Source organism: Saccharopolyspora hirsuta (assembly GCF_008630535.1).
GTDB lineage: Bacteria > Actinomycetota > Actinomycetes > Mycobacteriales > Pseudonocardiaceae > Saccharopolyspora > Saccharopolyspora hirsuta.
Window position 1 is genome coordinate 115,343 of the sequence record NZ_VWPH01000004.1, and the last position, 114,351, is coordinate 229,693.

Consider the following 114,351-nt stretch of genomic DNA (forward strand, 5'->3'; position numbering starts at 1 on the left):
GAACAGGTAAGCGGCCCGCATCGGACCGACCGTGTGCGAGCTCGACGGTCCGATCCCGACCTTGAACAGGTCGAACACGGAGATGGTCATCTGCGGCTCCAGGGTCGCATCATCGCCCCTCAGATGTTGGACTAATATATCAATTTCATGCAAGAGTTGTGGGAAAGAAGTTCGGGTATGCCTCATACCGAATCCCAGGCCCTAAGATGAGGACCGTGACCACAGCCCCGCAGCAGCTCGAACCGCCGCCCACGTCGCTGGCCGAACGCGCCTACGCCGCGATCCAGGACCAGCTGATCATGCTGGACATCCCGCCGCTGGCGCCGATCGACGACCTGGCGCTGAGCGAGTCCCTCGGCATCGGCCGCACCCCCGTCCGCGAAGCGCTCAAGCGCCTCGAAGTCGATCGGCTGGTGATCTCCTACCCGCGGCGCGGCACCTTCGCGACCGGCGTGGACATCACCGACCTCGCCTACATCTCCGAGATCCGAGTGCAGCTCGAACCGCTGGCCGCCCGCCGCGCCGCCGAGCACGCCCCGAAGGTCATGCGCACCAAGCTCGCCGAGCTCGCCGACACCATCCAGGACAAGGACGTGCTGGCCCTGTCCCGCCACGAGCTGATGCAGTGGGACCTGCGGGTGCACCGCTCGATCTACCGCGCGGGCGGCAACCCCCACCTGGAAGACACGCTGGTGCGCTACAACAACCTCGCCACCCGCATCTTCTGCGTCTTCCTGGACCGCATCACGCACTTCGACCAGCACGTCGAAGAGCACGTCGGACTGCTGCAGGCGGTGGCCGCGGGCGAGCCCCGCAAGGCCGAGAAGATCGCCCGCGACCACGTGACCGGATTCGAGAAGGCGATCCGGGCGATCATCTGACCGCCCGGATCGCTCCCGCTCAGCCCTCGACGGCATCGAGCACCTTGAGCGCGTCGACCGCGGCCGCCACGTCGTGGACCCGCAGGACCTTCGCGCCGCGCTGCGCCGCCAGGACGGCCGCGGCGACCGAAGCGGCCTCCCGCTGGCCCACCGGTCGGCCGGTGATCTGCCCCAGCATCGCCTTGCGCGACAGCCCGGCCATCACCGGCACGCCGAGCTCGGCGAACACGCGCAGCGACCGCAGCAGGACCAGGTTGTGCTCCAAGGTCTTGCCGAAGCCGAAACCCGGGTCGACCACCACGTGGTCGCGCTGGATGCCCGCGCTCGCGCAGTCCTCGATCCGCTCCCGCAGGAAGTCCGCCACCTCGGCGAGCACGTCGGCGTAGCTGGGGTCCTGCTGCATCAGGTGCGGCGGCCGGAGCATGTGCGACAGGCAGACCGGCACGCCGAGCTCGGCCGCCGTCTCGACCGCACCCGGGTAGCGCAGCGCGCGCACGTCGTTGATCAGCGTCGCACCCGCGGCCACCGCGGCGGTCATCACCTCCGGGCGGGAGGTGTCCACGGACAGCGGAACCCCGGTGCGCCGCACCAGCTCCTCGACGACCGGGACGACCCGGTCCAGCTCCTCGGCAACGCTCGGCGGCCGGGCTCCCGGACGCGTGGACTCGCCTCCCACGTCGAGGACGTCAGCGCCCTCCTCGATCAGGCGGAGCCCGTGGTCGACGGCCGCACGGCGGTCCCGGTGGGCGCCGCCGTCGGAGAACGAATCCGGTGTCACGTTGAGGATTCCGCACACGAGCTTGCGCGGGCCGTGCAACATCCGCAGCAGGCGCGCGGCTGCGGTCGAAGGCGCTCCGGTGGTGGGCGGCCCGGTCACGCGGTGCTCCGCCACGCCGATTCGACGGTGTGCCGGAGCAGCAGCGCCGTGGTCACCGGCCCGACACCACCGGGCACCGGGGTCAGCCCCGCCGCCAGCCCGGTCACCGCCCTCTCGTCCACGTCGCCGACCAGTCCGCCGTCCTCGGTGGGATTGGTGCCGACGTCGATCACGACCGCGCCGGGGCTGATGTGCTCGGCGCCGATCAGGCCGATCCTGCCCACGGCCACCACGAGGACCTCCGCCTGCCGCGAGTGCGCGGCCAGGTCGCGGGTGTAGCGGTGGCACACGGTCACCGTCGCGTCGCGCCGCAGCAGCAGCTGGGCCGCTGGCCTGCCCACCACGTTCGACCGGCCCACCACCACGGCCCGGCGTCCGGACAGCGGGATCTCGTAGTGGTCCAGCAGTTCCAGCACCGCGGCAGCGGTCGCCGGTGCGAAAGCGGGCAGCCCGGCGCTGAGCCGCCCCAGCGAGACGGGGTTGGCGCCGTCCACGTCCTTCTCCGGGGCGATCGCGGCGGCCAGCTCTTCGAGGCAGGCCCCACCGGGCAGCGGGGTCTGCAGCACGATCCCGTGGACCGACGGCTCCTCGCTCAGTGCGGTGAGTTCGCCGCGGATGCGCTCCGGTGTCGCGTCCGCACCCAGATCCACCACGTCGCACCGGATCCCGGTCTTGGCCGCGGCTTTCGCGATCGAGCGCACGTACCAGGCGGTGGACTCGTCGTCGGTGGCGACGACGACCGCCAGGCGCGGCGGGGTACCGGCGTCGGTGAGCTCCGCCGCGGTGGCGGTGACCCGGGCCCGGATGTCCTTGGCCAGCTCGGCACCGCTGAGCACGGCCGTGGTCGTCTCGTCGGAGACGAGGGTCATCGCGCGATCACCTCCCGCACCGCCGCGGTGACCTTGTCGGCGCGGGCGGCGATGTCGTCGACGTCGGCGATGGCGGCGGTCAGCTCGGAGCGCTCCCCGGCACCGGTGATCCCGGCCAGGTTCACCTCGACGTTGACCCGCGCCGTGGTCGCCGCCGCGCGGGCGGCGTCCGCTGCGGCGGCGACATCGCTGATCACGTTGCGGTTTCCGATCGGCAGCAGCTGCTCGGCCAGGTCGACGACCTGACCGGCGACCGCCACCACCTTCGCGGGAACGCGGCCCGCCTCGACCAGCGCGGCCGCGATCGCCCGCGAACGCGCTGCCTTCTCGTCCTCTGTGGACCGCGGCAAGCCGTAGGCGTCGCTCACGGCACCGAAAGCCGCAGCGTCGTCCTCGGCCAGCGTCAGCGCGCGCTCGCGCAATTCGTCGGAGGCCTCCCGCACCGCGTTGACCGTCGCGGCGTGCTCCGCGTACTTCTCCCCGTCGCTGTACCGGGCGACCATCGCGGTCAGGGCAGCGGCCTGGGCGGCGTGCAGCGCAGCGCTCGCCCCACCGCCCGGGGCGGGGAGCCGAGCTGCGAGAGAGCCCAGGAACGTCTCGAGGGTGTCCATGCGCATGGCATCGGTCTTCCTGCTCGGCGGGCTGGGCCCGCAGGGGTGGGAGGGGTGCGCGGTCACCGGCCGCAGGACCGCGCACCCCGGTTCGGGGCCGTCACCGGCGGATGCGGGTCATCTCCGGGTCGACCAGCGGTTCGGCGGTGACGGTGGCGCGCACCTTCCGGTCGAAGTACTGGATCTCCACCGAGGTGCCCTCCACCGCCGACGCGGGCAGCCAGGCGTAGGCGATCGGCTTGCCGATCGTGTGCCCGAACGCCGCCGAGGTCACGTACCCGGCGGGTTCGCCGTCGAGGAACACCGGTTCGTGGCCCAGCACCACGCTCCGGCCGTCGTCGACGGTCAGGCAGGCCAGCCGCCGGGTGACGGATTCCGGGCTCAGAGCGGCGATCGCCTCGTACCCGACGTAGTCGGTCTTCTTCTTGTTCACCGCGAACCCGAGACCGGCCTCGTACGGGTTGTGCTCGGTCGTCATGTCCGCGCCCCACGACCGGTAGCCCTTCTCCAGCCGGAGGCTGTTGAACGCGGCCCGACCGGCGGCGATGACGCCCAGCGGCTGCCCGGCCTCCCACAGCGCGTCCCAGAGCCGCTGCCCGTACTCGGCGCTGGTGTAGATCTCCCAACCGAGCTCGCCCACGTAGGACAGCCGCATCGCGACGACGGGGATGCCCGCGATCTGGGCGTGCTTGAGGCGGAAGTACTTCAGCGCCTCGTGCGAGAAGTCGTCGCGGCTCAGCGGTTGCACCAGGTCGCGGGCCAGCGGCCCCCACACGCCGATGCAGCAGGTCCCGCCGGTGATGTCGCGCAGCTGCACGCTGCCGTCGTCCGGCGCCTGCCTGCGGAAGTGGTCCAGGTCGAGGTTGCCGTTGGCGCCGACCTGGAACAGGTTCTCGCCGAGCCGGGCGACGGTGACGTCCGAGCGGATGCCACCGGCCCGGTCCAGCACCAGCGCGTAGGTCACCGAGCCGACGGACTTGTCCATCTTGCCGGTGGTCAGCCGCTGCAGGAACGCGACGGCCCCGGGTCCGCTGACCTCGATCCGCTTGAGCGAGGTCATGTCGTACATGGCGACCGCGGTGCGGGTCTTCCACGCCTCCGCGGCGGCGATCGGCGAGTGGAACATCGCCGACCACGCGTCGCGCGACGGCGGCTGCCACTCCGGCGGCAGCTCCTTCACCAACCGCCCGTTGGCCTCGTACCAGTGCGGCCGCTCCCAGGCGTGCGATTCGAGGAAGAACGCGCCCAGTTCCCGCTGCCGCGCGTGGAACGGGCTGACCCGCACGTCCCGCGGGGAGAGCTTCGGCTGCAGCGGGTGCAGGACGTCGTAGACCTCCACGAAGTTGCGCTGCGAGGTCTCCTCGACGTAGGCGTCGGTGGTCTCGATCTCGTCGAACCGGTTGACGTCGCAGCCGTGCAGCTCCAGCTCGCTGCGGCCCTCGGTCAGCAGCTGCGCGACGGCGCGGGCCACGCCCGCGGAGTGCGTCACCCACACCGCCTCGGCGACCCAGAAACCGGCCAGGTCCGGGGATTCGCCGACGAGCGGGCCGCCGTCGGGGGTGAAGGACATGATGCCGTTGAACCCGGTGTCGATCTTCGCGTCCCGCAGCGACGGGAGCAACTCCTTGCTGTGCTCCCACGACGGCGCGAAGTCCTCCTCGGTGAACGGCAGCATCGACGGCATCGCCGCCTCGTCGCCCGCCTCCGGCAGCTCGGAGAGCTGCACGGGCATCGGCCGGTGGGCGTAGCTGCCGATGCCGAGGCAGTCGTTGTGCTCGCGGAAGTACAGGTCGCGGTCCTGGTGGCGCAGGATCGGCGACCGGGCCTCGATCAGCTTGTCGTTGCGGCCGACCAGCTCCGCGATCTGCCCGGTGCGCACGTACTGGTGGGCCAGCGGCAGCAGCGGCACCTTCATGCCGACCAGCTCGCCGAGGGCCTTGCCCCAGAAACCGGCGCAGGAGACCACGACGTCGGCCGGGATCTCGGTGCCGTCGTCCACCCGCACCCCGGTGACGCGGCCGCCCTGCTGGAGGACCTCCACGACCCGGGTGGAGCCGCGGAACACCACGCCGCGGGATTCCGCGCGGCGGATCAGCGCGGTGACCACGCGGGGTGCCTTGGCCAGGCCGTCGGTGGGCGTGTGGAAGCCGCCGAGCACGCGCTCGGGGTCGACCAGCGGGTGCAGCTCGGCGCACCGCTCCGGGTCGACGACCTCGCCCGGCACCCCCCACGAGGTGGCCCAGCCCTGCTTGCGGTGCAGGTCGGCGAGCCGCTCCGGGGTGGTCGCGATCTCGAGGCCGCCGACCTGGTTGAAGCACCAGGCGCCGTCCACGTCGAGGGACTTGAACTTCTCCACGGTGTAGGTGGCGAACTTGGTCATCGTCTGCGATCCGTTGGTCTGGTAGACGAGACCGGGTGCGTGCGAGGTCGAGCCGCCGGCCAGCGGCAGCGGCCCCTGGTCGAGGACGGTGATGTCGGTCCACCCGCGCTGGGTGAGCTCGTCGGCCAGGTTGGCACCGACGATCCCGGCTCCGATGACGACGACGCGTGGGGTGGTGCTCATGACGTCTCTCCTAACTGGACGGTCCGCGGTGACCGCTCGGAGGTGCCTGGGGGAGTGGGTCAGCGGAATTCCTGGGCCGCGTCGAGCAGCCAGTCCGCGAGGTAACCGGCGAACGACGGCCGGACGAACAGCCGGAAGTCGTCGCCGTCGCCGAGGGCGAGGATCAGCACCCCGGCCTGCCCGATGGTGGTCTGCGCGCACGATCCGCGGGGGAACGCCGAGGGGCGCAGGTCGATCGAGCACCCGAAGGAGAGCAGCTCGCGGGCCAGCTCGCCGCTCAACCGGATCGCGGTGCGCTGCGCGGAGACGTCCACGGCGGCGCCGTCGTGCTCGGCCACGACCTTGCCGAGCGAGTCCTCCAGCTCGTGCGGGCGGGAGATCTTGCTCGTCACCAGCCACTCGTCCGGGCCGAGCCAGATGGCCTGGCCCGCCGGGGTGGCGGTCCAGGTGTTGGGCTCGACGGGCAGCGCCGCGCCCAGCGCGCGCTCCACCGCCTCCGCCCCGGGACCGGTGGGGTCGATCCGCACGTCCGCTGCGGCCGCCGGTTCCTCGGGCTTGACCACCAGCCCGTCGATCGCCCAGGTCAGCTCCGCCAGCGCCGCGCGCCACGGTTCCAGCGGGTGCGTCGGGTGCAGGGTTTCAGCCATCGCGGCGTGCTCCTTCCGGGTCCACCAGCACGGTGTCGCCGATCTCGGCCTCGACGAGTCGGCCGTCCACCGGGACGTGCACGAGGTCGCCGATGCGGGCGCGGCCGTTCTTCACCAGCGCCAGGGCGAACGGCCGCCCGAGCTCGGCGCTGCGGTAGCTGGACGTGACGTGGCCGAGCATCGGGACCGGCGGCTCGGGCAGGGTGCCGTCCTCGCGGCGCTCCACGACCTGCGAGCCCTCGCGCAGCTTGGTGGTCCCGTCCGTCGGCAGCAGCGACACGAACTGCTTGCGCAGCGGGTTCTGGTTCTCCTGCCGGGAGAACGACCGCTTGCCGATGAAGTCGGTCTTCTTCTTCGACACCACCCAGGTCATGCCCAGGTCGTGCGGCGTGACGGTGCCGTCGGTGTCCTGCCCGATGATCGGGTAGCCCTTCTCCGCGCGCAGGACGTGCATGGTCTCGGTGCCGTACGGCGTGATGCCGAAGCTCTCCCCCGCCGCCAGCAGCCGCTTCCACAGCGCGAGCCCGTAGTGCGAGTTGACGTTGACCTCGTAGGCCAGCTCGCCGGAGAACGAGATCCTGGCGATGCGCACCGGAACCCCGTCGAGCTCGGTGTCCTTCCAGGACATGAACGGGAAGCCCTCGTTGGACACGTCCAGGTCCGGGAACACCCGGGCGAGCACGTCCCGCGAGCGCGGGCCGACCACCGGGAAGACCGCCCAGTGCTCGGTGACCGACGCCAGGTGCACGCGCAGCTCGGGCCACTCGGTCTGGAGCCACTCCTCCATCCAGTCCAGGACCGCGGCGGCGCCGCCGGTCGTGGTGGTGACCAGGAAGCGGTTCTCGTCGATCCGCAGCACCGTGCCGTCGTCGAAGACCATCCCGTCGTTGCCGCACATGACGCCGTAGCGCACCCGGCCGACCTTGAGCGTGCTCATCATGTTCGTGTAGAGGCGGTCGAGGAACACCGCGGCGTCCGGGCCCTGGACGTCGATCTTGCCCAGCGTGGACCCGTCGAGGATGCCGACCGAGGACCGCGTCGCGGCGCACTCCCGCAGCACGGCGGTCTCCATGTCCTCACCGGGCTTCGGGTAGTAGCGGGCGCGCTTCCACTGCCCGACGTCCTCGAACACCGCACCGGCTTCGACGTGCCAGGGGTGCACGGCGGTGATCCGCTCGGGGTCGAACAGGGTGCCGCGCTCCCGACCGGCCAGCGCGGCGAACGCGACCGGCGTGTAGGGCGGGCGGAACGTGGTGGTGCCCAGCTCCTCGATCGGGCGGCCGAGCAGTTCCGCGGTGATGCCCGAGGCGATCACGCCCGAGGTCTTGCCCTGGTCGTGCGCGGTGCCGATCGTGGTGTAGCGCTTGACGTGCTCCACCGAGCGCAGCCCGGCCCCGACCGCGCGGCCGATGTCGGTCACCGTGGCGTCGCGCTGGATGTCGACGAACTGCCGGTCCGGGTTCCCGGCGGTGCGCCAGAGCACCGCCGTCGGGGTGCGGGCCGGTTCCGCCCCGACCACCGGCGCCTCGTCCCCGGCTCCGTCGCGCACCACGTCGGCCAGGTCGAAGGTGCCGTTGGCCGCGCCGATCACGGTGACGCCGGGCAGGTTCCCGGCCGGGCGGAAGGCGCCGAGCGAGGCGTCGTAGGTCAGCGCGCCCCTGATGTGGCTGAACAGGTGGACGGCGGGGTTCCAGCCGCCCGAGACCAGCAGCAGGTCCGCGGGAATCCGCTCCTCGCCGTCGGCGTTGCGCGCGACCACCGCGCGGACGTGGTCCTCGCCCTCGGTCCCTGCGACCACAGTGGACGGACGAACCGAGATCCCCCGTTCCGCTGCCCGCGCCTCCCACTCCGCGGGCGGCGTGTCCCGGGCGTCGAGGACGGTCACCGCCGCTCCCGCGTCGGCCAGGTCCACGGCCGCGGCGTAGGCGGAGTCGTCGCTGGTGAAGACGACGACCTCGCGGCCCGCGAGCACGCCGTAGCGGTGCAGGTAGTCCCGCGCCGAGGAGGCGAGCATGATGCCCGGGCGGTCGTTGTCGTCGAACACGATGGGCCGCTCGTGCGCGCCGGTCGCGACGACGACCTTCACCGCGCGGATCCGGTGCACCCGCTGGCGGCTGCGGTGCGCGGGCGCGTCGGCGCCGAGGTGGTCGGTGCGGCGCTCCAGCGCGAGCACGAACCCGTCGTCGTACTGGCCGAAAGCGGTGGTGCGCTGCAGGTGCAGCACCTCCGGGTTGGCCGCCAGCTCGGCGACGACCTCCGCGGCGAACTCCAGCGCGGGCACCCCGCCGATCCGCTCGGTGCCGGTCAGGCTGCCGCCGGGGGTCGGCCGGTCGTCGACCAGCACGACGCTCTCCCCAGCCCGGGCGGCGCTGCGCGCGGCCAGCAGCCCGGCCGGTCCCGCCCCGATCACCAGGGTGTCGACGTGGGTGTGCTTGCGGTCGTAACGCGCCGGGTCGGGGACCTCGGCCAGCGTCCCCTGACCGTTGACCCCGCGGGCGACGAGCCCGTCGGTCAGCTCGACGGTGGCCGCCTGCAGCATCGGCTCCGGGAACGGCTCCTCGACCTGCACCAGCCCGGTCGGGTCCTCGACCCAGGCCGCCCCGATCCCGCGCGGCCGCCCCAGCTTCACGCTGGTGCCGATGCGGTGGACGCCGTTGGCCAGCAGGGCCGAGGCCAGCGTGTCCCCCGGGTGCCCGGTGTAGGTGCGACCGTCGAAGGTGAAGGTCAGCGTGCGGCTGCGATCAACGCGGCCATACCCCTCGATCCGACTCATACCAGTCCCGCCTCTCCGCGATGCAGTTCCGCCTCTCCGCGATTCACAGTGGTGGTTGCGTCCAGAGCGATCTCACGTTTGGCGGTTTCTTGTGGCTGGTTTGCGTCACGGTCCCCTGAGGTGCGGTTGGACTGGACTGAAGTTGGCACCTGACTGCTCCAGTGCGTCGTTGCGGGGACGGGTTCGCCGACCTTGTAGATGGCGAGGAACTCGTAGGTGCGGGTGTCCCGGACGGCGTTGAACCAGCGGCGGCAGCCCGCGCTGTGGCTCCAGCGCTCCGGGTACGGGCCCTTCTGGTTGTCGCGGTAGAACACGAACTCCGCCCACTCCTGGTCCGACAGGTCGGCGGGGTTGTCCGGGTAGGCGACGTCGGCTTGGCCGCCGTAGTGGAACTCGACCTCCTCGCGGGGGCCGCACCACGGGCAGTGGATCAGTTGCATGGCAGTCCTCGCGTTTCAGTGGGCGACGGCGGCGGCGCCGTGCTCGTCCACGAGCGCCCCGGTCGTGAAGCGGTCCAGGGAGAACGGGGCGACGTACGGGTGCGGCTCGCCGTGCGCGATGGTGTGCGCGTAGCACCAGCCGAGCCCCGGCGTGGACTTGAAACCGCCCGTCCCCCAACCGGAATTGACGTAGACGTTGTCATACGGGGTGCGCCCGACGATCGGGCTCGCGTCCGGGGTGACGTCGACGATCCCGGCCCAGCTGCGCAGCAGGTGCGCCCGGGCGAACACCGGGAACAGCTCCACCGCCGCGGCCATCTGCCGCTCGATGATGTGGAACGCCCCGCGCTGGCCGTACCCGTTGTAGGAGTCCACGCCCGCGCCCATCACCAGCTCGCCCTTGTGCGCCTGCGAGACGTACACGTGCACGGCGTTGGACATCACGATCGTCGGGTGCACCGGCTCCAGCAGCTCCGACACCAGCGCCTGCAACGGGTGCGACTGCAGCGGCGTCCGGACGCCGAGCTTGTCCAGCAGCACCGAGGTGTGACCAGCCGCGCACAGGGCGACGGTGCCGCAGGCGATGTCGCCGCGCGTGGTGCGCACCCGGGTCACCCGGTCCCCGTCGACGTCGAAGCCGGTGACCTCGCAGTCCTGGATCAGGTCGATCCCGGCCTCGTCGGCCCGCCGGGCGAAGCCCCACGCGACGTAGTCGTGCTTGGCGATCCCGGCCCGGGGCTGGTAGGTGGCGCCCTGCACCGGGTAGCGGATGTCGTCGGAGGTGTTGACGATCGGGCAGACCTGCTTGACCTCGTCCGGGGTCAGCCACTCCGCGTCGATGCCGTTGAGCTTGTTGGCCTCCACGCGGCGGATCGAGTCGCGGACGTCCTGCTCGGTGTGCGCCAGGTTCAGCACACCGCGCTGGGAGAACAGGATCGGGTACCCGAGGTCGTCCTCCAGCCCCTCCCACAGCTTCAGGGCGTGCTCGTAGATGGCCGCGGACTCGTCCCACAGGTAGTTGGACCGGATCAGCGTGGTGTTGCGGGCCATGTTGCCGCCCGCGAGCCACCCCTTCTCCAGCACGGCGACGTCGGTGATGCCGTGGTTCTTCGCCAGGTAGTGCGCGGTGGCCAGACCGTGCCCGCCACCGCCGACGATGACCACGTCGTAGGACTTCTTCGGCTCCGGGTTGCGCCACAGGAAGTCGGGGTGCTCGGGCAGGTCCGCACCGGGCGGTGTGGTTTTCGTGCTCATGCCTTCAGCTCCGGGTAGAGGGGACGGCTTTCGGCGAGGTCCGCGACCCGCTCGGCGAGGGCGTCGAGACCGATCTCCGGGGTTTCGGGGCGCAGCGCCAGCGCGATGATGTCCGCGACCTCGGTGAACTCCTCCTCGTCGAAGCCGCGGGCGGCCAGCGCCGGGGTGCCGATGCGCACCCCGGAGGACACCATCGGCGGGCGCGGGTCGAACGGGACGGCGTTGCGGTTGACCGTGATGCCGACCCGGTGCAGCCGGTCCTCGGCCTGCTTGCCGTCCATCTCGGAGTTGCGCAGGTCGACCAGCACCAGGTGGACGTCGGTGCCGCCGGAGACCACGCCGACGTTCGGCTCGACCAGCAGCCGGTCGGCGAGGATCCGCGCCCCGGCGAGGGTCCGCTCCTGCCGGTCGCGGAAGGCCTCCTCCCCGGCGAGCTTGAACGCCACCGCCTTGCCCGCGATCACGTGCTCCAGCGGCCCGCCCTGCAAGCCGGGGAAGACGCTGGAGTTGAGCTTCTTCGCCAGGTCGCCCTGCGCGAGGACGACCCCGCCGCGCGGGCCGCCGAGGGTCTTGTGCGTGGTCGAGGTGACCACGTGCGCGTGCGGGACCGGCGACGGGTGCAGCCCGGCGGCGACCAGCCCGGCGAAGTGCGCCATGTCCACCATCAGGTAGGCCCCGACCTCGTCTGCGATCCGCCGGAACTCCGCGAAGTCCAGGTGCCGCGGGTAGGCCGACCACCCCGCGATGATCAGCTTCGGGCGGCGTTCCTTCGCCAGCCGCTCGACCTCCTCCATGTCGACGAGGTGGTCGTCCTCGCGCACGTGGTAGGCGACGGCGTCGAAGTACTTGCCGGAGAAGGTCAGGCGCATGCCGTGCGTCAGGTGCCCGCCGTGCGCGAGGTCCAGCCCGAGGAAGGTGTCCCCCGGTTCCAGCAGGGCGGCCATGACCGCCGAGTTCGCTTGAGCGCCGGAGTGCGGCTGCACGTTGGCGTAGTCGGCCCCGAACAGCGCCTTGGCCCGGTCGATCGCCAACTGCTCGATCTCGTCGACGTTCTCGCAACCGCCGTAGTAGCGGCGCCCCGGGTACCCCTCGGCGTACTTGTTGGTCAGCACCGAGCCCTGCGCCTGCATCACGCTCAGCGGCGCGAAGTTCTCGCTCGCGATCATCTCCAGCGTGCCGCGCTGCCGGGCGATCTCCCGGGTGACGGCCGCGTGGACCTCCGGGTCCGCTTCCGCCAGCGGCAGCCCGAGCGCGCTCGGCGCCTGTTGACGATCAACCGTTACGGACATGCGGCCGTCCTCCTGTGCTGGTCGATTGATATATCAGTTGATGGCCACGCATGGGGCCGTTGTCTCGACGGTCAACGGCCCCTGCGGAGAACTTCCTTCGGCGGCGGGGGTTCAGTACCCCCGGGCGATCCACTCCTCCAGGTGCGGCGCCTCGGCACCGATGGTGGTCGAGCCGCCGTGTCCGGTGTGGACGGTCGTCTCACCGGGCAGCGCGAGCAGCGTCCGGCTGATCGACGCGATGATCGTGTCGAAGCTGGAGTAGGACCGGCCGGTGGCGCCGGGCCCGCCCTGGAACAGGGTGTCCCCGGTGAACACGACCCCCAGCTCGGGCGCGTGCAGGCAGGTCGAGCCCGGCGAGTGCCCCGGCGTCGGCAGGACCTCCAGCTCGATGCCTGCGACGGTGAGCGCCTGTCCCGCCCGCAGCTCCTCGTCCGGCTGGTGCTCCGGGTGGGTCAGCTTCCACAGCGGAGCCTCGTCCGGGTTGAGCAGGACGGGCGCCCCGAAGCGCTGGGCCAGCACGGGCGCCTGGTTGATGTGGTCGTCGTGGGCGTGGGTGCACACGATCGCCGTCACCCGGCGGTCGGCCACCTGCGCCGCGACCGCGTCGGCGTCGTGCGCGGGGTCGATGAGCAGGACCTCGCGGTCGTCCCCGACGATCCAGACGTTGTTGCCGACCTCCCAGGTCCCCCCGTCCAGGGAGAACGTGCCCGAGGTGACCAGGTGCTCGATCGGGCTCACAGGACCACCACCGAGCGCAGGACGTCGCCGCGGTGCATCTTGTCGAACGCGGCCTCCACGTCGCCCAGGGCGATCTCCTCGGTCACGAACTTCTCCAGCGGCAACCGGCCCTGCAGGTGCAGGTCGACCAGCGCCGGGAAGTCGCGGGAGGGCAGGCAGTCGCCGTACCAGGAGGACTTCAGCGCGCCACCGCGGCCGAAGTACTCGATCAGCGGCAGCTCCGGCGCCACCATGTCCGGCGTCGGCACGCCGACCAGCACGAGCGTCCCGGCCAGGTCGCGGGCCTCGAAGGCCTGCTTCCAGGTCTCCGGCCGCCCCACCGCGTCGATCACCACGTCGGCGCCGAACCCGCCGGTGCAGTTCCGGATCTCCGCGACGACGTCGGCCTCCCGGGCGTCGACGACGTGGGTGGCGCCGAACTCCCGGGCCTTGTCCAGCTTCCGCGGGTCGCGGTCCACCGCCACGATCGTGGTCGCCCCGGCGAGCAGGGCCCCGGCGATGGCGGCGTCGCCGACGCCGCCGCACCCGATCACCGCGACCGAGTCGCCCCGGCCCACTCCCCCGGTGTTGATCGCGGCGCCGATCCCGGCCATCACCCCGCAGCCGAGCAGCCCCGCCACCTGCGGCTCGACCCGCGGGTCGACCTTGGTGCACTGCCCGGCGGCCACCAGGGTCTTCTCCGCGAACGCGCCGATCCCCAGCGCCGGGCTCAGCTCCTGCCCCGTCGCGGCCAACGTCATCTTCTGCGTCGCGTTGTGGGTGTCGAAGCAGTACTGCGCCTTGCCCTTGCGGCAGGCCCGGCACTGGCCGCAGACCGCGCGCCAGTTCAGGACCACGTAGTCGCCCGGCGCGACGTCGACCACGCCGTCGCCGACCGACTCCACGACCCCGGCGGCCTCGTGGCCCAGCAGGAAGGGGTACTCGTCGTTGATCCCGCCCTCCCGGTAGTGCAGGTCCGTGTGGCAGACCCCGCAGGCCTGCACCCGCACCACGGCCTCACCGGGCCCCGGGTCCGGGATCACGATCGTCTCGACGGAGACGGGCTTGCCCTGCGCGGTCGAGACGACTCCGCGGACTTCTTGCGACATGCGGTGGTTCTCCTTCGTCTTGCTCGTCGACGGGAGGCTGGGAGGGAGGAGGCGGACCGGATCCGGCCCGCCGGGAGGTGCCGCGAATCCGGCACTGGTACCGGACTGGTACTGCGACATCCGCAGCTTGACATATCCGTGGTATATCAGTCCAGAGCGCAGTTGGCGCCGAGTTCCCGGTGCCGGATTCGCGGCGGTCTCAGTCGGAGATGGCGGCCGTCACCCAGTCCCGGAACTCACCGATGTGGTGCTCGCTCGGGACCAGCACGCCGCCCGCGGCGTAGGCGCGCGAGGACATCGCCGGTTGGCAGCGCTCGCACGCGTCGAAGTCCTGCTGGTTGACCCGGTGGAACAGCTCGACCGAGCGGGACAGGTCGACGCCGCTGTCGATGACCTCCTGGGTGTAGAGCCAGTCGCACTCCACGATCGTGCGGTCCACCGCCACCGGGTACATCCGGTGGAAGATCACGTGGTCGGGCACCAGGTTGATGAACACCTGCGGGTTGATGGTGATCGCGTAGTAGCGCCGGTCGTGGTCCTCGTCGACGCCGGACAGCGTCTCGAACCCGCCCTGGCCGTCCACGGTGAACCCGGTGATGTCCTCGCCGAACTCCGCGCCGTGGCCCACGAAGTACTGCGCCGCGTAGCCGTCGGCGAACTCGGGCAGCACCTCGGTCAGCTCGGGGTGGATGGTCGCGCAGTGGTAGCACTCCATGAAGTTCTCGACGATGAGCTTCCAGTTCGCCTTGACGTCGTAGGTGATCCGCTTGCCGACCACCAGGTCGTCGATCCCCCACCCGTCGATCGTGCCGGGGTCGCCGAGCCGGGCGGTGACCGCGCCCTGCACGGTGTCCTCGAAGGACGGCGGCTCGTCGGCCAGGCAGACCCACACCGTGCCGAGCCACTCGCGCAGGTGGACGCCGATGAGCCCGTACTCGTCGCGGTTGACGTCCTGCATCGAGTTCAGGTTCGGCGCCGCGACGAGCTTGCCGTCGAGGCCGTAGGTCCAGGCGTGGTACGGGCACTGCAGGGAGCGCCGGACCGAGCCGGACTCCTCCACGCACAGGCGTGCGCCGCGGTGGCGGCAGACGTTGAGGAAGGCGCGCAGCGCGCCGTCGCGGCCGCGCACGATCAGCACGCTCTCCCCGCCGACGTCGACGTTGCGGAAGTTGCCCGCCGTCGGCAGGTCGCTGCTGCGGGCCGCGGCGAACCAGTTCCGCTGGAAGATGCGGGACTTCTCGAGCTCGAAGACCGCTTCGTCGGTGTAGTGCGAACCCGGCAAGGTCGGGATCAGGCTGGCGGCGGGTTCCGGCTGCTGCTGGCTGTGAACTTCGACGGAACTCACGAACGGTCCTTTCCTGCGGAGCGGCGATGTGAGGTCGGCGCGGGCCCGGCGGGCACCGCGCTCGGGGCGGGTTGGGATCAGCGCAGGGCGGGCGCGGCCCCGGCCAGCTGGCGGCGCCACCGCCCGAACGGCCGGGGGCGGTCGATGGCGAGCACGGCTTCCGGGTTCCCGTCCGGGGCCCGGTAGACCGCGAGGAAGTCGAGCGCTTCGAGGCTGCCCTCGAGCACCTCGATCCGGGAACCGGCGGTGCGGTGACCGGCGAACTGGATCTTGTGGCCGTACTGGTCGGACCAGAAGTACGGCACCTCGTGGTGCGCTGGCGGCGCGTAGGTCTGGCCGAGCAGCGCCGACGCCGCGGCGACCGGCTGCTGCACGGCGTTGGTCCAGTGCTCCAGGCGCCGGGTGGTACCGAGGAAGGCCCGGTGGGAGTTGGCGCAGTCCCCGACCGCGAAGACACCGGGGACGTTGGTGGCGCCCTGCGCATCGGTGACCACGCCGTCGTCGAGGTCGATGCCCGAGCCCTGCAACCACTCCACGCACGGCTCGGCCCCGATGCCGACCACCACCACGTCGGCGGGCAGTTCGCGCCCGTCGGTCAGGCGGACGGCCGTCACCCGCTCGTCGCCGACGAGCTCGGCGAGCGCGACACCGGTGTGCAGCCGCACGCCCTTGGTGGCGTGCAGCCCGGCGCAGACCGCGCCCATCTCGGTGCCGAGGGGCTTCATCAGCGGCACCCGGGCGGTTTCGACGACGTCGACCTCGACGCCCAGACCCGCTGCGGTGGAGGCGATTTCGGACCCGATGAACCCGGCCCCGATCACCACCAGGCGAGCTCCGGCGACCAGCTCCGCGCGCAGCGCCACCGCGTCGTCGAACGTGCGGAGCGTGTGCACGCCCTCCGGCAGGCCGCCGGGCAGGCTCCGCGCCCGAGCACCCGTCGCCAGCACCACGCCGTCGGCCGCGATCCGCTCGCCGTCGTCGAGGACCACCGACCGGTCCCCGGTGTCCAGGGCGGTCGCGGTGCGCCCGAGGCGCCACTCCGCCTCCAGCGCGTCGTCCTCCGGCGTCGACAGCTTCAGGTCGTCCTCCGAGTAGGTCCCGGCCAGGAACTCCTTCGACAGCGGCGGGCGGTCGTAGGGGGCGTGGACCTCGTCGCCGACCACGACGATGCGCCCCTCGAAGCCCTGATCGCGCAGCGCGCGGGTGGCGGTCAGCCCCGCGAGGGAGGCCCCGACAACAGCAATCGTCCGCATCATCGGACCTCTTCCGCGAGCGCTCCGGCGACCTCGGCCCCGACCTCCACCGTCTCGAGCACGTAGACCTGCCCGTCGGTGACGACGACCTGGTGCGTGCGCACCGGTTTCCGGGCGGGCGGCCCGCTGGGCTTTCCGGTGCGCAGGTCGAAACATGCGGCGTGCAAGGGGCACTCGACCGCACAATCTTCGAGCCAACCGTCCGACAGCGAAGCATCTTGGTGGGTGCACGTGTCGTCGATCGCGTAGAAGGTGCCATCCACGTTGAACACCGCGATTGCCACGCTGCCCTGCACGCGTACAGACTCTCCGACCGGGATGTCGGCCACCGCGCCAACTAAGATCATCGTTGCTCCTGTTGCTGATTGCGGAACACGACGTGTGATTCGCAACAGAGCATCCGGCACGCGCCGTTTCCCGTCAATTGGCCAAACCGAGATCATCCGCCGCGAGTTCGGAGTTGCAGCATGCACAACAACGGCAAGGTCGCAGCCGCCGCCGAGCCCCGGACGCCCACCCAAGCCGTGGACCGGGCCCTGTCGATGCTCGTGCTGCTGGCCCAGCGCGGCCCGTCCGGGGTCACCGAGCTGGCCCGCGAGCTGGGCGTCCACAAGTCCACCGCCTCCCGGTTGATGACCGCGCTGGAGAAGTTCCGGTTCGTCGAGCAGACCGGGACCCGCGGGAAGTTCCAGCTCGGGTTCGGCATCGTCCGGCTCGCCGGGGCGACCACCGCGCAGCTGGACATCGCGCGGGAGAGCCACCCGATCTGCGCCCGCCTCGCGTCCGAACTGCGCGGAACGGTGAGCCTGAGCGTCCTCGAGAGCGGCGGCGCGACCGCGGTGGTGCAGGAGCCGAGCACCGAGCGCAACTGGATCGGCCTCCGCGTGCCGCTGCACGCGACGGCCAGCGGCAAGGTGCTGCTGGCCAGCTTCGGTTTCGAGGACCTCGAGGAGGTCCTTCGGCAGCCGCTGCCCCGGTTCACCGCAAACACCATCACCACGCGCGGCGCCCTGACGGCGGACCTGAACCGGGTCCGCGACCGCGGGTGGGCCGCGGCCAGCGGTGAGTTCGAGCGCGGCCTCCGCTCGGTCGCGGTCCCGGTGCGGGGACCGGGCGGGCGACTGGCCGGAGCGCTGAGCGCGTCGGCCGACGACGAACACCTCAAGACGGCCGATTTCCCCTACGTGGCAAGGATTCTCAGCCAAGCAGCCGAGGAGGTCCACGAGCGGCTGCGCCACCTCGCCGGGCCGCCGAACCCTTGACCGCCCGTGGTGCCACCGTTAGCGTGAACAGATATATCAGTCGTATGGATCAGGGGTGGTCATGCGTCAGCTCCTCGGTTCGGCCAGGTCGCGCACCCGGCAGGACGGGGCGGCCGGGTGAACGGGCCGCCCGTACCGCGCGGCGTGGGCGGCGAGCTGGCCATCGAGGACGCGCAGACGATCCGCCGCGCCACCACGGCGGCGACGCTGGGCAACATCGCCTCCTGGTACGACTTCGGGCTCTACTCCTACCTCGCCGCGGTCGCGCTGGACCAGGTGTTCTTCCCCGACGCCGGGGAGTGGGCGGCGGTGCTCACCCTGGGCACCTTCGCCGCCGCGTTCGCGGTGCGCCCGCTCGGCGGGGTGATCTTCGGCCCGCTGGGCGACCGGATCGGCCGCACCCGGGTCCTGGCCACCACCATCCTGCTGATGTCGATCGCGACCGCGCTGCTCGGGGTCGTCCCCGGCTACGGCGCGATCGGCATCGCGGCCCCGGTGCTCGTGCTGTTCATCCGCATGTTGCAGGGCTTCGCCGCGGGCGGCGAGTACACCGGGGCGCTGACCCTCATCGCCGAGTACGCGCCGGACCGGCGGCGCGGTTTCCTGGGCAGCTGGCTGGAGTTCGGCACGCTCGTCGGCTACACGCTCGGCGCCGGTGTGTCCGCCGTCCTCGTCGCGGTGCTGCCCGAGGAGGACCTGCTGGCCTGGGGGTGGCGACTGCCGTTCCTGCTCGCCCTCCCCCTCGGCGTGGTCGGGATCTACCTCCGGCTGCGCCTGGAGGAGACCCCCGCGTTCCGGCAGCTGATGGAGCGCTCCCCGGCGATGGCGACCATGGCGCTGCGGCGCGTGTTCCAGATCCTGCTGACCCGGTGCCGCTCGGCGGCGCTGGTCGCGGGCGGGCTGATCGTCGCCTGGAACACCACCAACTACGTGCTGACCAACTACGTGCCGACCTACCTGACGAGAACCCTGCCGGGCCACGGCCAGATCGGCGCCAGCGGCGCGCTGTCCGCCTCGCTCCAGGTGCTGGTCATGCTCGCGATGCTGTGCGCGATCGCGTTCGTCGGCAAGCTCAGCGACCGGATCGGCCGCAAGCCGATCCTGCTCACCGGCAGCATCTCGCTGATCGCGCTCGGGCTGCCCGCGGTGTGGCTGCTGCGCGCGGGGCTGCCCGGCCAGCTCCTCGGGCTGCTGATCATGGGGTTCGCGCTGCTGTGCTTCGCGGCGGTGACGCCGTCGACGCTGCCCGCGCTGTTCCCCACCTTCGTCCGCTACGGCAGCCTGTCCATCATCTTCAACGTGTTCGTCTCGGCGTTCGCGGGCACCGCGCCCACCATCATCGGGGTCGCGGTGACCACGACCGGCAACCTCGACTGGCCGGGCTACTACCTCATCGGAGCCGGAGCGGTCGGCCTCCTGAGCACGCTGCTGATCGGGGAACCGGCCGGGCGGGCGCTGAAGGGCGCGGCCCCGCTCACCTCGAGCGCCGACCTGCCCGCCCCACCGCTGTCCCCGGACGGCATCCCGATGGAGAACCCGCACCGGAGCTGATCCGCCGAGCACGGGGCGCACGAACAGGACCGGTTGCCCCGAACCGACGACGGACGCTGCCTGCTGACGTTCGAGCGGACCTACCCGCACCCGCCGGAAAAGGTGTGGCGGGCGATCTCCCGGGCGTTAGGGTGTCGCGGACCCGGCGTTGGGAGGAGCGACCGTGGACCGCGATGACGCGCAGCCGACACCCGAGGTGGACACCTCGTCGCCGAACGTGGCGCGGATGTACGACTACTACCTGGGCGGCGCGGCCAACTTCGCCGTCGACCGGGAGGCCGCCGAGAAGGCGCTGGCGATCACCCCGGAGATCGGCCGGTTCGCGCGGATGAACCGCTGGTTCCTCGGCCGGGTGGTGCGGTACCTGTGCGAGCGGGGCATCGACCAGTTCCTGGACCTGGGATCCGGGGTGCCGACCGTCGGCAACGTCCACGAGATCGCCCAGCAGCACGCCCCGGACGCCCGGGTCGCCTACGTCGACCACGAGCCCGTCGCCGTCGCGCACGCCCGCGCGCTGCTGGTCGACCAGCCGCACGTCAGCGTCACCCAGGCCGACATCCGCCACCCGGCCGAAGTCCTGTCCGCGCCGGGCGTTTCCGGGCTGCTGGACTTCTCCCGGCCGGTGGCGGTGCTGGCGGTGGCCATCCTGCACTTCGTGCCCGACTCCGACGACCCGGCCGGGATCCTGCGCACCTACCGCGAGGCCTGCGCGCCGGGCAGCTACCTGGCGCTGTCGCACGCGGCCACCATCACGATGACCGAGAGCGAGGCGCACCGCGGTCAGAACGTCTACCGCAGCACGACGACACCGCTGGTCCTGCGCGACCGCGCCGGGATCGCCGCGCTCCTCGACGGGTGCGAGCTGGTCGAACCCGGCCTCACCCCGATCAACCACTGGCCCGAGCCCACCGAGGAGGCCCCGGCCAACGGCTACGGGGCCGTCGGCAGGATGCGCTGATCAGCCGAAGTCGCGGCGGCGGAGGGCCAGCAGCCCGGTCCCGGCCAGCAGCGCCGAGAGCACGAGCATGATCAGCACCGGTGCGGGGTCGAAGGGGGCTCCGGCGACGGTGTTCGGGATGTGGTGGAAGGGCTCGAAGGGCGTTCCGCCCCAACGGCCGTACAGCGGACCGGCGGCGCGGCCGAGCACCGCCACCGCTGCCCAGACCGCCCACCCGATCGCCGCGGAAGCGCGGGGCACCGCTCCGTAGGCGAGCACGCAGATCGCGCCGACCAGCCAGACGGCTGGGAGGGTGCCCAGCGTTCCGGCGAGGACGCGCGGGACGTCGGTCGCGGGATCGCCGACGAGGAAGCCGAAGAACGCGCCGAACACCCCTCCGGCCGTCGCGAGCACAGCTGCGGTGCCGAGGCCCAGCACCACCAGATGCCCTGCGGCCCAACGGATTCGGGTCAGCGGCGTGGACTGCACGAGCTCCGCGCGGCCGGAGCGCTCCTCGGCCCGCATCCGCTGCACCACGAGCACCGGGTACAGCGCGATGGTGTGGGCGAAGATCAGGATCATGGCCCACAGCCCGAAGTCGACCAGACCGGCGCCGGGGCTGCCGCCGAAGGCGCGGAGCAGGTTGTCCGTCGTGACGCCGGGGGCTTGCGTCCACTGGTGCATCAACGTGCTGACCCCACCGGCTGCGGCGGCGAAACCTGCGACCGCGAAGACCCACTTGAGCAGCAGGTCGCGCTGGAGCCGCCACGCCAAGCTGATCGGGCCGCGCAGACCGGGCGCGGTCGCCGGACCTTTGCGCTCCGGGAACGCACCGGCGCCAAGGTCGCGGTGCTCGACCAGGCGGTAGGCGGTCGTCGTCAGCGCGGCGGCCACCGCGACCGGAATCACGAGCGCCCACCACCGGTTGTTCCAGTACGGCTCCACCGCGTGGATCCAGCCGAGCGGCGAGGCCCACTTCATCCAGTGCAGTTCGGACGCGTCACCGGCGTAGCGCAGGACGTAGGCGACTCCGAGCACGAGCAAGCTCAGCGCTCGCGCGGTGCGGGCCGTCCGGCTGAGCTGGGCGAGCACTGCGGCGATGGCGCCGAACAGCACTCCGGACGCGCTGACCGCCGCGCCGTAGGCAAGCGATCCGGCCGGGTCCAGCCCGATGCCGATCAGCGCGATCGCGGTGGCCGCGCCACCGACGAGGCTGATCCCGCTCGCCACCAGCAGTGCCGCCGTCAGCGGAGCACGGCGGCCGACCGCCCCCGCGCGCAGCAGCTCGATGCGCCCGGCGTCCTCGTCGGCGCGGGTGTGCCGGACGACCACCAGCACGGCGGCGAGCGCGCTGAACAGGTAGAGGAAACCGCCGCTGCGCCAGGCCGCGAGGTAGCCGAGGTCGGGGACGACGAATCCGCCGCCCAGCGCCCGGAAGAAGTTGTTGCGGTTGATCAGGTCTGCGTACTCGGCCATCCGCTCCGGGCTCGGCATGGCGCGCTCGATGTAGGAGACCAGCACCAGGGCCAGCGCGATGAGCAGCACGATCCACCACGGCGCGATGGTGCGCTCGCGCCGCAGCGCCAACCGCACCAGGCTCACCGTCCCGGCGCTCATCGCTGCCCGGCCGTCTCGTAGTGGCGCAGGAACAGCTGCTCCAAGGTCGGCGGTCGGCTGACCAGGCGGCGGACGCCGAGCGCGTCGAGCTGGCGCAGCGCCGGGCCGAGAGCCGCAGCGTCGACTTCGAAGCGCACCACGTCGCCGTCGGCCCGAAGGTCGTGCACCCCGGGAAGGTCGGTGAGCCCAGCGGGCGGTCCGGCGACCTCGGCCTCGACGGAGGTCCGGGCCAGGTGACTCAGTTCGGCCAGGCTTCCGGTGTCCACCGTGCGGCCGTCGCGGATGATGGTGACCCGGTCGCACAGGTCCTCAACCTCGGTCAGCACGTGGCTGGACAGCAGCACCGTCCGGGCGCCGCGCTCCTCGCGGACGAGATCGCGGAAGACCTGCTCCACCAACGGGTCCAGCCCCGAGGTGGGTTCGTCGAGGACCAGCAGCTCGGCGTCGGAGGCGAACGCGGCGATCAGCGCCACCTTCTGCCGGTTGCCCTTGGAGTAGGCGCGGGCCTTGGTCCGCGGGTCCAGGTCGAACCGCTCGATCAGCCCCTCCCGCCGCGCGCGGCTGGCGCTGCCGCGCGACCGGACGAGCAGGTCGATGATCTCGCCCCCGGAAAGTCCCGGCCACAGCGTCACATCGCCGGGCACGTAGGCCAGCCGCGAGTGCAGCCCGGTCGCGTCGCGCCACGGATCGCCGCCGAACAGCCGGGCGCTGCCCGCGTCCGCGCGCAGCAGGCCGAGCAGGATCCGGATCGCGGTGCTCTTCCCGGCACCGTTCGGGCCGAGGAACCCGTGCACCTCGCCAGCGGTCACGGTGAGGTCGAGCCCGTCCAGCGCGGTGGTGCGGCCGAAGGCCTTGACCAGTCCGCGGACCTCTATCGGAGCTGTCATCGGGAGCTCTCTCCGCCCTCGGGCAGGCGGGACCGGATCTCGGCCGCCTCCTCCGGGCTCAGGTAGGGGTGGGAGTAGACTTCGAGCAAGGTCCGGGCCAGCAGGTCGGCCCCTTCCGGGCTGAACACGTCGACACCGAGACCTCGCGAGACGTGCTCGTGGAGCACCGCGACGGACAACGCCATCGCCGCCCCCACCGTCGCCCTGGCCTGGCGCGGGACCTCGGGCGGATCGGCCCGCTTCTCGTCGGCCTCGGCCAGCCACTGGGCGCCCAGCTCGACCAGCTTGTCGAACAGCGGAGCGGCCCGGCCCTCGGTCAGAGCGCGCAGGACGTAGCTCCGGTAGGGCCCGAAGACGGCTCCGGCGACCGCCACGTAGTTGACGCCGCCGGGGGATTCGTCGGCCCTGACCTGGTCGTTGAGGTTGTTCAGCGCCTTGGCCAGGTGGGCGTCGCACGCCTCGCGCAGCGCCTCCTTGGAGCCGAAGTGGTGGCGCACCAGCCCGGACGAAACGCCTGCGGTCTCCGCGATCCCCCGGATCGTCGCGCGGTCGAACCCGTGCTCGCCGAAGTGCCGCAGCGCGGCATCCCGGATCCGGGCGCGAGCGGTGAGGTCTTCAGGGTCGGTCATGGCCACCTCCGACGCCGGACTGTACGCGCGTGTAGGTCACTGCACAAGCGTGTAGTCGGAGGGGTGGAGGTGCTCGGGGATCGGTGGTGGTGCTTCGCGGTCCTGGCTAGGAGGGGTGCGGGGTTGGGTTGGGTTCGAAGCGGTGGGTGGTTGCTTTGGGTGGTGTTGCAGTTTCAATCGAAATTGCCGTCGTTCTCGACGGAGCCGGCAGTGGCGAGGTGGGGCAATTTCAATCGAAACTGCAGTCGTCACCACCACGCCCTAGGAGGTGATACGGGGTTTCGGACGGCCGTGCGCACGGGCGGTCACGCGGTTGGGGTGAGCGTGGGCCACTGGATTCTGGGGGTGAGTGCTTCGATCGCTGCTGCGATGCGGAACACCTGTTGTTCTTCGTGGGGGTGGCCCACCACCTGGATTCCCGTGGGGACTCCGTTCTCGGCCTTGCCGCTGGGGACGGAGAGGACCGGGCAGCGGTTGGCGACGTTGAACGGGCTCGTCAGGTGGGCTTGCCAGTAGTGGTCGTGGTGTTGTCCGGCGATGTCGATGCCGTTGAGGTAGTCGCCTTCGGCGGAGAGGGCCGTGACCGCGTTGGTCGGGCAGATCAGGGCGTCCACTTCGGCCATCGCCGCGGCCAGTTCTCGTTGCATCGCCGCGTCGAGCGCCAGCGAGTCGAGCAGGCTGGTTCGCTCCGCCGCTCGGCGGGCGTCGGCGATGAAGCGCTGGGCGTACGGGGCGAGGGTCTCCACGCCGCCGGATTCCCGTTCCACGGCCGGGGCCAGGATGTGGCCGAAGTGGGCGAAGATCGTGCGCATCACCTGGTCGCCGGTCCACGGCAGGTCCAGCGGTACGACGACGGCACCTGCCCGCTCCAGGCGGGTTGCGACGTCCACTGTGGCCGCTTCGACCTCCGGTTCCACCGGGAAGTCGCCCAGCCGCAACGAAAGTCCGATCCGCGTGCCGCGCAGCGCGCCCACCGGGTCCTCGGGCAGCTCGATCGCTGCTCCCTGCGGGCCCCACGACGCGTGGTCGGCCGGGTGCTGGCCCGACATGACCGAGGCGAGCAGCGCGGTGTCCGCCACGGTGCGGGCCATCGGTCCGTCGCCGCGGTACCAGTCGGCGCTGAGCGGTGGGAGGCCCGGTATCCGGCCGTACGGCGCTTTGTAGCCGACGGTTCCGGTGAACGCCGCGGGCACGCGCGTCGAACCGGCGATGTCCGATGCCGTGGCCAGCGTCGTCATGCCCGCGGCCAGGGCTGCTCCAGCACCGCCGGAGGAACCTCCCGGCGTGGTGGCCAGGTTCCACGGGTTGCGGGTCACTCCCCACATCGGACTGTGCGTGACCGTGGCGCAGCTGAACTCCGGCGTGGTCGTGCGGGCGTGGATGATCCCGCCCGCTCGCCGGATGCGCTCGACCACCGGGTGGTCCTCCGCGGCCACCCGCCCGGCGTGCGCGGCCAGCCCCTGCTCGATCCGGCGTCCGGCGAGGTTGTGCTTCTCCTTCGTCGCCACCGGGATCCCGAGCAGCGGGGCCGTGGGTTCCTCGTCGCGGGCCGCGCGGAGGTACGCCGTCGCCGCGCGTTCCGCTTCCGCCCGCGCCTCGTCGAAGAAGGTCTCGGTGAACGCGTTGATGCCGGTTTCCCGGTCGCCGTTGACCCGGCCCGCCTGGTCCACGACGGCGTCCAGGAGTTCCACCGGGGACAGCTCCAGGCTGCGAAATGCCCGCAGCGCGGTGACGGCGTCGAGGTGGGCGAGCTCGCCGTGGGAACCGGTCACTGGCCAGCCTCCTCGTCGAGCCCGCCCTGCAGCAGCTCCCAGGTCGCTTCGGTGAGCGCGTCGACACCGACGGCCATCTGGTCGTCGGTGGTGAACTCGCGCTCGCAGTGGCTCACGCCGTCGATGGAGGGGATGAACAGCATCAGGGCCGGGACGATCCGGTTCATCGCCACCGAGTCGTGCCCGGCCATGGTGTTGATCCGGCGGATGCCCACCCCCAGGTCGGCGGCGACCTTCTCGGAGATCTCCAGGCCCTGCTCCGGGAAGCTCTGCACCGGCCGGACGTCGAAGTCGCGGACGTCGATGGTCAGGTCGTGCTCGCTCGCCACCGCCGCGATCCGCTCCAGCAGCAGCGCGCGGGCCTCCTGGACGATCTCCGGCGCGTTGGCCCGGATGTCGGCGACGAGGTGGACGCGGCGGGGCACCACGATCGGCGAGTTCGGTTCGAGGGTGAGGTGGCCGACCGAGGACACGATCGACTCCGGTTCGAACTCGGCGGTCACGTCGTGCACGAGCACCACGACCTTGGACGCGGCGACCAGCGCGTCGCGGCGGTCGGCCATCGCGGTCGCGCCGGTGTGCGACTGCTCCCCCAGCACCTCCACGTCGAGCTTCTGCGTGTACCAGCTGCGGTCCACCGCGCCGAGCGCGATGCCCTCCCGCTCCAGGACCGGGCCCTGCTCGATGTGGATCTCGGCGTAGGCGACCGGCGTCGGCCGCTCATCGGTGCCGCGGTAGCCGATGGCGTCCAGGGCTTCGGCGACGGTGACCCCGTCGGGGTCGGCGACCTGCAGCATCTCCTGCTCGTCCATCAGCCCGGCGAACACCGAGCTGCCCATGATCGACGGCGCGAACCGGCTGCCCTCCTCGTTGAACCAGTCGACCACCGCGAGGTTGTACTTCGGCGGCTCGCCCTGCGCCACCCGGGCGGCGAGCCGGTCCGCCGCGTGCAGGGCGGCGATCACGCCGTAGGCGCCGTCGAACCGGCCGCCGAGCGGCTGGCTGTCCAGGTGCGATCCGACCAGGACGTAGTCCGCGCCCGGCCGCCACTCCACCAGCGCGAACAGGTTGCCGATGGAGTCGGTCCGCACCGGCCAGCCGCGCTGCGCGGCGAAGGCGACGAACCAGTCCCGCATCTCCTTGTCCTCCGGGGTGGCCGCCTGGCGCTCCACGCCGCCAGCGGGCGTGGCGCCGATCGCGGCCACCTGGTGGAAGTCGGTCAGGAACGCTTCGGTGCTCACAGGGCAACCTCCCCATCGACGCGCCGCCGGGTCTCGGGGACCCGGGTGGCGATCAGCAGGACGAAGACGATCAACGCGCCAGCGGCCATGTACCAGCCGGGCGCCGAGTCCAACCCGGTGCTGCCGACCAGGTAGGTGCCGACGAACGGCGCAGTACCGCCGAACGCCGCATAAGCGACGTTGTAGCTCACCGCCGCAGAGGTGAACCGCGTGCGAGTCGTGAAGACCTCGACGAAGAACGTGTAGCACCCGCCGCCGTAGGTGACCAGGCACAGGACGAACAGCGACTGCCCGAGCAGCGCGAGACCGAGAGAACCGCTGGTGACCAGGCTGAACGACGGTACGGCCAGCACCGCGATGGCGAGCGAACCGGCCACCAGCATGGGCTTGCGGCCGACTCGGTCGCCGACCGCTCCTCCGACGGGCAGCAGCACCGCGTACAGCAGCATCGCCGCCGCGTTGGTCAGCAGCGACTCCTCCCGGCTCAGGCCGGACTCCTGCAGGTAGGACACGAAGTAGCCGCTGAGGAAGTAGAAGCCCAGCGCCGTCAGCCCCATCACCAGCACGACCTGCAGCATCCGGACCTTGTTCTCCCGGAACGCCTCCCGGACCGGCGAGTGCTCGCGGTGCTCGGCCTTGCGGAGCACCTGCTGGAACGCCGGGCTCTCCTCGGTCCGGCTGCGGATCCACAGCCCGATGAAGGCCATCGGCAGCGCCAGCAGGAACGGGATGCGCCAGCCGTAGGACAGGAACGCCTCGGGGCTCAGCGAGTGCGACAGCACGAAGAGCAGGGTCCCGCCGACCACGGAGGGCAGCGCTGTCGCCGAGATGGTGATGCACAGCCAGAACCCGCGCCGGTCCAGCGGGGCGTGCTCGAACACGAAAGCCGGGGCGCCCACCGACTCACCACCCGCGGAGAACCCCTGCGCGAGGCGGCACAGCACCAGGAGAGCGGGTGCTGCGGCGCCGATCGCGGCGTAGGTGGGCAGCAGGCCGATCAGCGTGGTCGCCGCGCCGATGGTGAGCAGGGTGATGTAGAGGACCTTGCGCCGACCGATGCGGTCGCCGAGCGCGCCGAAGAACAGGCCGCCGAGCGGGCGGACGAAGAAGGCGACGCCGAAGGTGGCGAACGTGGACAGCATGCTGGCCAGCTGGCTCTCCCCCGGGAAGAACAGCGCGGCGAGGGTGACCGCGGACAGGCCGTAGAGGGTGAAGTCGTAGAACTCGATGAACTGGCCGACGCTCCCACCGGCGAGGACGCGCTTCTGCACGCCCGTCGTTCTGGTGGGGGCCCGGTCGCGGGCGTGCGCGCTCGTCCTCATGGTGGCTGCTCCCAACAGGCGGTGGGGCGACGGACCGTCGCAGGTGTGACCATGCTGGGGAGCCGGACGTGATCTGTCCAACAGATTCGACCGGAACTGCGCCATCGGTTCAGTCGATGGAAACCACCGGGGCCACGCCGTAGACCCGCAGGCAGATCTCCTCGAAGGCGCGCGACTTGAGGGTGGGCCGGGTCCCGGCGGGCCGCACCAGCAGCACTTCGATCGGCGGCAGCTCCTCGACGACGGGCAGCGGCACCACCGGGCTGCCCGCGTATGTGAGGTCGTGCGGCAACCGCTGGTTGAGCACCGAGTACCCGTGCCCGCGGGCGACGAACGCCCGGACCGTCTCGTACCCGCTGGCGCGGTGGCGGATCCTCGGCACCGCGCCGAGGAGCTTGAACAGGCTGAGGTAGTACTCCCGGCTGTGCGGCAGGTCCAGCAGGATCAGCGGCTCGTCGGCCAGCGCGCGCAGGCTCACCGGCTGCTCCGGGGTGGCGGCCAGCGGGTGGTCCGGCGCGACGATGACGTGCGGCGGGATCCGCCGCAGCACCCGGCGCGGCAGCTCGCCGCCGAGCCCGAGGTCGTACATCAGCGCCAGCTCGCACTTGCCGTCGCGCAGCGCCCGGCGCAGGAACTCCTGGTCGCCCTCCAGGAACGACAGGTTGACGCCGGGGTGCTCGCGCTCGAACTCCTCGAAGATGAGCGAGGCCCGGAACGGCGCGAGCGGGCCGAACACCCCGACGGTCAGATCACCGGCCAGCGTCGGGCCCTCCTCGCGGACCAACCCCGGCAGCTGGTCGGCGTCCTCCAGCAGCAGCAGGCTGCGCTCGTGCAGGCGCCGACCGGCGGGGGTGAGCCGCAGCCCGCGGCGCGGGAGCCTGGTGAACAGCGGGGTGCCCATGACCTGCTCGAGCTGGGCGACCGCCGAGGACAGCGTGGACTGGGTGACGTTGAGCGCGGCGGCCGCGGCGGTCATGTTCTCCAGCTCGGCGACCGCGCAGAAGTACCGGAGCTGGACCAGGGTGTACGACCGCGTCATGCCCCGATGCTGCCATCCGACCCCGCCGCTGCCGAGAGCGTCCGCCGGGGGATCCGCGATCTCCATGGAAATCGACGACTCGATTTCCATGGAAATCGCGGTCGGTGGCCGCAGCCGCGAAGCGCGATCCGCACCGGTCGCCAGGTGTCGCGTGCGCCGCCTGACGCACAGCCCACCCTCGCAACCGGCACCGCCGCGGTTCGCGGTGCCCCCTTCCGGCGAGGACGGCCCGTCTGCCGTGCCACTCCCCGCTGCGCCGCGAATCCCGAGGCGCACCAACGAATCCCTGGTGCGGTGAAGCCGTCCGCCCACCCGGGCGGACGGCTTCACCAGCGGATCACGCGTCGACGCGCTGCTCCGGCGTCTTCCGGGTCGCGTGCAGACTGCGCCGGAAGGTCTCCGGTGCGGCGAACATCGAGGCAGCTGCGATCAGCGCCCCGGCCGCGACCAGCGCCGCCACGCTCCACGACGCCCCGTCGGACCACAGGATCAGCGAAGTCGCCAGCAGCGGCGTGAATCCGCCCAGCAGCACGCTGCCGATCTGGTAGCCGATGGACAGCCCGCTGTAGCGCACGTGCGGCTCGAACAGCTCGGTGTAGAACGCCGCGATGGGCGCGAACACCGCCCCGTGCGGCACCGCGAGCGCGATGGCCAGGGCCAGCGCGATGAGCGCCGGAGACCTGGTGTCCACCAGCCAGAAGAAGGGCCAGGCGTAGGCCGCCATGAACAGCGCACCGCCGATGAACACCGGTCGGCGACCGACGCGGTCCGACAGCGAACCCCACAGCGGCAGCGCGACGATGTTCAGCGCGGCCGCCAGCATCACCCCGGTCAGCCCGGCCTGGCGCGGCAGGTCCAGCTGCTGGGTGAGGTAGGTGAGGATGAAGACGGTGAACACGTAGTAGTTCCCGCCCTCGGCGAAGCGGACCCCGATCGCGATCAGGATCTGCTTCGGATGGGTGCGCAGCACCTCGACCAGCGGGCGGCGCGACGGCCCGCCGGACTCCACCGCGGCCGCGAAGGACTCCGACTCGGTGATCCGGAACCGGATGTACAGCCCGACCAGCGCCAGCAGGATGCTCACCAGGAACGGGATCCGCCAGCCCCAGCTGAGCAGCTGCGGCTCGGGCAGCAGCGAGACGAGGCTGAACACCCCGGTGCCCAGCAGCAGTCCGGCCGACACGCCGGTCTGCGGCCAGGCCCCGTAGTGGCCGCGCTTGCCGTCGGGCGCGTGCTCGACGGCCATCAGCACCGCACCGCCCCACTCCCCGCCGACCGCGAAGCCCTGCACCAACCGCAGCAGCACCAGCAGCGCGGGCGCGGCGATGCCGATCTGCTGGTAGGTGGGCAGCAGCCCGATGAGCGTGGTGGCCCCGCCCATCAGCGTCAGGGTCATCACGAGCGTCGCCTTGCGACCGATCCGGTCGCCGTAGTGCCCGGCCACGAAACCACCGACCGGGCGGGCGATGAACCCGGCCGCGAAGGTCCCGAACGCCGCCAACGTGCCCGCCGCCGCGCTGATGTTGCTGAAGAACAGCTGGTTGAAGATCAGCGCCGCGGCGGTGCCGTAGATGGTGAAGTCGTACCACTCGATGACGCTGCCGATGGTGCTGGACGTCAGCGTTCTCGACGCCGACGAGGCCCCGGCACGCGTCGTTGCGTTGGAGGACATGGCGGTGCGCCTTTCGGTGCGGCTGGTCAGGATCGGGCGAACGCGTCGGGTGCCCAGGGCAGCTGCGCCCCGCCGAACTTGGCGGCCCGGACGTCACCGGAGCGGGCGTGCCCCTCGAACAGCTCCACGCGCGCCGCGCGGCCGCACACCTCGCCGAGCTCCGCGCTGGACGCCGGGTCGGTGACCTCCTGGTACGTCACGGTCTTGAGGTACTTGCCGACCCAGAGCCCGCCGGTGTAGCGGGCCGCGCCCCGGGTGGGAAGCACGTGGTTGGTGCCGATGACCTTGTCCCCGTAGGACACGCAGGTGCCCTCACCGAGGAACAGCGCGCCGTAGTTGCGCATCTTCACCAGCGCCTCGCGAGGCTGCGCGGTGAGGATCTGGACGTGCTCGCTGGCGTAGGTGTCGGCGAGCTCGTAGGCCGCGTCGAGGTTCTCCACGACGTGCACCTCGCCGTGGTCGCGCCAGGCGGGTTCGGCGTTGTCGCGGGTGGGCATCTCCGGCAGCAGCCGGTCGACGTGCTCGATGACCGAGCGACCGAGCTCCTCCGAGGTGGTGATCAGCACCGCCGGCGAGTCCGGGCCGTGCTCGGCCTGGCTCAGCAGGTCCACCGCCACCACGAACGGGTCGGCGGTCTGGTCGGCCACCACCAGCACCTCGGTGGGACCGGCGAACAGGTCGATGCCGATCTCGCCGTACAGCTGGCGCTTGGCCTCCGCGACGAAGGCGTTGCCCGGACCGGCCAGCATGTCCACCGGCGCGATGGTCTCGGTGCCCAGCGCCATGCTCACCACCGCCTGCACGCCGCCGAGCAGGTAGATCTCGTCGGCACCGGCCAGGTGCATGGCCGCCACGGTGGCGTCCGGGACCTCGCCGCGGATCGGCGGCGTGCAGGCCACCACCCGCGGCACCCCGGCGGTCTTGGCGGTCAGGATCGTCATGTGCGCCGAGGCCAGCAGCGGGTACCGCCCGCCGGGCACGTACGCGCCCGCGGCCGAGACCGGGATGTGCTTCTGCCCCAGGTGGACACCGGGCATGGTCTCCACCTCGAACTCCTGCATCGACGCCAGCTGCCGCTCGGCGAAGCCGCGGACCTGCCGCTGGACGAACTCGATGTCCTCGATGACCTGCTGCGGCACGCGGGCGACGATCTCCTCGATCTGCTCGGCCGAGAGCCGGAACGACTCGGGCTGCCAGCCGTCGAACTTCCCCGAGTACTCGCGCACGGCCCGGTCACCGCGGGTGCGGATGTCGGCGATGATCGCCGCGACCTTCTCCTGCACGTCGGGCAGCGAGGTCGTGGTGGCCGCCGAGGTGGTGGCCGGAGCCTTGAGGGCGAGAGCCATGACGTGATCCCTTTCGATGTTTACGTACACATCGCACCGTAGACCGCTAGCATGTTTACGTAAACCCGCAGTTCGAACTCCCTCGATCCAGACCTCGGAGGTGCTCGGTGGTCACCAGCCGGGACGTGGCGCAGCTGGCCGGTGTTTCGCAGATGACGGTGTCCCGCGTCCTGCAGGGCAGCGACAAGGTCGCCGCGGCGACCCGGCAGCGCGTGCTGGCCGCGATGGAGGAGGCCGGATACCGGCCGCACGCCGCGGCGCGGACCATGCGGACCCGGCGCACCTCGACCGTCGGCGTCGTGGTCGCCGACATCACCAACCCCTTCTACCCGCAGCTGCTGGAGGCGGTCGGCCGGGCGCTGGACGAGGCGGGGCAGCGCATGGTGCTCTGGAACGCCCCCGATCCCGGCGACTCCAGCGCCCTGCTCGCGCTCGACGAGGGCACCGTGGACGGGCTGATCTTCACCACCGTCACCGAGGGGTCCGAGCGGCTCGCCGACTCGCTCCGGCGGGGCGATCCGATCGTCCTGCTGCACCGGGGGCTGGACTCGCTGGAGTGCGACCAGGTCACCACCGACAACCTCGCGGGCGGCCGGGCAGTGGCCGACTACCTGGTCGCCACCGGGCACACCCGGATCGGCTTCCTGCAGGGTCCCGAGCTGACCAGCACCGCCCGGCACCGCGAGCGCGGGTTCCGCGAGCGCCTGGCCGAGCTCGGCCGACCGCTGGCCGCGGAGCTCACCGCCCAGGGCGGGTTCGCCCACGACCTCGCCCGCTCGGCGATGCGCGAGCTCCTCACCCGCGACGACCCGCCCACGGCGGTCTTCTGCGCCAACGACCTGACCGCGCTCGGCGCGGTCGACGGCGCGGTGTCCCTGGGGCGGCGCGTCCCCGAAGACGTGTGGGTGGTCGGGTACGACGACATCGCGATGACCGCGTGGGACTCCTACGACATCACCACGGTCCGCCAACCGATCGCGGAGATGGCCCGCGCGGCCGTGCACCTGCTGCTGGAACGCGTCGAGGACCGCTCCCTGTCACCGCGGAAGAAGCTGTTCCCCAGCGAACTCGTCATCCGCAGCTCCACCGCGCACACCGCACCGTCATGACGCGGCCCGCGGGGCGTCGCGCCAGGTTTCGCGGAGGTGCCGGTGGAACTCGGTCAGCGCCGTGGTGGCGTGCGCGTCGCGGTGGCGGACGAACACCGTCGTCGCCGTCGCTTCGGCGGGCGACGGCCGGTGCAGGCGGAGCCGGGGGCGCAACGCGGACCGCTCGACGAGCTCCCGGGGCAGCATCGTGATTCCGAGCCCGGCGGCGACGCACCCGAGGATGCCTTCGACGCTGCCGTAGTCGAGGACCTTCGGTTCCGCGCCTAGCGCCCGGACGACCGCTTCCAGACCGCGCCGGTAGGAGCACCCCGCGCGGAACACGAGCAGGCGGGCACCGTTCGGGCCGCGCAGCGCGTCGTCGAGGTCGCGGTGCCGCGAGGCGGTGACGACCGCCAGCTCCTCGGTGCCGATCTCCTCCTCGTGCAGGTCGCGGTCGTCGACCGGGCCGGCGACGAGCGCTCCGTCCAGGGCGTGGTCCTTGACCAGCGCCACCAGCGAGTCGGTGGGCCCGGTCAGCACCGACAGGTCCACCTCCGGCCAGGCCGCGGTGTAGGACTCCAGCACGGGTGGCAGCCGGAGCCCCGCCGTGGTCTCCATCGCTCCGATCCGCAGCGGGCCGCGCGGAGTCTCGTCCCGCACGATGCGGCTGGCCTCGTCGGCCAGCGCGGTGATCCGCCGGGCGTAGCCGAGGAGCTGCTCCCCCGCCGCGGTCAGGGCGACACCTCGGGCGTGCCTGCGGAGCAGGGGCGCGCCGAGTTCCCGCTCCAGTCCGGCGATTCGCGCGCTGATGCTGGACTGCACGGTGTGCAGTTCCGCCGCCGCGCGCGTGATCCCGCCGGTGCGCGCCACGGCGACGAAGATCCGCAGGTCCGACAACTCCACGCTTGCACCCCTGACCTCTGGGAGTTCGCGGGCAACGATGGCTGCGTTCGCCACTCATCGTTGGACACGATGCCGTGCGCAGCCTAGCGTCCTCCTTGCACCGGACACTCGGGTCGACAGCGGGGAGAGCAGCGGTGGCGGCACAGCGGACGCAGCAACGGGTTCAGGACTTCTGCGCGCGGTTCGGGCTGCGCGTGCCGATCCTGGAGGCTCCGATGGCCGGTGCCTGCCCGCCCGAGCTGGCGATCGCGGTGGCCGAAGCCGGTGGGATGGGTGCCAACGGCGTGGTGCTCGACCAGCCCGACCGCATCGGCAGCTGGATGGAGCGGTTCCGCGCCGGGACGAACGGCCCGTGCCAGCTCAACATCTGGATCCCGGACGAGCCGGTCGACGCGCCGGAGCGGCAGCAGGCCGCGGAGCGGTTCCTGGCCGGTTTCGGCACCCCGGGCGCGGCAGGGGCGCCGAGCCCGGTCTTCGCCGAGCAGTGCGAGGCCATGCTGGCGGCCCGACCAGCGGTGATCTCCTCGATCATGGGACTGTTCGACCCCGACTTCGTCGAACGCCTGCACCGCGCGGGCATCGCGTGGTTCGCCTGCGCGACCACCCTCGCCGACGCCCTGGCCGCCCAGGAGGCTGGTGCGGACGCAGTCGTCGCCCAGGGCATGGAAGCCGGTGGGCACCGCGGCAGCTTCGACCCGCAGGCCGCCGAGCGGACCGATGTCGGCCTGTTCGCCCTGCTCCCGCACCTGGTCGACCACCTGCGAGTCCCCGTGATCGCGGCGGGCGGCATCGCCGACGGCCGCGGTGTGGCCGCAGCGCTGGCGCTCGGCGCGAGCGCGGTCCAGGTGGGCACCGCGCTGCTGCGCTCCCCCGAGGCGAACATCAACGAAGACTGGTCCGCCGCGCTGGACGGACTCCCACCGGAGCGCACGGTCACCACCCGCGCCTACAGCGGCCGCCTCGGCCGCGCGGTGCCCACCCCGTTCGTAACGGCGTGGGCAGACGACGGAGCTCCGGCACCCGCGCCCTACCCCGTGCAGCGACGCCTGGTGGGCCAGTGGCGCAAGGGCGACGCGCCCGGGGTCGACCGGGTCAACTACTGGGCGGGCCAAAGTGCAGCCCTGGCCCGGGAAGCACCGGCGGGCGAGATCATCGAGCGCATGTGGGCGGACGCCCGCGAACTCCTCGCCTGACCAACACAACCTGCGGCACTGCTCTCACCTGGAGGATCCGTCGAGAACGACGGTAATTTCGGGCTCTCCTGTCGCATCTGCGGGCGTCTGGGGAGGCGGTACCGGAGGATCAGTGGTGATATCCGGGTTGGGTTGGGGAGGATTGGTGCCGTGAGGTGGGGGGGTTGGGTTTGGGTTCAAAGCGGTGGGTGGTTGCGTTGGGTGATGCGATTTCAATCGAAATTGGCTGCGTTGCGGTTCTTGACGGAGCCCGCGGTGGCGAGGTGCGCCAATCTCAATCGAAATCGCGCCCCTCACCGCTGCGCCCAAGGTCGTGATACCGGGACCCGAGTGACTGCGAGCAGGGCCGTCGGCGGAGCCAGGGCGCTGATCGCACGGCCGTCGTTCCGGTGGTGGGTGCGGAGATTTCTCTCGAAATCGGCTTCGGTGCTAACTGGAGGTTTCGTCGAGACGGTGCCGATTTCGTGAGAAATCGCGCCCGACCGGCAACGTCACCAAAAGGTGGATCCGCCTCCGCAGGGAACCGAGGCTCCTCAGGACAAGCCCCGCTCACCACCGATCCCCCAGCCTCGATCAGCTGGCCAGCGGTTCCACCGTGATGCGGTCGGTGATGTCGCCGAGCACACGGTGGTCGAGCGTTCCCGCGACCGGCGCCGCAGCCGCGGCTGCCGACCACGCGACGGCGTTGCGCAGCCGCTCGGGCCAGGGTTCGCGGCGCAGGATGCCCGCGGCGAGGGCCGCCACCGCCGCATCACCGGCACCCGTCGGATTGCCGCTCACCGCGTGAGGGGGCTTCGCGCGCCAGAGCCCTTCCTCGGTGGACGCGAGCAGCCCGTCCGGGCCGAGGGAGACGATCACCGCCGCCGCGCCGCGGTCGCGCAGGTGGCGGGCTCCGGTGATCGGGTCGTGCTGCCCCGTCGTTTCGCGGAGTTCGGCGGCGTTGGGCTTGACCACGTCCGCCCCTGCTTCTGCGGCGGCGAGCAGCGCGGGACCCGTGGCGTCGACGATCGCGGGGACCGACCGGGCGTGGGCGTCGCAGACCAGTTCCGCGCAACTGTCCACAGTGCACCCCGGCGGCAGGCTCCCCGAGCACACGAGCACCGAGGCCTCGGGCAGCCGCGTGCCGATGAGGTCCCTGAGCCGCTGCCAGTCCGCTTCTGCCAGGTGGTTGCCGGGTTCGTTGAACAGGGTCGCCTCGCCCGACGGGTCCTCCTCGGCGACCACCGCGACGGTCCGGCGGGTCGGGCCGGGCACCGGCAGCAGGAGGTGCTCGATCCCCGCCGCGGTCAGGTCGTCGCGGATCGCGTCGCCGCGCGCGCCGCCGACTGGCGCGGTCACGAGCGTGCGGAGGCCCTGGTCGTGCAGCACCCGGCTGACGTTGAGGCCCTTGCCACCGGCCCGCTCGTGGACGCTGCGGACGCGGTGCGAGGTCCCGGGGCGGACGTGCGCCACCCGGTAGCTGACGTCCAGCGCCGGGTTCGGGGTGACGGTGATGATCACGGCCGCAGGACTCCGAGCAGCCGCGCGGTTTCCGCCGCGAGGGCCTTCTTCCCGGCGCCGAGGTACTTGCGCGGGTCGACCAGCTTCGGGTTCTCCGCCAGCACCTCCCGCACCGGCTCGGTGAAGGCCTTGTTCAGGTGCGTGGAGATGTTGATCTTCGTCATGCCGCTGCGGATCGCGGTGCCCAGATCCTCGTCGGACACGCCGGACGAGCCGTGCAGCACCAGCGGAACGTCCAGCGCTTCGCCCAGCCGCCGGATCAGGTCGAAGTCGAGCGCGGCATCGCGCGTCAGCATCGTGTGCGAGGTGCCGACCGCCACCGCCAGCGCGTCCACCCCGGTGGCGGCCACGTAGTCGACGGCCTCGCCCGGATCGGTCCGAGCGCCCGGGGCGTGGACGCCATCCTTGCCGCCGACCTCGCCGAGCTCGGCCTCGACCCAGAGCCCGGCGTCGTGGCAGCGGGCCGCGACCGCGCGGGTGCGGGCCACGTTCTCCTCGTAGCCCTGCCTCGAGGCGTCGAACATCACCGAGCCGAACCCGAGCTCGATCGCCTCGTCCACCAGTTCCTCGGACTCGGCGTGGTCCAGGTGCACCGCCACCGGCACCTCCGCCTTGCGGGCGCGGGCCAGCGTCGCGCACGCGATCGGTTCCAGCGCGCCGTGGTAGCGCGCGCAGTTCTCGCTGATCTGCAGCACCACCGGGGCACCCGCGCGCTCCGCTCCGGCCACCAGGGCGTCCGCGTGCTCGAGCCCGATGACGTTGAACGCACCGACCCCGAGACCGCCGCGGACGGCGGCCTCGACGACGCTGCCCGTGCCGACCAAGGGCATGACTGCTACCTCTCTTCCGTGCGGTTGATGACCGGATTCCGGTGCTCCAGCAGGTCGGCGGCGAGCAGCGCCGCCCCCAGGCTTCCCGCGCGGTCACCGAGCTCGGCGGGCACGACCTCCGGCGCGCTGGCCAGGGACCAGTCCGCTGCCAACCGGCGCGCGAGCGGGTCGAACAGCAGCGGCCCGGCCTGCGACAGACCACCGCCGACCACCACGACCTCCGGCGCCAGCAGCGCGGTGAGCCAGATCAGCGCGTGCCCCAGCGCCTCGACGGCTTCGTCCCAGACCTCGGCGGCGGCCGGGTCCCCGCCCTCGACGAGCCGCGCGACGTCCGCCGCTCCCGCAACCGGATTCCCGGTCCGCTCCCGGTAGCGCTGGCCGATCGCGCCCGCGGAGGCGACGGCCTCCAGCCGGACCCGCTGACCGCGGACCTCGACGGGCACCTGCCCGACCTCCCCCGCGTACCCGCCTCCGGAGTGCACCTGGCCGCTGCGCACGTGCGCCGCCGAAACACCTGTGCCGACGGGGAGGAACACCGCGTCCGCCGCTCCCCTCGCCGCGCCGGAGCGGTGTTCCGCCAGCGCTCCGGCCCGGACGTCGTGGCCGAAGGCGACCGGCAGTCCGAGCCGCGCCCCGAGGAGCGGGGCGAACGGCACGTCCGACCACCCCAGGTTCGCTGAAAGCACCGCAACACCGCGGGTTTCGTCGACGATCCCGGGAACCACGAGGCCCACGGCGACCGGCGCGGCGTGTTCGGCGAGCTCACCGACGAGCGAGCAGGTCAGGTCCAGCACCCGCTGGGCCGTGTCCGACGCCCGCGGCGGTGTCGCGCCGCGCCGCTGCGCCAGCACCTCTCCCGAGGCGTCCAGCAGGACCGCTTTCGTCTCGGTCCCGCCGACGTCGACACCGACCACGGGACCGCGCAGGCCCTCGGTCACACCTCGTCCAGGACGATCGACCGGGTCAGGTTGCGCGGGTGGTCCGGGTCCAGCCCGCGCTTGGCGGCCGCGGCCACCGCGACCCGCTGCGCCAGCACCAGGTGCGCCATCGGATCGCGCTGCCCGCTGCCGAGGAAGTCCGCGCCCGCCGCGGCCACCTCGTCGGCGAGCCCGGTCGGCGGCTCGCCGAACATCCAGGTCGCGCGGCCGGGTTCGGCGATGCTGATCGGGCCGTGCCGGTACTCCATGGCCGGGTAGGCCTCGGACCACAGGCCTGCGGCTTCCCGCACCTTCAGCGCCGCCTCGTGCGCCAGGCCGACCGTCCAGCCCCGGCCCAGGAAGGTGATCTGCTCGGCCGCCGGGAGCGCGCCGAGCTCGACGTCCAGCACCGCGCGGGCGTCCGCGACGGCCCCGGTCAGGTCCTCCCCCAGCGAGGCCCGCAGCAGGGCGAGCGCGGTGGTCGCGAAGCGGGTCTGCACCACGGACTGCTCGTCGGCGAACTCCAGCGCGACCAGCTCGTCGCAGGCCTCCGCGACGGGCGCGGTGGGAACCGCGGTGATCGCCACCGTGGGAACTGTCCCCCGCAGTCGCCGCAGGAGTTCGAGGACCTCGGTGGTGGTGCCCGAGCGGGTGATCACCAGCACGCGGTCGTAGGACCGGCCGACCGGCATCTCGGAGGCGGGGAAGGCGTCCGTCTCACCGTGACCGGCGGCCTCCCGCAGGGCCGCGCAGGCCATGGCCATGAACCAGGACGTGCCGCACCCTGCCACGGCGACCCGCTCGCCGCGCGCGGGCAGCACCCCGGCCACCTCCCGGGCCAGCTCCGATGCGCGCGACCAGCACTCCGGCTGGCTGTCGATCTCGCCGTCCACGAGGTATCCGCCAGACGCCATCAAGTCCTCCCAGACCCGTCGTTCTCCCGCGGCGAGCGCCGCCGCCCGCCAGTTCGCCAGCCTAGATGCACAAAAGTGATTCAACAAGGATCGATTCAATCAACATCGATCACAAGATCTTCACGCCCGCCCTCGGAACCGCCGCCGGGGAAAAGCCGCGCGTGACACGTCGAGCACGCGAAGTCACGGTCCCGCGTCGGCGTTCGACCAATGCACCCGGAGGTAGTGACAGGCGCCACGAGGCGCGTTAATAATGACCCAACTTGCATGAAGTTGCTCTATATATCCGGTTAACGAGCAGCCATGCGCAAAGGTTGAGGAGAGCGACAGATGGCGCAGAAGCTCCGGAGGCGGCTGGTGCTCGCTGCCGGGATGTGCCTGGTGCTGCTGGCGGGCTGCGGTGCGCACGACACCGACGCCGGGCGGGTGCTGCGGGTCGCGCAGTACCCGGACCCGGACGAGCTGAACTCGCAGCAGGACTCGGGCAGCCAGGTCTACATGGGACTGTGCGAGCCGCTGACCGGGCTGGGGATCGCCGACGCCGGTGACGTCCGGATGCGCGGTGCCGAGCGCGTCGACACCGCCGACGGTCTGGTGTGGACGATCAAGCTCCGCCCCGGCCGGACCTTCCAGAACGGCGAGCCGATCACCGCGCAGACCTACGCCGACACCTGGAACGCCGTCGCCTACGGGCCCAACGCGTACAAGGCGAGCTCCACCTTCAGCGTCATCGACGGCTACGCCGAGCTCAACGAGGACCAGCCGACGCGCGACACCCTGCGCGGGCTGGAGGTGGTCGACGACCTCACCCTGCGCGTCACGCTCCGCCAGCCCGACTACGACTTCCCGAAGATCATCGCCTCCTACAGCGCGTGCCCGATCCCGGAGGAGGGACTGGCCGATCCGACCGGCTACTCCCAGGCCCCGATCGGCAACGGCCCGTACCAGTTCGTCCGCTGGGACCGCAACGAGCGCATCGTGCTCAAGCGCTGGCACGGCTACCAGGGCGAGGTGCCGCCGGGCGCGGCCGAGGAGATCCACTTCAAGATCTACCAGTCCCAGGACACCGCCTACCGCGACGTGCAGGCCGGTCAGCTCGACGTGCTGCGCAACCTGCCCGGCGGGCTGCTCGACGACGCCCGCAACCAGCTCGGCGACGAGGGCCTGTTCGCGATCCCGCAGCAGCGGCAGATCACCCAGATGCTGATCCCCGAGTACGTCGAGTCGCTGCGCGATCCGCGGCTGCGCAAGGCCATCTCGCTGTCGATCGACCGCGACGCGATGGCCAACGCCCTGCTGCGCGGCTCGGCGACGCCCGCGCGCTCCCTGATCGTCGAAGCGGTCGGCCCCGCCTACCGGGCCGACGCGTGCGAGGCCTGCCGGTACGACCCGGAGCGGGCGCGCCAGCTCGTCGCGGAGGCCGGTGGCTTCAAGGAACCGGTGGTCATCTGGTACTCCAACACCGGCGGTGGCGGCGGCACCGAGATGTCCCAGATCGCGCTGGCCATCGCCAACGCGCTCCGGCAGGAGCTGGGGGCCGAGGTCGAGCTGCGGCCGGTGCTGCCCGCGCAGCTCAAGCAGGCGCAGAACAGCGGCACGCTGACCGGTCCGGCGCTGAGCCTGTGGGGCGACATCTACCCCAGCCCCGACCAGTACCTGGGCATGTTCCGCGAGGGCGGCGACGGCAACGAGTACACGCAGTACGACAACCCGGCCGCCGACGAGCTGATCGCCAAGGCGCTGGGCAGCGGCGACGAGCTGGAAGCCGCCGGGTACTGGCAGCGCGCCGAGGACCTGATCCTCGACGACATGCCCGGAATCCCGCTGTACTACCCGGCCATCTACGCCGCGCACACCCCGTGCGCCACGCCGGGCACGCTCGGCGGCGACCTCCAGTACTACCTGACCGCGTTCGAGTGCGGCCCCGGCCGCGAGGAGTGAGGCCGCATGCTCGGATACCTCGTCCGCCGCGTCGCGGCGATGCTGCCGGTGCTGTTCGGCGTGACGTTCCTGATCTTCGCGCTGGTGTACGCGATGCCCGGGGACCCGATCGCCGCGCTGGCCGGTGACCGCCCGCTGCCTCCCTCCACCGTGGAGGCCCTGCGCGAGCGGTACCACCTGGACGAACCGCTGATCACCCAGTACCTGCTGTACATGGGCGGGCTGCTGCGGGGCGACTTCGGCACCGACTTCTTCGACCGGCCGGTGCTGGACATGATCGCCGAGCGGTGGCCGACCACGCTGCAGCTGGCGCTGACCGCCTGGGTGCTCAAGCTGCTGATCGGCCTCGCGGTCGGCATCTTCGGCGCGCTGCACCGCGGCCGCACCGGCGACCACCTGGCGCTGGCGTTCACCGTGCTGTTCGTGGCGCTGCCCGGGTTCGTGATCGCCTTCCTGGCGCAGCTGGTGCTCGGGCTGAAGCTGGAGTGGTTCCCGATCGCCGGGATCGCCGAGGGCTGGCCGCAGAGCTTCCTCCTCCCGGCGCTGGTGGTGGCGCTGGAGGCCGCCGCGCCGCTCGCGCGGCTGACCAGGTCGAGCCTGGTCGACACGCTGAGCGCGGAGTTCATCCGGACGGCGCGGGCCAAGGGCGCCTCGCCGGGCCGCGTGGTGTGGGGGCACGCGCTGCGCAACTCGATGATCCCGGTGGTCACCTACCTCGGGCTCAGCCTGGCGGCGATGCTCGGCGGCGCCGTGATCGTCGAGAGCGTTTTCAACCTGCCCGGCATCGGCGGCCTGCTGGTGCAGGCGGTGCAGACCCAGCAGGGCACCATCGTGGTCGGCGTGGCGACCTTCATCATCCTGATCTACCTGCTGGTGAACCTGCTCGTGGACATCAGCTACGGCTTCATCGACCCGAGGGTGCGCAATGGCTGACCGAACCGACCTCTCCCCCGCCCCGACCGCGCCCCGCCGGAGGTTCACCCTGGTCGGGCGGCTGCCGAAACCGCTGCGCGCACCGCTGTTCGCGGTGGCGGCGCTGATCGCCGCCGGGTACGTGCTGATGGCCGTCTGGCCGAGCCTGTTCACCTCCGCCGACCCGGTGCACTGCGAGCTGCGGCTCAGCGGCGCGGGTCCGGCGCCGGGCCACCCGTTCGGCTTCGACATGCAGGGCTGCGACTACTTCGCCAACGTCGTGCACGGCGCCCGGCCGTCGATCGCGATCGGCCTGATCGTCACGGTGGTCACCTTCGCGATCGCCGCGGTGCTCGGCGCGCTGGCCGGGTACTTCGGCGGTGTGGTCGACGGCGTGGTCTCGCGCATCGCCGACGTGGTGTTCGGGCTGCCGATGATCATCGCCGCGATCGTGGTGCTCAACCTGTTCGAGGACCGCACGGTCTGGACGGTCAGCCTGGTGCTGATCGTGTTCAGCTGGCCCGGCGGCATGCGCTACATGCGCGGCTCGGTGCTCGAGATCCGCAACCTGGAGTACGTGCAGGCCGCGCGCGTGCTCGGCGGCAGCCACCTGCGCATCCTCGGCACGCACATCGCGCCGAACGCGCTGACCTCGCTGATCGTCCTCAAAACTCTGGAGATCGGCGGCATCATCGCGGCCGAGGCGGCGCTGACCTTCCTCGGCATCGGGCTGCAGCCGCCCGCGATCTCGTGGGGGCTGCAGCTGTCCACCGCCCAGGCCCAGTGGCAGGCCAGCCCGCACCTGCTGCTCTACCCCGCCCTGTTCCTGACCGGCGCCGTGCTGGCGTTCGTCGTCCTCGGCGACAGCCTGCGGGAGAGCCTCGACCCGAAGGGAAAGCGATCATGAACGCCCCGGCCGACCGGCGCGCGGTCCTCGACGTGCGCGGCCTCAGCGTCGACTTCCACACCCCCGCAGGCCGGTTGCATGCCGTCCAGGACGTCAGCTTCTCCGTCGGCGCGGGCGAAACCCTCGCCGTGCTCGGCGAATCGGGCTCGGGCAAGAGCGTCACCGCGCAGGCCATCATGGGGATCCTGGACACCCCGCCGGCCGAGGTCGTCGGCGGCACCGTCGAACTCGGCGGCCAGGACCTGCTCGCGCTGTCCGACCGGCAGCGCCGCGCGGTGACCGGATCGCGGGTGTCGCTGATCTTCCAGGACGCGCTCACCGCGCTGAACCCGGTGCAACCGGTGGCCAAGCAGATCGGCGAGCTGTACCGGCTGCACCGCGGCGCGACGCGGCGGCAGGCCTGGCAGCGGGCGGTGGAGATGATGGACCGGGTGCGGATCCCGGCGGCGGCCAGCCGCGCCGGGGACTACCCGCACCAGTTCTCCGGCGGGATGCGCCAGCGCATCCTCATCGCGATGGCGCTGGCGCTGGACCCGGACGTGGTGATCGCCGACGAGCCGACCACCGCGCTGGACGTCACCGTGCAGGCCCAGATCCTCGACCTGCTCGCCGAGCAGCAGGCCGAGCGCGGGCTGGCGCTGGTGCTGATCACCCACGACCTCGGGGTGGCGTCCCGGATGGCCGACCGCGCGCTGGTCATGTACTCCGGGCGGGTCGTCGAGCACGGGCCGATCCGCGAGCTGTTCACCGCGCCCGTGCACCCCTACAGCCGGGGGCTGGTCGCGTCCATCCCGCGGCGGTCGCACCGCGGCGGTCCGCTGCCCGCGATCGGCGGTCTGCCGCCGAGCCTCGCCGAACGTCCCGCGGGATGCGCGTTCCACCCGCGCTGCGGCATCGCGCGCGAGCAGTGCGAATCGGTCGAGCCGGAACTGCTGCTGCTGGACGACGGCAGGCAGACCCGGTGCCACTACTGGGCGGAGGTCTCGTCGTGACCGAGCAGATCCTCGACGTGCAGGACGTCACCAAGCACTACCGCAAGCGCGGCGGCGGCCGGTTCGGGCTCGGCTCCGCCACCGTCAAGGCGGTCGACGGGGTGAGCCTGCAGCTGCACAAGGGCGAAGCGCTGGGCATCGTCGGCGAGTCCGGGTGCGGCAAGTCCACGCTGACCCGGCTGCTCACCGCGCTGGAGAAGCCCACCAGCGGGCACGTCCGCTACCGGGGCACCGACGTCCACCGCGCGAAGGGCGCCGAGCGGACCCGGATGCGCCGCAACATCCAGATGGTGTTCCAGGATCCCTACGCCTCGCTCAACCCGCGCAAGACCGTCGGTTCGATCCTGGCCGAGCCGTTCCGCATCCACCGCGACGCGGTGCCCGGGACGGGGCTGCGGCCGCGGCTGGAGCAGCTCCTCGAGCAGGTCGGCCTGCGACCGGACCACCTCGACCGGTACCCGCACGAGTTCTCCGGCGGCCAGCGCCAGCGCATCGGCATCGCCCGCGGCATCGCGCTGAACCCGGAGGTGCTGATCTGCGACGAACCGGTCTCCGCGCTCGACGTCTCGGTTCGCGCGCAGGTCCTCAACCTGCTCGCCGAACTGCAGCGCGAGCTGTCGCTGACGGTGGTGTTCATCGCGCACGACCTCGACGTGGTGCGGCACTTCTGCGACCGGATCGCCACGATGTACCTGGGGCGGGTGGTCGAGGAGGGCGACTGCGACGCGGTCTACGACCACCCCGCGCACCCGTACACCCGGGCGCTGCTCTCCGCGATCCCGCGCCCAGGCTTCGACGACGAACCGGAGCAGGAGCGCATCGTCCTCGAAGGCGACCCGCCGTCGCCGATCGCACCGCCACCCGGCTGCCCGTTCCACACCCGCTGCTGGATGGCCCGCCCGGACTGCGCGACCACCGTCCCAACAGGACACGACCTGGGCGAGGGCCACGTCTCGCACTGCCACTTCGCCCCCGAAGTCGCCCTCGCCGACCCCGCGAAGCGCTGACCACCGCTCCCCGGCCCGCGTGAGGTCGTGAGTGCGTAACAGTGTTCCAGCGCTGTTTCGCACTCACGACCACTGCAGCACACAACGACCCGCATGACCGTGTGACGACCTGCAGGTCCTGCGGCGAGTTCTCGGCGCGGCCCGACGCACGTTCGGTTGTTCCTGCGGGTGACTTCCGCGATTTCAGTGAGGTTTTTCCAACCTCGTTCTGCGTGGCGGTGCCGGTGGCGGAACCTCAGCGCCCGCCTGGACTCCGGGTGCCCTGACTGATATATGACCCGATACACGGCGTCAGGGCCGTCCTCGCCGGAAGGAACCCCAGAGGGGTGGGCACCGTGAACCCGCGGCGGTGCAAGCTGCGAGGGTGGGCTATGCGCCTGCGGCGCATGCGACACCTTGCGATCGGTGCCGGACGCCCTTCGCGGCTGCGGTCCACGGACAGGATGAACAAGTTCAATGGAAATCGGACCTCCGATTTCCATTGAAATCGCGGAACTCCGGGCAGGACAAGCCGATCCGCACGTGTCCAGCTGATGATCGACCGGTGATTCGCTCGCGACGTCGGCCTGTCGCGCCCGCCGAGGGCGGCGGGCGCGGCACCGGTCAGGAACGGCCGGGCTTCTCGAAGTGGTCGAGCAGCGCGGTGTCGGGCGGGGTCACCTCGACCGGAATTCCGCCGTTGCAGAGGGATTCCGTCGCCGCGCAGCCGGTGGCGACCGCTTCCCGGGCCGCGATCGGCGAGGTGACGGTCGGGACGTCGGCGCGCACGAACTCCAGGAACTCGGCCACGATGCGCGGGTCGGCGCCGCCGTGCCCGCCGCTGGCGCGCTCCACCTCCACCACCCGGTCGGCCTCCGGGGCGTAGCCGCGGTGCCTGCGGTTCCACACCTTGACCACCGCTCCGTCGCCGTCGCCGAAGTTCTCCAGGCGGCCCTCGGTGCCGATCACGGTGTAGTTGCGCCAGTAGTCCGGGGTGTAGTGGCACTGCTGGTAGCTGGCCAGCACGCCGTTGTCCAGCTGCAGGTTGACCAGGTTCAGGTCCTCGACGTCGACCACCGGGTTGAGGCCGGTCTGGCTCAGCGGCGGCCAGTTCCGCTCGTACTCGGCCCAGTCGTGGCCCGTCTTGTAGGTCTCCTGCGCGTTGCGGTCGGTGATGTCGCCGTAGACGGTCAGGGCGCCCATCGCGTTGACGCGCCTGCTGTAGCCGTCGGCCAGCCAGTGCAGGACGTCGATGTCGTGCGCGCCCTTCTGCAGCAGCAGGCCGGTGCTCTTGCTCCGGTCGGCGTGCCAGTCCTTGAAGTAGAAGTCGCCGCCGTGCCCGACGAAGTGGCGGCACCAGATCGACTTCACCCCGCCGATCGCGCCGGAGGTGATGAGGTCGCGCATGGTGCGGATCACCGGCATGTGCCGCATGTTGTGCCCGACGTAGAGCTTGCCGCCGGTGCGCTGCGCGGCGGCCAGGACGCGGTCGCAGCCCTCGGCGCTGATCGCCAGCGGCTTCTCCAGGTAGACGGCGACCCCGGCCTCCAGGCAGCGGATCGCGTGCTCCTCGTGCAGGTGGTCGGGGCTGACCACGAACACCGCGTCCAGCTCGCACGCCAGCAGCTCGTCGAGCGTGCTCGTCCGCCGGACGTCGCCGTCGTAGCGCTGCGCGGCGGCCGCGGCGCGCTCCGGGTCCGGATCGCAGACCGCGACGATCCGCGACCCCGCACCGGGCTGGTGGGCGTGATCGGCGATGCCCACCCGGAGCCCGCACCCGAGCACACCTGTCCTGAGGTCCATGAGTCACCTTCCCGCACGGCCACGCACACCGAGACTGCACATGTTTGTCACAAGCTGATTGTTTGCAGCTTATATCGATCACTTACGTGCAATCCACCCTATGTTCTCCGCCCCTACCCGCACCAGGCCAGGCGGTGTCGTCGGCGGCCAGCCAGGGCTCGTCCGCCGCGGCGGCCGGGGTGGTGCCGGTGAACGCGCGGACGTCGTGGTGCAGGTGGGACTGGTCGGCGTAGCCGCCCTCCGCAGCCACCTGCGCGGGGCCGTGCCCGCGAACCAGCCGGTGGACGGCGCGGTCGAAGCGGACCAGCATGGCGGCGCGCTTCGGGGTCAGGCCGATCTGCGCGCCGAACCGCGACCACAGGCGCTGCCGACTCCACCCGGTCCGGTCCGCGAGATCCCGCACCCGCGCCCGACCACGGCTGGCGATGATCTGCCGCCACACCCAGGCCACCTCGGGCTCGACCTCCCGGCCCGCACGAAGCCGACCGGACAGCTCCGCGTCGATCAGGGCGAACCGCTCCTGCCAGGACTTCGCCTGGTTCAACCGCTCCCGCAACCGCAGCACGTCCGAACCCCACAGGTCGTCGAGACCGATGACGTTCCCCCGCAGCTCTGAGAGCGGGAGTCCGAGCACGGGATGCGCGACGAGCGGGGACAGCCGGATCTGAACGCACGCGATGCCCTCGGCGCGCACTCGGAAGGCACCGAAGGCGAGCCCGGCCGCCAGGCTCCCCGCCCGCGTCCGGCCGGTCTCGCCGTGGATGTCGAACGTGCGGTCGCCGAACTCGACGCCCACGGTGACGGCCGGGTGCGGGATGGCCCGGATCCCGACCGGGCCGCGGATGCGGAACCCCGCCATGTCGACCCCGGGCAGCGCGACCCGCGGCGGCCGCGCGATCTCCCAGCCAGCGGTGGGATCTGCCGTTCGTCGCACGCATCGAACGTACCGAGCGGCGCGGACATTTCTCCAAGACCCGCCGCGCCCGCAGCGGAAAAGTGGTGCCCCGCAACGACGAACGGAGGCCCTGTGAACAAGACGATCACCCCGCGCGCTCGCCGCCGGTGGATCGCGGTGCTGACCGCGGGCGGGCTCGCCGCCCTGCTCGCGTGGAACTCGGTGGCGGTGCGCGGGGAAACCGCCGAAGCCACCGGCGAGCAGATCGTGCGCCTGCCCGGTGGGGACATCCACGTCGTGCAGAGCGGTCCGTCCGACGCACCCGCGGTGGTCCTGCTGCACGGCCTGGCCGGTTCGACGACGTGGTGGGAACCGGTGCTGCCAGCGCTCCGAGACCTGCACGTAGTACGGGTGGACCTGCTCGGGCACGGCACATCGGCGAAACCGACCACCGGCTACGGCATAGCCGAGCAAGCCGACCGGGTGGGTGCGGTGCTCGATCGGCTCGGAGTGCGCCGAGCGACCGTCGTCGGTCATTCCACCGGCGGCGCGGTCGCCACGTCGCTGGCCGAGCGACGCCGCGACCTGGTCGCCGCAGTCGCCCTGATCGACAGCGGCCCGCGCGCGGACGCGTTCCTCGGCGAGAGCATCGCCGCCGACCTCATGACCACCCCGGTGGTGGGCGAGCTGCTCTGGCGACTGCGCACCGATGGCATGCTCCGCAACGCGCTGAGCACCGCTTTCACCCGCGATGTCCGGATCCCCGAGCAGCTCGTCACCGACGTCCGGGGCATGACCTACCGCGGCCTCACCGCGACCGACGAGGCGGTCGACGAGTTCCTGGCGGAACGGCAGCTCCCCGACCGGCTCGCCGCCGCGGACCTGCCGACCCTGGTTCTCTTCGGAGCCCAGGACCGGCGGTGGCAGCCCTCGTCCGCGCAGGACTACCGCCGGATCCCCCGCGCTCAGATCGAGATCCTCGACGGCGTAGGCCACACCCCCATGTTCGAGGCCCCGGACATCACCGGCGCCGTCCTGCGCGATTTCGCCGAGACCGCTCCGCGCTGATGCGGGAGAATCCGCCGGGAAAGCAGCCGATCGGAGAGGCGAAGAATGCGCATCGACCTCAGCGGGAAGACAGCCCTCGTCACCGGATCCTCGGCGGGCATCGGTTTCGCCATCGCGCGCGGTCTCGCCGCGGCCGGGGCCGACGTCGTCGTCAACGGCCGCACGGAGCGGACCGTCACCGACGCCGTCGACCGGATCCGCCAGGAGGTCCCGGAGGCGGTGGTCCGCGCGGCCGCGGCCGACGTGACCACCGAGGACGGTGCCAGCCGGGTCGTGGAGCTGGCCGGAGACGTCGACGTCCTGGTCAACAACCTCGGGATCTTCGGCGCGACCCCGGCGCTGGAGATCACCGACGACGACTGGCGGCGCTACTTCGAGGTCAACGTCCTCGCCGCGGTGCGGCTGACCCGCCTGCTGCTGCCCGCGATGGTCGACCGGGGCTGGGGGCGGGTGCTCAACATCGCCAGCGACTCCGCCGTCGTCATCCCCGAGGAGATGATCCACTACGGGATGAGCAAGACGGCGCTGCTGTCCGCCTCCCGCGGTTTCGCCAAGGCCGCCGCCGGAACGGGCGTGACGGTCAACTCGGTCATCGCCGGTCCGACCCACACCGGTGGTGTGGAGGACTTCGTCTACCAGCTCGTCGACCGCTCCCTGCCCTGGGAGGAGGCGCAGCGCGAGTTCATGCGCGCGAACCGGCCGCAGTCGCTCCTGCAGCGGCTGATCGAACCCGAGGAGATCGCCAACATGGTCGTCTACCTCGCCTCCCCGCTCGCCTCGGCGACCACGGGCGGGGCCGTGCGCGTCGACGGCGGCTACGTCGACTCGATCCTGCCCTGACCGGCGCATCAGATCCCGAGGCGCACCACCGCCGCGATCAGCGCCAGCAGCCCGGCGGCCATGAGCACGGCACTTGCGACCGCCCGCAGCTCGGGTCGACGGGTCACCGCCCACACCAGCAGGAGCCCGGTGGCCAGCACCGCGCCCAGGACGCACACCCCGCCCCACCCGGCTCGGGCGTGGACCGCCCCGGCCAGGGCCAAGCCGATCGCGCCACCGGCGAAGTAGCACGTCATGTACGCGGAGGTGATGCGCCCGCGCGCTTCCGGGCGCAGCGCGTAGATCAGCGACTGGTTGGCGATGTGCACGCCCTGGTGCGCCAGGTCCAGCAGGACGATCCCGGCGATCAGCAGGACCAGGTGGTGCGCGCCCAGCAACAGCAGCCCCCAGGACGCGATCAGCGCGACCGCGCCGACGATCGTGGTGTGCGTCGTCAGTCCGCGGTCCGCCAGCCTCCCGGCGAGCTGCGCGGCGACAGCACCCGCGGCGCCGAACAGGCCGACCAGCCCGATCTCGTCCTCCGACCAGCCGAAACCAGGTCCGGACAACAGGAAGGCCAGCGAGGTCCAGAGCACGCTGAAGCAGGCGAAGGCCAGCATCCCGATCACCGCGCGCACCCGCAGGACCGGCTCCTCGACCAGCAGCCGGGCGGTGGAGCGGATCAGCTCCGGATAGCTCGACGCCGCGGTTCCCCGGAACTGCGGGAGCGCGCGGTGCAGGACCGCGGTGAGGACGAGCATGGCCAGCGCGGCAACCCAGTAGATCGTCCGCCACCCCCCGGTGGTGGCCAGCGCTCCGGACGCGGTGCGGGCGAGGAGCATGCCCAGCACCAGACCGGTCATCACGGTCCCGACGACCCGGCCGCGCTGGCGCGGCGAGGCGAGGTCCGCGGCGAACGGCACGAGGATCTGCGCCGTGACCGACAGCAGACCGGTCAGCGCGGTACCGACCAGCAGCAGGGCGCCGTTCGGGGCGATCGCGGTCAGCACCAGCGAGATCGACGTCGCCAACGTCAACCCGCACACCAGGCGACGGCGTTCCAGCAGATCGCCCAGCGGCAGCAGGAGCACCAGCCCCAGCGCGTAACCGACCTGGGCGACCGTGACGACGAGCGACGCCGACGTGGCAGTCATGCCCAGGTCGCGGGCGATGGTGTCCAGCAGCGGCTGGGCGTAGTAGTTGGCCGCCACGCACAGACCGACGGCGGCTGACATGAGCAGGACCGTGCCGCGCCCCGGGCCGTCGGCGGTGCGCGGGCGGACCTTCGGTGCGGCGTTGTGGAGCGGCGGCTGCTGAGCAGCGGAGGGAGCCACGGCTTTCCTTCCGGGAGTTCCGATGGGTGGGCTCGGTGCTGGTCGGATCCGGCCTCGCGCCGATGCTCTCCCGGTTCGCATCCATCGTTCCAACAGGTTGTTGCCATGGAACCGATCGGGGATCACGATGGATGGGTGGAACTCCGCCAGCTCGCCTACGCCGTCGCGGTCGCCGAGACCGGCAGCTTCACCCGGGCCGCGCAACGCTGCTTCGTCGTCCAGTCCGCGCTCAGCGAGCAGATCGCCCGGCTGGAGAGCGAGCTGGGTGTCCGGCTGTTCGAGCGCACCAGCCGCCGCGTCCAGATCACCCCGGCCGGTGAGGGGTTCCTGGGACCGGCCCGGGAGGCGCTGGCCGCTGCCGAGCGCGCCCGCAGCGAAGCGGTGGCCCGCAGCAGCGAGATCCGGGGCAGCCTGGTCATCGGCAGCATCGCCCCGCTCACCGCGGTGAACCTGCCCGACCTGCTGGCCGCCTACCGGGAGAGGCACCCGGCGGTTCGGGTGACCTTGCGCTCCTCCCTGGTCAGGGACCAGCTGCAGCAGGTCCGCGAGCGCACCTGCGACGTCGCCTTCGTCGACATCGGTCCGGGTGAGCTCCCGCGCGGGTTCGCCGGGCGCGTGCTCCGCAACGACGACCTCGTCGCCATCGTCCCGCGCGGCCACCGGCTGGCCGGGGCCGCCGAGGTCACGCCCGCGCAGCTGGCGGAGGAGGACATGGTCGACATGCCCCTCCGCTCCGGCATCCGGGGCCACAACGACGCCGCGTTCGCCGCGGCCGGGGTCACCCGCAACGTGGCCTTCGAGGCCGACACCACGGCGATGCTGGAACAGCTCGTCGCGCGCGGCCTGGGGCTCGGCGTGGTCTTCGCCGCCGTCGCCGCCCGGATGCCCACCGTGGACAGCGTTCCGACGGTCGGGATCGCACCGCGCACGGTCCAGGCGGTGTCGCTCGCGTCCGGCATCTCCCCCGCCGCGCGGGCGTTCCTGGAGCTGCTGGACGAACAGCGGTGATCTGGCAGCGCCCGCTCGGAACCCCGAGTGGCGGCGCGGATTCCACGAGCACGTCCTGACGACCGGCGCACACACCTATGAGGCGCGCGCAACTATCTGCCACATCACAATACGCATCGTTTGAAATAGTCCGCGTGTGCAACTATTGTCGACGCCTGTAAGTCACACACGCATCCAGGCAGGAAGGCCTCGACATGCCTCTCGCGCTCCTGGCCCTGGCCATCGGGGCCTTCGGGATCGGCACCACCGAGTTCGTGATCATGGGGGTGCTCCCGCAGGTCGCCGGGGAGTTCGGCGTCAGCATCCCGGCCGCCGGGTGGCTGGTGTCCGGCTACGCGCTCGGCGTCCTCATCGGCGCACCGATCCTCACCGTCCTGGGCACCAAGGTGTCCCGCAAGAAGATGCTGCTGTTCCTGATGGGCGTCTTCATCGTCGGCAACGCGCTCTCGGCCGCCGCCCCCGCCTTCGGCGTCATGCTCATCGGCCGGATCGTCGCCTCGTTCGCGCACGGCGCGTTCTTCGGCATCGGGTCGGTGGTCGCCGCCAGCCTGGTCGCCCCGGCCAAGAAGGCCTCGGCCATCTCGCTGATGTTCATGGGGCTGACCGTCGCCAACATCGTCGGCGTCCCCGGCGGCACCTACGTCGGACAGGTCTTCGGCTGGCGGGTCACCTTCGGCATCGTCGCGCTGCTCGGCGTGGTCGGGCTCCTCGGCGTCGCCGCGCTCGTCCCGGAGCAGGGCAAGCCCGAGGCCGCGAACATCCGCACCGAGTTCGCCGCGTTCCGCAACGTGCAGGTCTGGCTCGCCATGGCGATGACCGTCCTGGGCTACGGCGGCGTGTTCGCCGCGATCACCTACATCGCACCGATGATGACCGATGTCGCCGGCTACTCCGCGGGCGGCGTGACCTGGCTGCTCGTGCTGTTCGGCATCGGGATGTTCCTGGGCAACCTGCTCGGTGGCAAGTTCGCCGACAAGGCCCTGATGCCCATGCTGTTCGTCACGCTCGCGGCCCTGTCCGGCACCCTGCTGCTGTTCACGGCCACCGCGCACAGCCAGGTCCTCGCCGCGATCACCCTGCCCGTCATCGGCGCCCTGGGCTTCGCGACCGTGCCGCCGCTGCAGAAGTGGATCCTCGACCAGGCCTCCGCAGCGCCGACCCTGGCCTCCGCGGCCAACATCGGCGCCTTCAACCTCGGCAACGCCCTCGCCGCCTGGCTCGGCGGTGTCGTGATCGCCGCCGGGTTCGGCTACACCTCGCCCAACTGGGTCGGGGCCCTGCTCGCCGCCACCGCGCTGCTGCTGTCGTTCCTCGCGGCCTTCCTCGACCGCCGCACCCGGGCAGCCGCAGCCGCCCCGGCGACCGAGCACGCCGAGCCGGTCACCGCCCAGCACTGACCCGATCCGCAAAGATCACGAGGAGTTCCGCACCATGGTTCCCAACGTCACCCTCAACAACGGCATCGAGATCCCGCAGCTCGGCTTCGGCGTCTTCCAGGTACCGGACGCGGAGACCACGGCCGCCGTCGCCGCCGCCCTGGAGGCCGGATACCGCTCCATCGACACCGCCGCGATCTACGGCAACGAGGCCGGTGTCGGCCGCGCCATCGCCGATTCGGGCATCCCCCGCGACGAGCTGTTCATCACCACCAAGCTGTGGAACGACGACCAGGGCTACGACTCGACCCTCGCGGCCTTCGACAGCAGCCTGGCCGAGCTCGGCCTGGACCACGTGGACATGTACCTCATCCACTGGCCCACCCCGGCCCGCGACCGGTACCTGGACACCTGGAAGGCCATCGAGAAGCTGGTCGCCGACGGCCGCGTCCGCGCCGCCGGTGTGTCGAACTTCCAGCCGGCGCACCTGCGGCGGCTGATCGACAACAGCTCGCTGGTCCCAGTGGTCAACCAGGTCGAGCTGCACCCCGGCCTCCAGCAGCGCGAGTTGCGCGCCCTGCACGCCGAGCACGGGATCGCCACCGAGGCCTGGAGCCCGCTGGCCCAGGGCGCGATGCTGGGCGAGAGCACGCTGACCGACATCGCGGAGCGGCACGGCAAGTCGCCCGCCCAGGTCGTCATCCGCTGGCACCTGCAGCTCGGGAACATCGTGATCCCGAAGTCGGTCACCCCGGCCCGCATCCAGCAGAACATCGACGTCTTCGACTTCGCCCTGTCCGAGGACGAGATGACCGCGATCGCCGGCCTCGACCGCGGCCTGCGCACCGGCCCGGACCCCGACACCCTGAACTGACCGCCCGTCGGGGAGGCCGCACGGTCCGTGCGGCCTCCCCGACGCTGCCCCGCAGGAAACACGATGCCTTCCGAACCCACCGCGCTGGACCGCCTCGTCGGCCCGACCGGCCTGCCGACGCTCGGTCTCGAGCTCCCGCTGGACAACGACTGGGGTGAGACCCGGCTCCGCACCGATCGCGCTGACGGCCGCCCCTTCGGCGTTCCGGACCTGTCCGAACACGCCCGCCTGGCCCAGCTGGCCGACGACCTCGGCTTCGCCGCCCTGTGGGTGCGGGACGTCCCGCTGTACGACCCGGTCCAGTTCGGCGACGCGGGTTCGGTCTTCGAGACCTTCACGCACCTGGGCCACCTGGCGGCCATCACCGAACGCGCGGTGCTCGGCACCGGCGCGGTCGTACTGCCCCTGCGCCAGCCCTGGCTGGTCGCCAAGGCCGCCGCCACGGTCGACGTGCTGTCCGGAGGACGGTTCGTGCTCGGCCTGGCCAGCGGTGACCGGCCGGTCGAATATCCCTTGTTCGGCCTGGACTTCCACGCCCGCGGAGCCGCGTTCCGCGAAGGCGTGGAGATCCTCCGCGCAGCTTGGGCACGACGCTCCCCTGGCGAGGGCATCGATCTCCCGGACCTCGGGTTGACCGCCGACCGGCGGCTCGAAGTGCTGCCCAAGCCGACCGGTTCGACGATCCCGATCGCCATCGCCGGTAGCGCGCAGCAGCCCGCCGAGTGGATCGCCGAGAACGCGGACGCGTCCCTCAACTACCCCCGTCAGCTGGGAGCGCTGCGCAAGAAGACAGCCGAGTGGCGGCAGCTCACCGGGAGTGCCGCCAAGCCGTACCTCACCCCGATGCAGCTCGACCTGCTCGACGACCCGACCGCCGAGGCCACCCCGCTCCGACTCGGCGTGCGGACCGGCCGGCTGGCCCTCATCGAGCAGCTGCGCGCGATGGGTGAGCTCGGCGTCGCGCACGTCTCCTTCAACATCCGTCCCGGAGACCGCCCCGCCGAAGACGTGCTCGAGGAGCTGGCGCACGAGGTGCTGCCGCACTTCCCCACCAGCTGAAGGACGGCGCTGAATCGTCCATCGCGGACAGAATCCACGATGGACGATTCGGTTCGCTACTCGGCGCTGCGCGTGCCGAGAACGGTGGTGCGGAAGGAGGTCACCACGGGACGCAGGTCGATGTGGTGCCATGCGGCCCACAGCTGGACACAACCGTCGTGCCAAGGGAGTTCGCGCACCTCGATGTCCTCCGTGGTCGCACTCGCCATGCTCTTCGGCACCAGCGCGAGCCCGAGCCCGGAGGCCACCAGCCCGAGCGCGGTCAGCGGTTCCGCGGCGTCGAGGCGGATGTCCGGCGTGAAACCCGCCGCGGCGCAGGATGCGACGAAGGCGTCCCGCCAGGCGGGGTCCTGGGCGTTCTCGATCGCGATCCACGGCAGGCCGTCGAGGTCACCGGGCGCGATTTCCGCCTTGCCGACGAGCGGATGCTTCGCAGGCACGGCGAGCAGCAACGGGTCCCGGAACAGCGGCGCGGCCACCAGGTCCGGGTCGTCCGCGGGCGGCGGCTGGTGGACGAGTGCGATGTCCAGGCTGCGCTGCCGCAGTCCTTCGAACTGCGCGCCGGGCGAGAGGTTGTACAGCGCGATGTGCACGTCCGGCTGTGCGTCGTGCAGCGCGCGCAGCGCACCGGGGAGGATTCCGGTGTGGATGGCGTCGGCGACGTAGCCGATGCACAGGCCGCCTTCCTCGCCGCGGCCGAGCCTGCGGCCCAGGTTCTCCAAGCGGTCGGCGTGCTGCAGCAGCGCGCGGGATTCGACCAGGAACACCTGGCCGTCCCGGGTGAGCCGGATTCGCTGCTGGGAGCGCTCGAAGAGCGTGAGTCCCAGGTTCTTCTCCAGCTGCGCGATCTGCCTGCTGAGCGGCGATTGCGAGATGTGCAGCCGCTCGGCGGCGACGAGTGGGTCGCCGCCTACGAGTCCGCTCGCACCGGCGCCTTCCGCGTCCTGCAGAAGCTGCGCGACGAAGGCGTCATCAAGGGCTGGGGCCTGGGCGTCAACAAGGTCGAGCCGCTGGAGATGACGCTCGACCTCGACGAGCCGAAGCCCGACGGGTTCCTGCTCGCCGGCCGCTACACGCTGCTCGACCACGACCGCGCCCTGCAGCGCCTGCTGCCCGCCGCCGAGGCCCAGAGCGTCGACATCGTCGTCGGCGGCCCGTACAGCTCCGGCATCCTCGCGGGCGGCCAGCACTTCGAGTACCAGAAGGCCCCCGCCGCGATCGTCGAGAAGGTGGAGCGCATCAAGTCGCTCGCCGCGCAGCACGGCACGAGCATCAAGGCGGCGGCACTGCAGTTCTCCCTCGCCCACCCCGCCGTCGCCGCGACGATCCCCGGCGCCACGCGACCGAGCCGCATCGCCGAGGACGTCGCCGCGCACGCCGAGTCCGTCCCGGCGGAGTTCTGGACCGCCCTGCGCGCGGAAGGACTCGTCGCGCAGAACGCCCCCGTCCCCCACGCCTGATCCCGGGACCGGTGCCCGCCCGCTCCGGCGGGTGGGCGCCGACCGGGAACTCGGCCGGGAAAGTCCGAAATGGACCACTCGCACCGACAGCGCCGCTTTCGCTCAGCCCGGGAATCCGCTGCGGCCAACGGGTTCAAGCACTCCGTCCGGCGGCGCATACTGCTGGACGCCCGGCGACGGCGACCAGTTCGGGGGTGCGAATGGCCGAGATCCACGACTTCGAGCGCAACGACTCGAAGCTCCGGCGCGACCTGTCCGTGCAGCAGCTGCTGTTCATCTCGATCGGTTCCATCATCGGGTCCGGGTGGCTGTTCGCGGTGCTGTCCGCCGGTGCCGTCGCCGGGCCCGCGGTGATCGTGTCGTGGGTGCTCACCGCGATCCTGATCTCGTTCCTGGCGCTGAACTACGCCGAGACGGGTTCGATGCTGCCGCGCAGCGGCGGCGTCGCGCGGTACCCGTACCTGACGCACGGCGGCTACCTCGGGTTCCTGCTGAGCTGGTCGATGCTGCTGGGCGGGGTCACCACGGTGGCCATCGAGGCGCTGGCGGTCGTGCAGTACGCCGCCGGTTACGTCGCGACCTGGACCGGTGTCGAGCTGACCGCCCAGGGCGACGACGGTTCCACGCTGACCGGGACCGGTCGCGTGGTGTCGGTCGTGGTGATGCTGCTGTTCTTCTGCGTCAACGTCTTCGGCGTCCGGTTCTTCGGCAAGTTCAACCAGTGGGTGAGCTGGTGGAAGCTGATCGTCCCGGTGCTGACGTTCGTGCTGCTGTTCGCCGTCTTCGACGGGTCGAACTTCACCGGCCAGGGCGGATTCGCACCGCAGGGCTGGGGTGCGGTGTTCAACGCCATCGCCGTCTCGGGGATCGTGTTCGCCTTCCAGGGCTTCCGCGAGGGCGTCAACTTCGGCGGCGAGGCGCGCAACCCGCAGCGCGACATCTTCATCGCCACGGTCGGGTCGGTGGCCATCTGCGCGGTCATCTTCGTGCTGCTGCAGGTGGCCTTCATCGGCGCCCTGGACTGGGGCTCGCTGGGCATCGCGCCGGGCGACTGGGCCGGGTTGGAGGGCAGCCGCTGGGCCGACCAGCCGCTCTACTCGGCGCTGGAGTCCACCGGCATCGCGCTGCTCGGCGCGTTCGGCGTGTTCCTGCTGATCGACGCGGCGATCTCACCGGCCGGTACCGGCTGGATCTACCTGGGCGACACCGCCCGCACCCTGTACGGGATGGCGCTGCACGGCAGCATGCCCAAGGCGTTCGCCCGGATCGGCGAGCGGACCCGGGTGCCGTGGCTGGGCATGGTCGCCTGCCTGGTGGCCGGGTGCGCGTTCTTCCTGCCCTTCCCGGGCTGGTACAAGCTGATCGGCTACACCTCGTCGACTGCCGTCATCACCTACCTCGCGGCGGCACCGCAGCTGCAGGTGATGCGCCGGGTCGCGCCCGGTGCGCCGCGACCGTTCTTCCTGCGCGGGTCGAAAGTGCTGTCCCCGCTCGGCTTCCTCGCCGCGAGCATGATCCTGTACTGGTCCGGCTACGAGGTGCTGCAGGGCGTGGTGGCCACCGTGCTGGTGGCGCTGCCGATCTACGCGCTCCACCAGGGGCCGCGCCAGGGCCGGATGCCGCTGGCCGCCGCCGGATGGCTCGGCGGGGTGTTCGGCGTGGTCTGGATCGCCACCCAAGTGATCGGTCCGCTCGGCACCGACAGCCTGCCGTTCCTCGGGTTCTGGCTGCTGTCCACCGCGGAGGTCCTCGGCTTCACCTGGCTGCTGTGGCGGATGAGCACCCTGGAGGGCCGCCGCGAGATCCGGGCGGCGAACTGGGCCGTCGCGCTGACGCTGGCGCTGTACCTGGTCTCCTACTACGGCGCCTACGGCGCGGTGGCCGAGCCGCTGCTGCCGTTCCCGTGGGACAGCGCCGTCGCGGCGGTGCTCGGCCTGATCGCCCACTACTGGGCGGTGGGCAGCGGATATTCGACGCAGGAGCTGCTGGCCAGCCTGCCCGCGGCGGACGATCCGGAAGGGGTGCGCAATGGTTGACGTCATCGTGGTGGGTGCGGGCGTGGTCGGGTCCAGCACCGCCTTCCACCTCGCCGAGAGCGGCGCGAACGTGGTGGTGCTGGATCCGGACCGGGGTTTCGGCGGGCAGACACCCCGTTCCGGGGCGATCATCCGCGACCACCACGCGACCGCGGTGGAAGCCGATCTGGCGTGGGAGAGCCTGACCGAGTACTTCGAGTCGTGGGCCACCCGGATCGGCGGGGCCTGCGGCTTCACCCGGACCGGATTCGCCTACCTCGCCGACGAGAACGATGCCGAAGCGGTCCGGGCCAACGTCGCCATGCTCCGGGCGCGCGGGATGCCCGACGAGCTGCTGACGCCGGATCAGCTGGGCGAGCTGGAGCCCGCCATCTCGACCGGGGCCATCAGCGTGGCGTCCTACGAGGAGCGCAGCGGCTACGCCGATCCGGCGGCCACCATCATCAGTCTTCAGCAGGCCGCCCAACGCCGCGGTGCGCGCTTCGAGCGGTTGCGGGTCTCAGCGCTGGTGGAGGATTCCGGGCGGGTCGCCGGAGTCCGCACCGAGGACGGTGCGCGGCGGGGCGATGTCGTCGTCCTCGCGACCGGCGCTTGGACACCGCAGCTGGCCGCGACCGCGGGCCTCGAACTGCCGATTCGCCCCGCTCGCATCCAGGTGATGCTCTACGAGCGCCCCTACGACCTCCCTACCCACCTGACGATGACGGACGTGGCCAACGACATCTACCTGCGCCCCACCGCGGACCGCTGCACCCTGGTCGGCCGCCACGCGCCGGAGCGCGAATGGCTGGACGGCCCGGACCCCGACTTCGGCGAGCCCGATGCGGACTTCGTCGCCGAAGGCCTGGTGCGGCTCGGCCGCCGGATCCCGGCGATGGCCGAAGCCCCGTACCGGCTGGGCCGCACCTGCGCGCTGGACATCACCCCGGACGGCCGTCCGATCCTCGGACCGTCGGAGGTGCCGGGCCTCCACCTGGCGGCGGGCTGGAGCGGCTCGGGCTTCGGCAAGGCCCCGGCGATCGGTGCGGAACTCGCCCGCTGGATCCTCACCGGCGCCCCGAAACGCCCCGAGCTCGAAACCTTCACCAACCAGCGCTTCACCACCGGCGACCTCATCCGCGGCGATCACGAGTACGGCGCCACCGGCCCGCACTGACACCTGATCCTGCGGCCGGGGTGACCCCTCAGCGCAGCGGGTCGTAGGGCGCCAGGTCGATTCCCGGGTCGACCTGGCGGGCCAGCCGCGCCGCGACCGCCCCCGCGTACGGGCCCATCGTCAGGCCGGAGGCCCCCAGCCCGTTGGCCACGACCAGCCCGGGGACCTGCGGGACCGCACCGAGCAGCGGCCGGATGTCGGGCCCCATCGGGCGGAACCCGATGCGGGTCTCCACGTGCGTGGCACCGGCCAGCCCAGGAGCCACCGACAGCGCTTCGCCGAGCACCTCGGCCAGGCCCGCGGCGGTCACCCGGTGGTCGAAACCGGCGCCGTCCTCGCGGGTCGCGCCGACCACGACGCGCGAGTCGTCGAAGGCCAGGAGGTAGTGCCGCGACCGGGGCAGCACAACCGGCCAGTTCGCGGTTTCCACGCCTGGCAGCCGCAAGTGCGTGATCTGCCCGCGCTGCGGCACGACCCGCACCTGGACGCCGATCGGTTCCAGCAGCTGCGGCGACCAGGCACCGGCCGCCGCGATCACCGCATCCGCCTCGATGAACGCGTCCCCGACCCGCACTCCGCGCACCGCGCTGTCGGCGACGATCGCGGCCGTGCCGTTGACGGTCCGGGCGCCGCGCTGAACCGCGGCGCGGCGCATCGCATCCCGGACCAACCGGCCGTCCAGCCGCGCTGCCCCGGGGATGTGGATCGCCGGGCCGTCGTGCTCTAGCGGCGGGAAGAGCTCGCGGGCCCGGCGAGCGCTGATCAGCTCCACGTCGCCAGCCATCGGCGACTCCGCAGCGCGCTCGGCCACGCACCGGAGCACCTCGTCCGCCTCGTCGTCGGTGACCAGTCGCAGCGAGCCGACCCGGCGGTAGCCGAGCTCGGTCTCCCCATCAGCCGCCAACGCCGCCAGCAGTTCCTGGTAGTGCTCCGCCCCGGCAACGGCGAACCGGTACCAGTCCGGATCGTCCACCCTGGACGACCAGGGGCAGATGATGCCCGCCCCGGCCGAGGTCGCACGGCCCGGGGTCAGCGAGTCCACCAGGACCACGTCTGCTCCAGCCCGGGTCAGCTCGTAAGCGGCTGCCGCTCCGACGATGCCGCTCCCGATGACCGCCACTCGCATCTTCCGCTCCTCCTGATCCGACCGATTCCCTCTCACCGCACACCGCCCATGCGCCGCTGCACCCACGGCGTCATCAGGTGCATGACGACCCCGGCGGCCATCACCGCCGCGCCGACCCCGGCGAAGTAGCCGACTTCGGTCTCCGGGCGGTAGAGCTGCACCAGCTGCGCGTTGATGCCCTCCGCCGCGGCGGAGGCCAAGAACCACAAGCTCATCATCTGCGCCAGGAACGCCCGCGGGGCGAGCTTGGTGGTCGCCGACAACCCCACCGGCGACAGGCACATCGATCCGCAGATCACCACGAAGTAGCTCGCGACGAGCCACCACGGGCTGGCCAACGCGTCCACGCCGTGCAGCAGACCGGGCCCGGCCATCAGCACGAACGACGCCCCGCCGAGCAGCAGTCCGATGGCGAACTTGCGCGGCGTCGCGGGCTGCCGGTCCCCCAGCCTGATCCACAGCCAGGCGAAGGTCGGTGCCAGGACCAGCGTGGCGATCGGGTTCAGCGACTGGAACCACGACGACGGCACCGCGAACCCGAGGATCTCCAGATCGGTCCGCGTGTCGGCGAACTGCGCCAGCACCGAGCCGGACTGCTCGTTGACCACCCAGTAGCACACCGCGCCGAGGAACAGCGGGATGTAGGCGATCAACCGGGACCGCTCCACGGCATCGGTGTGCGGGCTGCGCAGCATCATGACCAAGTACGCCGCGGGCAGCAGCACCGCGAGCACCGACACGGCGTTGATCAGCGCTTGGACGGTCAGCGATCCGGTGACGGCGAGAACCGCGACCGCCACCACCAGCACCGCGACTCCCACCGCGGCGCGCCTCCCCACCTGGCGCCGCTCGCCGGCGCGCAGCGGATTCGTCGGCGCGTCCCCGGCCTGGCCCAGCCGCGCCCGACCCCGGGCGTACACGACCAGCCCGACGGCCATGCCCATGGCCGCGAGACCGAAGCCGAGGTGGTAGCCGATCTGCTGCCCGAGCGTGCCCACCAGGTACGGCGCGAGGAAGGCGCCCAGGTTGATGCCCATGTAGAACAGGGAGAACCCGGCGTCGCGACGATGGTCGGTCGGCGAGTACAGCTCCCCCACCAGGCTCGACACGTTCGGCTTCAGCAGCCCGGTGCCGACCACGATCAGCAGCATCGACACCAGCAGCGCGGGCAACCCGCCGGGCACCGTCAGCGCCAGGTGACCGCACATGATCAGCAGCCCGCCCACCAGGACCGCGCGGCGCATGCCCAGCACCCGGTCGGCCAGCCAGCCGCCGAAGATGCCGGACATGAACACCAGGGCGCCGTAGATCGACACCAGCGCCGACGAGGTCGGCTTGTCCATCCCGAGCCCGCCGTCGGAGGTCCGGTCGTACAGGTAGTACAGCAGGATCGCGGACATCCCGTAGTAGGAGAACCGCTCCCACATCTCCAGGAAGAACAGCGTGGCCAACCCGCGGGGGTGGCCGAAGAACGCTCTGTCGTCGGGGGAAACCTTCGTCTGCTCGCTCATGGCCGCCTTTCGAAGGAGGGGCGCACCGGCGGGAGGTCAGCGTGCGGGGCCGTCAGATCGCCGCAGCATCGGGCGGTCGACCGTCCAGAGCACCTCGGCGACGTCGGTGCCGCGGTTGTGGATGGCGTGCGGAACCCTGGACTTGAAGTGGATCGAGTCGCCCGCGGCGAGCACCGCGGTCTCGTCGGCCAGCAGGAACGTCAGCTCGCCGCGCAGCACGTAGCAGAACTCCTCGCCGTCGTGCTGGGTGACCGGCGATGGCCCGGCGGTCGGGTGCACCGCGGTGACCAGCGCTTCGATGCGCTGGTCGGGCAGGTCCGCGGTCAGCACGCGGTGCTCCCGCTCGCCCATCACCACCCGGGTGGCGTCGGGGTCGTCGTGCCGGGCGATCGAGTACTCGCGCCGGCTGCGGCGCCCGGCCGTGCCCAGCAGCTCGGCGGCATCCACGTCCAGCGCGTTGGCCAGCGCGAACAGCGAGGTCAGCGAGATCGAGTTGACGCCGCGCTCGGCCAGCGAGAGGAAGCCCGGGGACAGCCCGCAGCGCTCCGCCAGCTCCCGCAGCGTCAGGCCGCGCTCGGCGCGGATCCGCTTGATCTCGGCACCGACCAACCGGCTCGGGCCATCGGGACGAGCGCTCTCGACCACGGTTCCTGCCCCTTCCGCTCGGGTAGCGGAATTTAGTCACACCGAACAGGGACAGTCAATACTGAACATCCGTGAGCAACCAGGACGATCCAATGTGGACAGCGGAGCTCTCCGCACGGGTCCCGGCGGCAGTCGATCGAGTTCGCCACGTGCTGGATTGCCGTCAACTAGGTGGTGCTTGCTCGTCGAGCACTCGCCCCCTGGTCTCGGGCAGCAGCCAGATGAACAGGACGGTCAGCGCCGTGCACACCATCAAGATCACGATGATGGCGCTGCCCAGCCCGATCCCGTCCGATGCCCAGCCGATCAGCGCCGGGCTGAACGCCGCTACGCCGCGGCCGACGTTGTAGGTGATCCCGGCCCCGGTTCCGCGCACCCGTGCCGGGAACAGTTCGGTGAACAGCGCGCCCTTGCCCGATGCTTGAGCCGAGATGAAGAACCCGACCACGGCTGCGAGCAGCAGGTTGTACCAGAGCGCGGTAACGGGAACAGCCATGAACAGGACGCCGAAAACCGCAGTGCCCAGGTAGAAGACTGTGAACGCCCAGCGTCGGCCGATGCGGTCGTGCACGTGCCCGCCGAGCACGTAGCCGAGCCAGTTGCCGACGATCATGAACCAGATGTAGAGCGCCGTGCTGCTCACGCTCAGACCGCGTTCTTCCTTCAAGTACAGCGGGATCCAGGTCTGCAGCGCGTAGGTGCTGGCCAGTCCGGTGGCGCCGAAGAGGGTGCCCAGCACGGTGTGCTTGCGCAGCCCGGGGGCGAACAGCTCGCCGAACACCCCCTTCTGCCGCGGCCCGCGCCGCACCCGGCTGGTCGGGACGTCGCGCAGGCCCCGGCGGATCAGCAGGGCGACCACGGCGGGCAGGACGCCGACGGCGAACATCACCCGCCAGGCGATGGTCTCGGGCAGCCACGCGTGGCTGAGCACGTAGCTGAGGTTGGCCATCGCCCAGCCCACCGCCCAGGCCGACTGGATCCAGGCCAACGCCCGGCCCCGGCGCTCCGGTGCGGCGTACTCGGCCATCAGCGCCGCACCGACCGGCCACTCCGCACCGAAGAAGAACCCTTCGAGGGTGCGCCAGATCAGCAGCTGCTCGAAGTTCTGCGCGGTCGCGGTCAGCCCGGTGAACAGGGCGTAGGCGCTGATCACCAGCACCAGCACCTGGACCCGGCCGAACCGGTCGGCCAGACGCCCACCCACCACACCGCCCACCGCCGAGGCGATGAGCGCGCTGGAGGTCGCCAGACCGCCCTGGGCGGTGGTCAGGCCGAGCGCGGCGATGATGCCGCTGAGCGCCAGCGGGAACATCTGGTTGGTGAAGCCGTCCAGTCCCCAACCTGACCAGGTCGCCCAGGTCACCCTGCGGACCAGGGATCTGTCCGGGGGTGCGGAGACAGTCGATGTCGTCGTCATTCCTGCACTCCAATCGGCGCCGGGAATCAGAATCCGTAGTGCTCGCGTGCTGCCCGTTCGGTGATGCGACCGTTGCGCAGGTCCTCCCGCACCTGCTCCGGCGAACGCTGCGCGGGATCCCCGAAGCCGCCGCTGCCCGGGCTCTCCACCCGGAGCACGTCGCCTTCGCGCAGCTGCACCCCGGAGATCCGACCGCCCGGCAGTTGGCGCTCATCGGCGCGGCCGGGGTTGATGACGAACCGCCCGGGACTGCCGTCCTGACCGCCGCGCAGACCCCACGGGCGGGATGCCTGCCGGTCGGCGTGCGCGGAGAACTCGGCGTGGTCGCAGCGGATTCGCACGTCCCGGCGCACGCCGAGGCCGCCGCGGTGAGCACCTGCGCCGCCGGAGTCGGGGATCAGCTCGTAGGTGTCGACCAGCAGCGGGTACTCCTGCTCCAACGCCTCGATGGGCAGGTTCGAGGAGTTGGTGATGTGCACCTGGATCGCGTCCATGCCGTCCTTGCCGGTCCGGGCGCCTCCACCCCCGGCCACCACTTCCGGGTAGACGAAGAACTCGCCGTCATGCTCCCCGGAGAACGTCACGTACGTGACGGTGCTGTGGCTGGCCGCGGGGACTCGTTCCGGCACCGCCTCGGCCAGCGCGCCCAGCACGACGTCGGCGACCCGCTGGCAGGTGTCGGTGCGGGCGGTGACCGGTGCGGGCTCGACCGGGTTGACGATGCTGCCGCGCGGCGCGCTGATGTCGACGGCGTCGAAGAACCCGCCGTTGGGCGGGATGCCGGGGTCCAGCACCGCCTTCAAGGCGTAGTAGACGGTGGCCTCCAGCGCCGGGCGCACCACGTTGATGCCGACCGGGCTCTGCGGTCCGGTGCCGTCGAAGTCCAGCGCCACCCGGTCACCGGCGATGGTGATGGCCACCGCGATCTCGGTGGCGGGCCCGTCGCTGGGGTCCATGAGATCGCGGAACCGGTAAGTACCGTCCGGGACCTCGAGCAGGGCCGCCGACAGCCGCTTCCGGGAGTGCTCCAGCAGGTGCGCGGTCGCAGCGCGGACGGTATCGCGGCCGTGGCGCTGGTGCACCTCGCGCAGCCGCCGCTCCCCGAGCTCCACCGAGGCGAGCTGGGCGAGCATGTCACCGCGCCGCTCGTGGGGAAGTCGCGAGTTCAGCTCGACGAACGCCAGCGGCGCCTGCTCGACCCCGGCGGCGGTGGCGAACTTGACCAGCGGGATCCGCAGGCCCTCCTGGAACAGGGAGGTGGAGTCGCCCGCGTTGCTGCCCGGCACCCGGCCACCGATGTCGGAGTGGTGCGCGATGTTGGCGCTGTAGCCGAGGAGCTCGTCGCCGTCGAACACCGGCTTGACCATCGTGATGTCCGGCAGGTGGGTGCCACCGCCGTGGTAGGGGTCGTTGGTGATGAACACGTCGCCGGGCTGAGCGGTCAGCGCGGAGGCCTCCAGCGAGTCGATCAGGCCGGTCATCGATCCCATGTGGATCGGCATGTTCTCGGCCTGGGCGACCAGTTCGCCGCGTTCGTCGAACAGCGCGGTGGAGCAGTCGGACCGCTCCTTGATGTTCGTCGAGTAGCTGGCCCGGCGCAGCACCGCGCCCATCTCCTCCGCGACGGTCACCAGGGACGCGCCGATGACCTGCACGGTGATCGGGTCGGGAGTGTTCATCGCTGCTCCAGTTCGATGATCAGGTTGCCGCAGCGGTCGACGCGCGCGGTGGACGACGGGGTGATGACCGTGGTGGTGTCGAGCTGTTCGACGATGGCGGGGCCGGGCAGCACGGTGCCCGCGCGCAGGCCCGACCGGTCGTAGACGGGGGTGTCGAGCTGGCCGGTCTCGTCGAAGTCGACCGGTCGGTGCCCGAGCAGCGCGCCTGCGAGGTCGGTTCCCTCCTCGATGGCGGGCAGTTCGGGTTTGGCCACCACCGCCGCCGGGGTCAGCTGCACCTCCACGATCTGCACCCGGGCGTCGTGGTGGGCGAAGCCGTAGCTCTTGGTGTGCTGGTCGTGGAAGGCCTCGGTCAGCTCGGCGAGCGCGGCGGCGTCGAACCGCGCCGCGTCGATCACTCGCTGCGGCAGCGCTACGGGGAGTTCGAAGTTCTGCCGCGCGTAGCGCATCCTGGCCGCACCGGTGATGGTCGTGTCCACATCGGAGGGTGCTTCGGCGGTCAGCCACTCCACGGCACTGCTGTGGACCTCGTGCAGCGCTTCGTTGAGCTTGTCCAGGTCGCTGTCGGCGACGTCGGCCAGCACCGCTTTGGCGAACTCGGTGCGGATGTCGGTGACGAGCAGCCCGAGCGCGCACAGCGTTCCCGGGTTCGGCGGTACGAGCACCGTGCTCATGCCGACCTCGCGCGCGACCTCGACGGCGTGCAGCGGTCCGGCGCCGCCGAAGGCGACCAGCACGTAGTCGCGCGGGTCCTCGCCTGCCTCCACCGAGACCTTGCGCACCGCACCGGCCATGTTGACCGCCGCGATCCGGCCGATGCCGCGCGCGGCCACCGCCCGGTCCACGCCCATCGCGGCGGCGACGCCCTCCACCGCCCGCGCTGCCGCCGGGTGGTCGACGGCGAGCGCGCCACCGAGGATGTGCTCCGGGTTCAACCGCCCGCGCAGGACGTCGGCGTCGGTGACGGTGGGTTCGACCCCGCCGCGCCCGTAGGCGGCAGGTCCGGGCTGGGATCCGGCGCTGCGGGGACCGACCTCCAGCGCCCCGCCGGTGTCCACCCGGGCGATGCTGCCGCCACCGGCGCCGACGGTGTGGATGTCCAGCGACGGTGTGCGCACCGGGCGGTCGTTGATGCGCCGCTGCGCGGACACCAGCGCGCGACCGTCGCGCACCAGGCACACGTCGGTGCTGGTCCCGCCCATGTCGAAGGTGATCAGGTCGTCGAAGCCCGCCTGGGCGGCCACGTGCGCCGCGGCGACCACGCCGGCCGACGGCCCGGACAGCAGCGTCGTGACCGGGTAGCGGCCGACCGAGGCCAGCGACATCATGCCGCCGCTGGAACCGATCACCTTGGGCTCCACCGGCACTCCGGTGGACCGGATCCGCTCCGCCAGCCGCGACGTGTAGCGGTTGATGCGCGGTCCGACGTAGGCGTTGACCACGGTGGTGGAGAACCGCTCGTACTCGCGGAAGACCGGTGCGATCTCGGCGGAGGCGCACACGTAGACCGAGGGCAGCGCCGCGCGCAGCCGTTCCGCCACCTCCAGCTCGTGCTGGGCGTTGCGGTAGCTGTGCAGGAAGCACACCGCGACGGCCTCGGGTTCGTCGGCGCGCACCCGGTCGATCACCGCGGCGAGGTCGTCGGTGTCGAGCGGTTCGAGCACCTTGCCCTCGGCCGACATCCGCTCCACCACCGGATGCACCTGGGATCGCGGCACCAGCGGTGGCGCCTTGTCGGCGTCCAGGTCGTAGAGGTCGGGGCGCTGCTGGCGGCCGATCTCCAGGACGTCGCGCAGGCCCGAGGTGGTGACCAGGGCCGTGCGGGCGCCGTTGGATTCCAGCACGGTGTTGGTGGCCACGGTGGTGCCGTGCCCGAGGTAGCCGACCTCGGCCGCGTCCGCACCGGACAGGCGCAGCACCGCGCGGACGCCGTCGGCGACGGCGATCGACTGGTCGTCGGTGGTGGACGGCAGCTTGTGGATGTGGAACCGGCCGGTGGACGTGTCCAGCGCGGTCACGTCGGTGAACGTGCCGCCGACGTCGATACCGATGCGCAGCATGGCGTTCCTCAAGGGTCGTTCGAACGAGCGGTGCGGGAGTCCCGGACCGGGACTGCGGAGGAGGTGCCGCCGGGGCGGCACGGGGACGTTCGGGGAGAGGGGCCGATCCGCCTCAGCGGAGGCGGGACAGCGACAAGTGGTCGATCGGCACGTCGGTGCGACCGGAGCGCAGCAGATCCGCGGCAGCCCTCGCGAACACGGGCGCCAGCTTGAAGCCGTGACCGGAGAAGCCGCCCATCACCAGCACGTTCGGCCGGTCCGGGTCCCGGCCGATGATGCCGTGGTTGTCCGCGGTGTAGCCCTCCGCGAAGGTCCGCACCGCGGTGGGGCGCGCAGGCAGCCCGCGCAGGCAGTTCGACACCGCCGCGGACACCCTCGCGACGTAGTCCGGCGCCACCTCCGGATCCAGCAGGTCCGGGTCATCCACAGTGGACTTCGGCACGTGCAGGTTGACCTTCACCCCGCCGCCGACGTCCGGGAAGAAGGAGAAGGTGTTCTCCCCGCCGCTGCGCCGAATTCCCACCGGGAAGTGCGCGGGACCCCAGCCCTCGGCGGTCTCGAACCAGCACAGCACGGCGCGCCGGATCTCCACGTCGCGAGCGAGCACCGGCACGCTCCGGGTGATCCACGGTCCGGTGCACACGACCGCTTGGTCGAACTCCTCGACTTGGACCTCGTCGCCGCGGCGGAAGCGCACGGCCACGCCGTCGCCGCGTTCGACGACGTCCTCGACGGTGGTGCCGGTGTGCAGCTTCGCTCCGGCCTTCTCGGCGAGCAGGGCCGTTTCGGCGATCGCGCGTTGCGGGTGCAGCAGACCGCCTTGGCGGTCGAGCAGCACGACGTCGTCCGGGAAGAGCCGGTGCTGCGGGAACCGCCGGGCGGCCTCCCGGTGGTCGAGCCGCTCGACGTCGAGGCCCCACTGCTCGGTCACGTCGACCACGGTGCGCACGTCGGCGTCCTCGGCAGACCCGATGGTCATCGCGCCGCACGGCTCGAAGAGCGGGACACCTGCGCGGGCGCTGAGCTCCTGCCATGCCGCGCGCGCTTCGCGCAGCAGCGGGACGTAGTCACCACCCTCCTTGTACGCGACGCGGAAGATGCGCGTTTCACCACCCGCCGCGCCGCGCTCGTGGCCGATGTCGAACTGCTCGAAGCCGGTCACCGCGAGGCCGTCGGAGGCGAGCTGGTGCAGCAGCTGGCTGCCCATCGTGCCCACTCCGATCACTGCGACGCGCGACTGCTGAACTGGTTTCATCACGGTCTCCGCAGGAGGTCGGGAACCCTTGGCTCCAACAGCCCAGGAACGTAGCATTCACTTCGTGGAGGCACAATGGACGACGTGAACACTTCACGAACCGAGTCGCTGGGACAACGCATCCGAAACCAGGTGAGCAAGCTCGCGAGCGGCGAACGGGCGGTGGCCGACTACCTGCAGCGCCATCCCGAGGAGGCGGCGATCTCCTCGGCCGCCAAGCTCGGCGAAGTCACCGGCACCAGCGACGCGACCGTCATCCGCACCGCGCGCAAGCTCGGCTTCGACGGGCTCAACGACCTCAAGCGCAGCCTCGTCGACCACCTGGCCCGCCGCCGCGACCCCGCGCAGGTCCTCGACGACCGCGTGCAGCGGCTGCACCCCGAGCACGGCGTTCTGCAACCCGTGATCGACGCCGGTCTGACCCTGCTCGGCGAGGTGCCCGCGCTCATCGACAGCGCCGACTGGTCGCGCGCCGTCGCAGCGCTCAACGGGGCCGACCACATCTGGACCTACGGCATCGGCCCCAGCGCCGCCATCGCCGAACACCTGGCGCTGGGCCTGCGACGCGCGGGCAGACCGGCGGATTCCTGGACCGCGACCGGATTCCGCCTCGCCGACGACCTGCTGCGGCTGCAACCCGCCCACGCGGTGGTCGTCGTCGCGCCCCTGCGGTTGTTCCACGAGATCGGTGTCGTCCTAGACCACGCGCACCGGATCGGCGCACGCAGCGTGCTGCTGACCGAGGCCATCGACGAGGCCGGGGAAACCCGGGCCGACACCGTGCTACCGCTCCCCGACTCCACCGAAGGGGCGGCGAACGAGCTCATCGCACCGCTGACCATCGTGCACGCCCTCGTGCTGGAACTCGCCGCCGCCGAACGCACCTCGGCGGTGCAGCAGTACCAACGCCTCAACGAACTGCGCACCGAGATCGCTGGCACCAACCTCGACATCAGCCACCTGCCCGAGCTCTGAACGGGTCCCTGCTGCCCCTCCCCGCAGCGCGGTGGGGCTCACGCGTGCCAGTCGAGCAACCGGGCGGGGTTGGAGCGCATGATCGCGTCCGCGAGTTCGGCACCGCCTTCGCGGACCAACCGGGGCAAGAACCGCTTCGGCAGGTACTCCAGACCCGGGATCCCGCCGTAGGCGCGGTACCTGCTGCGACGGGCCACGTCGCCGCCGAGCAGCAGGCGGTCGGCACCCCCGCGTTCGGCGGTGGCGAGCAGGCAGTCCAGGATCACCGAGTCGGGCCAGTCCCGGTGCCGGGCGATGCCGTCGTAGCCGAGGTACGCCCCCGCTGCGCAGAGCTCCGCGTGCAAGCCCGGATCAGGGTTCCGGTCGGCGTGGGCGAGCACCACCCGCTCGGCGCGCACCCCATGACCGCGCAGCTCGTCCAGCACTTCGAAGGCCGCACTGCCGTGTTCGAGATGCACCATCACCGGCGCCCCGGTCGCCACGTGCGCGGCAGCGACCGCGGCCAGGACCCGGTGCTCGAACGGGGAGATCGACCAGTACCCGATGCCCGCTTTCAGCAGCCCGGCCCATACCCCGGTCGGCGAGCCGTCCACAGAGGACATCCCGGTGACCAGGTCAGCGGTGAACCGCTCCGCCAACTCCTCCTCGGTGCTGGCCAGCAGCGGGTGATCGTCCGGGTAGTGCGCCTGCCGGTGCGCACCGGTCGTCGCGACGACGTGCAGGCCGGTGCGCTCGGCGATGCGGGCCATCCCGGCCGGGTCGCGGCCGAGACCGATCGGCGTCGCCTCGACCATCGCCTCGATCCCGGCCGCGCGCAGCGACTGCGCCTCCTGTCCGCTGCGCTGCTCGTCGTCGAGCTCGTCGCCCGGCAGCAGCGGCGAGATCTGGAACAGGTGCTCGTGGTAGTCGGTGCGGCCGAGCGCCTGCGCCGGGATGTCGCCGCGGACGGTGCGGACCGTCATCGCACCGCCTCGGCGGCCGCGGCGAGCTCGCCGACGGTCTCCTCGTCCAGCTCCAGGTCGAAGACCTCCGCGATCACCTGCGACCAGCCGTGGATGAAGTACCGCCAGCCGTCCACGACGGTGAGCTGCGCCGACTCCTCGTGCGCACGGGCCTGGTGCAGGAACTCCAGGCTGCCCCGGTAGTTCAGCTCCCACACGACGGCGTTGCGCGGCCACCGGACCTCGTCCGACAGCGGCGAACCGGGCAGGTCCTTGCCGAGACCGGTGGCGTTGACGATCAGACTGCCCTCCGGGCACGCCGCGACCAGCTCGTCGGCGGGTCCGTCCGCCACCGCGGTCAGCACGCCCCCGGTGTCCAGCCCGCCCCGGCGCAGGACCTCGACCAGTTCGGCCAGGCGGCGCTCGTCGGTGTCGGTGCACACGATCCGGCGCGGCCGGTCGTCGCGGCGCGCCAGGTACCAGGCGATCGCGGTGCCCGCCCCGCCCGCACCCAGGCACAGCAGGTCCGCGCCGGTCGCGGCGAAGTGGTCCGGGGCGAGGAACTCCTCGATGGACAGCCCGGCGGTGATCGGGTCCTTCGCGTGTCCGATCAGCGCACCGCCGCGCTTGGACACCGAGGAGATCTCCCCGCAGAGACCGGCGAACTGGTCCAGCTCGGCGAACATGTCCCCGGCCGCGTCGTGCACCCCGATCTTGTGCGTGGTGATCAGCGCTCCGCGCAGGCCCGGGTCGTCGCGGATGGCGCTGACCACTTCGCGGTACTGCTCGCGGCTCGCCCCGACCGGGAGGTCGAAGCCGACCAGCTGATCCGACGGCAGCCCGAGCACCCGGGCCCAGGCCGGGAAGACCTTGCGGATCGAGGACTGCCCGGTGCTCACCCCGACGAAGCCCATCGCCGCGTCGTCGTTCAGGTCGGTCATGCCGTCTTCTCCTCGATCAGGACGGGGTTCTCCGGCGTCCGGCCGGCGATGACGTCGAGCACGGCGCGCACCGCGCCCGTGCCCATGCGGTCCACTGCTTCCACCGTTTGCGCGCCGAAGTGCGGGGTGAGCACCACCCGGTCGCTCAGGTCCGGGGCCAGCAGCGGGCTCTCCCCGCCAGCCGCCTCCCCCGCCAGGGTGTCCGCCGCGTACGCGGCGAGCTGCCCGGACCGGAGGGCGTCGGCCACGGCCTGCTCGTCGACGAGGTCGGCGCGCGCGGTGTTCACCACGATCAGCCCGGGTTTCGCCGCGTCGAGCCAGGCGCGGCCCACCAGCTGCTGCCCGCCCGGGGCGTGCAGGGTCACCGCGTCGCACTCGGCCGCGAGTTCGCGCAGCCCGGCGTTGCGCACGCCCAGCACCTCGAACACCACCGGGTCCAGGTGCGGGTCGTGGCCGAGCACCCGGGTTCCGAAGCCCCGGGCGCGGTGCACCACTCCCCGGCCGATCCGGCCGAGCCCGGCCACCCCGAGCGTCAGGGTGCCGAGCTCCCGGCCGCGCCGGGTCTGCCACGACCCGGCGCGCACCGCGCGGTCCCCGGCTGCCACACCGCGCAATGCCGCGAGCAGCAGTGCGATCGTCAGGTCGGCGACGGCTTCGCTGTTGGCGCCCGGGGTGTTGGTGACCGTGATCCCGCGCCGGGCGGCCGCCGCCAGGTCCACGTTGTCCACCCCGACGCCGTACCGCGCGATCACCTTCAGCCGGGGCGCGGCGGCCAGGTGCTCCTCGGTGATGGGCGCGGTGCCCGCGATCCAGGCGACGGCCTCGGCCAGCGGACCCGCCAACTCGGCCGGATCGTGCACCGTGGACCCGCGGACGACGCGCAAGCCCGCACCGGTCAGCTCGTCCGCGCAGGGCACCGCACCGCTGCCGAACGAGCGGGAGGTGACCAGAACCGTGCCGCTCATCTCGCCGCCATCCCCGGCAGGCCGCGCGACTTGCCGCCGCGCAGGTTCTCCGCGCCCACCGCGATCAGGATCAGCACCCCGATCGCGATCTGCAGCCAGAACGGGTCGACGCCGAGCAGCGTGCCCCCGTTGTTGAGCAGCCCGACCACCAGCGCCCCGACCAGCGCACCGAGCGCGGTGCCCTTGGCGCCGAACAGGCTGGCCCCGCCGATGACGCACGCGGCGATGGCCTGCAGCTCGTAGCCGGTGCCCGAGGTCGGGACCCCGTTGCCGAGCCGCGAGGCCAGCAGGACACCCGCGAACGCGGCGAGCAGCCCGGACAGCGCGTAGGCCGACAGCAGCACCGATCGCACCGGAACCCCGGTCAACCGGGCGGATTCGACGTTCGAACCGACCGCGTAGACGTACTGGCCCCACACGGTGCGCCGCAGCAGCCAGGCCATCACGACCGCCACCAGCAGCATCAACCAGGTCAGGTTCGACACCCCGAACACCGAACCACCGGCGATCGCGGTGAACTCTGCGGGCAGCGGCTGCACCGTGCGGCCGTCGGTGAGCAGCAGCGTCGCGCCGCGGGCGATGCCCATCATGCCCAGGGTCACGATGAACGGCGGCATCCGCAGCACCGCCACCAGCACGCCGTTGACCAGACCGGCCGCCGCGCCGACGACCAGCGCGAGGGCGACGGCCAGCACCACCGGGAGGCCGCCCGCGGTCTCGAACACCGCGGTCGCGGCGACCACGCCCGCCAGGCCGACCACCGAGCCCACCGACAGGTCGATGCCCGCGGTGAGGATCACCAGCAGCTGCCCGACCGCGATGATCGCGTAGATGGACACCTGGCGGCCCAGGTTGTCCAGGTTCGTGCCGGTCAGGAACGAATCGGTGGCGAGGCTGAGCGCGAAGGCGATCACCAGCAGCACCGGGATGCCGCCGAACCCGCGGTCGAAGAGGTGGCTCAGCCGCAGGATCTCCGACTCGTCCGGTTGCGGCTTGGGCCTGCGCTTGCGCTTCCCGCCCGCCGCGGACGGCGCGGGGGCGCTTGCGACGTCGGTCATGGCATCTCCTGTGTTCTCGCCGGGCACCCTCGCCCGGTCTCGCGGCTCATGAGGTCTCCTGCGCGACCGGGCTCGCGAGGTGCAGCACGTCCTCTTCGGTGGCCTCGGCCGGGTCGACGAACCCGGCGATGCGCCGCTGCCGGACCACCGCGACCCGGTCGCACAGGCCGAGCAGCTCCGGCAGGTAGGACGACACGACCACGACGGCCAGCCCGGCGGCGGCCAGTTCGGCGATGACCCGGTAGATGTCGGCCTTCGCGCCGACGTCGACGCCCTTGGTCGGTTCGTCGAGCAGCAGGACCTTGGCCCCGGTGGCCCGCCACCGGGCCACCAGCGTCTTCTGCTGGTTGCCGCCGGAGAGCGAGGACACCGGGTCGGTCCAGTCGCCGAACTTGACCCGCAGGCCGTCTGCGGCGGCGGTGACGTGCTCGCGCACCCTGCCGCGGCGCAGCACGCCGAAGGAGCTGGCCGCCCGGATGCTGGCCATCGCCACGTTCTTCTCGATGCTCAGCCCGAGCATCAGCCCGGATTCCTTGCGGTCCTCGGTCAGCAGGCCGATCCCGCTGCGCGCCGCGGCGCGGGGTGACGAGGTGTCGACCGGTCTGCCGTCCACCAGCACCTGACCGGCCTGGAGCGGATCGGCGCCGAACACGGCCCGCAGCAGCTCGCTTCGCCCCGAGCCGAGCAGTCCGGCCAGGCCGAGGATCTCGCCGGAGCGCACCGAGAGGTCCACCGGCTGGTCGAAGCCGACCGGCCGAACCCCGCGCAGTTCCAGGCGGACGTCACCGGCTTCGGCGCGCTCGCCCGGGTAGAGGCTTTCGATGGTGCGGCCGACCATCGCCTGCACCAGGGTGTCCTCGGTGTGGTCCGACATCGGTTCGGTGGCCACCAACCTGCCGTCGCGCAGGATCGTGACCCGGTCGCCGATGGCGAACATCTCCTCCATGCGGTGGCTGACGTAGAGCACCGCCACGCCTTCGTCGCGCAGCGCGCGGATCCGGTCGAGCAGCGCAGCCGCCTCCTGCTCGGACAGCGCGGTGGTCGGCTCGTCGAAGATCACTAGCTCGGCGTTCTGGCCGAGCACGCGGGCGATCTCCACCAGCTGCCGGGTCGCGGTCGGCAGCTCGGCGACGCGGGTCTCCGGGTCGAGGTCGGCCAGCCCCACCCGGGCCAGCATCGCGGTGGCCATCTCGCGCTGCCGCCGCAGGTCGCGGAACCCGGCGCGGGCCGGGAAGCGCCCCATGCACAGGTTCGCGGACACGGTGAGCTCCGGCAGCAGGCTGAGCTCCTGGTAGACCACGCCGACCCCGGCGTCGCGCGCCACCGCGGGGGTGAGCGCCGGGCGCATCGGCTCGCCCGACACCAGGTACTCGCCGGCGTCCCGGGTCTCCGCCCCGGTGAGGATCTTGATCAGGGTGGACTTGCCCGCCCCGTTCTCCCCGGCGAGGCAGTGCACCTCGCCGGGGAGCACCTCCAGGTCCACGCCGTCCAGCGCGGTCACCGCGCGGTAGGTCTTGCGCACCCCGCGCAGGCTGATCACAGCGGTCTCGGCCACGGCTCAGCCCTTGGTCTTCGGCGGGTCGAGCAGCTGGGCGTGCTCCGGTTTGTCCACGTTGGACTTGTCGATGACCACGGCGCCGGGGTCCAGCGAGACCGGCGGGGTGCTGCCTGCGGCGGACATCGCCGCCTCCACCACGCCCTGGTAGCCGAAGAAGAACGGGTTCTGCACCAGGATCGCGTCGATCGAGCCGTTGCGCACCCCCGCCACCTCGGCCGGGTCGGAGTCGAACGCCACCACCGCGAGCCGGTCGGCCGCGCCCCGCTCGGCGACCGCGCGCGCCGCGCCGGTGCCGGAGGTGTTGTTGTCGGCGAAGATGCCCGCCAGGTCCGGGATCCCGGTGATCGCGTCGTTGACCTGGCCAACCGCCTTGTTCAGGTCGTTGTCGTTGACCGCGGTCTGCACGACCTGCGCCTGCGGGCACTTCTCGGTGAGCCCGGCGGTGAATCCGGTCAGCCGGTCGGTCAGCACCTGCTGGCCGGAGGTCGAGCTCTCGTGCAGGATCTTGCCGTTCTGCCTGCCCTGGGCGGTGAGCAGCTCGCACATCCGCTGCCCCGCCTGCTGCCCGGCCTTGATGTTGTCGGTGCCGATGAATCCCTCGGAACCGGTGGTGATCGCGTTGTCCACGGTGATGACCTTGATGCCCTGCTGCCGGGCCCGGTCCACCGCGCCGTTGAGCGCGGTGGAGGAGTTCGACGCGAGCACGATGGCCTTGGCCCCGCGGGCGATCGAGTTCTCCACCAGGCTGACCTGCTGGTCGATGTCGGTCTCCGAGGTGGGGCCGAACAGCCCCAGCTCCACCCCCAGGTCGGCCCCGGCCCGTTCGGAACCGGCCAGCATCGACTGCCAGAACTCCGAATCGGTGGCCTTGGTGATCACGTCGATCCGGGTGCCGGCGACCCCGCTGGTGCCGGATCCGGCACCCTGCGCGGACGGGCCGAAAGCGGCCTTCCCGCCGACCAGTCCGGCACCGACGGCGACCACCGCGATCGCCGCCGCCACACCGGATGAGACGAACCGTGTGCGCGCCATTGCAGCTCCTCGTTCGCTTCCTTGCAGGTTCGGGTCAGCCCGCGACGGGCTCGGCCTGGAACGGGGCGAACCGCGGTTCGCCCGCACCGCGCAGCACGCGCCACCCCATGCCGTGCTCGAGCACCCAGCCGTAGTCGTGCCCGGCGTCGCCCGGGTACACCGCGAGGAACCGGTACGGCTCGTCGCCGGTGTTGACGCTGCGGTGCGCCCAGCCCGGCGGGATGTAGCCGATGACGCCCGGCGCCATCGGGATCCACTTCGGCGTCGTGCCGTCGAACAGCAGCAGGCCGCCGGTGCCGGACAGCCCGAGGTAGATCTCGCCCTGCGGGTTCGGGTGCTGGTGCCCCTTGGTCATGTGGAACTCGCCGCCGACCGCGCCGGGGTGGATCGTGGTGATCGACTGCGGCAGCTCACCGGGCGCCTCCGGCACCGGGGAGGACGCGACCTCGTAGACGACCGGGTCGGCCTCGTCGCGAGCCGCCCGCCAGGCCGCGGTGTCGGCGAACAGGCCCTCCAGGTCGGACATGCGGCGGCTCAGCACCGGACCGCTCGGGGTCATGCCGCCGGTGGGCGGCTGGAAGGTGATCGACATCGGGTCGATCGGGGGAACGGCGAACTCCGGCACGGAACTTCCTCCTCGGTCTGAGAGCGGGGTTAACTGTCGTCCTGTAATGACAGGATGTCAAGAGTTGTCTCTCGGGGGACGTCGCCGCGGATCAGGCGACGGCTTCCCGGTGCGCGAGCGCGAACTTCCGCGCGACAGCGCGGATCTCGTCCCAGTCACCGGCGAGCATCGCGACCTTCGGGCAGAGCTCGCCGCCAGCGCCGACGGCCACCGCCCCGGCCGCGATCCAGTCGCCGATGTTGTCCGGGGCCACGCCGCCGGTCGGCATCATCGGGATGTCCGGGAACGGACCGCGCAGCGCCTTCAGGTAGGCCGGTCCGACCAGCGAGGCCGGGAAGATCTTGACCGCGTGCGCGCCGAGCCGGTGCGCGGCCATGACCTCGCTCGGCGTCATGGCACCGAGCAGCACGTCCGCCCCGGTGCCGACCATGGCCCGCGCGACGTCCGGATCAGTGCCGGGGCTGACCAGGAACTGCGCTCCGGCGGCCGCGGCCTCCGCCGCCTGCTCGGCGGTGCGGATCGTGCCCGCGCCGAGGTGGATCGCATCGCCGTGGGCCCGGCGGAGCTCGCCGATCGCGGTCGGCGCGTCCGGCGTGCTGTAGGTGATCTCGATACCGGTGACACCCCCGTCGATGAGCGCTTCGGACGCGCGCACCGCGACGTCGGCGGACGGCGCGCGCAGGACGGCGATCACCCCGGTTCGGCGCAGGCGGTCGAGCTGTTCGTGCATGCGGATTCTCCCGATCACTGGACGGTGCGGACGGCGCAACGTGCACGCCGGAGCAGCAATGTAATCCTGTCCGTACAGGTTGCCAAGAGTCGCATCCAGCTCGGGAGGTGATTCCTGATATCCTCTCATGACATGGTGACACGTATCGACCGCTCGTCCCCGCTGCCGTTCTACTACCAGCTCAAGCAGATCGTGATCGGCGACATCAAGCGGCGCGGCATGTCACCCGGCGACCGGCTGCCCGGCGACCACGAGCTGTGCGAGACCTACGACGTCTCCCGCACCGTGGTGCGGCAGGCGCTGTCCGACCTGGAAGCCGAAGGCGTGGTCGAGCGCGTCAAGGGCCGCGGCACCTTCGTCGCGAAGCCGAAGATCGCCGAAGGGCTCGTCCAGTCCCTCACCGGCCTGTACGCCGACGTGGCCGCGCGCGGATCGTCGCTGCGCAGCGACGTGCGGCGGATGGAGGTCGTGCCCGCCGACGAGCAGGTCGCCGCGGAGCTGGACCTCGAGCCGGGCACCCCGGTGATCGCCATCGAGCGCCTGCGGTTCGTCGACGACGAGCCCTGGGTGTTCACCGTGACCCACCTGCCGCACCACATCGCCCCCGGCCTGGAGGACGAGGACCTCTCGACCCAGTCGCTGTACACCCTGCTGGAGCAGAACTACGGCGTCCGGCTCAAGCGCGGCAGGCGGTCGGTCGAGGCGGCCAAGGCGGGCGCCGAGCTGGCCGCCGACCTCGGCATCCCGGAGGGCGACCCGGTCCTGCTGCTGCGCAACACCAGCTTCGGCGCCGACGACCGGCCGGTGGAGATCTTCGTGGCGTTCCACCGCGGTGACCGCAGCCGGTTCGACGTCGACCTGGAGAGCTCGGCGAACACCGGCCCGAACACCCTGATGCGGGTCACCGACTAGACCCTGAACCGTTACAGCGCTTTCCCCGCGGCCGAGTTCTTGACTTCCTGTCATGACAGGACGACATTAAGAGCTCGTTCGACACGACCACCCGGCGACGCCGCCGGGTTCGCGGGAGGTAAGCGGCGTGATCATCGCGCATGACCTGGGCACCACGGGGAACAAGGCGTCGCTGCACGCGACCGACGGAACCCTCGTGGCCGCGGTGACCACGCGCTACGGCACCGACTTCCGCGCTGGCGGGATCGCCGAGCAGGACCCGCACGCGTGGTGGCGCGCGGTGTGCGAGGCGACCGCCGCGCTGCTCTCCCGCACCGGCACCCGGCCCGCCGAGGTCCGGGCCGTCGGGTTCAGCGGTCAGATGATGGGCGCGGTGCTGCTCGACGCGCAGCACCGCCCGATCCGCCCGGCCCTGATCTGGGCGGACCACCGCAGCGGCGAGCAGGCCGACCAGCTCAACGCGAAGCTGGGTCCGCACGAGGCGTACCGGCTGCTCGGCCACCGCGCGCACCCGACGTACTCGCTGTCGAAGGTGATGTGGGTCCGCGACCACGAACCGGAGAACTTCGCGCGGGTGGCGCACGTCTGCCTGGCCAAGGACTACGTCGTGCACCGGCTCACCGGCGTCCTGCGCACCGACCCGTCGGACGCCTCCAGCACCAACGCCTACGACCAGCACGCCGGGGACTGGTCCGAGACCGTGCTCGACGCCGCGCAGCTGGACCGCTCGCTCTTCCCGCCGATCGTCGCCTCAGCCACCTGCGTGGGCGAGGTCCGGGCCGCGATCGCCGAGGAGATCGGGCTGCCCGCGGGCACTCCCGTCGTGCTCGGCGGCGGGGACGGCCCGCTGGCCGCGCTGGGCGCGGGCATCATCGATCCCGAGGACGGCGCCTACACCTATCTGGGTTCGTCGTCGTGGGTGTCGATGTCCGCGGCCCGGCCGCTGCACGATCCGCAGCTGCGCACGATGACCTTCGACCACGTGGTGCCCGGCCGGTACGTCCCGACCGCGACCATGCAGGCCGGTGGGGCGTCGCTGGAGTGGATCACCGGAGTGCTCCGGCCCGACCCCGGCGAGGAGGACCGCTTCGCCCGGTTGCTCGCCGAGGCCACCGACGCCGACACCAGCGGTCTGTTCTTCCTCCCCCACCTGCTCGGCGAGCGCTCGCCGCACTGGAACTCCGCGGCGCGCGGCGCCTTCGTCGGCCTGTCCCGCCACCACGGCCAGGCCCACCTGGCCCGGGCCGTGCTGGAGGGCGTGGCGTTCAACCTGGCCACCTGCATCCAGGCGTTCCGCGAAGCGGGCCACCCGGTCACCCGCGTCGACGCGATCGGCGGCGGCGCGGCCAGCGACCTGTGGTTGCAGGTGCTGGCCGACGTCTGGGGCGCCACCGTTCGCCGCCGCAGCATCGTGGAGGAGGCCAACAGCCTCGGGGCGGCGGTGACCGCCGCCGTGGGGAGCGGCCTCCTCGACGACTTCCGCGCCGCGCGCGATCTGTCCACTGTGGAAGTGGAGTTCGCCCCGGACCCGGGCCGCCACGACGACTACACCCGCCGCCACGCCGATTTCCGCGACGCCTACGCGAGCTTGGAGCCCTGGTTCGAGCGGCAGCGGTAGCCGACGCAGCGCCGAAATCCCTTTTCCCAGCGGCAGGTCTTCGTCGTGGACAGGTCCACAGTGGCCAGACCGCGAACCTCGGCTACACCGCGTGGGAGAACACCAGGACGGCCGTGGAGAAGGTCAGCATTCCCAGGCAGTTGAGCCAGAACTCCTGGCCGAGGAAGCGCACTCGGACGTGGGCGTACGCCGCGCAGACGAAGTAGGCGATGACCGCCGCGTTGGTGGCCAGCGCGATGCCCGGGTACCGCAGGCCGACCAGCAGGCCCGCCGCCGCCAGGAGCTTGATCACGACGAGGGTCCACCACCACTCGCGCGGCAGCCGGACCCCTTCGAGGCACCGCTGGATGAAGCCCGGCGGCTTCAGCGACATCGCGGCGTCGCCGAGCAGCACGAGCGCCAGCAGCGCCGTGGGCCACCAGACGTGGGGCAATCCGTTCATGCCTCTCCCCCTCCTCGGGCGATCGCGAATCCGATCACCTCGCGCAGTTGGTCGACCGCGTCCGGCTCCCGGACGGTTCCGTGCGCGATGTTCATGAGAATGCCCAGGTACGCGAAGTAGACGACCCGCGCGCCGCGATCGGCGTCGGCTTCGGCCAGGCCCGCCCGCCCGAGGGCTCCGGCGAGTTCGGCGATCAGGGAATCCGCGAGCTCCCGGAAGATCTCGGACTCGTGCACACCGCGCACGACGATCGCCGCGTACTCGCGGGAGAGCTCCTCGTCGAGCATGAAGTACCTGATGAACGGCTCGATCAGGGCCATGACGCCGTCCACCCCGGACCCCGCGGAAGCCGGGGGTCCGCCGTCCGCCCGCTCGCGGTGCACGGCCTCGATCCAGATGTCGAAGATCGCGACGAGCAGCGCGTCCTTGTCGCCGACCGACATCACCGTCCCGGTGCTGACCCCCGCCTCGGCGGCGATCTTCCGGATCGTCGTCGCCCCGAACCCCTGCTCGCGGAACAGGCGCTCGGCCGCGGCCAGCACCTTCTGCCTGGTCTCCGCGCGCTTCTCCGCTCGTGACTGAACATGTTCACTGAACACGTTCAGGACACTAGCGCGCGGTCCGGCCGAGCACAACCACCACGAGCGCGCTCGATCACCGATCAGATCGGGAGCGTGAATCCCGCGATGGGGCCGCGCATCCAGTTGATGAGCTCACCCCACAGCCCGGTCACCAGGGCCAGGCCGATGACGATGAGGAAGACGCCGCCGACCTGCTGCACCCGGCGGACGTTCCTGCGCAACCAGTCGGCCGCCCGGACCGCCCAGCGCAGGCCGAGCGCCAGCACCACGAACGGCAGCCCGAGCCCCAGGCAGTAGGCCAGCACGAGCAGGAACCCGCGCCAGACCGCAGGACCGACGTCCGTTCCGCTGGCCACCGCGATCACACCGGTCAGCGTCGGGCCGAGGCACGGCGTCCACCCGAGACCGTAGACGGCCCCCAGCAGCGGAGCGCCCCACAGGCCGTCGCTGCGCGGGGTGTGCCGCAGCTTCCAGCCGAACTGCAGTGGCGGGATGAAGCCGAGGAAGACCAGTCCCATCACGACGGTGACGATCCCGCCGATCCGCTGCAGCAGCAGTTCGTTGGCCAGCACCGCGTCCGAGAAGCCGAGGACGGTGACCGTCGCGGCGGCGAACACGACGGTGAAGCCGAGCACGAACAGCAGCGCCGCACCGGCCACCCGCCACCGGCCCGCCGGAGGGTGCGCCTCGCGCTCGGCGAGGTCGGCCGGCGGCGCCTGCGCGCCCACCAGGCCCGCGAGGTAGGCGAGATATCCCGGCACCAGCGGGATGGCGCACGGCGAGGCGAACGAGACCGCACCGGCCAGCACGGCGAGCAGCGCCGCCAGCAGCAGCGGCCCGGAGATCGCGAGATCCGTCAGGTCCACAGCAGAACTCCCGCCTCCTGGTCCGGCATTCAACTACTAGTCACGATAGTAAATCGCGGTGCGCGTCACCCCGGAACCGCCTCCCCTGGCCAGTTCCGCGAACCCGGTATCCTCAGCCCCGGGAACGGGAGGTGGCATGCAGGGCCTGGGAGAGCTCGAGAACGGCGTGATGGACGTGCTGTGGACGTCCGATTCGCCGATGACCGTTCGCGAAGTCCTCGCGAAGCTCAACGAAACGCGCGATCTCGCTTACACGACCGTGATGACGGTGCTGGACAACCTCCACCGCAAGGGCTGGGTGAACCGCGAGCTGCAGAACCGCGCCTACCTTTACACCCCTGCCGAGAGCCGGGAGGAGGCGGCGGCGCGGGTGCTGCGCGAGCTGCTCGACTCCAGCGGTGACCCCGAAGCCGTCCTGCTCCACTTCGCGCAGTCCGCCTCGGACGACGAGACGGCCGCCCTGCGGCGCGGGCTGCGCCGACGGCCCAAGCGATGATCCTGGCCGTCGCACTGCTGCTCGGCGTGGCGGTCGTCGCCGGGTGCGCGCCCGCCGTGCTGAACCGGATGCTGCACCGGCGGGTGGATCCGCAGCTCGTCCTGATGACGTGGGGAGCGCTGGTCGCCACCACGTTCATCACCGTGACCGCGGCGCTGACGATCGCCGTGCTGCCCGCCCACGACCCCGCGCCGCTGCTCGTCCAGCTGCTCCACCACTGCTGGACCGCCCTGCAGCACGGTTCCGCGCCCCAGGTGCACCTGGCCGCCGGTCTCCTGCTGCTCACCGCGGTCGCGGGCCTGTCGTCCCGGGTGAGCATCGGGTTGCTGCGGCACGCCCGGCACCAGCGCCGCGAACACCGCCGCCACCTGGAGCTGCTGCGCATCGCCGCGCGCCCCGAGTCCGGCGCGTTCCCGATCATGTGGCTGCCCCACCCCGAACCGATGGCCTACAGCGTGGCCGGGACCCCGGGTTTCGTGGTCGCCACCGACGGGGTCCGGGACCACCTCGGCGCCGATGCCGCCGCGGTGCTCGAGCACGAGCGCGCGCACCTGCGCGGACGCCACCACCTCCTGGTCGGGCTGGCCGAGGCGCTGTCCCGCTCGGCGTCGTGGATTCCGCTGATGCGGCGGTCCCCGGAACTGGTGCGCACCGCCGTCGAGCTGGCCGCCGACCGCTCCGCCGCGCACCAGCACGGCCCGAGCGCGGTGCGTTCGGCGCTGCTGCGAATGACCGGTGGGCGCGGCGGTGCGATGCCGTCGCACGCGCTGGGCATGGCCAACAGCGCCGTCGCCCTCCGGCTGCACCACCTCAACGGCCTCCGGACGGCACCGGGCCGGGCCAAGCGGGCGCTGGCCTCCGGCATGGTCGGGTTGACCGCGGCGACGCTGCCGACGCTCGCGGGCATCGCGCTGCTGCCCGTGCTGGCGATGGTCACCTGCCCGTTCGCGTTCGGCTTCTGAGCACCAGACCGATCAGCCCCAGCGCCGGCAGCGCCCGCTCCGGGACGCTGCCGAGGCGGGTCGCCAACGTGGTGCCCGTTCGCAGCGGCACCTGTTCGACGAACGATTCGGCGGTGAACTGCCCCGTCGTGCGGACGAGCGCGCCGTCGGGCCGGACGATCGCGCTGACGCCGCTGGTGGACGCCACGACGACGGCGCGGTCGTGCTCGACGGCGTGCAGGAGGCCCACGACCTGCACGTCTGGATCCTCACCTCCGGGATGGAGGTCGCCTCGGCCCACCTGAAGGTCGACCGCGACGCCGATCCGTCGGCGGTCCTGGTGACCGCGCAGCGCCTGCTCGCCGAGAAGTACCAGCTCGAACACGCGACCCTGCAGATCGAGACGGCGGAAGCGGCCACCCGCTGCCCCCAGCTCAGCTGGGGCACGAGCCTGGTCACGACCGGTTCCTTCGGCCTGGTGCGCAACCCGATCTTCACCGCGATGATCGCAGCCGTGGCCGGGTTGAGCCTGATGGTCCCGAACTGGTTGCAGCTGCTCGGTTTCGCGTGCCTGGTGGCCGCGGTCGAGATCCAGGTCCGCTTGGTCGAGGAGCCGCACCTCGCGCGAATCCACGGCGCCGCCTACGCAGCCTACGCAGCCCGCGTGGGCAGGTTCCTCCCCGGAATCGGTCGTGCGGCAGTAGTCAGGGCCGGGCGCCGTTGTTCCGCAGCCACGTCAGCGGGTTGATCTTGCGGCTGGCGGCGTCCCAGACCTCGAAGTGCAGGTGCGGCCCGGTCGACTGGCCGCGGTTGCCGACCTCGGCGATCACCTCGCCCGCTTCGACGCGTTCGCCCTTGGTCACCAGGGCGCGGTTGATGTGGCCGTAGACGGTGGTCGTGCCGTCCTCGTGGCGCAGCCGGACCCACAGCCCGAACCCGCTGGCCGGGCCCGCTTCGACCACGGTGCCCCGCTTGACCGCCCGGATCGGGGTGCCGATCCGGTTGGCGATGTCCAGGCCGTAGTGCGTCGTTCCCCAGCGCGCACCGGGTTTCGAGGTGATCCGCCCCTGCACCGGCCAGACGACGCGGTTGCGGAGCGCCTCGCGCTCGGCCTCCTCGCGCTTGCGCGCCGCTTCGGCTTCCGCCGCCGCGCGCTCCTCTTCGAGGCGGATGCTCTTGCCGAGCCCCGCAAGCTCGTCGTGCCCGTCGGACGCCGACTGCGCGGGCAGCAGGTTGGGCCGAGCCGGTTGCTCCGGCGACCCGTCGGCCACGGCGTGGGCGATCGAGGCGATCGGCGTGATGGTGCCGAGCTCGCCCCCTTCGAGGTGCTCGGCGGCGTGCGCCTCGTGCGTCGTCACCACGCTGGCCGCGGCGATCGCACCGCCCATGACGCCCAGCATCGTCACGTACGCGCGGACCACACCTGACGGCCGTACACCGGGACGCCGCTCGTCGAGGAGGCGTTCTTCCGGGTCTTCCTGCAGGCGTCCCCGCGGTGCGGAGCGCTCCGCGAGGATGGATGCGGGGGTACCACCGCTCGCCCGATCGTGTCGCACGTGCCACCTTTCAGCTCATCGTCGCGCCCCCTCCTGGCGACCCACCGCCAACGCGCGCCGCGCCCGGCGCCCGCAGTCCACCCGAACGGCCCCCGAATCCGTCACCGACAGCGACCTGCGGAAGGTCGCGGCAAGATTACGGCACCACTCCAGCCATGTCTACTAGGTCTTCTAGTACGCCTCTTGATCGTTCTACTTGATCCACAGAGGACGGTCTGCCGAGATGTTCCCCCACCTGCCGTGGAATTCCGGATCCGACCACCCCGTCGCCGGACACCACCGCTGATCTACTATCAGGCTTAGTGCGCTCGGCGGCGCCGCCGAGCAAGAGATCTGCACGCACGAGCAAGGGCGGTCGATGAGCAGGAACCTCCAGCTGACCCTCGTCGTCATCGGAGTCGCGGTGGTGGCGATCCTCGCGCTGCTGCTCCTGAACCGACCCGCCGATCCGGAGGCGGCCGCACCGGCCACCCCGGGGCCGCTCCCCGCCGAACTGCTGGTCCGGGAGGACAGCCACCACCTCTCCACCGCCGCGGACGGCGAGGTCACCCTGGTGGAGTTCCTCGACTTCGAGTGCGAAGCGTGCGGAGCGGTGTACCCGGCGATGGAGCAGCTGCGCGCGGACTACGGCGGGCGCATCAACTACGTCGTCCGCTACTTCCCGGTGCCGAGCCACCGGAACGCCGACCTGGCGGCCCGAGCCGCCGAGGCGGCCGCCGCCCAGGGGAAGTTCGAGCAGATGTACCGGGCGCTCTTCGACAACCAGCGGGCGTGGGGCGAGAAGCAGGAGTCCCAGGAAGCGGTTTTCCTCGGCTACGCCCGCGACATCGGGCTGGACGTGGCGCGCTTCCAAGCCGACCTGAACAGCCCGGAGACCGCCGCGCGGGTCCGGAAGGACTGGAACGACGGGCTGGCCGTCGGGGTCGACGGAACCCCCACCTTCTTCCTGAACGGCACCAGGTTCACCCCGAACTCCTACCAGGACCTCACCGACGCCATCGACGCCGCGCTGGCGGAGTAGCCCGATCAGCCGGTGAGCTCGAACCGCCGGTGCACCTGCCACCCGCCGCGGAAGACGAGGAGCCAGACCTCGCGCAGCTCCGCGCGGATCGGCGCGAACCGCGGGACGATCTCGCGCTCCACCGCTTCCGCCACCTGCTCCGCGGTGTTCAGCGCCACGGTCACGTGCGCGTCGACCTCGGTGCCGAACCGGCCGCCGTACGGGAGCACGTCCGGCCACCGGCGGCGGAGCTCGCCGATCAGCGCGGACAACCCGTCGGCCGGGTCGGGCAGCAGGGCGGCGAACCCGCCCGCCCGGCGGCACTCGGCGAACTCCACCCGCAGCGGTGGTCGCCCCGCGAACACCTCGGCCAGGTCGGCGACCACCTGATCGTCGACCGGGACGAACGGGTACAGCAACGTCACGTGCGCGGGCAGCGGTCGCACCGCGTCCGGGAACCGCGCCGCCACCGCGGCCAGCAGCGGATCGACCTCCGGCACCGGCACCACCAGCGCCGTCACACCTTCTTCGGGCATGCGCCCGTTCTACAGGTGCGCGGATTCCGCGATGCTCGGGCGTCCGGAGCAGATCGGGGTCGGGTCGGCCGTGGCGCAGGGGACGAGCACCGCGGCCGCCGCGACGAGCGCGAGCGCGGGCAGGCTCAGCGCTGCGACGATCCGCCAGCGCGCCGCGCGCACCGCAGCCCGCGGTTGGAGGAGGCGCTTGACCCGCTCCGGCACACCCGAGCTCGCCGCGGCCAGCGCCATCTTCGGCACCGGAGCCGCCGACTTGCGACCGCTCGTGGCCATCACCGCCAGAGCCCGGGCCACCGCCCGGTTCCCGTGCCGACGACCCGCCCGGTCGTCGGCGGCCCACTCGACGAGGCGGGCCACCTCCTGCGACGCCGCCTTCAACAGCGGCACGAAGGGGAACGCGCGGGCGAGGATCGCCACCCACCCCAGCACGAGGTGGTGCTTCCCGCGCAGGTGAGCGATCTCGTGCGCCATGACGGCATCCCGCTCGGCCGGGACCAGGCGCTGCAGCGCACCCGTGGTGAGCACGACGGTGGAGCTGCGCCCGGGCACGCAGTACGCGGCGAGCTGCTCGGCCTCCACCACGGCCACGCGGACCCCGTCGCGCACGACCGCGGGCGAGGACCAGCGCAAGGCCTGCCGGTGCAGCTCGCGGTGCCGCCGGGTCCGCCGGACGTGACGTGCGGCGACGGCCACCAGCCGCACGATCACCACGGCGGACCCGAGCAGCGCGATCGCGGCGGGCGCGTCGGCGAAGCTGCGCACGCCGAGGATCGTCAGCAACGCGCGCAGGCAGGCGTGCAGCAGACCGGCGAGACCGTACCCGCCGGACAGCTGCGCCATCGCGGCGAGACCGGCGCTGATCACCGCCAGGACCCACGAGGTGGCCAGCGCGGTCCAGAGGACCAGCCCCAGCCGGGGCGCCGCGGACTGCCAGCGCTGCCAGGCCCGGATCAGCCGGGGTCCCAGCACCGCCAGCGCCGCGACGTAGGCGAACAGCGCGACGAGCAGCGGTGTCATCGTTCCTCCGACTCCTCGGCGAGCAGCTCCCGCAGCATCGCGGCTTCCTCGTCGGTGATCTCGTCGACGAACTTGAGGAACGTCGCGCGCGGGCTGTTGCTGGACGCGAGCGCCTCCCGCATCAGCAGCGCGGCGTGCTCGCTGGCCTGCAGGCAGGGGCGGTAGAACCAGACCCGGCCGACCCGCTCGCGGTCGACCCACTGCTTGCGGTGCAGGTTCTCCAGCACGGTCGCGACCGTGGTGTAGGCCAGCCCGCGGTCGCGGAGACCCTCCAGCACCTCCCGCACGCTCAGCGGCTCCGCTGCTTCCCACAGGCGGTCCATCACGGCCGACTCGAGCGGCCCCAGGCTGCGCATCGGAACTCCCCTCTCCGGTCGGCAGGGTAGGTCATCGGCATCCCGCCGAACGCACCGGCGCGGCCCGCCGAGTCCGGCACCCGCGGCCTCGATCCACCTCGCCGGGGGTGTCGCGAGCGCGACCGCGCCACCCTCCTACTATGCATCATAAGAATTCTACTAAGTTGATTAGAAGAGGTGGTTCGCAGTGGTGACCTCGAAGGGCTCACCAGCGCTCCGGTGGGGGCTCGCGGTGGTGCTCGTGGTCGTCGTCGGGGCGTTGGCGTGGGGCGCGTTCGGCGGTGGACGGGCTCCCGAGCAGGCCCAGCAGCCGACCGCGGCGCAGCAGCAGGACGACGAGGTCACCACGATGTTGAAGTCGCTGCAGCGGCGCCAGCCCGACGACCCGTTCGCGATGGGGCGCACCGACGCGCCGGTGGTCATGATCATGTACGAGGACTACCGCTGCCCGTTCTGCTCGAAGTTCACCTCCGACGTCAAGCCGGAGCTGATCGAGCGGTACGTGGACACCGGGGTCCTGCGCCTCGAGTGGCGCGACTTCCCGATCTTCGGCGAGGAGTCGGTGGCGGTCGCCAAGGCCGCCCGCGCCGCCGCCCGCCAGGGCCTGTTCTGGGAGTTCCACAACGCCGCGTACGCGCGCGGCAACGGCGGCGACAAGCCGTCGTTCCCCGAGGAGACGATCCAGGAGCTGGCCCGCGAGGTGGGCGTGCCGGACATCGCGAAGTTCAACGCCGACCGCGACGACCCGGCGATCGTGCAGGAGATCCAGACCGACGCCTTCGAGGGGCAGTCGCTCGGCGTGTCCAGCACCCCGTCGTTCATCATCAACACCCAACCGGTGCTGGGCGCCCAGCCGCTGGACCAGTTCATCGCGGTGATCGAGGCGGAACGGGCCAAGGCATGACCATCGGCTACTTCGGCGCGTTCCTCGGCGGGGTGCTGTCGCTGCTCAGCCCGTGCTCGGCGATGCTGGTACCGGCGTTCTTCGCCTACGCCTTCGCCGACCGGATCCGGCTGCTGCTGCGCACCGGCATCTTCTACCTCGGCCTGGCCACCACCCTGGTCCCGATGGGCGTGGCCGCGGGCTCGGTCGGCGCGCTGTTCAACGAGCACCGCGACCTCGTGGTGCTGATCGGCGGATCGCTGATGATCCTGCTCGGCCTCGGCCAGATCCTCGGGTTCGGCTTCGGCTCCTCGGCGGCGCAGCGGCTGAGCGGGCGGATCAAGATCTCCTCCTCGCTGTCGGTGTACCTGCTGGGCACCGTGTACGGGCTGGCCGGTTTCTGCGCCGGTCCCCTGCTCGGCAGCGTCCTGACCATGGCCATGACCGGTTCCAGCCCGGTCTACGGCGGCATCCTGCTGGCCATCTACGCGCTGGGCATGGCGGTGCCGCTGTTCGCGATCGCGGCCCTGTGGGACCGCTTCGACCTCGGTCGGCGCCGGTGGCTGCGCGGCCGCGAGCTCGAGCTCGGCCCGCTCCGCGTGCACAGCACCACGCTGCTGTCCGGCCTGGTCTTCATCGCCCTCGGCGTGCTGTTCCTCACCACCGACGGAACCGGTTCGCTCAGCGGGATCGTCAGCATCGACGCGCAGTTCACCGTCCAGGCCTGGGTCCAGCACGCCTCGGCGCTCGTCTCGGACCAGCTGGTGCTGCTCGTGGTCCTGCTGGTGGGCCTCCCGCTGGCGCTGCTCGCCTTCCGGAAACTGGGTCGTGGCGAGGAAAGCACCGAGGAAGCGGAGTCCGCACGCCCCTCGGACACGACGGCCGACTGACCGCCGGGACCTGCGGTGTTGCCCGGGCCTGCAGCGGGGTTGCTGCGGGCCCGGGCCATCGCAACGCGGTCAGCAGCCCTTGAAGTGGTCGTCCGCCGCCCAGCCGGTGTTGGCCCAGGTTCGCGCTTCCGCGGGGGTGAAGCCCGGGAAGCGGTCGGCGAGCCGGGCGAGCAGCCAGTTGGTGAAGCGGGCCGCACCTTGCGGGCAGGTGTGGATGCCATCCGCGCTGCGGTCGGCCACGCCGTCCCGGACCTGCTGGTACGTGCTGCCCCACACCTCGCCCGCGTCGAGCACCTCGGCCCGGCCGGACGACCCCGCCGCGACCGCTCGGGCCACCTCGGGAGCGCGTTCCAGGTCTGCCATGTGCGGTGCGTAGAAGTCGTCGGGCTCGATCGGCGGCGTGGTGACGAAGAGCAGCTGCGCACCGACCCCGGTCACCGTGGTCAGCAGCTTGTCGTAGGCGGCCTGCTGCTCCTGCTGGCTTCCCCAGTCGTAGGAGGTGAGCTGGTAGACCACCACGGTCGGTTCGGCAGCGGCGAGCTGTTCGGGCAGCTCCTCCCAGTGCTCGTCGGAGAACGGTCCGACGACGTTCCCGCCGCCATCGGCGGCGAGCGACTGGAACTCGACACCGCTGGCCTCGAACGCCGCCGCCATCGGCAGCGCCTCGCCCACCGCCACGGAGTCACCGAGGAGGACCACTTTGGACAGTCCGCCGCCCCGCCCGGCGGGTGCGCCGGTGGTGGCGGGATCGCCGGAGCAGGCGGCGGTCAGCAGCAGGAGGCCCGTCAGACCCAGCACGAAACTTCGCGTCTTGCTCATGGGTCCGACGATGCCGACCGCGTGTCCCGGCACCTCCGCCGCCATGTCGCGGTTGTGTCGCAGGACCCCGGCGGCGCGGCCGATCCGCGCGGAATTGTCGATAATGGACCGGTGGCGTCGATTCTGCTGATCGAAGACGACCCCCTGGTCCGGCGCGGGCTGCAGCTCGCGCTGCGCAGGCACGGTCACGACGTCCGCACCGCGGACACCGGCGAGGACGGGCTGCGCGAGTTCGACTCGTCCCCGCCCGACCTGGTGGTGCTCGACCTGATGCTGCCGGTGATCGACGGCTTCGAGGTGTGCCGCCGCATCCGCGCCGCCGGTGAGGTGCCGGTGATCATGCTGACGGCGCGCGGTGACGACTTCGACGTCGTCACCGGCCTGGAGGCGGGTGCGGACGACTACGTCGTCAAACCGGTGCAGCCCACCGTGCTCGACGCGCGCATCCGCGCGGTCCTCCGCCGCAGCACCAGCACCTCCGACGGGGTGCGGGTCCACCGCGACCTCCGCATCGACACCTCGTCGCTGACCGTGTCGCTGCGCGGCGAACCGGTGCTGCTGACGCCGACCGAGCTGCGGCTGCTGCTGACCCTCTCGCGGGCGCCCGGCCGGGTGTTCAGCAGGCAGCAGCTGCTGGAGGAGGTGTGGGAGCACGACTACCTCGGGGACTCCCGGCTGGTCGACAACTGCGTGCAGCGGCTGCGGGCGAAGATCGAGACCAGCCCGGCGTCGCCGGTGTACGTGCAGACCGCGCGCGGGTTCGGCTACCGGTTCGGGCCGGTATGACCTGGCGGCCGGGGCCGCGCGGGCTGCGCGGTCGGCTGCTGGCGGCCTTCGTGCTGGTCACCGTGCTCGGGGCCGCCGCGGCGGCCTGGTCGAGCGCCGGATCGGCGAGCGCCGCGCTGGTCACCTCGGCGCAGCAGCGGCACACCGAGACCGTCGTCGGCCAGATCACCCCGATCGCGCCCCAGCTGACCTACCCGCCGGACCAGGGCGCGCTGGACCGGCTGCGGGCGGCCGTCGGCGCGAACTCGCTGGTGGTCTACCAGGACCTGCGGTCCGCCGACGGCGCCGGGGCCGAGCTGATCACCGACGAGCTGCGCACCGCCGTGCGCACCCGGAACCGCCTGGTCACGCAGCGGATCACCGCCCGCGACCGGCCGTGGCTGCTGGTCGGCACACCCGTCGTGATCACCGCACCGGACGGCACCCGGACCCCGTCCGGCGTCGAGGTGTACTCCGCGCGCGACCTGACCGGGGTCGACCAGGAGATCGACGACCTCGTCCGGCACTCGGTGATCACCGCGGCGCTCGCGGTGCCGCTGGCGGTGCTGCTCGCGCTGCTGGCCGCGCGCAGCGTGCTGCGCCCGGTGCGCGAGCTCCGCGACACCGCGCGGCGGCTGGCCGACGGTGATCTCGACGCGCGGACACCGCCCCAGGGCGCCGACGAGCTGGCCGAGCTGACCGCGACGATCAACGAGATGGCCGAGTCGGTGCAGACGTCGATGGCGGCGATGCGGCGGATGCAGGCCGACGCCAGGAGGTTCGCCGCCGACGTCTCCCACGAGCTGCGCACCCCGCTGAGCACGCTGACGGCGGTGGTGGAGGTGCTGGCGACCACCGCCGACGGGATGGAGGACGACGCCCGGGAGTCCGCGCAGCTGGCGATCACCGAAACCCGCCGCCTGGTCCGGTTGGTGGAGGACCTGATGGAGGTCTCCCGCTTCGACGCGGGCACCGCGCAGCTGCGGGTCGAGGAGGTCGACCTGGTCGGCGCCGTGCGGGACTGCCTGCGCGCCCGCGGCTGGCTGGACCGGGTCGAGCTGGACGCGCCCGCGGAGGTCGTGCTGCGGCTGGACCGCCGCAGGTTGGACGTCATCGTGGCCAATCTGGTCGGGAACGCGCTGCGGCACGGCGAACCACCGGTGCGGGTTCGCATCTCGGCGTCGGACGAGCAGGTGCGGATCGAGGTCACCGACCGCGGGCCAGGCCTGCCCGAGGACCTGCTGCCGCACGTGTTCGACCGCTTCTTCAAGGCCGACGCCGCGCGCGCCCGCACCCCGGGCAGCGGGCTGGGGCTCGCGATCGCGCGGGAGAACGCCCGCCTGCACGGCGGCGACCTCACCGCGGGCAACGCCGAGGGCGGCGGTGCGCGGTTCGTGCTGCGGCTGCCGCGAGATCAGGAGGACCTGTGAAGCGGATCTGGTTGGTGGTGGCGGTCCTGCTGCTCGCCGGTTGCGGCGTCCAGCCCTCCGGCGTCGCCGACGGCGGCGAAGCCCCGACCGGGGTGGCACCCGGGGTGACGCTGTACTTCGTCGACGACCGGGGCGAGCTCCGCCCGGCCCTGCGGCAGACCGAGCGGCTGGGCACGATCTCCGAGGCGTTGTCGTTGCTGCTGACGGGCCCCGGCGTCTCGAAGCTGCACACGGAGATCGCCCAGACCGGGGTGACGCGGGTCGTGGTGATCACCACGCCGGGCGTGATCCAGCTCAACGTGCCGCTCACGATCGACGAGGTGACCCCGCGCGGCATCGACCAGATCGTGTGCACGGCGCTGGGCGTCCACGTGCAGAGCGGCGGATCGCGGAGCACCGAGGTGCAGGTCCGCTTCGTCCAGCCCACCCCGGCGTCCGACGAGCGGCGGACCTGCCCGCTGATCAGGTGATCACCCCAGCTTGGTGAGGTCGATGGTGGTCGACGCCGGAGCGGGCAGCGCCACCCACAGCACCGCGAGACCGACCATGAGCCCGGCGAACGCGACCGCTCCGCGCCATCCCCGAGCCCACCCGGCGCGGTACCGGATCGGGTCCTCGACCAGGTACTTCGACAACGCGGCCAGGCCGATCGACACCGCGCACACCACCGCGGTCCGGGACCACTGATCCGCCAGGTGCGGCCCGAGCAGCACGATGACGGGCCAGTGCCACAGGTAGAGGCTGTAGGAGATCAGCCCCAGCCAGCGCAGCGGCCGCCACGCCAGGACCTTGGCGACCGGCGTGCTCGGTGCCTGCGCGCACAACCTGATCAGCAGTGCGGCAGCCAACGAGTGCGCGAAGAGCCCGCCGGTGAACAGCCACCACGAATCCACCCCGTCGACCAGGAACCACGTCGCGCCGATCCCGACCGCCAGCAGCGCCGTCACCGCGCCCGCAGCTCGGCCGACCGCGCGGGCCAGCGCGGCCTGCACCGGTGGAGCGGCGACCACTGCCCCCAGCAGCAGCGAGAACGCCCTGGTGTCGGTGCCGGTGTAGACCCGGGTCGGGTCGGCGGGATCGGCGAGCACGATCATCAGCCCGAGCGAGACGACCGAGACCGAGGCCGCGACCACCGCGACGCCGCGGCCGCCCCACCGGGCGACGACCAGCACCAGCACCGGCCACACCAGGTAGAACTGCTCCTCGACGGCGATGCTCCACAGGTGCTCGAAGACCCGGTCCGGCCCGAACCGGTCCCAGTAGCTGGCCGATTCCGCGAGCAGGTGCCAGTTGACCAGGTTCAGCTGCACCCACGGGCCGTCCGCGAGCGTCGTCCGCACCACGTCCGGCTGCCCCACCGCCCAGACGACCAGCGCGACCCCCACCAGCACCACCGCCAGCGCGGGCAGCAGCCGCCGGACCCGCCGCCCCCAGAAGGCGACCAGCGACACCGACCCGGTCGCCGCGATCTCCCGCAGCAGCAGATCGGTGATGAGGTACCCGGACAGCGCGAAGAACAGGTCCACCCCGAGGAACCCGCCGGACAGGTGCCCGGTGTGGAACAGCAGCACCCCGAGGATCGAAACACCCCGCAACCCGTCCAACGCGGACAGGTGCGCCCTCCTCCCGGTCGCGCCAACAGCTTTGATCGGCTGAACGTGCGTCATGCCGCCGAATCTGCCGCCCCCGTGTGGGCGAACCGTCCACGCCATGTCCCGATCCCGTCGCAACCGGCACGGCGGATCTCACCGCGGGGGACGGCGCCGAGCTCGACCGGGTCGTCAGGGCGAACTTCACCAACCCCTACTGGACGATCTCCTTGCCGAGTTCAAGACGACGGCGCGCAGGAACATGGGCACCGGCGAGGTCGCCCCGAAGAAGGCTCACGCCATCGTCAGGACCGTGTGCGGTCTCCTCAACGCTGAAGGCGGCACGCTGCTGATCGGCGTGGGTGACTCCGGCGACGTCGTCGGGGGCGAGGAGGACATGGCGACGTTGGGCAAGGGGAACGGGGACGCGTACGAGCTGGTGCTCGACTCGAACCTGTCGTCGCCGACTGCGGCAACAGTTCGGATCAACTTCCACCAGGTCCGGGGCCGGGTGGTGTGCGAGCTGATCGTCGCCCCGTCGAGCCAACCGGTGTTCGCGAACCCGCCGACGGGAGAAGGCCCGGGCAGCTCCGACTTCTGGGTTCTGGCGAGGACGTGGTGAAGTACCGGAAGGCCGCTGGGGCTGACGCCGGAGCTCGGGGGTTCAGGCGCCTGCGACGACGTCGGCCGAGATGACGCCCGTGGAGCGGAGGACGCGTGCCGTCCTCCGCGTGCCCCAGGGACCGCGGTCCGAGACCTTGGTGACCGCGACCGGGTACGTTCGTCCACCCCTGGCGGGCGCCGGTGCGCATTCGTCACGGGACACGACGTGTTCAGGCACGATCTCCACCTCGAAAACAGCGCGAGCAGCTGGGCACGGAAAAGCGGGATGCCGATGCGCAACAATTGTGGCGCATGGGGTTCGGATTGTTCTCACCGGGTCTCACGACCGCGTGACACGCAGGTCAGCGACACCGCGAAATTGATCTCCATTCCGATCCGCACCGCCGAGTCGCAATGCCGATCAGCTGCGAAGACGATTCCGGCAATGATCATCCGCAGGAGATCGAATTCAGGTTTCGCGGCCGGGCGGGGTGCGGGCGATGAGGGCTGCTCGCAGGTGCGTCGCGTCGGTGGGGTCCGCCGGGTTGAGGCCGGTGAGCTCGGCGACCTTGCGCATCCGGTAGTCGACGGTGTTCGGGTGGACGTGCAGGCGGCGGGCGGTGCGGCGGCGGTTCAGGCCGTTGCCGAGGTGGGTGCGCAGGGTTTCCAGCAGGTCGGGCTCGTCCTCGATCGCGCGGAGCTTTCCCACCAACACGTCGCGGGCCGGGCCGGGGCGGGTGAGCTGGTAGTCCAGCGCGAGGTCGTCGAGCGTGTACACGCCCGGCGGGCGCCCGGCCACCGCGATCCGGCGCAGTTCGTGCGCGGTGCGCGCGGCCTCCGGGATCTCGGCGACGGGCGCCGAAACCACCCCCACCGTCACGTCCGCGCCCGCCGCCGCTCCCGAGGCCAGGACCAGGTCGTGGATGCGCAGATCCGGGTCGCGGGCCAGCAGCACCACCCCGCCGTACCCGTTGAGCCGCGCCAGCAGCGGTTGCGGTGACCGGCGTTCCAGCTCCGCGCGGAACCGGCGGAGCTTGCGCCACCGGACCACGTCGGCGTTGGTGCCCGGGGCGGACTCGTCCGGGTGCGCGGCGATCTCCATGTCGAGCACCGCGTAGCCGTCGGCCGGGCGGATGCCCAGCCGGGCCGCCGCGTCGACCGGGTCGCTCCCGGTCAGCAGCGCCGACAGCAGGTCCTGCTTCGCCGCGTGCTCGTCGGCCAGGAAGACGTCCCGCTCCTGGAAGTACGCGGAGGAGACCACCGAGGTGATCTCGCGCAGGTAGCGGAGCACGAGCTCCACGACCCCGATCAAGGTGTCCACGTCCTCGGGTCGCGCCTGCCCGCTGAAGTGCTCCCACGCCACCCGCACCCCCACGTTGTGCGCGTTGAGCACCGCCTCGATCGGCACGCCCTCCTCGGCCCGGTGCAGGACGTCCTCGCGCAGGTCTGCCAACGACTTCGGGTCGGGACCGCCGCCGTGGCGCAGCATCCGCACCACCATCGCCATGCCCCGCTCGATGATCCGGGTGATGTCGCCGCGCAGTTCCTCCTCGGGCAGCTCGGCGTACGCGGGCAGCTCGGCGACCACCCGGTCGAGCACCGCGGGCACCAGCTCGGGTGCGGCGGCGGCCAGCACTCGGTCGAGCGGCTCGCCGCGCCAGCGCAGCTCGCGCGGGACCGCGTTGGGTTCGATCACAACGATGACCTCCCAAGACTGGAGAACTCACCACCACCACTGCCCCCGCAGAGGGTTCAGCATGGTAACCAGCGCCTTACCCGCAGGTAACTTGCGGTCGGGCGCGCGGGACGAGCTCGGCGACAGGGGAATTCATGGACTCTCGTGGGAACGGCCGGATCAGCCGACGATCGGTGCTCATCACCGGAGGTGCGGCCGCGGTCAGCGCGGCCCTGCCCGCAGGCGCGGCCTACGCCGCGCCGACCACCTCCGGTGCCGACGCCGACGCGATCGTCGTGGGCGGCGGTCTGGCGGGACTGGTGGCCACCGCGGAGCTGGCGGCCGCGGGCCGCAAAGTCCTGCTCCTGGACCAGGAACCGGAGGCCAGCCTCGGCGGTCAGGCGTTCTGGTCGCTCGGCGGGCTGTTCTTCATCGACTCCGAGGAGCAGCGGCTGGCGGGGATCAGCGACTCGCTGGAGCTGGCCCGCGCGGACTGGTTCGGCAACGCCGGTTTCGACCGCGGCCCCGAGGACCCGCTGGGCGAGGACTACTGGGCCGCCCGCTGGGCCGAGGCCTACCTGGAGTTCGCCGCCGAGGAGAAGCGGGCCTGGCTGCACGGGATGGGCGTGCGGTGGGTGCCGATCGTCGGCTGGGCCGAGCGCGGCGGCCAGCTCGCGGACGGGCCCGGCAACTCGGTCCCCCGCTTCCACCTCACGCTCGGCACCGGCCCCGGGGTGGTGGAGCCGTTCGAGAAGAAGGTGCGCGAGGCCGCCGAGAAGGGCCTGGTCTCGTTCCGGTTCCGGCACCAGGTCGACGAGCTCACCGTCACCAACGGCGCCGTCGACGGGGTGCGCGGCGGTGTCCTGGAACCCAGCGACGCCCCGCGCGGAACCCCGAGTTCCCGCACCAGGATCGGGGATTTCGAGCTGCACGCGCCGGTGGTGATCGTGACCTCCGGCGGGATCGGCGGAAACCAGGACCTCGTCCGGCAGAACTGGCCGGACCGGCTGGGCGCACCGCCGAAGCGCATGGTGACCGGTGTTCCGGCGCACGTGGACGGCCGGATGCTGGCGATCAGCGAGCGCGCCGGTGCCCGGCTGGTGAACCGCGACCGGATGTGGCACTACACGGAGGGCCTGGTCAACCACAGCCCGATCTGGCCCGAGCACGGGATCCGGGTGCTGGCCGCGCCGTCCTCGCTGTGGTTCGACGCCCGCGGCCGCCGGTTCCCGAACCCCGGCATCCCGAGCTACGACACCCTGGGAACGCTGCAGCTGATCAAGGACACCGGCTACGACCACTCGTGGTTCGTGCTGAACCAGCGGATCATCGACAAGGAGTTCGTGCTCTCCGGTTCCGAGCAGAACCCGGAGCTGACCCGCAAGGACCTGGCCGGGTACCTGGCGAGCCGGTTGCTGAACTCGACCCCGCCGCCGGTCAAGGCGTTCCTGGACCGCGGCGAGGACTTCGTCGTGGCGAAGACCGTGCCGGAGCTGGTGGCCGGGATGAACCGGCTGGTCGGGTCGGACCTGGTGGACGCCGCCGACCTGGAGCGCCAGATCACCGCGCGGGACCGCCAGGTGGACAACAACTTCACCAAGGACGACCAGATCATGGGCATCCGCAACTCGCTGGCCTACTCCGGCGACCTCCTGGCCCGCACCACGCCCCTGCACAAGATCCTCGACCCGGCGGCCGGACCGCTCATCGCCATCAGGATGAACATCCTGACCCGCAAGACCCTCGGCGGCCTCCAGACCGACCTCTCCGGCCGCGTCCTGGACGAACGAGCGGCCCCCATTCCCGGCCTGTACGCGGCGGGCGAGGTGTCGGGCTTCGGCGGCGGCGGGGTCCACGGCTACCGAGCCCTGGAGGGCACCTTCCTCGGCGGCTGCCTCTTCTCGGGCCGCCAAGCAGGCCGAGCCGCCGCAGCAGCGACGGCCTGACGCTACCCACCGCTGCGGACCGGGAGTTCGTCCTTGCTCACCAGGCGCTCGTCGGCGAAGCAGAGCCGGTACACCGACTGCGGGGCGGGGACGATCACGTCGCTGGTGAGGTAGTAGGCGCAGTCCGATCCGGGCGGGTGCGGGGGCTCGGCGTCGATCTCCAGCGATCGCAGGTCGAACGCCGGGAGCACGGTCTCCACCGCTGGCCGGGGCGTCCCGACGACGAGCCGGTCGTACGCTTCCTCGCTCAGCACCGAGTTGTAGACCCACCCGGTGAAGAGGCCGAGCACCACCACGACGACCGCGGTGCTCACCCCCACCGGCAGCGCGAGGCCCTTGGCGATCCGCCACCGAATCCGCCGCTGCTCCGCGTCGAACCGGGCGGGTTCCGCGACCACCGGGCCTGGCGCGGTGCCCGGGTCGGTGTGCGGCAGCGTGGCGGTCACCCGGAAACCGCCTTCGTGGGGACCGGCCTTCAGGGAGCCTCCGGCGATCCGGATCCGCTCCTCCAGCCCGATCAGGCCGCGCTTCCCCCGGATCGGGGCTGGAGTCGTGTCGGCAGGCGGACCGCTCACCACGTCCACGACGGTCTCGTCCGCGCCGTGCACCACCCGCACCGTGACCGGGGCGCCCGGCGCGTGCTTCGTCGCATTGGTCAGGGACTCCTGCACCGCGCGGTAGGCGGCGCGGTCGGCGATCCGGCGCAGCGGCACCGGTTCACCGACGCGTTCCAGGTGGACGTCCACACCGGACTGCGCTGTCCGGTCGACCAGTTCCGCGATGGTCTCGTGCACCGGTTCGGTCGGCGCGGGAGGGGCACCTTCCTCCCGCAGCACGCCGACCACGGTGTGCAGCTCCTCCGCCGCAGCCGTGACCGCGCCCCGGACCTCTCCGGCGAAGGTCCGCAGCTGCTCGTCCCCGGCCGGGTCCACCTCCGCCCTTCCGGCGCGCAGCGCGATCAGGCTCAGCGCGTGGCCGAGGGAATCGTGCATGTCCTGGGCGATGCGGGCCCGCTCCCGCAGCCGTTCCCGCTCGGACTCGATCGCCCGCTCCCGCTCCAGCTGCCTCGCGCGCTCCCAACCAGCCGCCATGAGTTCGGCGTTGAGCCGCCGGTAACGACCGGTCAGCCAGGGCAGGACGCCGAGCAGCACCAGTACCCCCAGCAGGTACAGCGCGTGCACCAGGTTGCTCGCCACCCGGGGGAGCGGGCTGTCCAGCAGGTACCCGAGCGCGACGACCGCCAGCAGCCCGGCGGCCACGGCCACCGCGAAGGCCGCCATCGGGCGCCGGACGTCCTCGACCACCCGGCCCGCCACGTGCCCGGCGACGACCAGCGCCAGCAGGTACGACAGCAGGACCGGTGGTCCCAGCGTCGTCCCGTGGAGCTGCCCGAGCGCCAGCGCGACGACCACCAGCCAGGAGAGCAGCGGTTGGGTGCGCATCGCCGCACCGGCCGCGACCAGCAGGGCGGCCCCGCCCAGCACCAGCCACCACGGGGCACCGCCGGTCTCCTGCGTGGTGCGCTCGGCCAGCACCAGCGCGGCCAATCCCAGCCACAGCGCGAAGTTCCCGCGCGTCTGGTCCGCGACGATTCGGGACAACCACCGCGGTCCGCTCACCGCGCCTCCCGCCGCGCGCCGATACCATCGGTCGGGAGCCCCTGAGGAGCGCTGATGATTCGAGTGGTGATCGCCGACGACGAGGCGATGGTGCGCACCGGGATCAGGGGAATCCTGGAGACCGACCCCGAGATCGAGGTCGTCGCCGAGGCGGCGGACGGCCGCGGGGCGATCGACCTGGTGGCCCGCCACCGACCGGACGTCGCCGTCGTGGACGTCCGGATGCCCGGGCTGGACGGCCTGGATGCGGCCGAGGCCATCTGCCGGTCCACGGAGGACACCGCGGTCCTCATGCTCACCACTTTCTCCGAGGACTCCTACATCGCCCGCGCGCTGCGCGCCGGCGCCAGCGGTTTCCTGCTGAAGTCCGGCGACCCCCGCGAACTGCTCGCGGGGGTCCGCGCGGCGTCCGAGGGAGCCGCCTACCTCTCGCCCAAGGTAACCGCCCGGGTGATCAGCGACTTCGGCGGCGACCGGGTGCTCCGCGCCGAACGGGCCCGGGCGGCGGTCGCCGAGCTGAGCCCCCGGGAGCGCCAGGTCCTCGCCCTGCTCGGCGCGGGACGGTCCAACCTGGAGATCGCCCGCGAGCTGTTCCTGGTCGAGGGCACGATCAAGAGCTACGTGAGCGCGATCCTCAACCGCCTCGACGTGCGCAACCGGGTCCAGGCCGCGATCCTCGCCTACGAAGCGGGCCTGGTCGACGAGCTGCGCTGACGGCGGCTCAACGCCGCGGTTCCCGCCGGATGCGGACGGTGGGCTGCTCCACGGTCCCCGGGGCCTGCGCTGCGACCAGCAGCGGTCCAACCACGCGGTGGCCCCGGAACCGGGTGACCAGCCGCGCGGCCCACGTGGTCAGGAGCCGCACGATCAGCCAGCACAGGACCGCACCGAAGAGCAGCCCGACCAGCACGTCGTGCGGGAAGTGCACCCCGACGAAGACCCGGGAGAAAGCCATCAGCACGGCCATCGCGGCCACCCACGGCAGCAGCCGCCGCCAGGCCAGCACCAATCCCGCGGCTGCAGCCCCGGCGATGGTGGCGTGGTTGCTGGGGAAGGACCAGTCCCCCACCTCCGGGCAGGGCAGCACCGTCATCTCCTCCGCGAGCCCGCGGCACGGACGGTCCTGCCTGATCACCAGCTTCACCAGCTCGCTGGCCGCATAAGCAGCCGCAGTCGCGACAGGCCCCAGCAGCGACACCGCGACAGCACGGGCGTCCCCGGTGGCCCGAGCCCGCCACCACGCGAGCAACCACAGCACTCCCACCAGCAACAACCCGAACTTGCTGTAGAGCGCCAACAGGGACTGGACCGGACCGGGTGCGGCATCGGCGAACCCGATGATGCCGTCGTAGAGAACGCTCCCCGATCCAGTCCCCTCGCCCACCTGCGCCACTCGGCACCTCCACCTCGCGTGATCCGAAAACCTCGTTCGATCACGACGCTAGGAGCGGCGCGCCCCTCACCACTGCGCACGAACGGCAGCGATCAGCACCCCCGTTCGGCATCCCCCTCCCCCAACTTTCGTAAGATCCCCCAGCTCAAACCCGCCGTACCACCAGCGGTGACGACCGCAGTTCCGATTGGAACTGCGTCACCCGAGGCAACCCCCACCGCACAAAGTCCACCCCAGTACCACCACCGATCCCCGGGCATCTCCGCACAGCGGAATCCCCCGGTCACCGACGCGGCACGAGCCCGTGCCGCTCGATCACGTTGCCGACGATGTGCTCGGCGATCGCCAGCGACGACGTGGCCCCCGGCGACGGTGCGTTGCGGAGGTGCGTGACCGGCCCGACGTGCTGGATCACGAAGTCGTCGACGAGCCGACCACCGGCGTCGAGCGCCTGCGCCCGGATTCCGCGCGGCAGGCGCGCGTACCGGGCGTCCTCGATCGCGGGGACGTAGCGCGCCGCGTCCTTGATGAACTTCTTCGCCGACAGGACGCCGCGCAGCTCTCGCCGCGCACCGGCCAGGTTCCCGGCCGCGAAGCGCCAGAACCCGGGATCCGCGGCGACTTCCAGCGCATCGCGGACGTCGATGCCCAGCCCGCGGTAGATCTCGCGGGAGAAGGACAGGAAGGCGTTCGGGCCGACCGTCATCGCCCCGTCGACCCGCTTCGTGAGGTGCACCCCCAGGAACGGGTACTTCGGGTCGGGCACCGGGTAGACGAGTCCGCGCGTGATGTCGCGGAACCGCGGTTCGAGGATCAGGTACTGCCCGAAGAACGGCACGATCGACGGGGACCTGGCGGCCCCGGAGCGCCGCGCGAGCCGGTCGGACTGCAGTCCGGCGCACGCGATCACGTTGTCGAACCGCTCGTCGCCCCGGCTGGTGCGAACGCGCACCCTCCCGCCGGATTCCGCGTCGACGCCGAGCACTTCGACGCCCAGCCGCACGTCCACCCCGGCGCGCCGGGCGTCCTCGACGAGTGCGCGCGTGACCGCGGCGTAGTCGATGATCGCGGTCTCCGGCGAGTGCAGGGCGGCGATGCCGCGCGCTTCCGGCTCCAGCTCCCGGAGTTCGCCGCCGCTGATGAGCCGGACGCCTGGAACTCCGTTCCGCGTCGCGCGGTCGTAGATCGCTTCGAGCCGCCCGCGCTCGACCTCGTCGAGCGCGACGACCACCTTGCCGCAGCGCTCGTACGGGATGTCCCGCTCGGCCGCGTAATCCCGCATCAGCTGCACGCCGCGGCGGCAGAGGCGCGCCTTCAACCCACCGGGCTCGTAGTACAGCCCCGCGTGGACCACACCCGAGTTGTGCCCGGTCTGGTGCGCCGCGAGCTGGCGCTCCTTCTCGAAGAGCACGACCTCGGCGTCGGGGAGGCGCCGGTTCAGCTCCCGCACCACGGCGGCACCGATGATGCCGCCACCGACGACCGCGACCCGTCGCGTCTCAACCATTCGACTCCTCCGTTGTTCGCCGGGCGTCCCAGCGCGCTGGGACGCGTCCGGCAGAATGGGCCAGGTGAAAGCCCTCGACGTCACCACCGTGACCGGTCGTGTCCTCGACCAGCTCCGGGCGGCGATCCTGAGCGGCGAGCTCGAACCCGGCCAGCTGTACAGCGCCGCAGCGCTGGGCGAGCAGCTCGGGGTGTCGAGAACGCCGATCCGCGAGGCGTCGCACGAGCTGGCCCGGCTCGGCCTCGTCGAGATCGAGCGCAACCGCGGCATCCGCATCGTCGCGACGTCCGTCGAAACACTCCTGCAGGGCTTCGAGGTCCGGCTCATGCTCGAAGTCCCCCTGGCCCGCCGCGCCGCGCGGCTCGCCCAGGACGACCCCGCCGCCCGCCAGCGCCTCACCGAGGTGCACGACCGGTTCCGCGAAGCGGCGACGGCCGACGACGCCGAGCTGACGCTGCGGACCGACCGCGACTTCCACACCGTCCTGCTCGAGCTGAGCGGCAACGACCGCGCCACCAGCGTGCTGCGCGAGCAGCGAAACATGGTCCTGCAGAGCGGTGTCGGCACCGTCCCGACGTCCCGCACGCCCGTCGAGTGCTTCGAGGACCACGCCGACATCTACGAAGCGTTCATGGCCGGGGACGAGGCGGGCATCGGCGCGGCGATGAGCCGCCACATCATCAACACGGCGACGCTGCTCATCGACCAGGAGTCCCGCCGCCGATCCGACTTCCACGACCACGGCGTCGCCGACCGCCTGCGCGCGCTGCTCGGCTGAGCGAGCGGGGTCGAGCTGCTCCGTCGTCACCCGGTCAATCTAGGGCGAGTAGCATGCAACATGCAACAGTGCTTCCGCAGGCTGGCCACCTGGGCCGACAGCGGCCCCGCTGATCGCGGAGCGGGCCGGTCGCCGGACCTCCCGGACGAGCCGTGCCATCATGTAGTGCTGTGGAATCCACCCGTGTCGACCGCTGGCTGTGGGCCGTCCGACTGACCAAGACCCGACCGGACGCCGCCGCGGCCTGCCGCGGCGGGCACGTGCGCGTCAACGACCGCCCGGCCAAACCGGCGACCACGGTCTCCCCCGGCGACGAGGTGCGAGCCCGAGTCGGCAACCGAACCCGAACCGTCGAAGTGGTCCGGGTGATCCAACGCCGAGTCGGCGCAGCAGACGCGGCCACCTGCTACATCGACCGGACCCCGACCCCACCCCCGGAAGCAGCGACCCCGGTGGCCCGCCGAGAACGAGGAGCAGGCCGCCCCACCAAACGAGACCGCCGAATGATCGACAAGTTCCGCTCCAGCGGCCGCTGACGGGCAGGCGGGGCATGTGGAGTCATTTTCCTCCTCCATCACTCCCGAATCACATCTCCGGCGCACACCGTCACGAGACTACCTCTATCCTGATGCCGAACATGTCCCAGTAGTCCTCCGCCAGCTCTTTCCCGCCGAGCCGCAGCGGGTACGCCTGCCACCAGGGAGCCCTCTTTGCCCTTAGCTGGACAGGTCGATCGCCGACGGATACAACAACACCCGAAGCTCCCCCTCCACCCTGACCAGCAAAAATCAGGATGAAAAAGGCTCAGTGGTACTCCAACGGGTCTTGCCCGGTAAACCTAAAGAAAGTTGACCTGGTGCGAGGCAAGCACAACCTCGACTTCAGCACCCTAGAAGCGGCGTGTTCCGGAGTCCCGTTCGGAACTCCGGAACACCCACTAGGATACTATCTCAATCCTGATGCCGAACATATCCAAGTAATCTTCAGCTAGACCCTTTTTGCCAATCCTCAATGGGTACGATTCCCACCACGGATACTTTTCCAAAGGAAAAACCGGCTCATCGAGCTGTAGTCTCTTAAATCGGTCATCCAGCGATTTCACGCACTCTCTGAACCGAGCCATATCTGCATGGGCATCCAGATCCTCATCTTCCAGAACGATGTCAATCCTCTGTCGATTCTGAAAGTCTTGCATGAGCTCGTCGAAGTTGTCTCCATAGCCGCACTCACACTGCTCAACAAGACTTTCCCACGCAACCAACAACGGCCCGGGGAGAGCACCCCCCCAACCTTGCTTAATTTGAGCCTGCTTTACTTTCTCCTCAAAATCACTATCGAATCTCATGGTTGAGATAGTACAGATGCGGGTCACCATCCGACCTAAAGAAGGTAGCAATGACCCCCTTTTTTCGAACACCAACATAGCCAGTCCTAGTATCATACCTGACGAGGGCCTTATCCCATGGGCGCACATCTTCCAACGCCCACACTGGCTTAAACTCGCCCATCAACTCTTTTGCAGCAGCAAAGTAGCTTGCCGGCTTGTTCTTAAACTCAGGCATGTCAGGGCCGTCAGGCTTATCTGGATGCCGTTCCCACTTCCATTTTCCGTTTACTTTCTGGAACTTATACCCAAGCACATGCTTGTAGTAGTGCTCCCACGCCTTGTGACTGCTGGCGAAGCCGTATTTGTTCAGAATGAGGACGTTGGAGGCCATGATGCTCCGCACGCCCGAGTAGGAGAGCTTTCCTGCGGTCAAAAATTGTCCGCCGGGCATCGGAATGAACATCGTCATCGCCCCGACGGCCTCTGCACCAGCTTGGAAGTAGTTCGCGAGGAAATCCATCGCGAGCATTTCCATGTCGCGTTGCATGTAGTCGTCGAACCCCGGGCTCGATGCCTGGTTCAGGCATCGTTGTTGCGCCGGGCTGCCGTCCATGTAGGTGTACTTGCAGATCAGGCCATTCGAGTAGGTCTGCTTGATCTGCTCGTCGGTGAGTGCCGGGCGGTTGTGGCGCAGCTGTTCTGCTTCCTCGCGGAAGGCTTCCATCGAGATGTCGATGGCTTCCAGGGCTTCCTGGGCAGCCGCTTGTGCGTCCTTTCCTGCCTGGTAAGCCCAGGCTCGAGCCTGGTTGGCCGCGTAGTAGGCGGAGGCGGCGAAGTCGCGTGCTTCTAGTGCGGATCGCCGGGCACTTGCCGCGTAGGACGCTGCTCGGTTCGCACTGTGTTGCGCCGAATCGGCTGCGGCCAGAGCTGATTGCGCGGCTTTGGCAGCGCGGTCGGCAGATGCCTTCGCGTCGTTGGCCGCGCGCTGGGCCTGGGCGGCGAAACCTGCCGCCTGTTCGGCCGATGCACTGGCCTGCTTGGCGTATCCGGCGGCCTCCTCGGCTGCGTTGCGGGCCGTTGCCGCGGCTTCCGCTGCCCTGAACGCGTGCTGCTGGGCTTCAGCGGCAGCCTGCATTCCCCGTCGCACCAGGCGTTCCATTTCAGCGGCGTGCACAGCGGCCTTGTGGTCCTCTTCGGCTGCCGTGTACTGGCCGCTTTCGAGGAACACCTGCACTGCTGCTGGTGGGCCGTGCAAGGCTGCTTCGGCTGCCGCCTGGACACGAGGTCCACCAGCGTCCTTGATCTGAGCGGTGCGGATCCGCTGATCCTTCGCGCGTGCGGTGAACTGGCCTTCGTCCAAGAACTTCCGGACGTCCTCCGGAGTGCCGTCTAGGGCTGCGTTGGCTGCTGCGCGCACCGCCGGCCCGTCCGCGGCGTCGAGGACCTGCGCAGTGCGGATCCGATCGTGCTTCTCACGACCCGGGTAGTCGCGGGTGCGCAGGAACTCCTGTACGTCGGCGTCGGTTCCCTTCAACGCTTGTTCGGCAGCCGCACGCAGTTCAGCGGTCTCGCCGAACTCGGCGATGCGCTCGACACGAGTGCGGTCGTCCTGCATGGCCGCTTCGGCCCGGCCGTGGTCTAGCCACGCTCGCAGGTCCGCGTCACTTCCGGACAGCGCGTCGGCAGCCGCGTTGCTGCTCCAGACGCCACCGTGCTCCATGATGCTGATCGCGGCCTTACGGCCGCTGGCGATCACTGTGCTCGGATCGGCACCCTCAGCGGTGGCAGCCTCCAGCAGCGCCTGCGTCTGCTCATCGATGCGAGTTTGCTCGGCCGCATCCCACGCTTGTTTGTCCTGGTTGTCCTGCCAAACGCGATGGGCCTCCTTCGCCATCTCGACGGCGTGTTCCTGGTTGCGGGCAATCCTGTCGGCTTCGGCCTGACGCGCGAGGTCAACTACTGTCCTGGCCTCGTTCGCCGCCTCCATCGCCACGTTCGCAGCCTCGATAGCCGCATTCGCGTGGTCGGTGGCCTGCTGAGCCGCATTGGCTGCCTCACCAGCATGTTCGGCCGCCTCATCGGCAGCGGCGGCAGCAGCGTTGGCGTGCTTAGCCGCCGAGGCGGCTGCTGCGGCGGCCTCATCTGCCGCCTGGGCGGACCGGCTTGCCAACGACACAGCGGAGTTCGCAGCGGCTCGGGCGCGGTTGGCCTGTGCCTGCGCGGCCTGACCGGCTGCTTGAGCGCGACGCGCTTCGGCATCAGCGACGCTGGCATGCTTGCCGGCTTGTGCTGCGGCACGACCCGCTGCAGCTGCGTTGTCGGCCGCGTTGGCTGCGGAGACAGCTGCGTTACCCGCCTCACGAGCAGCAGTTCCGGCGAACCGCGCCGCTTCGGCAGCACGCGTCGCACCTGCCGCCGCCTCACGAGCCTGGGTTGCGGCTTGGCGAGCTGTCGCAGCTTGGCTCGCGTTCATGCTCGCCGCGGAGGCAGCCGAGCCGAGCTGGTTCCCGCAATCGAGGACTACAGCTACCCCGGCGCCGACCAGATTTTCGCGGAACGCGGAATCAGATTAATTAAAGGTGACGGTCATATCGTCTTTGCCGACTGTAAGAGCAGCGATCCGCTAATCAAGGTGGAAAGCGTCACCCTTCCCACCTCGTGCTTCCAGGTCATCGGAACTCAAGGATGGATCACCGTCGAAATTCCTCGCGTCTACATGATCCGAGGTGGCGAGCACAACGTGGCCGCCCTCATCACGGTCAATGGGAAGACCGAGGCCGTCGACATCCCGCCCGGCGGGCACAAACCTGTCGGAGAAGGCAATGCTCCGCCTGGCGACGACCCGGCGACCCTCGTCGAGCTGCAGGCTTCGTGACTGAGTCCATGCAAGGAGCTTTTATGACTCGCCCGTTCCGTTCGCGGCTGTTGACGGCCGTGGCGGTGACCGCGACCGGTGCCGCGTTGGTGTCGGCTCCGGCGCATGCCGTTTCTGGTGGTGCTACCGCCGATACCGGTGCTCAGCCTTACCTGGCCAAGATCAGCATCGGAACCAACGATGCCGCGTGTTCCGGGGTGTTGGTGGCGCCGCAGTGGGTTGCGACTTCTGCGGCCTGTTTCGCGCCCGTTCCCAGCAAGCCTGGGAAGGTGGAGCCCGGGGCTCCGCACACCGCGACCACCGCAACCATCAATGGGACGCACGAGCGGACTGTTGACCGGATCGTGCCGCGTGAGGATCGCGATCTCGTCCTCGCCCACCTCGATCAGCCGATCTCCGGCGTCGCCCCCGTGACGGTGGCGTCCGCGGCTCCGACGCAGGGGCAGAAGCTCGAGGCGTCCGGCTACGGGCGCACTGCCGATCAGTGGGTTCCTGCCGACGCGCACACCGGGGAATTCACTGTGGACTCCGTTGGTTCCGGCACGCTGCACCTGCGGGGCAGCGGCGAGTCCAACATCTGCAAGGGCGACGCCGGCGGGCCGGTGCTGCGCGACGGTGAGCTCGTCGCCGTTGCCAGCGGCTCTTACCAGGCGGGCTGCATCGGTGAGACCTCCGAACGGGCGGGGGCGACCGCTGCCCGGACCGATGACCTCTCCGACTGGATGGCCAGCCAGGTCGTGGCGCTGAAGGCCACCCCGGCGAGCAAGAACGCGATCACGCTGTCGTGGACCGCGATGACGACCCGCTACCGCGTCTACGGATCCCAGGACCCGAACGTCGCCATCGAGGCCCGCAACCTGCTCGGCGAGACCAGCGACAACCACTTCACGCACACCTCGCTGCCCGCCGGGCAGACCTGGCATTACCGCGTCTCCGTCCTCGACGCCGACGGCAACCAGGTCGCGGTGTCCACCACGGTCAAGGCCACGAGCCCGACCGCGACCGTCACCGACTTCAACGGCGACGGCAAGGACGACATCGCCACCTTCAAGGGGACCACCACCTCCGTGGCGGTCTCCGACGGCGAGAAGTTCGGTGCCGCCGCGCAGTGGAGCAGCAACCTCGCCGGCAACGGCGCGATCCCGCTGACCGGCGACTTCAACGGCGACGGCATCAGCGACGTCGTCACCTTCAACAACGGGCCCGTCAACGTCGCACTCTCCGACGGCCAGAAGTTCGGCCCCACCCAGCGCTGGCACGACCACTTCGGGCTGGCAAACCAGAAGCTCGCCGTCGGCGACGTCGACGGGGACGGCAAGGACGACATCCTCGCCTTCTCCGGCCGCACCTACGGCGACGTGTTCGTCTCCCTCTCCGACGGCCACCAGTTCCGGCCCGCGCAGAAGTGGCACGACCGGTTCGCACTCGGCACCGAGAAACCCGCCGTCGGCGACTTCAACGGCGACGGCAAAGCCGACATCATCACCTTCACCGACAGCGGGGCCGTCTACGTCTCGCTGTCCGACGGCAGCCGCTTCGTCCAGGACGGCTGGAAGTGGCACAACCACTTCTCCCCCGCCGGTGAGATCCCCGCCGTCGGCGACTTCAACGGCGACGGCAAGGACGACATCGTCACCTTCCTGCGTGGCAACACCGGCTACGTCTACGTGTCACTGTCCACCGGCGAGAGCTTCGTCGCCGACAACGACCGGTGGAGCGACTTCTTCTCCATCCGCGACGAATGGCCCGGCGTCGGCGACTTCAACGGCGACGGCAAGAGCGACGTCGTGACCTTCACCCGCGGCGGACGCGCCCAGGTCTACGTCGCCCGCTCCGACGGCACAGCCTTCGAAAACGGCACCGAATGGCACGGCGACTTCGCCGGCGGACTTGAGGTGCCACTACCCTCCGCGCACCGCTGACCAGCTGGCGCGGGGTGCGGGGAGGCGAGGTCTTCCCGCACCCCGCGGCTGCTGTCCAAGTGCTTCTGCGTGATGTGAATTACCTCCGGCGAGTGGAACGTCCTGATCCATTCGGGCGATAGTGGTGACAGATGGGACATACGGATCAAACGTCACGAAGAGGAGCTGGGGTGTTACTTCCGGTATCGGGGCTTCCGCGAAGTCGCCGCGCTCCACGTCGGGACGTTTGTCCACTGGGGACTGTCGGGTCCGGACTGCCGTCCGGGCCCTGACGGGGTGGGAATACCCCGACATCACCGTGTTTTGGCGCGCCCGCTCTGCGGCGCGCGGGAATCCCGGTCTTCGCTCGACGCTGCCCTGGTGCGCGCCAGGGTCTGGGGTTCGGTCGGGCACCGGGATTTCGTGCTGTTCGCTGGAATGGAGATCGAGACCTTTGTTTGACGCGATGGGGGCTGCAGGCGCTTCGCCGCTGGAGCGGGCGGAGCGGCTGCTCTCCGACGGTTCCTGCTCGGTGCTGTCGCTGGACGTCTTCGACACGATCCTGTGGCGGCGGGTGCCGCGGCCGACCGACCTGTTCGGGATGCTCGGGGCGCGGTTGCGGGGCTCGGGGCGCTGCCCGGAGTGGGTCACCGACGCGACGTTCCGGCGCATGCGCATCGAGGCCGAGCAGCGGGCGCGGCACGCGAGCGGTTCGGCCTGCGGCGAGGTGTCGCTGTTCGACATCTGGCGGGAGATGCCGCAGGCGCTGTTCGCCGGGACCCCGCTCGAGGAGCTCGTCGGCGCGGAGGTCGAGCTGGAGCGCGAGGTGACCGTCGTCGACCTCGACGTCGCGCGCCTGGTGCAGGTCGCGGACAAGAACCACATCCCGATCGTGCTGGTGTCCGACACCTACTTCACCGCCGACCAGCTGGCGCACCTGCTCGACCGCCCCGAGCTGGGGCCGCTGCGGGACGCGCGGGTGTTCCGCTCGCACCAGCACGGGCTGGACAAGGGGTCCGGTCTGTGGAAGATCGTGCTGCACGAGCTCGGGATGAGCCCGGAGCAGGTGGTGCACGTCGGGGACAACGAGGTCGCCGACCACGAGGTGCCCGGCGAGCTCGGGGTGCGCACCGTGCACTACCGGCGCATCGACGAGGAGTACGCGGAGGTGCTGGACCGCGAGGGCGCGTCCACCGACTCCTTCGGCCCGTTCAGCCCGCTCGTGCACGCCGAGGACGGCGACTTCGGCCTGACCAGCCTGCGCGCGAAGACCCTGCAGACCGCGCCCGGCGACGTCGGTGCGTCGGTGCGGACGGCTTGGCGCTACGGGGCTGCGGTGCTCGGCCCGGTGCTGACCGGCTTCGCCGAATGGGTGGCCAGCCGGGCGCACGCGTCGGGCACGCCGGTGGTGTGGTGCCCGATGCGCGAGGGCGAGCTGCTGTCCGAGCTGGTGAACAACGCCGCCCGGGTGCGCGGGTGGAACGTGACCGCGAAGCCGATCTGGCTCTCCCGGCACATCACCTCGATCGCCGCGCTGGACTGCTTCGACCACGACTCGGTGCGCGACTTCATCCGGCGCAGCTACCGGCTCACCGTCGGGCAGCTGCTGGCCTCGCTCAAGCTGCGCCCCGGCGACGTGCCGTCGCTGGCCGACCAGCTCGGCACACTGCTCAACCAGCCCGACGTCGTCGACCGCGTCACCGTCGCGCTGACCGAATCGCCGCACCTGACCAACCGGCTGGCGAGCACGGTGACCGCAGCGCGCGAGCGGCTGCTGCTGTCGCTGCGCCGTGCCGGTGCGCTGGACGCGCCGGAGCTGCCGCTGGTCGACCTCGGTTGGGGCGGGACCATCCAGTTCCAGCTCGACCAGGTCCTGCGCCGCAGCGGCACGGGGGTGCGGCCGAGCGGCTTCTACCTCGCCACCAACGAGCGGGCGACCCGGCTGTACCTGGCCGGGCTGCGCAGCGAGGCCTACCTCGGTCAGATGGGGCACCCGCAGGACGTCGTGCACGCGCTCAGCCGCAGCCCCGAGGTGGTCGAGCAGTGCGTCAGCGCCCGGTGCGGCTCGCTGCTGGACTTCGCCGAGGACGGCTCGCCGGAGCTCGGTGCACCGGGCGGCAGCCCGGCCCAGGACCTCGAATGGCGGGCCGTGCAGTACGGCATCGCGGCGTTCCAGGAGTTCTGGAACCGCTACGTCGCCGAGAACGACGGGGCGTGGCCGGAGCTCACCAGCGACGCCGCCGCGCGGTGGCTGGCCGGGATCGTGTGCTCGGCGGTGCAGGCGCCCACCGCGGCCGAGGCGGCGGTCTTCGGGAACTGGCAGCACGAGGACAACTTCGGGTCCTCGGTCGTCACCCGGATCCTGCCCGACGACCTCGTCCCGGCAGTGCCCTACCTGTCCCCGCCGGACCTCGACGACCTGGACATGCGGGACGCGTTCTGGCCGGAACTGCTCGCCGCCTCGGACCCGCAGCTGAGCGCGGCCGTGCGCGCGGTGCGCAGCGGCGCGGTCGACCCCGCCGTGTTCGAGCAGTCCGGGCCGCCCGCCGAGACCCGGCTGCGGTTCCGCACGCCCGACGACGAGTGGTGGGACGGACCGCGCAAGCGGGTGCGGATCAACCACAACGGGCTGTCGTTCGCGCGGTTGAACTTCGAATCCGAAGGCGCCACCGACATCTCGCTGGCCATCCCGGGGCGGCCCGCGATCGTGCGCGTCGACTGGATCGAGGTCACCGCGTTCGTCAGCGGCGACCCGAACCCCCGGGTGCTGCGGTGGGAGCGCGGCGAGGACTTCGCCGGGCTCGTCTTCGCCGACTGCACCTGGTTGGGCGGCAACCTCGTCGAGTTCCACGCCCCGCACGCGGCGGTCTGGCTCCCGCTGGCCACCCGTGCCGGGGGCCCGATCGCCTCCGCGCAGGTCACCATCGCGTTCGCCGTGCTGCCGCAGTCGATGTCCGGCTTCGCGCCCCGGCTCGCGCCCGCCTCGGGGTTGGCCCGGGTCACCGGCCGGGCCCGCGAGGAGTACCGCGCGCGGGGCTTGCGGGGAGTCGCCGCGGGCGCCGCCCGGATCGCGCTGCGGCAGCTGGGAGGGCGCTGATGAGCGAGCTGGGCAGCCGGACCGACCCGCACGCGCAGGCGCGGGCCGCCCGGCAGCAACCGCTGCTGCTGCACTCCGTGGCGCTGTTCCGGGAAGTCCTGGAGCAGGTCTTCACCCACCGGCACATCTCGACCGTCGTCGAGGTGGGCGTGGAGTCGGGCCGGGTCAGCTCGCTCTACGCCGAGCTCGGCGCGACCGCGGTCCACTGCGTCGAGCCCGATCCCACGCCGGAACTCCGCGCCGCGATCGCCGAGCACGACGCGCTGCACCTCGCCGAGCAGCCGTCCCCCGCGGTGCTCGCCGAGCTGCCGATCGCCGACCTGTACGTGCTGGACGGGGACCACAACTACGCCACGGTCCGCGCCGAGCTCGCCTGGATCACCGCCAACGCGCCGGATGCCGTCGTCGTGCTGCACGACCTGCTGTGGCCGTGCGCGCGCCGGGACATGTACTACGAACCGTCCGCTCTGGACCCCGCGGACCGGCACCCGGCGACCGCCGACGGGCCCACCGTCTGGCACGACGGGCTCACCCCGGCCGG

At 71.4% G+C, this 114,351-nt stretch carries 103 protein-coding genes and 4 pseudogenes (2 of these 107 only partly in view); 42 read left to right on the forward strand and 65 right to left on the reverse strand.

Features of this window, described 5'->3' with window-relative positions; translation table 11 throughout:
• Positions 1-90, reverse strand: the 5' end (the start) of a protein-coding gene (locus tag F1721_RS09160) for an L-serine ammonia-lyase (protein ID WP_150066169.1). Its footprint begins 1,284 nt before the window's first position; 90 of the gene's 1,374 nt are visible here — the first part of the coding sequence; the start codon lies at positions 88-90; its stop codon lies off the left edge, out of view.
• Positions 91-206: 116 nt separating this feature from the next.
• On the opposite strand from F1721_RS09160, the gene F1721_RS09165 reads away from it, so the two are divergent.
• Positions 207-881 (forward strand): GntR family transcriptional regulator, encoded by a 675-nt coding sequence (locus F1721_RS09165; RefSeq protein WP_150066170.1) that lies wholly within the window; start codon positions 207-209, stop codon positions 879-881.
• 19 nt (positions 882-900) lie between these two features.
• Here F1721_RS09165 and folP read toward each other — a convergent pair whose 3' ends face one another.
• The 14 genes and pseudogenes from folP to F1721_RS09235 all read right to left on the reverse strand — a co-directional run bounded on the left by folP (position 901) and on the right by F1721_RS09235 (position 16,975).
• On the reverse strand, positions 901-1,758 hold the full coding sequence (gene folP / locus F1721_RS09170; protein WP_342782926.1) for a dihydropteroate synthase: 858 nt from the start codon (positions 1,756-1,758) through the stop codon (positions 901-903).
• Entirely contained in the window at positions 1,755-2,627 is an 873-nt protein-coding gene (locus tag F1721_RS09175) for a bifunctional 5,10-methylenetetrahydrofolate dehydrogenase/5,10-methenyltetrahydrofolate cyclohydrolase (RefSeq protein ID WP_150066171.1), read from the reverse strand. Before F1721_RS09175 ends, folP begins: the two co-directional genes overlap by 4 nt.
• On the reverse strand, positions 2,624-3,244 hold the full coding sequence (locus F1721_RS09180; protein ID WP_150066172.1) for a cyclodeaminase/cyclohydrolase family protein: 621 nt from the start codon (positions 3,242-3,244) through the stop codon (positions 2,624-2,626). Before F1721_RS09180 ends, F1721_RS09175 begins: the two co-directional genes overlap by 4 nt.
• Positions 3,245-3,338: 94 nt before the next feature.
• Positions 3,339-5,801: a GcvT family protein gene (locus F1721_RS09185; protein WP_150066173.1), complete on the reverse strand. Its 2,463-nt coding sequence runs from the start codon at positions 5,799-5,801 to the stop codon at positions 3,339-3,341.
• Between the two features lie 59 nt (positions 5,802-5,860).
• Positions 5,861-6,448, reverse strand: coding sequence for a sarcosine oxidase subunit gamma (locus tag F1721_RS09190; protein WP_150066174.1), 588 nt, complete (start codon positions 6,446-6,448; stop codon positions 5,861-5,863).
• Positions 6,441-9,221 (reverse strand): 2Fe-2S iron-sulfur cluster-binding protein, encoded by a 2,781-nt coding sequence (locus F1721_RS09195; protein ID WP_150066175.1) that lies wholly within the window; start codon positions 9,219-9,221, stop codon positions 6,441-6,443. Before F1721_RS09195 ends, F1721_RS09190 begins: the two co-directional genes overlap by 8 nt.
• Before the next feature lie 173 nt (positions 9,222-9,394).
• Positions 9,395-9,661, reverse strand: a pseudogene (locus F1721_RS34945) (sarcosine oxidase subunit delta); the annotation flags it as partial.
• 15 nt (positions 9,662-9,676) lie between these two features.
• Positions 9,677-10,915: a sarcosine oxidase subunit beta family protein gene (locus F1721_RS09205; RefSeq protein ID WP_150066177.1), complete on the reverse strand. Its 1,239-nt coding sequence runs from the start codon at positions 10,913-10,915 to the stop codon at positions 9,677-9,679.
• A complete protein-coding gene (locus F1721_RS09210) occupies positions 10,912-12,204 on the reverse strand; it encodes a serine hydroxymethyltransferase (protein WP_150066178.1) in 1,293 nt (430 codons plus the stop codon). The genes F1721_RS09205 and F1721_RS09210 overlap by 4 nt, the downstream gene beginning before the upstream one ends.
• Positions 12,205-12,315: 111 nt before the next feature.
• Positions 12,316-12,942, reverse strand: a complete 627-nt coding sequence (locus F1721_RS09215) for an MBL fold metallo-hydrolase (protein ID WP_150066179.1) — start codon at positions 12,940-12,942, stop codon at positions 12,316-12,318.
• On the reverse strand, positions 12,939-14,030 hold the full coding sequence (locus F1721_RS09220; RefSeq protein ID WP_150066180.1) for an S-(hydroxymethyl)mycothiol dehydrogenase: 1,092 nt from the start codon (positions 14,028-14,030) through the stop codon (positions 12,939-12,941). The genes F1721_RS09215 and F1721_RS09220 overlap by 4 nt, the downstream gene beginning before the upstream one ends.
• A 199-nt stretch (positions 14,031-14,229) precedes the next feature.
• Positions 14,230-15,375 carry an aromatic ring-hydroxylating oxygenase subunit alpha gene (locus F1721_RS09225; RefSeq protein WP_150066181.1) on the reverse strand — a complete coding sequence of 382 codons (1,146 nt, stop codon included), beginning with the start codon at positions 15,373-15,375 and terminating at the stop codon, positions 14,230-14,232.
• Positions 15,376-15,452: 77 nt separating this feature from the next.
• Entirely contained in the window at positions 15,453-16,628 is a 1,176-nt protein-coding gene (locus tag F1721_RS09230) for an NAD(P)/FAD-dependent oxidoreductase (protein ID WP_150066466.1), read from the reverse strand.
• Entirely contained in the window at positions 16,628-16,975 is a 348-nt protein-coding gene (locus F1721_RS09235; RefSeq protein WP_150066182.1) for a bifunctional 3-phenylpropionate/cinnamic acid dioxygenase ferredoxin subunit, read from the reverse strand. The genes F1721_RS09230 and F1721_RS09235 overlap by 1 nt, the downstream gene beginning before the upstream one ends.
• Before the next feature lie 120 nt (positions 16,976-17,095).
• Here F1721_RS09235 and F1721_RS09240 point away from each other — a divergent pair, with 120 nt between their 5' ends.
• The 3 genes from F1721_RS09240 (at position 17,096) to F1721_RS09250 (ending at position 20,399) form a co-directional block, all read left to right on the forward strand.
• Complete coding sequence (locus F1721_RS09240) at positions 17,096-17,890, forward strand: IclR family transcriptional regulator (protein ID WP_150066183.1); 795 nt, start codon at positions 17,096-17,098, stop codon at positions 17,888-17,890.
• 117 nt (positions 17,891-18,007) lie between these two features.
• Complete coding sequence (locus F1721_RS09245) at positions 18,008-19,441, forward strand: MFS transporter (protein ID WP_150066184.1); 1,434 nt, start codon at positions 18,008-18,010, stop codon at positions 19,439-19,441.
• A 163-nt stretch (positions 19,442-19,604) separates the two neighbouring features.
• Positions 19,605-20,399 carry an SAM-dependent methyltransferase gene (locus F1721_RS09250; RefSeq protein WP_246154575.1) on the forward strand — a complete coding sequence of 265 codons (795 nt, stop codon included), beginning with the start codon at positions 19,605-19,607 and terminating at the stop codon, positions 20,397-20,399.
• Here the strand turns inward: F1721_RS09250 and F1721_RS09255 are convergent, their stop codons facing one another.
• The 9 genes from F1721_RS09255 to hisD all read right to left on the reverse strand — a co-directional run bounded on the left by F1721_RS09255 (position 20,400) and on the right by hisD (position 31,903).
• Positions 20,400-21,995, reverse strand: coding sequence for an ABC transporter permease (locus tag F1721_RS09255; RefSeq protein ID WP_150066185.1), 1,596 nt, complete (start codon positions 21,993-21,995; stop codon positions 20,400-20,402). It abuts the gene before it with no gap.
• Positions 21,992-22,882 (reverse strand): ABC transporter ATP-binding protein, encoded by an 891-nt coding sequence (locus tag F1721_RS09260; protein WP_150066186.1) that lies wholly within the window; start codon positions 22,880-22,882, stop codon positions 21,992-21,994. The genes F1721_RS09255 and F1721_RS09260 overlap by 4 nt, the downstream gene beginning before the upstream one ends.
• Positions 22,879-23,511: a TetR/AcrR family transcriptional regulator gene (locus F1721_RS35305; protein ID WP_150066187.1), complete on the reverse strand. Its 633-nt coding sequence runs from the start codon at positions 23,509-23,511 to the stop codon at positions 22,879-22,881. The genes F1721_RS09260 and F1721_RS35305 overlap by 4 nt, the downstream gene beginning before the upstream one ends.
• 305 nt (positions 23,512-23,816) lie before the next feature.
• Positions 23,817-25,283 carry an amidase gene (locus F1721_RS09270; protein ID WP_150066188.1) on the reverse strand — a complete coding sequence of 489 codons (1,467 nt, stop codon included), beginning with the start codon at positions 25,281-25,283 and terminating at the stop codon, positions 23,817-23,819.
• Positions 25,280-26,524, reverse strand: coding sequence for a M20 family metallo-hydrolase (locus tag F1721_RS09275; RefSeq protein WP_150066189.1), 1,245 nt, complete (start codon positions 26,522-26,524; stop codon positions 25,280-25,282). The genes F1721_RS09270 and F1721_RS09275 overlap by 4 nt, the downstream gene beginning before the upstream one ends.
• Positions 26,521-27,846, reverse strand: coding sequence for an MFS transporter (locus F1721_RS09280; RefSeq protein ID WP_150066190.1), 1,326 nt, complete (start codon positions 27,844-27,846; stop codon positions 26,521-26,523). Before F1721_RS09280 ends, F1721_RS09275 begins: the two co-directional genes overlap by 4 nt.
• Positions 27,847-27,955: 109 nt before the next feature.
• Positions 27,956-28,885, reverse strand: coding sequence for a LysR family transcriptional regulator (locus tag F1721_RS09285; protein WP_150066191.1), 930 nt, complete (start codon positions 28,883-28,885; stop codon positions 27,956-27,958).
• 337 nt (positions 28,886-29,222) lie between these two features.
• The gene (locus F1721_RS09290; protein ID WP_150066192.1) at positions 29,223-30,557 is read right to left on the reverse strand and encodes an MFS transporter; all 1,335 of its coding nucleotides are present in this window, start codon (positions 30,555-30,557) and stop codon (positions 29,223-29,225) included.
• Positions 30,558-30,583: 26 nt separating this feature from the next.
• The gene (gene hisD, locus F1721_RS09295; protein ID WP_150066193.1) at positions 30,584-31,903 is read right to left on the reverse strand and encodes a histidinol dehydrogenase; all 1,320 of its coding nucleotides are present in this window, start codon (positions 31,901-31,903) and stop codon (positions 30,584-30,586) included.
• A gap of 107 nt (positions 31,904-32,010) precedes the next feature.
• Here hisD and F1721_RS09300 point away from each other — a divergent pair, with 107 nt between their 5' ends.
• Positions 32,011-33,012: a LacI family DNA-binding transcriptional regulator gene (locus F1721_RS09300; RefSeq protein WP_150066194.1), complete on the forward strand. Its 1,002-nt coding sequence runs from the start codon at positions 32,011-32,013 to the stop codon at positions 33,010-33,012.
• Here F1721_RS09300 and F1721_RS09305 read toward each other — a convergent pair.
• Positions 33,007-33,894, reverse strand: a complete 888-nt coding sequence (locus F1721_RS09305; protein ID WP_150066195.1) for a LysR substrate-binding domain-containing protein — start codon at positions 33,892-33,894, stop codon at positions 33,007-33,009. The genes F1721_RS09300 and F1721_RS09305 overlap by 6 nt on opposite strands.
• A gap of 134 nt (positions 33,895-34,028) precedes the next feature.
• On the opposite strand from F1721_RS09305, the gene F1721_RS09310 reads away from it, so the two are divergent.
• Entirely contained in the window at positions 34,029-35,087 is a 1,059-nt protein-coding gene (locus F1721_RS09310; protein ID WP_246154587.1) for an NAD(P)H-dependent flavin oxidoreductase, read from the forward strand.
• A gap of 573 nt (positions 35,088-35,660) precedes the next feature.
• Here F1721_RS09310 and F1721_RS09315 read toward each other — a convergent pair.
• The 4 genes from F1721_RS09315 to F1721_RS09330 are packed head-to-tail and all read right to left on the reverse strand — an operon-like array spanning position 35,661 to position 39,248.
• Positions 35,661-36,587: a 1-phosphofructokinase family hexose kinase gene (locus F1721_RS09315; protein ID WP_150066196.1), complete on the reverse strand. Its 927-nt coding sequence runs from the start codon at positions 36,585-36,587 to the stop codon at positions 35,661-35,663.
• Entirely contained in the window at positions 36,584-37,417 is an 834-nt protein-coding gene (locus tag F1721_RS09320; protein WP_150066197.1) for a class II fructose-bisphosphate aldolase, read from the reverse strand. Before F1721_RS09320 ends, F1721_RS09315 begins: the two co-directional genes overlap by 4 nt.
• 5 nt (positions 37,418-37,422) lie before the next feature.
• Complete coding sequence (locus F1721_RS09325) at positions 37,423-38,355, reverse strand: ROK family protein (protein WP_246154588.1); 933 nt, start codon at positions 38,353-38,355, stop codon at positions 37,423-37,425.
• The gene (locus F1721_RS09330) at positions 38,352-39,248 is read right to left on the reverse strand and encodes an SIS domain-containing protein (RefSeq protein WP_150066198.1); all 897 of its coding nucleotides are present in this window, start codon (positions 39,246-39,248) and stop codon (positions 38,352-38,354) included. Before F1721_RS09330 ends, F1721_RS09325 begins: the two co-directional genes overlap by 4 nt.
• Before the next feature lie 330 nt (positions 39,249-39,578).
• Here F1721_RS09330 and F1721_RS09335 point away from each other — a divergent pair, with 330 nt between their 5' ends.
• From F1721_RS09335 to F1721_RS09355, 5 genes are read left to right on the forward strand one after another with little or no spacing between them, the layout of a single operon-like run.
• The gene (locus F1721_RS09335; protein WP_150066199.1) at positions 39,579-41,189 is read left to right on the forward strand and encodes a peptide ABC transporter substrate-binding protein; all 1,611 of its coding nucleotides are present in this window, start codon (positions 39,579-39,581) and stop codon (positions 41,187-41,189) included.
• Positions 41,190-41,195: 6 nt separating this feature from the next.
• A complete protein-coding gene (locus tag F1721_RS09340) occupies positions 41,196-42,122 on the forward strand; it encodes an ABC transporter permease (RefSeq protein WP_150066200.1) in 927 nt (308 codons plus the stop codon).
• Positions 42,115-43,008, forward strand: a complete 894-nt coding sequence (locus tag F1721_RS09345; protein WP_150066201.1) for an ABC transporter permease — start codon at positions 42,115-42,117, stop codon at positions 43,006-43,008. The genes F1721_RS09340 and F1721_RS09345 overlap by 8 nt, the downstream gene beginning before the upstream one ends.
• Positions 43,005-44,000 carry an ABC transporter ATP-binding protein gene (locus F1721_RS09350; protein WP_150066202.1) on the forward strand — a complete coding sequence of 332 codons (996 nt, stop codon included), beginning with the start codon at positions 43,005-43,007 and terminating at the stop codon, positions 43,998-44,000. The genes F1721_RS09345 and F1721_RS09350 overlap by 4 nt, the downstream gene beginning before the upstream one ends.
• On the forward strand, positions 43,997-45,007 hold the full coding sequence (locus F1721_RS09355; protein WP_170301412.1) for an ABC transporter ATP-binding protein: 1,011 nt from the start codon (positions 43,997-43,999) through the stop codon (positions 45,005-45,007). The genes F1721_RS09350 and F1721_RS09355 overlap by 4 nt, the downstream gene beginning before the upstream one ends.
• Positions 45,008-45,610: 603 nt before the next feature.
• On the opposite strand, the gene F1721_RS09360 is transcribed toward F1721_RS09355, so the two are convergent.
• Both F1721_RS09360 and F1721_RS09365 read right to left on the reverse strand, forming a co-directional pair.
• Positions 45,611-46,789, reverse strand: coding sequence for a Gfo/Idh/MocA family protein (locus F1721_RS09360; RefSeq protein ID WP_150066204.1), 1,179 nt, complete (start codon positions 46,787-46,789; stop codon positions 45,611-45,613).
• 82 nt (positions 46,790-46,871) lie between these two features.
• Complete coding sequence (locus F1721_RS09365; protein ID WP_246154590.1) at positions 46,872-47,723, reverse strand: helix-turn-helix domain-containing protein; 852 nt, start codon at positions 47,721-47,723, stop codon at positions 46,872-46,874.
• Positions 47,724-47,816: 93 nt separating this feature from the next.
• Between F1721_RS09365 and F1721_RS09370 the strand changes: the two genes are divergently transcribed.
• Both F1721_RS09370 and F1721_RS09375 read left to right on the forward strand, forming a co-directional pair.
• On the forward strand, positions 47,817-48,752 hold the full coding sequence (locus F1721_RS09370) for an alpha/beta fold hydrolase (RefSeq protein WP_150066205.1): 936 nt from the start codon (positions 47,817-47,819) through the stop codon (positions 48,750-48,752).
• 45 nt (positions 48,753-48,797) lie between these two features.
• Positions 48,798-49,592 (forward strand): SDR family NAD(P)-dependent oxidoreductase, encoded by a 795-nt coding sequence (locus F1721_RS09375; protein WP_150066206.1) that lies wholly within the window; start codon positions 48,798-48,800, stop codon positions 49,590-49,592.
• Between the two features lie 8 nt (positions 49,593-49,600).
• Here the strand turns inward: F1721_RS09375 and F1721_RS09380 are convergent, their stop codons facing one another.
• Positions 49,601-50,905 carry an MFS transporter gene (locus tag F1721_RS09380; RefSeq protein WP_246154591.1) on the reverse strand — a complete coding sequence of 435 codons (1,305 nt, stop codon included), beginning with the start codon at positions 50,903-50,905 and terminating at the stop codon, positions 49,601-49,603.
• A gap of 135 nt (positions 50,906-51,040) precedes the next feature.
• Between F1721_RS09380 and F1721_RS09385 the strand changes: the two genes are divergently transcribed.
• The 4 genes from F1721_RS09385 to F1721_RS09400 all read left to right on the forward strand — a co-directional run bounded on the left by F1721_RS09385 (position 51,041) and on the right by F1721_RS09400 (position 55,222).
• Positions 51,041-51,913 (forward strand): LysR family transcriptional regulator, encoded by an 873-nt coding sequence (locus tag F1721_RS09385; RefSeq protein WP_150066207.1) that lies wholly within the window; start codon positions 51,041-51,043, stop codon positions 51,911-51,913.
• 194 nt (positions 51,914-52,107) lie between these two features.
• Positions 52,108-53,310, forward strand: a complete 1,203-nt coding sequence (locus tag F1721_RS09390; RefSeq protein ID WP_150066208.1) for an MFS transporter — start codon at positions 52,108-52,110, stop codon at positions 53,308-53,310.
• 34 nt (positions 53,311-53,344) lie between these two features.
• Positions 53,345-54,163, forward strand: coding sequence for an aldo/keto reductase (locus tag F1721_RS09395; RefSeq protein WP_150066209.1), 819 nt, complete (start codon positions 53,345-53,347; stop codon positions 54,161-54,163).
• Between the two features lie 63 nt (positions 54,164-54,226).
• Entirely contained in the window at positions 54,227-55,222 is a 996-nt protein-coding gene (locus F1721_RS09400; RefSeq protein ID WP_150066210.1) for a TIGR03571 family LLM class oxidoreductase, read from the forward strand.
• Between the two features lie 56 nt (positions 55,223-55,278).
• Here the strand turns inward: F1721_RS09400 and F1721_RS09405 are convergent, their stop codons facing one another.
• A complete protein-coding gene (locus F1721_RS09405) occupies positions 55,279-55,989 on the reverse strand; it encodes a LysR family substrate-binding domain-containing protein (protein WP_246154592.1) in 711 nt (236 codons plus the stop codon).
• A 60-nt stretch (positions 55,990-56,049) separates the two neighbouring features.
• Positions 56,050-56,103: pseudogene (locus F1721_RS35605) on the reverse strand (hypothetical protein); the annotation flags it as partial.
• On the opposite strand from F1721_RS35605, the gene F1721_RS34955 reads away from it, so the two are divergent.
• The 3 genes from F1721_RS34955 to F1721_RS09420 all read left to right on the forward strand — a co-directional run bounded on the left by F1721_RS34955 (position 56,098) and on the right by F1721_RS09420 (position 59,874).
• On the forward strand, positions 56,098-56,682 hold the full coding sequence (locus F1721_RS34955; RefSeq protein ID WP_246154635.1) for an aldo/keto reductase: 585 nt from the start codon (positions 56,098-56,100) through the stop codon (positions 56,680-56,682). The pseudogene F1721_RS35605 and the gene F1721_RS34955 overlap by 6 nt on opposite strands.
• A 200-nt stretch (positions 56,683-56,882) precedes the next feature.
• Positions 56,883-58,718 (forward strand): APC family permease, encoded by a 1,836-nt coding sequence (locus F1721_RS09415; RefSeq protein ID WP_150066211.1) that lies wholly within the window; start codon positions 56,883-56,885, stop codon positions 58,716-58,718.
• A complete protein-coding gene (locus tag F1721_RS09420) occupies positions 58,711-59,874 on the forward strand; it encodes an NAD(P)/FAD-dependent oxidoreductase (RefSeq protein WP_150066212.1) in 1,164 nt (387 codons plus the stop codon). The genes F1721_RS09415 and F1721_RS09420 overlap by 8 nt, the downstream gene beginning before the upstream one ends.
• Before the next feature lie 28 nt (positions 59,875-59,902).
• Here the strand turns inward: F1721_RS09420 and F1721_RS09425 are convergent, their stop codons facing one another.
• The 7 genes from F1721_RS09425 to solA form a co-directional block, all read right to left on the reverse strand.
• Positions 59,903-61,000: an NAD(P)/FAD-dependent oxidoreductase gene (locus tag F1721_RS09425; protein WP_150066213.1), complete on the reverse strand. Its 1,098-nt coding sequence runs from the start codon at positions 60,998-61,000 to the stop codon at positions 59,903-59,905.
• Between the two features lie 32 nt (positions 61,001-61,032).
• Positions 61,033-62,511 carry a peptide MFS transporter gene (locus F1721_RS09430; protein WP_150066214.1) on the reverse strand — a complete coding sequence of 493 codons (1,479 nt, stop codon included), beginning with the start codon at positions 62,509-62,511 and terminating at the stop codon, positions 61,033-61,035.
• Positions 62,512-62,547: 36 nt separating this feature from the next.
• Positions 62,548-63,156: a helix-turn-helix domain-containing protein gene (locus F1721_RS09435; RefSeq protein ID WP_150066215.1), complete on the reverse strand. Its 609-nt coding sequence runs from the start codon at positions 63,154-63,156 to the stop codon at positions 62,548-62,550.
• A 163-nt stretch (positions 63,157-63,319) separates the two neighbouring features.
• Positions 63,320-64,573: an MFS transporter gene (locus F1721_RS09440; protein WP_211840395.1), complete on the reverse strand. Its 1,254-nt coding sequence runs from the start codon at positions 64,571-64,573 to the stop codon at positions 63,320-63,322.
• Between the two features lie 26 nt (positions 64,574-64,599).
• Positions 64,600-66,252 (reverse strand): hydantoinase B/oxoprolinase family protein, encoded by a 1,653-nt coding sequence (locus F1721_RS09445; protein WP_150066216.1) that lies wholly within the window; start codon positions 66,250-66,252, stop codon positions 64,600-64,602.
• Entirely contained in the window at positions 66,249-68,312 is a 2,064-nt protein-coding gene (locus F1721_RS09450; RefSeq protein ID WP_150066217.1) for a hydantoinase/oxoprolinase family protein, read from the reverse strand. The genes F1721_RS09445 and F1721_RS09450 overlap by 4 nt, the downstream gene beginning before the upstream one ends.
• Before the next feature lie 112 nt (positions 68,313-68,424).
• Positions 68,425-69,567: an N-methyl-L-tryptophan oxidase gene (gene solA, locus F1721_RS09455; RefSeq protein ID WP_150066218.1), complete on the reverse strand. Its 1,143-nt coding sequence runs from the start codon at positions 69,565-69,567 to the stop codon at positions 68,425-68,427.
• 84 nt (positions 69,568-69,651) lie between these two features.
• On the opposite strand from solA, the gene F1721_RS09460 reads away from it, so the two are divergent.
• Positions 69,652-70,542, forward strand: coding sequence for a MurR/RpiR family transcriptional regulator (locus tag F1721_RS09460; protein ID WP_211840396.1), 891 nt, complete (start codon positions 69,652-69,654; stop codon positions 70,540-70,542).
• Positions 70,543-70,580: 38 nt separating this feature from the next.
• On the opposite strand, the gene F1721_RS09465 is transcribed toward F1721_RS09460, so the two are convergent.
• From F1721_RS09465 to F1721_RS09500, 8 genes are all read right to left on the reverse strand, one after another.
• Complete coding sequence (locus F1721_RS09465; RefSeq protein ID WP_150066220.1) at positions 70,581-71,504, reverse strand: phosphotriesterase family protein; 924 nt, start codon at positions 71,502-71,504, stop codon at positions 70,581-70,583.
• On the reverse strand, positions 71,501-72,424 hold the full coding sequence (locus tag F1721_RS09470) for a saccharopine dehydrogenase NADP-binding domain-containing protein (RefSeq protein ID WP_150066221.1): 924 nt from the start codon (positions 72,422-72,424) through the stop codon (positions 71,501-71,503). The genes F1721_RS09465 and F1721_RS09470 overlap by 4 nt, the downstream gene beginning before the upstream one ends.
• Positions 72,421-73,389 carry an NAD(P)-dependent oxidoreductase gene (locus tag F1721_RS09475; protein ID WP_150066474.1) on the reverse strand — a complete coding sequence of 323 codons (969 nt, stop codon included), beginning with the start codon at positions 73,387-73,389 and terminating at the stop codon, positions 72,421-72,423. The genes F1721_RS09470 and F1721_RS09475 overlap by 4 nt, the downstream gene beginning before the upstream one ends.
• Positions 73,386-74,447 carry an ABC transporter permease gene (locus tag F1721_RS09480; protein WP_170301413.1) on the reverse strand — a complete coding sequence of 354 codons (1,062 nt, stop codon included), beginning with the start codon at positions 74,445-74,447 and terminating at the stop codon, positions 73,386-73,388. Before F1721_RS09480 ends, F1721_RS09475 begins: the two co-directional genes overlap by 4 nt.
• A 46-nt stretch (positions 74,448-74,493) precedes the next feature.
• Complete coding sequence (locus F1721_RS09485) at positions 74,494-76,002, reverse strand: sugar ABC transporter ATP-binding protein (protein WP_150066222.1); 1,509 nt, start codon at positions 76,000-76,002, stop codon at positions 74,494-74,496.
• A 3-nt stretch (positions 76,003-76,005) separates the two neighbouring features.
• Positions 76,006-77,037, reverse strand: a complete 1,032-nt coding sequence (locus F1721_RS09490; RefSeq protein ID WP_150066223.1) for an ABC transporter substrate-binding protein — start codon at positions 77,035-77,037, stop codon at positions 76,006-76,008.
• Between the two features lie 34 nt (positions 77,038-77,071).
• On the reverse strand, positions 77,072-77,662 hold the full coding sequence (locus F1721_RS09495; protein WP_150066224.1) for a glucose-6-phosphate isomerase family protein: 591 nt from the start codon (positions 77,660-77,662) through the stop codon (positions 77,072-77,074).
• A 91-nt stretch (positions 77,663-77,753) separates the two neighbouring features.
• Complete coding sequence (locus tag F1721_RS09500; protein ID WP_150066225.1) at positions 77,754-78,392, reverse strand: bifunctional 4-hydroxy-2-oxoglutarate aldolase/2-dehydro-3-deoxy-phosphogluconate aldolase; 639 nt, start codon at positions 78,390-78,392, stop codon at positions 77,754-77,756.
• 132 nt (positions 78,393-78,524) lie between these two features.
• On the opposite strand from F1721_RS09500, the gene F1721_RS09505 reads away from it, so the two are divergent.
• Together F1721_RS09505 and xylB are read left to right on the forward strand one after the other, a co-directional pair.
• On the forward strand, positions 78,525-79,304 hold the full coding sequence (locus F1721_RS09505) for a GntR family transcriptional regulator (protein ID WP_150066226.1): 780 nt from the start codon (positions 78,525-78,527) through the stop codon (positions 79,302-79,304).
• Between the two features lie 127 nt (positions 79,305-79,431).
• The gene (xylB, locus tag F1721_RS09510) at positions 79,432-80,922 is read left to right on the forward strand and encodes a xylulokinase (protein WP_150066227.1); all 1,491 of its coding nucleotides are present in this window, start codon (positions 79,432-79,434) and stop codon (positions 80,920-80,922) included.
• 82 nt (positions 80,923-81,004) lie between these two features.
• On the opposite strand, the gene F1721_RS09515 is transcribed toward xylB, so the two are convergent.
• The 3 genes from F1721_RS09515 to F1721_RS09525 all read right to left on the reverse strand — a co-directional run bounded on the left by F1721_RS09515 (position 81,005) and on the right by F1721_RS09525 (position 82,811).
• A complete protein-coding gene (locus F1721_RS09515) occupies positions 81,005-81,364 on the reverse strand; it encodes a DoxX family protein (RefSeq protein WP_170301420.1) in 360 nt (119 codons plus the stop codon).
• Positions 81,361-81,963, reverse strand: coding sequence for a TetR/AcrR family transcriptional regulator (locus F1721_RS09520; RefSeq protein WP_150066228.1), 603 nt, complete (start codon positions 81,961-81,963; stop codon positions 81,361-81,363). Before F1721_RS09520 ends, F1721_RS09515 begins: the two co-directional genes overlap by 4 nt.
• A 62-nt stretch (positions 81,964-82,025) precedes the next feature.
• Positions 82,026-82,811 (reverse strand): cytochrome c biogenesis CcdA family protein, encoded by a 786-nt coding sequence (locus F1721_RS09525; RefSeq protein ID WP_150066229.1) that lies wholly within the window; start codon positions 82,809-82,811, stop codon positions 82,026-82,028.
• Between the two features lie 136 nt (positions 82,812-82,947).
• Between F1721_RS09525 and F1721_RS09530 the strand changes: the two genes are divergently transcribed.
• Together F1721_RS09530 and F1721_RS09535 are read left to right on the forward strand one after the other, a co-directional pair.
• Positions 82,948-83,307, forward strand: coding sequence for a BlaI/MecI/CopY family transcriptional regulator (locus tag F1721_RS09530; protein ID WP_150066230.1), 360 nt, complete (start codon positions 82,948-82,950; stop codon positions 83,305-83,307).
• On the forward strand, positions 83,304-84,269 hold the full coding sequence (locus F1721_RS09535; protein ID WP_150066231.1) for a M56 family metallopeptidase: 966 nt from the start codon (positions 83,304-83,306) through the stop codon (positions 84,267-84,269). Before F1721_RS09530 ends, F1721_RS09535 begins: the two co-directional genes overlap by 4 nt.
• On the opposite strand, the gene F1721_RS09540 is transcribed toward F1721_RS09535, so the two are convergent.
• Positions 84,241-84,507: a hypothetical protein gene (locus tag F1721_RS09540; RefSeq protein WP_150066232.1), complete on the reverse strand. Its 267-nt coding sequence runs from the start codon at positions 84,505-84,507 to the stop codon at positions 84,241-84,243. The two genes, F1721_RS09535 and F1721_RS09540, sit on opposite strands and share 29 nt — an antisense overlap.
• Here F1721_RS09540 and F1721_RS34960 point away from each other — a divergent pair.
• Positions 84,475-84,690, forward strand: a pseudogene (locus F1721_RS34960) (cation transporter dimerization domain-containing protein); the annotation flags it as partial. The gene F1721_RS09540 and the pseudogene F1721_RS34960 sit on opposite strands and share 33 nt — an antisense overlap.
• Before the next feature lie 18 nt (positions 84,691-84,708).
• Positions 84,709-84,996: pseudogene (locus tag F1721_RS34965) on the forward strand (methyltransferase family protein); the annotation flags it as partial.
• Here F1721_RS34965 and F1721_RS09550 read toward each other — a convergent pair.
• Entirely contained in the window at positions 84,953-85,804 is an 852-nt protein-coding gene (locus F1721_RS09550; RefSeq protein WP_246154593.1) for a M23 family metallopeptidase, read from the reverse strand. The pseudogene F1721_RS34965 and the gene F1721_RS09550 sit on opposite strands and share 44 nt — an antisense overlap.
• Positions 85,805-86,162: 358 nt before the next feature.
• Between F1721_RS09550 and F1721_RS09555 the strand changes: the two genes are divergently transcribed.
• Complete coding sequence (locus F1721_RS09555; RefSeq protein WP_150066233.1) at positions 86,163-86,825, forward strand: DsbA family protein; 663 nt, start codon at positions 86,163-86,165, stop codon at positions 86,823-86,825.
• Between the two features lie 5 nt (positions 86,826-86,830).
• Here F1721_RS09555 and F1721_RS09560 read toward each other — a convergent pair whose 3' ends face one another.
• The 3 genes from F1721_RS09560 to F1721_RS09570 are packed head-to-tail and all read right to left on the reverse strand — an operon-like array spanning position 86,831 to position 88,713.
• Positions 86,831-87,340 carry a 2'-5' RNA ligase family protein gene (locus tag F1721_RS09560; RefSeq protein WP_150066234.1) on the reverse strand — a complete coding sequence of 170 codons (510 nt, stop codon included), beginning with the start codon at positions 87,338-87,340 and terminating at the stop codon, positions 86,831-86,833.
• A gap of 9 nt (positions 87,341-87,349) precedes the next feature.
• Positions 87,350-88,357 carry a M56 family metallopeptidase gene (locus F1721_RS09565; RefSeq protein WP_150066235.1) on the reverse strand — a complete coding sequence of 336 codons (1,008 nt, stop codon included), beginning with the start codon at positions 88,355-88,357 and terminating at the stop codon, positions 87,350-87,352.
• The gene (locus F1721_RS09570) at positions 88,354-88,713 is read right to left on the reverse strand and encodes a BlaI/MecI/CopY family transcriptional regulator (protein ID WP_150066236.1); all 360 of its coding nucleotides are present in this window, start codon (positions 88,711-88,713) and stop codon (positions 88,354-88,356) included. The genes F1721_RS09565 and F1721_RS09570 overlap by 4 nt, the downstream gene beginning before the upstream one ends.
• A 187-nt stretch (positions 88,714-88,900) precedes the next feature.
• Here F1721_RS09570 and F1721_RS09575 point away from each other — a divergent pair, with 187 nt between their 5' ends.
• Together F1721_RS09575 and F1721_RS09580 are read left to right on the forward strand one after the other, a co-directional pair.
• The gene (locus F1721_RS09575; RefSeq protein WP_246154594.1) at positions 88,901-89,617 is read left to right on the forward strand and encodes a DsbA family protein; all 717 of its coding nucleotides are present in this window, start codon (positions 88,901-88,903) and stop codon (positions 89,615-89,617) included.
• The gene (locus tag F1721_RS09580; RefSeq protein ID WP_150066237.1) at positions 89,614-90,486 is read left to right on the forward strand and encodes a cytochrome c biogenesis CcdA family protein; all 873 of its coding nucleotides are present in this window, start codon (positions 89,614-89,616) and stop codon (positions 90,484-90,486) included. Before F1721_RS09575 ends, F1721_RS09580 begins: the two co-directional genes overlap by 4 nt.
• Positions 90,487-90,555: 69 nt before the next feature.
• On the opposite strand, the gene F1721_RS09585 is transcribed toward F1721_RS09580, so the two are convergent.
• The gene (locus F1721_RS09585) at positions 90,556-91,305 is read right to left on the reverse strand and encodes an SGNH/GDSL hydrolase family protein (protein ID WP_246154595.1); all 750 of its coding nucleotides are present in this window, start codon (positions 91,303-91,305) and stop codon (positions 90,556-90,558) included.
• A 111-nt stretch (positions 91,306-91,416) separates the two neighbouring features.
• Between F1721_RS09585 and F1721_RS09590 the strand changes: the two genes are divergently transcribed.
• Genes F1721_RS09590 through F1721_RS09600 form a run of 3 tightly spaced genes read left to right on the forward strand, consistent with a single transcriptional unit; the run spans position 91,417 to position 93,970 of the window.
• Positions 91,417-92,091 carry a response regulator transcription factor gene (locus F1721_RS09590; RefSeq protein WP_150066239.1) on the forward strand — a complete coding sequence of 225 codons (675 nt, stop codon included), beginning with the start codon at positions 91,417-91,419 and terminating at the stop codon, positions 92,089-92,091.
• The gene (locus tag F1721_RS09595) at positions 92,088-93,500 is read left to right on the forward strand and encodes a sensor histidine kinase (RefSeq protein WP_150066240.1); all 1,413 of its coding nucleotides are present in this window, start codon (positions 92,088-92,090) and stop codon (positions 93,498-93,500) included. Before F1721_RS09590 ends, F1721_RS09595 begins: the two co-directional genes overlap by 4 nt.
• Entirely contained in the window at positions 93,497-93,970 is a 474-nt protein-coding gene (locus F1721_RS09600; protein WP_150066241.1) for a hypothetical protein, read from the forward strand. The genes F1721_RS09595 and F1721_RS09600 overlap by 4 nt, the downstream gene beginning before the upstream one ends.
• Here F1721_RS09600 and F1721_RS09605 read toward each other — a convergent pair whose 3' ends face one another.
• Entirely contained in the window at positions 93,971-95,167 is a 1,197-nt protein-coding gene (locus F1721_RS09605) for an acyltransferase family protein (RefSeq protein ID WP_150066242.1), read from the reverse strand.
• Positions 95,168-95,210: 43 nt separating this feature from the next.
• On the opposite strand from F1721_RS09605, the gene F1721_RS09610 reads away from it, so the two are divergent.
• Positions 95,211-95,711, forward strand: a complete 501-nt coding sequence (locus F1721_RS09610) for an AlbA family DNA-binding domain-containing protein (RefSeq protein ID WP_281288749.1) — start codon at positions 95,211-95,213, stop codon at positions 95,709-95,711.
• A 450-nt stretch (positions 95,712-96,161) separates the two neighbouring features.
• Here the strand turns inward: F1721_RS09610 and F1721_RS09615 are convergent, their stop codons facing one another.
• Positions 96,162-97,388 carry a PucR family transcriptional regulator gene (locus tag F1721_RS09615; protein ID WP_150066244.1) on the reverse strand — a complete coding sequence of 409 codons (1,227 nt, stop codon included), beginning with the start codon at positions 97,386-97,388 and terminating at the stop codon, positions 96,162-96,164.
• A gap of 134 nt (positions 97,389-97,522) precedes the next feature.
• On the opposite strand from F1721_RS09615, the gene F1721_RS09620 reads away from it, so the two are divergent.
• Positions 97,523-99,313: an FAD-binding dehydrogenase gene (locus F1721_RS09620; RefSeq protein ID WP_150066245.1), complete on the forward strand. Its 1,791-nt coding sequence runs from the start codon at positions 97,523-97,525 to the stop codon at positions 99,311-99,313.
• 2 nt (positions 99,314-99,315) lie between these two features.
• Here F1721_RS09620 and F1721_RS09625 read toward each other — a convergent pair whose 3' ends face one another.
• Positions 99,316-100,932, reverse strand: coding sequence for a sensor histidine kinase (locus F1721_RS09625; protein ID WP_150066246.1), 1,617 nt, complete (start codon positions 100,930-100,932; stop codon positions 99,316-99,318).
• A 54-nt stretch (positions 100,933-100,986) separates the two neighbouring features.
• Here F1721_RS09625 and F1721_RS09630 point away from each other — a divergent pair, with 54 nt between their 5' ends.
• On the forward strand, positions 100,987-101,646 hold the full coding sequence (locus tag F1721_RS09630; RefSeq protein ID WP_150066247.1) for a response regulator transcription factor: 660 nt from the start codon (positions 100,987-100,989) through the stop codon (positions 101,644-101,646).
• 7 nt (positions 101,647-101,653) lie between these two features.
• Here F1721_RS09630 and F1721_RS09635 read toward each other — a convergent pair whose 3' ends face one another.
• Complete coding sequence (locus F1721_RS09635; RefSeq protein ID WP_211840397.1) at positions 101,654-102,316, reverse strand: phosphatase PAP2 family protein; 663 nt, start codon at positions 102,314-102,316, stop codon at positions 101,654-101,656.
• A gap of 292 nt (positions 102,317-102,608) precedes the next feature.
• A complete protein-coding gene (gene lhgO / locus F1721_RS09640) occupies positions 102,609-103,832 on the reverse strand; it encodes an L-2-hydroxyglutarate oxidase (protein WP_150066248.1) in 1,224 nt (407 codons plus the stop codon).
• A gap of 64 nt (positions 103,833-103,896) precedes the next feature.
• Between lhgO and F1721_RS09645 the strand changes: the two genes are divergently transcribed.
• Both F1721_RS09645 and F1721_RS09650 read left to right on the forward strand, forming a co-directional pair.
• Complete coding sequence (locus F1721_RS09645; RefSeq protein WP_170301421.1) at positions 103,897-104,610, forward strand: GntR family transcriptional regulator; 714 nt, start codon at positions 103,897-103,899, stop codon at positions 104,608-104,610.
• 170 nt (positions 104,611-104,780) lie between these two features.
• Positions 104,781-105,146, forward strand: a complete 366-nt coding sequence (locus tag F1721_RS09650; protein WP_170301422.1) for an RNA-binding S4 domain-containing protein — start codon at positions 104,781-104,783, stop codon at positions 105,144-105,146.
• 401 nt (positions 105,147-105,547) lie between these two features.
• Here F1721_RS09650 and F1721_RS09655 read toward each other — a convergent pair whose 3' ends face one another.
• Both F1721_RS09655 and F1721_RS09660 read right to left on the reverse strand, forming a co-directional pair.
• On the reverse strand, positions 105,548-105,955 hold the full coding sequence (locus F1721_RS09655) for a hypothetical protein (RefSeq protein WP_150066251.1): 408 nt from the start codon (positions 105,953-105,955) through the stop codon (positions 105,548-105,550).
• Positions 105,942-108,410 carry an ALF repeat-containing protein gene (locus F1721_RS09660; protein WP_150066252.1) on the reverse strand — a complete coding sequence of 823 codons (2,469 nt, stop codon included), beginning with the start codon at positions 108,408-108,410 and terminating at the stop codon, positions 105,942-105,944. The genes F1721_RS09655 and F1721_RS09660 overlap by 14 nt, the downstream gene beginning before the upstream one ends.
• On the opposite strand from F1721_RS09660, the gene F1721_RS34360 reads away from it, so the two are divergent.
• The 4 genes from F1721_RS34360 to F1721_RS09675 form a co-directional block, all read left to right on the forward strand.
• Complete coding sequence (locus F1721_RS34360) at positions 108,396-108,812, forward strand: hypothetical protein (RefSeq protein WP_170301423.1); 417 nt, start codon at positions 108,396-108,398, stop codon at positions 108,810-108,812. The genes F1721_RS09660 and F1721_RS34360 overlap by 15 nt on opposite strands.
• Before the next feature lie 23 nt (positions 108,813-108,835).
• A complete protein-coding gene (locus F1721_RS09665; RefSeq protein ID WP_170301424.1) occupies positions 108,836-110,734 on the forward strand; it encodes an FG-GAP-like repeat-containing protein in 1,899 nt (632 codons plus the stop codon).
• A gap of 445 nt (positions 110,735-111,179) precedes the next feature.
• Positions 111,180-113,810 (forward strand): HAD family hydrolase, encoded by a 2,631-nt coding sequence (locus tag F1721_RS09670; protein ID WP_150066254.1) that lies wholly within the window; start codon positions 111,180-111,182, stop codon positions 113,808-113,810.
• A protein-coding gene (locus F1721_RS09675; protein WP_150066255.1) for a class I SAM-dependent methyltransferase crosses the window boundary here: on the forward strand, positions 113,810-114,351 show its 5' portion. Its footprint extends 466 nt past the window's final position; only the first 542 of its 1,008 coding nucleotides appear in the window; its start codon is at positions 113,810-113,812; the stop codon falls past the right edge of the window. The genes F1721_RS09670 and F1721_RS09675 overlap by 1 nt, the downstream gene beginning before the upstream one ends.

Bases quoted from the DNA above. Each gene is read 5' to 3' on its own strand.
- F1721_RS09335 (WP_150066199.1), top strand. From the start codon at position 39,579: ATGGCGCAGAAGCTCCGGAGGCGGCTGGTGCTCGCTGCCGGGATGTGC.
- F1721_RS09430 (WP_150066214.1), bottom strand. From the start codon at position 62,511: ATGAGCGAGCAGACGAAGGTTTCCCCCGACGACAGAGCGTTCTTCGGC.
- F1721_RS09415 (WP_150066211.1), top strand. From the start codon at position 56,883: ATGGCCGAGATCCACGACTTCGAGCGCAACGACTCGAAGCTCCGGCGC.
- F1721_RS09240 (WP_150066183.1), top strand. From the start codon at position 17,096: ATGCACAACAACGGCAAGGTCGCAGCCGCCGCCGAGCCCCGGACGCCC.
- F1721_RS09670 (WP_150066254.1), top strand. From the start codon at position 111,180: ATGGGGGCTGCAGGCGCTTCGCCGCTGGAGCGGGCGGAGCGGCTGCTC.
- F1721_RS09610 (WP_281288749.1), top strand. From the start codon at position 95,211: ATGTCCCGATCCCGTCGCAACCGGCACGGCGGATCTCACCGCGGGGGA.
- F1721_RS09440 (WP_211840395.1), bottom strand. From the start codon at position 64,573: ATGACGACGACATCGACTGTCTCCGCACCCCCGGACAGATCCCTGGTC.
- F1721_RS09490 (WP_150066223.1), bottom strand. From the start codon at position 77,037: ATGGCGCGCACACGGTTCGTCTCATCCGGTGTGGCGGCGGCGATCGCG.
- F1721_RS09375 (WP_150066206.1), top strand. From the start codon at position 48,798: ATGCGCATCGACCTCAGCGGGAAGACAGCCCTCGTCACCGGATCCTCG.
- F1721_RS09185 (WP_150066173.1), bottom strand. From the start codon at position 5,801: ATGAGCACCACCCCACGCGTCGTCGTCATCGGAGCCGGGATCGTCGGT.
- F1721_RS09465 (WP_150066220.1), bottom strand. From the start codon at position 71,504: ATGACGGTCCGCACCGTCCGCGGCGACATCCCGGCGCAGGCGCTCGGC.
- F1721_RS09350 (WP_150066202.1), top strand. From the start codon at position 43,005: ATGAACGCCCCGGCCGACCGGCGCGCGGTCCTCGACGTGCGCGGCCTC.
- F1721_RS09340 (WP_150066200.1), top strand. From the start codon at position 41,196: ATGCTCGGATACCTCGTCCGCCGCGTCGCGGCGATGCTGCCGGTGCTG.
- F1721_RS09660 (WP_150066252.1), bottom strand. From the start codon at position 108,410: ATGAACGCGAGCCAAGCTGCGACAGCTCGCCAAGCCGCAACCCAGGCT.
- F1721_RS09360 (WP_150066204.1), bottom strand. From the start codon at position 46,789: ATGGACCTCAGGACAGGTGTGCTCGGGTGCGGGCTCCGGGTGGGCATC.
- F1721_RS09565 (WP_150066235.1), bottom strand. From the start codon at position 88,357: ATGACACCGCTGCTCGTCGCGCTGTTCGCCTACGTCGCGGCGCTGGCG.
- F1721_RS09480 (WP_170301413.1), bottom strand. From the start codon at position 74,447: ATGACCGACGTCGCAAGCGCCCCCGCGCCGTCCGCGGCGGGCGGGAAG.
- F1721_RS09470 (WP_150066221.1), bottom strand. From the start codon at position 72,424: ATGACCGACCTGAACGACGACGCGGCGATGGGCTTCGTCGGGGTGAGC.
- F1721_RS09620 (WP_150066245.1), top strand. From the start codon at position 97,523: ATGGACTCTCGTGGGAACGGCCGGATCAGCCGACGATCGGTGCTCATC.
- F1721_RS35305 (WP_150066187.1), bottom strand. From the start codon at position 23,511: ATGACCGACCCTGAAGACCTCACCGCTCGCGCCCGGATCCGGGATGCC.
- F1721_RS09630 (WP_150066247.1), top strand. From the start codon at position 100,987: ATGATTCGAGTGGTGATCGCCGACGACGAGGCGATGGTGCGCACCGGG.
- F1721_RS09330 (WP_150066198.1), bottom strand. From the start codon at position 39,248: ATGGCGTCTGGCGGATACCTCGTGGACGGCGAGATCGACAGCCAGCCG.
- F1721_RS09190 (WP_150066174.1), bottom strand. From the start codon at position 6,448: ATGGCTGAAACCCTGCACCCGACGCACCCGCTGGAACCGTGGCGCGCG.
- F1721_RS09580 (WP_150066237.1), top strand. From the start codon at position 89,614: ATGACCATCGGCTACTTCGGCGCGTTCCTCGGCGGGGTGCTGTCGCTG.
- F1721_RS09390 (WP_150066208.1), top strand. From the start codon at position 52,108: ATGCCTCTCGCGCTCCTGGCCCTGGCCATCGGGGCCTTCGGGATCGGC.
- F1721_RS09400 (WP_150066210.1), top strand. From the start codon at position 54,227: ATGCCTTCCGAACCCACCGCGCTGGACCGCCTCGTCGGCCCGACCGGC.
- F1721_RS09260 (WP_150066186.1), bottom strand. From the start codon at position 22,882: ATGACAGCTCCGATAGAGGTCCGCGGACTGGTCAAGGCCTTCGGCCGC.
- F1721_RS09500 (WP_150066225.1), bottom strand. From the start codon at position 78,392: ATGCACGAACAGCTCGACCGCCTGCGCCGAACCGGGGTGATCGCCGTC.
- F1721_RS09475 (WP_150066474.1), bottom strand. From the start codon at position 73,389: ATGAGCGGCACGGTTCTGGTCACCTCCCGCTCGTTCGGCAGCGGTGCG.
- F1721_RS09450 (WP_150066217.1), bottom strand. From the start codon at position 68,312: ATGCTGCGCATCGGTATCGACGTCGGCGGCACGTTCACCGACGTGACC.
- F1721_RS09445 (WP_150066216.1), bottom strand. From the start codon at position 66,252: ATGAACACTCCCGACCCGATCACCGTGCAGGTCATCGGCGCGTCCCTG.
- F1721_RS09515 (WP_170301420.1), bottom strand. From the start codon at position 81,364: ATGAACGGATTGCCCCACGTCTGGTGGCCCACGGCGCTGCTGGCGCTC.
- F1721_RS09505 (WP_150066226.1), top strand. From the start codon at position 78,525: ATGGTGACACGTATCGACCGCTCGTCCCCGCTGCCGTTCTACTACCAG.
- F1721_RS09285 (WP_150066191.1), bottom strand. From the start codon at position 28,885: ATGACGCGGTCGTACACCCTGGTCCAGCTCCGGTACTTCTGCGCGGTC.
- F1721_RS09535 (WP_150066231.1), top strand. From the start codon at position 83,304: ATGATCCTGGCCGTCGCACTGCTGCTCGGCGTGGCGGTCGTCGCCGGG.
- F1721_RS09320 (WP_150066197.1), bottom strand. From the start codon at position 37,417: ATGCCCTTGGTCGGCACGGGCAGCGTCGTCGAGGCCGCCGTCCGCGGC.
- F1721_RS09570 (WP_150066236.1), bottom strand. From the start codon at position 88,713: ATGCGCAGCCTGGGGCCGCTCGAGTCGGCCGTGATGGACCGCCTGTGG.
- F1721_RS09665 (WP_170301424.1), top strand. From the start codon at position 108,836: ATGACTCGCCCGTTCCGTTCGCGGCTGTTGACGGCCGTGGCGGTGACC.
- F1721_RS09220 (WP_150066180.1), bottom strand. From the start codon at position 14,030: ATGTCGCAAGAAGTCCGCGGAGTCGTCTCGACCGCGCAGGGCAAGCCC.
- solA (WP_150066218.1), bottom strand. From the start codon at position 69,567: ATGAAACCAGTTCAGCAGTCGCGCGTCGCAGTGATCGGAGTGGGCACG.
- F1721_RS09280 (WP_150066190.1), bottom strand. From the start codon at position 27,846: ATGAGGACGAGCGCGCACGCCCGCGACCGGGCCCCCACCAGAACGACG.
- F1721_RS09195 (WP_150066175.1), bottom strand. From the start codon at position 9,221: ATGAGTCGGATCGAGGGGTATGGCCGCGTTGATCGCAGCCGCACGCTG.
- F1721_RS09595 (WP_150066240.1), top strand. From the start codon at position 92,088: ATGACCTGGCGGCCGGGGCCGCGCGGGCTGCGCGGTCGGCTGCTGGCG.
- F1721_RS09235 (WP_150066182.1), bottom strand. From the start codon at position 16,975: ATGATCTTAGTTGGCGCGGTGGCCGACATCCCGGTCGGAGAGTCTGTA.
- F1721_RS09395 (WP_150066209.1), top strand. From the start codon at position 53,345: ATGGTTCCCAACGTCACCCTCAACAACGGCATCGAGATCCCGCAGCTC.
- F1721_RS09420 (WP_150066212.1), top strand. From the start codon at position 58,711: ATGGTTGACGTCATCGTGGTGGGTGCGGGCGTGGTCGGGTCCAGCACC.
- F1721_RS09555 (WP_150066233.1), top strand. From the start codon at position 86,163: ATGAGCAGGAACCTCCAGCTGACCCTCGTCGTCATCGGAGTCGCGGTG.
- lhgO (WP_150066248.1), bottom strand. From the start codon at position 103,832: ATGGTTGAGACGCGACGGGTCGCGGTCGTCGGTGGCGGCATCATCGGT.
- F1721_RS09175 (WP_150066171.1), bottom strand. From the start codon at position 2,627: ATGACCCTCGTCTCCGACGAGACGACCACGGCCGTGCTCAGCGGTGCC.
- F1721_RS09180 (WP_150066172.1), bottom strand. From the start codon at position 3,244: ATGCGCATGGACACCCTCGAGACGTTCCTGGGCTCTCTCGCAGCTCGG.
- F1721_RS09425 (WP_150066213.1), bottom strand. From the start codon at position 61,000: ATGCGAGTGGCGGTCATCGGGAGCGGCATCGTCGGAGCGGCAGCCGCT.
- F1721_RS09205 (WP_150066177.1), bottom strand. From the start codon at position 10,915: ATGAGCACGAAAACCACACCGCCCGGTGCGGACCTGCCCGAGCACCCC.
- F1721_RS09165 (WP_150066170.1), top strand. From the start codon at position 207: ATGAGGACCGTGACCACAGCCCCGCAGCAGCTCGAACCGCCGCCCACG.
- F1721_RS09585 (WP_246154595.1), bottom strand. From the start codon at position 91,305: ATGAGCAAGACGCGAAGTTTCGTGCTGGGTCTGACGGGCCTCCTGCTG.
- F1721_RS09210 (WP_150066178.1), bottom strand. From the start codon at position 12,204: ATGTCCGTAACGGTTGATCGTCAACAGGCGCCGAGCGCGCTCGGGCTG.
- F1721_RS09655 (WP_150066251.1), bottom strand. From the start codon at position 105,955: ATGAGATTCGATAGTGATTTTGAGGAGAAAGTAAAGCAGGCTCAAATT.
- F1721_RS09530 (WP_150066230.1), top strand. From the start codon at position 82,948: ATGCAGGGCCTGGGAGAGCTCGAGAACGGCGTGATGGACGTGCTGTGG.
- F1721_RS09605 (WP_150066242.1), bottom strand. From the start codon at position 95,167: ATGACGCACGTTCAGCCGATCAAAGCTGTTGGCGCGACCGGGAGGAGG.
- F1721_RS09560 (WP_150066234.1), bottom strand. From the start codon at position 87,340: ATGCCCGAAGAAGGTGTGACGGCGCTGGTGGTGCCGGTGCCGGAGGTC.
- F1721_RS09230 (WP_150066466.1), bottom strand. From the start codon at position 16,628: ATGCGGACGATTGCTGTTGTCGGGGCCTCCCTCGCGGGGCTGACCGCC.
- F1721_RS09290 (WP_150066192.1), bottom strand. From the start codon at position 30,557: ATGTCCTCCAACGCAACGACGCGTGCCGGGGCCTCGTCGGCGTCGAGA.
- F1721_RS09345 (WP_150066201.1), top strand. From the start codon at position 42,115: ATGGCTGACCGAACCGACCTCTCCCCCGCCCCGACCGCGCCCCGCCGG.
- hisD (WP_150066193.1), bottom strand. From the start codon at position 31,903: ATGGCTCTCGCCCTCAAGGCTCCGGCCACCACCTCGGCGGCCACCACG.
- F1721_RS09255 (WP_150066185.1), bottom strand. From the start codon at position 21,995: ATGAGCGCCGGGACGGTGAGCCTGGTGCGGTTGGCGCTGCGGCGCGAG.